We start from the raw sequence: 115,343 nt of genomic DNA, 5'->3' as shown, positions 1-115,343 counted from the left end.
TTTCGCCGGTGGAGCAGGAGTGGCTGTTCCGGGCCGATGATCCTTTTTCTTTCCTGCAGGTCTGGACTCTCAAGGAAGCCTGGCTGAAAGCCACAGGGCGGGGCATTGCCGGCAACCTGCAAACCCTGGAAGTACGCAAGAACTTCGAACTCTACGGCGACCAGCCTGATGGCCTCTGGCAGGCCAGCTGTTTCTATGCCGAAGGCTTTGTGATTACTCTGGTGCACCAGGCGTCCACCGATGGCAACCGCACGCTGTGGTCGGACATCACCCTGCTGGAGCCGCCGGCGGACGACTTTGCACTGACCCCGGCGCGGCCAACAGACACCAGTTGGGAACCCCTGTTCCAACGCATAATCCGCGCCAGGCGCTGACCCGGAGGCCCAATGAGCACAACCCGCGAACGCTGTCCCTGGTGCGGAACCGACCCGCTCTATGTGCACTACCACGACACCGTCTGGGGTCGCCCGGAATATGATGACCAGGCGCTGTTCGAAAAGCTGTGCCTGGACGGCCAACAGGCCGGCCTGAGCTGGATCACCATTCTGCGCAAGCAGGAAAGCTACCGCGCCGCCTTCGCCGGCTTTGATCCGGAACAGATCGTGCGCTTCACCGAGCGGGACCAGGCCCGGCTGCTGGAGAACCCCGGTATTATCCGCAACCGCCTGAAAGTGCAGTCCATTATCCGCAATGCCCGCAGCTATCTGGCGCTGAAGGAGCAAGGCATCGGCTTTGCCGATTTTCTCTGGCAGTTCGTGGAGCACCAACCCCGGCAAAACCACTGGCAAACCATCGAACAGGTACCGGCCACCACCGCAGAATCCGAGGCCATGTCCCGGGCCCTGAAAAAAGCCGGTTTCAACTTTGTCGGCCCAACCATCGTGTACGCCTTTATGCAGGCTACCGGTATGGTGAACGATCACCTGGTCACCTGCCCGGCCCATCGGGAATGTCTCGAACTGGCCCGATGATCCCGACGGGCATGGCAAGCGTAAATCTCCCTGTATCGCAATTCAGGGAGCTATACCGTGCGAATAATTCTCAATGAACTGAAACCGAGGCAGCGGTCGTGATCGCCGTTGCCCGCCTTGCCATTCTGGTCGGCATTGCCGGCCTGGTTCCGTTTATCGCAGGGGTTGTCGGCCTGTTTGCCCTGCCCGCCAACAGTGTCGCTATTCTCGGTTGGTTCTATCTTTACAGCGCCGGGATACTTGCCTTTATGGGAGGCATTTACTGGACCATGGCGTTGCAGCTGGAGAACCGCTCCTACCCGCAATCGCCACTTGTAACCATGTTGTTAAGCCAGGTCTTCTTTGTGGGCGCGGGGCTGGGACTGTTGTTGCACACACCCCAGAAAATCCTGCTCTACACCGTGGCCTTCGCCTTACTGTATTTGGTGGATGCGCGCTGGATGCGCCAGTACTGGCCGGCCTGGTACCTGAAATTGCGACTGCTGCTGACGGTGGTGGTATTGCTCTGCCAACTGACGGTCGGCGCCTGGTTCTGGCTGTTGCACGGCGGCTGAAGGGAAAGAAAACGGGGGAAGGAAAGGTGATCGGCAACGCCCGGCCATAATAACTCGCCAGAGGCGAGACGGCCGACCGGGCGCCCGATCAGGAGGCAAGACGTCCTCCATCACCCGCAAGCGAAGCGACCGGTTCCGCTTGCGGGCAATTCTTCAGGCGGTGGTTGCCGCCACGATAGCGTATTCGTGGTTGTGGGGCTCGATGAGCGCCCCGTGCAGGGCCACAATCGCCTCGTTGTAATGGTCTTCGTCAATCACGAACTGGATATCCACCTGGCGCATGCACTGGTGAATGGCCAGCACGCTGATTTCCTTGTCTGCCAGCGCCTTCACAGAGCGGGCCAGGATGCCGGGCACCTTCATGTCGCTGCCACAGGCTGACACCAGGGCCACCTTGCGGGTGCTGACTTCGGCATTCGGAAACTCTTCTTCCAGCGCCTTGACCACTCGCTTCACATGCTTGAGCGTGGTGCCCACATAGTGAGTGATGGTGTTGGCGTTGGTGTCCTTCGACATGAAGCGCACCTTGAAGCGGGTCAGCACGTCCAGGATCTTGCGATCCGAGCCGGGCTCGCCCTGCATGTCCTGGTCGAACACTTCGATGGCAAACACACCCTTGGCGCCGGCAATGATTTCCACCTGCGGTTTCTCGCTGATGTAATCACCGGTAATCAGGGTGCCGGTATGCTCCGGCTCGAAGGTGTTCATCACCCGCAGCGGAATCTCGTTCTGGCGCAGGCCCTTACCGGCCCGGGGGTGGATGGCTTCCATACCCAGGTTGGCCAGCTGGTCCGCCACGTCGTAGTTGGTACGACCCAGGGGAACTACCTTGTCTTCACCCACCACTTTCGGGTCGGCGGAGCTCAGGTGATATTCCTTGTGGATGATGGCTTCGCGGGCGTTGGTCATCACAGCCACCCGGCTGAACGTCATCTCGCTGTAGCCACGATCGAAGGTGCGCATCAGACCTTCCTTGCACTGGGCGTAGCCGGTCACAATCGGCAGCTCGCGGCTCAGGTCGATGCTGTCGAACGCCTGCTTCAGCTTTTCATCCAGCGGCAGCAGCTCGGCATCGCGCCAGCCGGTCAGGTCGACAAAGCGGGCATTAATGCCCTCCTGCTGCAGCTTCAGGGTGGTGTTGAACGCACTGTGCGCTTCGCCGATACCCGCCAGCATTTCCCGGACAGTCAGCAGGTGCTCTTCAAGCTGGAACTGGCCGTAGGAACACAGGCGCTGCAGGTCGATCAGGCAGCCGCGAACACCTTCAATACGGTCAGTGATGAACTGGTCGGCCTGCTGCTTGAGCATCGGGTCTCTGAACAGCTCGCCGTTGATGTCGGTCAGCAACTGGATCAGCTTGGTGAGGTCGTCACCCCAGGCCCAGTCCGATTCGGCATCGGCAAACAGGGCGTAAACGCCCGGCTCGCCGGTTTTCTTGTGTTCCAGCAGTTCGTTGGTTACGCCGCCATAGGCTGAAACCACGAAAATCCGCTGGTAGAGGTCGCTCTTCTTGCGCTTGCCAATAATGATATTGTCGCGCACGGCCTCGTAATTACTCATTGATGTACCGCCAATTTTCTCGACGGTGTGCTGTGCCGTAGTCATATCCTTGCCTTCGTAATCTGCGTTTTGGAAAGGTGGGGGAAACGGGCGTCTTACGACGCCTCGTTCACACCTTCCTGCATGATCTCGTCAACAGACTCGGCCAGCAGTTTCGCGCCCAGACGCAGGTCATCTTCGCTGGTGGTCAGCGGCATCAGGCACTTGATCACTTCATCGTTCGGGCCACTGGTCTCGATGATCAGGCCCTTCTCGAAGCAGCGCTTGGTGATCGGACCGGTCACGTCTGCATGCTTGGCTTCGATACCACGCATCAGGCCACGGCCTTTCATCGAGAACTCACCCGGGTACTTGTCGCAGATCGCCTGCAGGGCATCGCCCAGCACCTTGGTCTTGGCCTTCACTTCGTTGGCGAAGGCATCGTCTTTCCAGTAGGTTTCTACCGCAGCGCGGGCCGTTACGAACGCCATGTTGTTACCACGGAAAGTACCGTTGTGCTCACCGGATTCCCATACGTCCAGCTCCGGCTTGAACAGCACCAGCGCCATCGGCAGGCCATAGCCACTCAGGGACTTGGATACCGTCACGATGTCCGGCTTGATGCCAGCGAATTCAAAGCTGAAGAACTCGCCGGTCCGGCCGTTACCCGCCTGGATGTCATCCACAATCAGCAGGATGTCGTGCTTCTTGCACAGCTCGGACAAGCCTTTCAGCCATTCAGCGCGGGCCGCATTCAGACCGCCTTCACCCTGAACGGCCTCAACGATAGCCGCCGCCGGCTTTTCAACACCGGAGGAGCTGTCAGACAGCACCTTGTCCATGATGTCCAGGGTGTCTACGTCTTCACCCAGGTAGCCGTCGTAGAACATGAAGTCCACGTGGCCCAGGGGCACGCCTACACCACCACGGTGATGTTCGTTACCAGTGGCGGCAACGGCACCGGCCGTTACGCCGTGGAAACCGTTAGTGAAAGAAATGATGTTGGTACGGCCTTTCACCTTCCGGGCCAGCTTCATGGCCGCTTCCACACAGTTGGTACCGGTGGGGCCGGTGAACTGCATCTTGTAGTTCAGGCCACGGGGATCAAGGATGTACTTCTTGTACGATTCCATGAAGTCGTGCTTGGCGGTGGTGAACAGGTCCAGGCCCTGGCTCACACCGTCTGCCTCGATGTACTCGAGCAGTGCTTTCTTCAGGACATCGTTGTTGTGGCCGTAGTTCAGGGAACCGGCACCGGCCAGGAAGTCCAGGTACTGTTTGCCGTCTTCGGTGTACAGGTGCGCGTTCTTGGCACGGTTGAAAATCACCGGAAAGGCACGGGAATAAACACGAACTTCGGATTCAGTAGACTTAAAAATTTCCATTGTCTTGCCTCTTAGCATGTCAGGTTCGAGGTAAATGCGCGGTGGCCTGCTGGTAAAACGTGTCGGTCGCAACAGTCCCGCCGTGCGTTGATGTCAGCCATCTGGCAGGCCCACCTCGGGTGGCCTGCCGGCTGTTCAGATTCGCAGTCAGCGATTCACATGTTGTGAATCAGGGCTCTCAGACAGGCTTCGTGAAAGGCCCGATGCGCAGCAGGAACTCAGAATCGTGCTTGCCGCCAAAGTGGGTCTCTTTCTCGAAGTGCTCGTGATAGGTGAGCTCGGCTCCCAGATCACGGGCAAATGAGCGGAACAGCGCCCAGGAAGCCTCGTTGTCTTCGGTAATCGTGGTTTCCAGGTGCGTGACGTTCTTGCACGCGTCCCGACCTACGATTTCCTTAAGCATCCGCTTGGCGAGGCCCTGGCCACGACCTTTTTCGTGTACCGCCACCTGCCAGACAAACACGGTCTCGGGCTGTTGGGGAGGGATGTATCCGGAGATAAAGCCGACCAGATCGCCGTCCTTCTCCGCCGCCACGCCGGTCTCGGCAAAGTGGCTGCACTGCAACAGGTTGCAGTAAATCGAGTTGGGGTCCAGCGGCGGACATTCCGCAACCAGCTGGTGGAGCCTGAAGCCATCATCCTTGGTAGGTTTGCGCAAGGTGATGGCGGTGGTATTCGATCCTTCTGATGTCATAACGTGATCAATTCGCTTCGAAAGTTAGGGCTGAATTATATAGACCACAAAATATATTTCAAGTCGGCCCTCTCTGGCTACCGCCCTCCCTGGCGCTGCAAGGTACCAATAGCCTCTTGAAAAACTCTTTTAACTTAATGTTTTTTATAATTTACTTTGACAGCTTACCGTAAAACCCCGAGTGACCGGTCACCCAAAGCTAAAGCGCCGAAACCAAATTATTTAGGCCTCCAAACATCAGCCCCATCAACCGGCAATGCGATTAACCTGTTCGATGAACGACGGCGTCAGCACGTCCACCACCGGGCGATCCCCTTCCGGGCCCGCCACCGCCGGCGCATCCCGCTCGGTCATGACAATCACCGGCTGACCAGACCACTGCAGCAACTGCAGTTCGCCATCGGTTGTTTCCACCAGGGCCGAGCAGTGCTCAACCCAGTCACCATCATTGCAGTATAGGCCGTCCTCGCCACGCAAGAAGCCGGCAGAGTGAATGTGGCCGCAAATAAAACCATCGAAATCGCCCTTCTCCGCGGCTGTCAGCGCTGCCAGTTCAAACCGGCGAATAAAGGTTCTGGCCTTACCTATGCGACTTTTGATCCAGGCCGCCAGCGACCAGTAGGGTTTGCCCTGCAACCGACGCAGGGCATTGAACCAGCGGTTCAACCGCAGCAGCAGGCCATGGGCATGGTCACCCACCAGCAACATCAGGGGGCTGCAGCGCACTACCTGGTCAAACTGGTCACCGTGGCATACCAGGAAACGCCGCCCATCCGCGGTGGTATGCACGGCCTTGTAGAGAAGCTCCACACCGGAGAGGGTCTGGCCACAGAAGCGGCGGAAGAATTCATCGTGGTTACCGGGCACATAGACAACGCGGGTGCCGGTGGCGGCCAGCTCCAACAGTTTGTGAACAACCTGCCGATGGCTTTCCGGAAAGTGGGCCCGGCGCTGCATGGCAATCAGGTCGACGATGTCGCCTACCAGGTACAGGGTGTCGCACCGGATGGTATTGAGGAAATCCAGCAGTTGCCCGGCCTGGCAATCCGCTGTGCCAAGATGGACATCCGAGATGAAGACGCTGCGATAATTGCCCATGGTGCCTCCTGCATTGTCACGCCAGCCGTCAGAGTGCAGGAAAAACTCTGACAAGGCCGGGTGACACGCAGGTGACAACCACGAGACAGTTAGATGAAGGCCGGCGCGGAGCTGCTGAAGCCCCGCACCGTCAGAACCCGCTCAGCGCAGATCCGGATTGAGGGTGTAGGTACCGGTTACCCGGGCACTGGCCAGCACATGCCCGGCCATGGCCTGGCGCACGTCGTTGCCGTCAAATTCGCCATCCAGGCCCAGCGTTTCCACATCCAGCGCATGCACTTCGTAGTGGTAATGGTGGATGATCTCATCGTTCCAGGGCGGGCAGGGGCCGTCGTAACCGGCGTAGGTGCCGGCCATGTCCGGATTGCCGGCCAGGAACTGGGTGTAGTTATTCACACCGCGCACCCCGATCGGTCCGGGGCCATGTTCCTTGCCCTTGGGACTGACGCCGTCGCTGTCCTCACCTTCCGGGATACGACCAACGCTGGCCGGAATGTCCACCAGCAGCCAGTGGAAGAAGTCTACCCGGGGCAGGTCGGCCGCTACGGTCTTGCCTTCCTGGTTCACATCGTCGGCCACGCTGGGCACATCCGGGTCAAACATCACTACCACAAAGCTTTTGGTGCCCTCCGGCGCGCCTTCCCACACCAGTTCCGGGTTCCGGTTGGGGCCAAAACTCATGTGGTCCTGTTCACTGAACACACCAAACGCGAACTTTTCGGGAATCGGCTGGCCGTCCGCAATGCCTTTGACTTCCAGTTTCACAGTGGTTCTCCTGTTAGCAGGGTTATGGTCCAAGCCTCTGTGGGCGTTTACCCTAAAGTGCCGCATGGCATCGGATTAATCAATCGCGACCAGGCCCAACGAGGCAGCAAAAAGCCACTTTCGTTGAATTGTCATGCCGGAACTACGACGTTAGTATTAGCCGCCTCCAGTCAGGGACTGGACAAAGTCAGTGAGGACAGCCAAGCGTTTTTCGCCGAAAGAGCGCTTGGCTCTCTTCACTTCAAGGCGATCGTTATGGAAAACCTGCACCACATCGTAGTTGTCGGCGGTGGCGCCGGCGGCCTGGAACTGGTCACCCGGCTGGGCAACAAACTGGGCAAGAAACACAAAGCCCGCATTTCCCTGGTCGATGCCGGCCTGACCCACGTCTGGAAACCCCTGCTGCACGAGGTCGCGTCCGGTTCCCTCGACGCCAGCGCCAACGAAATCAACTACCGCGCCCACGCCCGCAAGCACCATTACGAATTCCAGCTTGGCCGGATGAGCGGGCTCGACCGCTCAGCCAAGGAAATCGTCATTGCGGCCTTCCACGATGACGAAGGCAATGAAGTGGTGCCGGAACGCCGCATCCCGTACGACACCCTGGTGATTGCGGTAGGCAGCACCGCGAACGATTTCGGCACTCCGGGTGCCCAGGAGCACTGCCTGTTCCTGGACAGCCTGCGCCAAGCACGGCGCTTCCATAACCTGATGCTCAATGCCTTCCTGCGCAAGAATCATGAAGCCTTGCAGGGCAAGCCCCACAGCCTGAACATCAGCATCATCGGGGCCGGCGCCACGGGTGTGGAACTGGCTGCGGAGCTGCGGCTGGCATCGAGGGAACTACCGGTATACGGCATGAACCACCTGAAGTCATCAGACGTTTCCATCAGTGTGATCGAAGCGGCTGACCGCATTCTGCCGGCACTGCCTGGCCGGCTGTCTGCCGCCGCAACCCGGGAACTGCAGCGCCAGAAAGTGCAGGTATTGACCGGCCAGCCGGTCAGCGAAGTACGGGAGAACAGCCTGGTGATGAAAGACGGCACTGAACTGCCGTCCGAGATGACCATCTGGGCCGCCGGTATCAAGGCTCCGGGTTTTCTGGCCGACCTGGACGGGCTGGAGGCCAACCGCGGCAACCAGCTGATGGTAGAACAGACCCTGAAAACCACCCGGGACGACCACATCTTCGCCTTCGGTGATTGCGCAGCCTGCCCGCAACCGGATTCTGACCGACCGGTGCCTCCACGGGCCCAGGCCGCCCACCAGCAGGCAGATACCCTGTTCGAAACCCTGTGTAACCGGCTTGAAGGCAAGGAAGCGGTACCCTTTGTCTATAACGACCACGGCTCACTGATCAACTTCAGCAAATACACCACCGTTGGCAACCTGATGGGCAACCTGTCTGGCCGCAGCATGTACATTGAAGGCAAGGTGGCCAGGCTGTTTTACGTGTCCCTGTACCGGATGCACCAGGTCGCGCTGCACGGGTTTGTGCGTACGGGCATTATCTGGCTCATGGACAAGATCAGCCGGGCCATGCACCCGCGCCTGAAGCTGCACTGAGGGGAAATTGCCGTACTGGAGCGGGCGATGGGAATCGAGCCCACGTCACCAGGTTGGGAACCTGAAGCTCTACCATTGAGCTACGCCCGCCGGCATAATGTCTGTTCAAGCAATATAAGCCCGCAGCTATGGCCGGGCAAGCCCCTTTAGTTGGAGTCTGATGGATCCCACCTTCACCCTGATCGGCGCCCTGATGCTGGTTTTCAGCATCGTGCTCAGCCCCCTTTCCAGCCGCGTTGGCATGCCTGTGCTGCTGGTCTTTCTGGTGGTGGGCATGCTGATGGGCGAGGACGGGCCCGGGGGTATCGAGTTCGATAATGTCGAACTCGCCTTCCTGATCGCCAACCTGGCCCTGGGTGTCATCCTGCTGGACGGCGGTATGCGCACCCGGGTGGACACCTTCCGGGTTGGCCTGAAACCCGCCATGATGCTGGCCACCGTGGGTGTCGCCCTGACGGCGGGCGGAGCGGCAATCGTTGCCTGGTGGGTGTTTGACCTGCACTGGCTGATCGCCTTGCTGATCGGTGCCATTATCTCCTCCACCGATGCCGCTGCGGTTTTCTCCCTGCTTCAGGGCCGGGGACTGCACCTTAACGAACGGGTCAGCGCCACCCTGGAAATCGAATCGGGCAGCAACGACCCGATGGCTATTTTCCTGACCCTGATGCTGGTTACCCTGATCAGCCAGCACCAGGACGGTGCCTTTGCCTCCGGCCTGCTGATGCTGGTCCAGCAATTCGGTATCGGAGCGCCGGCGGGCATTCTGGGCGGCTTTGCCATCGTCGCCCTGACCAACCGGATGCGCCTGACGCCCGCTCTTTACCCCCTGTTAGTGGCCGCAGCCGGCATCGCCGTGTTTTCTGCCACCAACGCCATTGGCGGTAGCGGTTTTCTCGCCATATATCTGAGTGGCGTGGTGATCGGTAATCGCCACGTGCGAATGATGCCCATGATCCTGCAGGTACACGATGGCCTGGCCTGGCTGGCCCAGCTGTGTCTGTTCCTGATGCTGGGGCTGCTGGTGAACCCGTCTGACCTGGTACCCCTGGCTGGGGGCGGCCTGATTCTGGCCTTTACACTGATCTTCGTGATTCGCCCGCTGACGGTTCTGCTGACGCTCTGGCCCTTCGGCTTCAACCGCCGGGAACTGGGCTTTATCAGCTGGGTGGGCCTGCGGGGCGCGGTACCAATTGTCCTGGCCCTGTTCCCGATCATCGCCGGTCTGCCGGATGCCCAGCTGGTGTTCCATGCCGCGTTCTTCATCGTGCTTGTGTCGCTTGTGGTACAGGGCACAACCATGGCGCCGCTGGCCCGCAAACTGAAGCTGGAAGTTCCAGCCGGCGAAGACCCTTACCGGCGCCTGCCCCTGGATGCCCCCGCGGCGGGCGACCACGAGCTGATGCTGTTCCCGCTCCGGGGCCAGAACTGGGAATCACCGAAACGGCTCGGGCAGCTGCGGCTTCCGGACAACACCGCCGTTGCCGGGGTCTTCCGGAATCGCCAGTGCCTGCAGCCCACCAAAGACCTGGAAGTCTCGACCGGAGACGTCGTCGCCATGTTCGCCACACCTGCGGTACTTCCGGAACTTGGCAAGGCCCTGAGTGGCCGGCAGGCACCGAAGCACCTGGCCGAGCGTGCCTTCTTCGGTGACTTCGTGCTCAATGGCGACGCCTTGCTGGGGGACGTAGAGCAGGTGTACGGCATCGAATTCGATGAATTTCCACCGGATCTTTCGCTCGCAGAATGCTTTGCCAAGCGCACCAAGGGCCACCCGGTAGTGGGCGACAAGGTCATTCTGGGCCCGGTCACCCTGGTAGCCCGTGCCACCGAGGCAGACCGGGTAACCAAGGTGGGCCTGAAGATGGATACATCACAAAATGACTAAGCAGGCACCCCGGCGCCAAAAAATGTAACAAAACCCCTTATCAATCCGCCTGCCCGCTGTGTTATAAACTGCATGAACAAAGTTTAACCATTGGATATCCATCGCCGGCGCCATGATTTTTCGAGCTTTTCTGATCGTTTTTGTAGCACTCCTTACCCCCTTTGCCGGGGCTACCGAGCTGTTAGCCCGGGCCGACACCCGGATGACTCCGGCTATCCCGGAACCCGGGCTGGCTGACCACTTCGAAATTACCCAGGTGGTAGTGAATAAAGGCGAGCGCCGCCTGCACCTGCTCAGTGGCGATCGCAAGGTGCGCAGTTACCGGATTTCCCTGGGCGACAACCCGGTCGGCCACAAGCTTTATGAAGGCGACTCACGCACTCCGGAAGGCGACTACACCCTTGACTGGCGCAACCCGGAGAGCGATTTCTACAAATCCATCCATATTTCCTATCCGAGCCCGAAAGACCGGGAGCTGGCACAGGCCTGGGGGCTCGACCCGGGTGGCAGCATCATGATTCACGGCCTGCCCAACGATGTCGGCGACATGGCCTTTGCCTATGTGGGGCTGGACTGGACAGAGGGCTGCATTGCCGTGACCAATGAAGAGATGGATGAGATCTGGGCCCTGGTTAACGACGGCACCCCCATCCGGATCATGCCCTGACCCCGGTACGTTCATGACACGCCGATTAAGTTGTTGTCATAAGCTAAGAATTTTTACCTATCCTCAGTTAACATTTTGCTTCATAGTGTTTTACACTGTTTAACGACTCCGGTAGTCACTGCCTATCGGGCATAGCTGACAGGAAGTCGTCTATACTGACTTCTGGATCACAGGAAATAAAACGACCAATAAGGGGATTTACCATGCGTAAACTGACGATCGCTGGGTTTGCACTGGCCACTGCTCTGACTGCAGGTTGTGCCACCACTGACCAGGCTGCTATCGACGAAGCCAATGCAACTGCAAGCTCCGCTGAGCAGACTGCCAACAACGCTCTGAACACTGCTAACAGCGCTGCAAGCGATGCTCGCACTGCTCAGCAGACTGCTGAAGAAGCCCTGGCTGCTGCCCGCGCTGCTCAGAAGTCCGCTGACGAAGCGAACGAGCGCGCCAAGCGTATGCTGGAGCGTGCCAGCCAGAAGTAAGGCTGACGCAAAGCAGAAAAAGGCCGGTTCAACCGGCCTTTTTTGTGGGCGTTTGAAAAGTCAGGGAGTTACTGATCCAGCTTGTCAGGTGCCTTGTTTCCGGACTGATTGTCCAGAAAGTTCTTGATCATATCCATCGGTAGCGGGAACACGATGGTGGACGAGTTGTTATTGCTCATATCCGCCAGCGTTTGCAGGTAGCGCAGCTGCATGGCCCCGGAGTTGGCCGACATCACTTCTGCCGCCTCAACCAGTTTCTTTGAAGCCTGCAATTCACCTTCGGCGTGGATAACCTTGGCCCGCCGCTCCCGCTCAGCCTCGGCCTGCCGGGCGATGGCGCGTATCATCGATTCGTTCAGGTCTACGTGTTTGATTTCCACGTTGGCCACCTTGATACCCCACTCCTCGGTCTGGGCATCGATGATCTCCTGGATATCCGCATTCAGCTTGTCACGCTCTGACAACATCTCGTCCAGGTCGTGTTTACCCAGCACCGAACGCAGGGTGGTCTGGGCCAGCTGGCTGGTCGCAGCGCCATAGTCTTCCACCCGGATAATCGCCTTTTCCGGATCCACTACCCGGAAATACAGCACGGCGTTCACCCGCACGGTCACGTTATCCTTGGAGATCACATCCTGGCTGGGCACATCCAGCGTGATCACCCGCAGGTCTACCCGAACGATCTGCTGGATACCGGGAATCACGATAATCAGGCCCGGCCCTTTCACGCCCTGGAAGCGCCCCAGGAAGAACACCACGCCACGCTCATATTCGGGCAGGATCTTTATCGCTGACCCGAGGATCAGCAACAGCACCACGGTGGGTGCGAGATAGGGAATGAAATCACCCAGATTCATACGGCCTCCTTGTATTGCCTGTGATTGTTCTACCTTGCGTCAGACCCGGGCTCTACCTGCAGGGTCAGCCCGTCGATGCCGGTTACCCTGACTTCCATGCCGTCCGTAATGGCCGAGCCGCTGCGGGCATTCCAGCGCTCACCACTGACCCGGACATGGCCAAGGAACTGGTCATGCTCCGGCTTGAAATCGTCCAGCGCCAGGCCATGTTCATGGACAATCTGCTCGCTGCCGCTGACCGGGTGCCGGCGCCGCAGGCCGATAAAGCGGGTGACTGTCCACAGCATAAAACCACCGGCCACCACCGCTGTTCCGCCAATGGTGGGCAGGGAAATCTGCCGGTGGCTGCCATCCATCAGGATCACCGAACCGGTCACAAAGGCGACAATGCCGCCGATACCCAGTATCCCGAAGCTGGGCACAAAGGCTTCCCCCACAATAAATGCCAACCCCAGCATAATCAGCGCCAGGCCGGCGTAATTCACCGACAGTACCTGGAACGCAAACAGTGCCAGCACCAGGCTGATGGCGCCGATCACGCCCGGCACCACGGCCCCCGGGTTCGCCAGCTCAAAAATAATGCCGTAGAAGCCGATGATCATCAGGAAGTAGGCCACGTTGGGATCGGTGATCACCGACAGCAGGCGGGTGCGCCAGTCCGGCTCGGCCCGAACCAGTTGCAGCCCGGCGGTTTCAAGGGTACGCGGGCCAGAGGCCATCTGCACGGTGCGACCGTCAACGGCGGACAACAGTCCTGCCAGGTCCGGAGCCACCACATCGATCACGTTGAGCTCAAGCGCCTCACTGGACCCCAGGTTTACCGCCTCGCGCACAGCCTCTTCCGCCCAGTCACCGTTGCGGCCGTGGCGTTCGGCCAGGCCACGGATATAGCTGACGGCATCCTCCAGCACCTTGCGTTCCATAGCGGTGTCACCACGGCGTTTTTCCGGTTCAGCGCTGGTGTCTTCGGTTTCGCCGGCGTCTTCAGGTGCGTTGTCTGCAGGGGAAGGAGATTCTGGTTCCGGAGAGCCGGGCAGGCCGCCCATCTGTACCGGCGTGGCAGAGCCCAGGTTGGTGGCCGGGGCCATGGCCGCGATATGACTGCCGTAGAGGATATAGGTACCGGCACTGGCGGCGCGGGCGCCCTGGGGCGAAACGTAGGTGGCAACGGGCACGTCGGAGGCAAGGATGGCCTTGATGATCTCCCGCATGGAGTCCATCAGGCCACCCGGGGTGTCCAGCTCCAGGATGACCAGCCCTGCATTATCCTGCTCGGCCCGGCGAAGACCCCGGGTTACGTAATCCATGGTGGCGGGGCCAATGGCACCTTCTACGGTCAGCACCAGGGCGGTTCCGCGCCGTTCCTGCTGGGCCAGTACCTGCCATGACAGGCTGACCAGTAACAGCAGGGCTCCGGCCAGGAATACTAGCCCCCAGAAGGTTGCCCTCCGGTGGCTGGATCGACTCTGGAATGGCGGTGCGTGCATCATGCCCTCCGGTCGGGATGGTCAGAACATGCGCGCCAGAACGGCCTCCGGCAAGCGCCTGATAATGAAACCCAGCGGTGCCCAGGGCAAGGCCGGCACAAAGTGCTCGGCCTTTCCGGCTTCTATGGCTTTCACCATAGCACGGCACCCGGTCTGTGCATCCACAATAAACGGTGTGTTCTTCACCTTTTCGTTAATCCCGGTGCTAGTGTAGCCCGGGTACAGGGTGAGAAGAGGCCTTGTTCGATCCGCCACGCTATCAGAAGTACAGCGTCTGCCCGGGTTCGGTTTTTTGTTCCCGGGGCGGTTCGGCGCTCTTTTCAGAAGCCATCTGCGTGAGCTTTTCGCCAATCATGGTGGGAATGCCATCGGCCTGGTCTACGGCAATCTCGATAGACTGTCGCCGCACCTGCACGTCCGGATGTTCCTCAACAAAGGTTTCGACTTTCTCGAACACCTGTTGCCAGAGCTTGTCGCGATCCTCGGCGGTGTAATCTTCCCGGGGCCGGTGCACTTCCAGCCAGACCTCGCCACCCGACAGGCCGACCTTCACCGATTCACGGATCACCCGTACCGGAGTGCCTTTCTCCACCTGGTAGACAAAGCGGGAGATATCCTCGTTGTACATGCGAAAGCAGCCATGACTGACCGCCATGCCGACACCGAACTGCTTGTTGGTGCCATGAATCAGGTAGCCTTTCTCGCTCAACAACAGGGCATGGGAACCCAGCGGATTACCCGGGCCCGGGGGAATCATCCTGGGCAGGTAATCGCCGGAGGCTTCGTACTCGGCCCGGATACTGGCCGGCGGATACCAGGCCGGAGACTCCAGCGGCATGGTCACTTCGGCGTTGGTCAGCGGTGAGGGATTTTCCTCGGTACCCACGCCGACCGGATACACCTGCACGCCATCTTCCGTAAAGTAGTAAAGACGGTATTCGGCCAGGTTGATCACGATGCCCTTGCGCGGCACATCCGGCAGCACATACATACGGGGCAGGGTAATCACCGAGCCGTCCCCCGGTAGCCAGGGATCCACGCCGGGATTGGCTTTAACCAGTTCCAGGTAGCCCAGCGCCAGTTCGTTACCAATGCCGGCAAAGGTGTCTTCATAGGCGGTGGTGAATACCTGCAACTCCCCTGCCAGGTCACCGTTCAGGGGAAAGGTTGGCACCCGCGGAGACCGGTCGATTTCTTCCTTTGCATCTTCCTGCTCCCCGGGCCCGGGTTCCGGCGCAGGCTGGGCACTGGCCTGCATGCCAAGGCTGGCAAGCAACAGCACCAGCAGCCACGAGAAACGGTACTTCAACTGCATCATCTTTGTTTCCTGTTCAAAATCCTGCCACACCAGAAGACCGGCGAAGGCGTCAGGAGTTCATCAAGGTTGTCCAAATGGTAACCCCCGCCAGCGCCACAAACAGAATACTGGCGCTGATCCGCGCGGTGGCCAGGGGCAGGCGCTCCATCAGCCAGCGACCTGCCAGAATAACCGGTACATTGGCAATCAGCATACCAACGGTGGTTCCGATAATAACCCAGAATGTCTCGGTATACCTTGCCGCCAGTACCACCGTGGCGATCTGGGTTTTGTCGCCGATTTCGGCCAGGAAGAACATGATGGTGGTGGCCATGAAGGCCCCCATGCCCAGAAACTTCGAGTCGTCGCTGTCGTCTTTATCCGGCACCAGCAACCACAGGGCAATGGCGATAAAGCTCACGGCAAGAATCCAGGGTAGCCAGGCTGCGGGAATCTGTGCCGCCACCCAGGCGCCAATCCACGCGGACAGCGCATGGTTAAGCACCGTAGCAATCAGGATGCCCAGGATGATCGGGGTACGGGTGGCATAGCGGGCAACCAGGAACAGCGACAACAGCTGGGTTTTGTCGCCAATCTCGGCAATGGCTACGGCAAGGGTCGATGCGAGAAAAGCATCCATTCAGAAAGGCCTCCGGTGGGTAAATTTATATGAAAACTCAGCTGCGCATCTTCCAGACCGGGATGGCGGCTACCGCCACGAACACGGCTACCAGCCACCAGGCCGACTGGAACGCGGAAAAGGTAGGAAGCCCACCCTGATGCTCCCCGAACTCGATGGTCAGCGCCACGATGTTAACACCCAACGCGCCGCCCAGTTGCCGGGCAAAGTTGATGGTGCTGGAACCCGCCCCCATCAGCTCCGGCGGCAGGGGATTCATCGCGCCGGTAGACAGCGCCGGCAGCATGAAGCCGATGCCGATCCGGCCCAGAATGGCCCAGAATGCCAGCCAGCCAAAGCCCACCAGGTGCCCGGTTACCGCAAACAGCACCGCCGACAGGGCAAACACTACAATACCAAACAACACCAGGCTGCGGGCACTGCGCCGGTCAGCCAGCCGCCCGGCCAGCGGGAAGGTCATGCCCAGCACGATACCGGCCGGCAACATCAGCAGGCCAGCCTCGGTTGCGGAGAAGCCAAGCGTGGTCTGTACAAACAGCGGAATCAGGTATGTAGAGCCAAACAGCGCCAGGCCCAGTGCCATGGCACCCAGGGTGGCAAACAGGAATACCGGACGGCGCAGCAAGTCCAGTTTTATCAGAGGATAACGGGCCGTGCGGGCACGGAACAGGAATGCCGCCAGCAGGGCAACCGCGACCGCGCCCTGAACCAGCACCCGGACTTCCTGGCCTGTCAGTTCCTGCAGGCGGGTCAGGGTGTCCAGGGTCAGCGCGATCAGGCTGCCCAGCAATGCCAGGCCGAGAAAATCGAAGGGATAATTGGCCGGCCGGGAGCGGGGTAATGGCAGAAAACGCCAGGCCATCCACACCCCCAGCAGGGTCACCGGAGCCGGGGCGTACATCACATAGCGCCAGTTGAACTGGTCCACCAGAAAACCGCCCAGTACCGGGCCCAGGGCCGGTGCCAGGATCACACCCATGCCATAGATACCCATGGCCTGGCCACGCTGTTCAGGCGGAAAAATGCGGAACACCAGGAACATGCCCATTGGCTGCATCAGGCCCGCCATCGCGCCCTGGCCCACCCGCGCGGCGATCAGCTGGCCGGGAGTTTCGGCAAAGCCGCCGATGACTGAAATGACGGTAAACATGGCCATGGCACAGGCCAGGGTGAGCCGCACACCGAACCGGTCCAGCAACCAGGTGGAAGCCAGCATGGTGGTGGTCATGGCGGCGATAAAGCCGGTCGCCAGCCAGTGCACCTGCCCCTGACGGATTCCGAACTCCATCATGATGTCGTGCAGGGCAACGTTGACCACTGTGGCGCTGAGCACCGTGGCCATGGTACCCATCACAACCGTGATGACCGCCAGCCAGCGCCAGCGGTCGCCGTATCGAGCCTTCAGGCCCTCGACCGAATTATCCGCCAAGGGTTACTTCTGCTTTTCAGCGTTTTCCATGATCTTGTGGAACACCTTCAGGGTGCACTCGAGATCCTTGTCGGAAATCCCTTCAAGCATCTCCTCCCGAAGGTCGGAGGCTCTCTGTGTCAGCTCTTCCATAAAGTCCACACCCGCCTTGGTCAGGTGCAGGCGACGGGCCCGGCGGTCGTTCGGGCAAGGGCGGCGCTCAATCAGGTTCTGCTGTTCCAGGCTGTCGAGCAGGCGCACCAGGGTCGGGTTCTCGATGGCCATGAGGCTCGCCAGTTCGCGCTGGGTCAGGCCTTCGCCGCCTTCCTGCAGGTAGAACATGGTGCTCCAGCGGGCCTGGGTAACACCGAGGTCTTTCAGGCGTTCATCAAGCATTTTACGCCAGCGGCGGGTAACCCGGGCAACGGCAAAGGGGAACTGTTCTCTCATGACAATCTACTCCTGAGGCTGATCTGCTCCGGGGCAAACCACGCCCGGGCAAGAACTGACGAAAACTTACTATTGCTGAATATTCACCAATAGTATGCTAATCGTTGATTTAAATACAGATACCGAAGTGAAAATATAATCGGTGATAACCGAAAGTTTCAGCAAGTTGCGTCAGCCAGCCTGGCGCAACTCTTCCTGCATCTCTTCCACTTCCGGAGATTCGTGGAAATCCTCGTTCCGCGGATCCAGCTCGGCCAGTACCGGAGAAGCCTCCGGCATGGCGGGCACAAAGTGCTCCTGATCCTCGACCGGCACATCGTCGGTGTGAGTAATGCGGTAGCTGGTGATTACAGCCAGGACCAGCAGGAAACCGGCATTGCCGTAGAACAGGCCCGACGGCCCCAGCTGGTTGATCAGCTCGGCCATGGCGATGGGCCCGATGACACTGCCAATGCCATAGCTCAGCAGCAGGGTGGCACTGGCGGCCACGATACGGTTGCTGTCCATACGGTCGTTGGCAATAGCCACAGCAATCGGGTACAGGGTGGCAGACAATCCGGTAAACAGCCCCACCAGCAGGGTCAGCAAGGCCAGGTTGCCGGCGCCCAGCACCGCCACACCGCCCGCCGAACTGGCAGCCGCCAGGGCCACCCAGAACATCACGCGACGACGGTCAAAGCGGTCGCACACCCGGCCCAGCGGCCAGGCCAGCAGCATGGCGGCAACAATGGCACTGGCCATAAAGGTGGACGTTTTCGCCACATCCAGCCCCACCAGGGTGGCGTAGACCGGCCCGAGGGCATAGAAGCCACCAATCAGCACCCCGCTGACCAGCGCCCCGGCAACCCCTGAGAAAGATTCCCGGGCCAGCTTGAACACCGACATCCGGGCAGTTTGCTCGATCACCGGGGCTTCCATGCGGGTCAGGGACAGCGGAATCAGGGCCAGGGCCAGTAAAATAGCGGCCAGTGAAAACGGCAGGAAGTTGGCAGGGTCACCCACATTCACGATCAGCTGGCCGCCGGCGGCGGACAGGTAGAACACAATCTGGTACACGGCAAACATGGCGCCGCGATTACTGTTGGTGGCGCGGCTGGAGAACCAGCTTTCGATCACCACCAGAACGCCGGCCACGCTGAAACCGGACAATACCCGCAACACCGCCCAGAACAGGGTGGACACTGCCATCGGATACAACAATGCGGCCACCGCCGCCATCGCCGCAAACACCGCAAACGCACGGATATGGCCCACACGGCCAATAATCTTGTGCACATACAACGTGCCCAGTACAAAGCCGATGGAATAGCACACCAGTACCCAGCCGATCACGTCCGGAGACACCTGCTCGATACTCAGCCGGATACCCAGCAGAGTCATCAGGAAGGCGTTACCGCTGACCAGGAGCACAATGCTCATGATCAAGGCAGACAAAGAAACGACCATTCGGGTCATCGGCAACTCCGGCTGGGAAATCTGGATTGGAATCAATAAAAGATAGCAGCCTTAAAAGTTGCTGCAGACAGGTATTTAACCAGCCACACCAAGCCGGCACCACTAGGCACTTGCCGAAACCGAAGGCGCTGCTGGCGCCCCGTTTGACAATGTTTTACATTAATGGGCCGTAACACACCCCGGTGACGGGAGCGGGTAACATGAATGCCACGCAAATTACTGGATCGTGAGCGCCTGGTTATGAAGAAAACGGACTGGCCCATTCGCTGGGATCTGCTGCTTCGCTATCGACTCATCGAAACCATCGCACTGTGGGAAGGTCGGCTGACCACCAACCACATCTGCCACAGTTTCGGAATCGGCCGGCAGCAGGCTTCCAAAGACATCAATACCTACCTGCGGGAGCTGGCACCGGGCAACCTGGTCTACGACCGGCACCTTAAAGGCTATGTCCCCGCCCGGGATTTCAAACCGGTGGTCACCCATGGCCAGGTCAGCGAATACCATGACCTGCTGGCCCGCCAGCAAAGGCTCGGGGCCACCTTCTCGGAGCTGGATCTGGGCCTGCCCGGCAACACCGTGGTCGTGGAGCCCTGCCGCCACGTTGCGCCGGAAACCATGCGTGCGGTGGTAACCGCAACCCGTTACCGCCGCCAGCTGCGCGCCAGCTATATTTCCCTGAGCCGCCCAGAAGCCGCTGAAAGCCTGCTGGAACCCCATACCCTGGTGTGTACCGGCAATAACTGGCACGTTCGCGCCTGGTGCCATGCCAACCGCGAGTTCCGGGACTTTGCCCTGAGCCGTTTCCAGGGGCACCCGGAAGCCCTGCGCCAGAAAGCCCGGCAAACCGCCGGCCAGGATGACGACTGGCAGCGCATGGTAAGCCTGGAAATTACCCCCGACCAGCGGCTGACCGAAGCCCAGCAGCAGATCATTGCCAATGACTACGGCATGGAACAGGGCAGGCTGCACCTTGAAACCCGCGCCGCCCTGGCACCCTATGTGCTGGCACGCATGGGCATTACGCTGGATAACCTGCACCCGGACCCGCTGGTGCAACAGGTGGAACTGGCCAATCCCGACCAACTCGGCTTTGGCAGCAAACGGGAACGGGCACTCAAAGCGGTTGCCGGTCTCTGCTAGACTGGCCCGGTGACCAAGCCAGAACGAATACCCCTTATCAGCCTGATCCTCGCCGCCCTGCTTCCTGCAGCGGCGGCGGCCTCCTGTGGCGATCCGGCAACCCCCATCCATCGCATCCAGTCTGATGGCACCCGCTCTCCCCTGGCCGGACAAACCGTTACTGTAGAAGGCATAGTTACCCGGGACGCCCGGGAACCCGGAGGCTTCAACGGCTTTTACCTGCAACAGGCCGACCACGAAACCGATAACAACCCCGCCACCTCCGAAGCCCTGTTTATCTACACCCGCAAAAAAACCGGCAAGCCCGGGCAACGGCTGCGGGTGACCGGCACCGTCAAGGAGTTCCACGGGCTGACCGAGCTGGTGGCTGTGCGGAATCTTAAGGTCTGCGGTACCGCGCCACTCCCGGAACCCATTGAGGTCAGACTGCCCTGGCCCGAGGCACCGGAACACCTGGAAAACATGCGCGTGAGGTTCAGCCAGCCCCTGACCATCATCGACCACTACAACCTGGCCCGCTATGGCGAACTCACCCTGGCCAGCTCCGATCAGGTTACGCCCACCGAATACCTGCCCCCGGGCGCCAAAGCCGCTGCCCGAAGCCAACGTAACCAACTCCACCGGGTACTTCTGGACGACGGCAAAAGCCAGCGCCAGCCCAACCCCGTGCCCTGGCTGAACAACCTTGCCGACGATGCACCCCTGCGCGCCGGCGACCGGGTAACCCGGCTTGAAGGCGTTCTGGATTTCCGGTTCAGCCAGTGGCGCCTGCAACCGTCCGTAATGCCCCGGTTCCAGCGCAACAATCCCCGCCCAGACGCACCACCGGCTCCGGCCCGGAACCATGTCCGGGTCATGGCCCTGAACCTGCAGAACTTCTTTAACGGCAATGGCCGGGGCAACGGCTTCCCGACACCCAGAGGTGCCGAATCCCTTCAGCAACTGGAGGTGCAGGCCTCGCGGCTGCGCAGTGCCATCCTGCAGGCCAAGCCGGACATCCTTGCGGTCAGTGAGCTGGAAAACGACGGTTACGGCCCGGACAGCGCTATCACGCAACTGGTAGAGACGCTCGGAGAACCATGGGCATTCATCAGGACCCCGGGGCAGGACGGCTCCGATGCCATTCGTACCGCACTGCTGTACCGCACAGACCGGGTTGTACCGGCCGGTCAGCCGCACCGGCTGCGCTCCGGTACATTCCGGCACCAGGGCCGTCCGCCACTGGCACAGGCGTTTCGCCCCGCAGCCGGCGGTGATGCTTTACAGGTAGTGGTGCCGCACCTGAAATCCAAATCCTGCCGGCAAGCCTCCGGCCAGGAGACCGACCGGCAAGACGGTCAGGGCTGCTACAGCCATCGCCGCAGCGAAGAAGCCGGGGCGCTGATCCGCTGGCTGGATTCCTTGCCCGCTCCCGCCCGATTCGCCGGCACCCTGATTACCGGCGACCTCAACAGCTATGCCATGGAAACACCGGTTCAGAGATTCCGACAGGCCGGATACCATAGCCAGGTACATCGCTTTTACCCCTGCGGGCCGGAGGCTTGCGCCTACCACAGCTATCGTTACCGGGGTGAGAAGGGCTCGCTCGATTACAGCCTGGCCGACAGGCACTTGCAGCCTCGGGTCCGCCACGCGCAAACCTGGAACATCAATGCCGATGAAGCCCGGGCACTTGCCTACAACCAGCGCTCCGCCCTGTCAGGCCCTCAGCCGTGGCGGGCCTCGGACCACAATCCGGTGATCACCGACATCCATCTGGGCAATAACTGACCCGACCGACCGCCAGCACAGGCAACCCGGCAATAGCTCCCCGGCCACAGCCCGTTACACTGGGAGCCGGTTTGTTGTTACGAGGTTGTCCCCATGAGAATTCCTGCCCCCAATCTGTGGCCTGCCGCCCGCACCGGCCAGCGCTGGTTACTGCGCGCCCGCCGCAAGGAGGCCCTGGTCGACGGACACCGGCTGGTGTTTCTGGAGCGGGGCCGGCCGACACCGGGCAAGCCGACCCTGGTGCTGATTCACGGCTTTGCCGCCATGAAAGAAAACTGGGCCCTGTGGATGCAGATGCTACCCGCAGACTGGCACCTGCTGGTGCCGGATGTGCCCGGCCTGGGAGAAAGCCAGTACCGGCCAGACGCCTGCTATCGCTATGAAAGCCAGGCCCGGCGGCTCGGACAATGGCTGTCAGGCTATGCCACCGACAACCTGCACATTGCCGGCAGTTCCATGGGCGGCGCCATTGCCTCGGTGATGGCGCACACGCTCGACCGGCCACCGCGTACCGTCACCCTGCTGAACAGTGCCGGCATACCGGAACAGCCGGACGCCGACCTCAACGCACCGTTCAAAACCGACCGGGATGCCATCCTCATTCCCCGGGACTGGAGCGGGGTCTACCGAATGTTCAACAGCGTCGGCAACGGCAAACCGACCCTGCCGGGCCTGGCCATGACCGGCCTGCTGGGGCCAGACCTGCTGCAGCGCCGGGATTCCCTGCGCCATATTTTCAACGACATGCTGGCAGACCCGCTGGCACCGGCCCGCTATCTGGGAACCGAAACCCCGCCGCTGCAGGTGCAATGGGGCGACAAAGACGTTATCACGCCCACCCGCTGCGTGGACTGGTTCGGAGCCGCCACGCCCCATGCCGAGGTACACGTATTCCGGGGCGTGGGCCACCTGCCCATGCTGGAGAAACCCGGCCGCTCGGCCCGGGTACTGGAAGACTTTATTCGCCGGCACAGTCAGTGACAGGGCCGGCATACAGGCAATTGGCCTCTCCGGCCCGTTGACCCGTCACTGGAGTCATGGGGTCGGGCACGGCAAAAGGCCATAATCTGTGACTGACTCCCTTGCATAACAACAACAGACACTGACGAGGAAACCCATGCGCGCCTCCGTTTCTACTGCACAGGACCTGGGTATGCCGGCCATCTACCTGCATACCCTGGCCGAGCTGCTCCGCACCATTGGCGTCGACGAGCGGGATCTGATCCTCCGGGTCGGCCTGGACCCGGCCCGCCTGAACTCCACCGATCTCCGGGTCAGCCAGGCCCAGGCCAGTGAATTTGTTACCCGGGCGATCATCGAAAGCGGCGAACCTGGCCTGGGCATCATGCTGGCGAGGGAACTCCGGTTGCCCCTGCACGGAGCCCTGGGTACTGCGGTGATGAGCAGCCCTACCCTGGAAGAAGCGCTGGAGCTGATGACCCGTTATCTGACACTGCGGGCACCGCACCTGAAAGTAGAAAAGCACCTGAGTGGCCAGAACGCCCGTTACACCGTGTTCTGTGATGTCGAACTGGGGCCGCTGCAGGGCTTTGTGCTGGATGCTGTGCTGTACGGCTGCGTATCCATGGGAGCCCAACTGACCGGGGCTGCGGTGCCCGGTACCCGGATTCTCCGGCGCGGCCCGGAGCCGAATCACTTCCACCGTTTCCGTCGGGTGGTGGGCGTGCCGGTAGAATATGGCGCCCATGAGGATGCCCTGGTAATTCCCGTCAGCCAGCTGGCACAGCCGGTCCGGTTCAGCAATGAACAGCTGGCAGAGAGCTCGCGGGAACAGTGTGAAGAAGCACTGAAACAACTCACGGAAGACGCCGGCTTTGCCTGCCGGGTGCGCAGGGTGATCGAAACCAGCCATCCGTTCCCGCCGAAACTGGCCCGGGTGGCCAGTACCCTGTTTGTCTCGGAACGGACGCTCAAGCGCCGGCTGCAGGAAGAAGACGCCAGTTTCCAGAACCTGGTCGACCAGGTGCGGCTGGAGCGGGCACAGGACCTGCTCGGCACCACCGGCATGAACCTGAGCCAGATTGCCGATGCCCTGGGCTACGCCGATGCCGCCAACTTTACCCGTGCCTTCAAACGCTGGACCGGCCTGAGCCCGAGCCACTTCCGTGCCCGGGAAACCGGTTTCCGGAAAACCGCCTGAGTCAGTCGATGCCCAGAATCTTGTGCATCTGCAGGGTCAGGCGCCATTGCGGATGGGCCAGGCAGTAATCGGTCGCCTTGCGGGTATTGCTCTGTTTGACCGGATCATTGCCCTGGTCCGGCACCGAGGGCGAAGCCATCGGAGACAAAAAGTAATGCCGGGCCCGGATGCCCAGAAAGCGCTCCGGTGGGGCCAGCGACTGAGGAAAGACCAGCTTCAGTTCATCACACTCGGTAATCACCACCTCGGCGTCCGCCTTGGGGCTCACACACAGCCAGTCGATACCGTCCGGCGCCGGCAGGGTGCCATTGGTTTCCACGCCCACTTCGAAGCCCTCGGCATGGAAGGCTGCAATCAGCGGCTCATCCAGCTGCAACAACGGCTCACCCCCGGTGCACACCACATAGGGTTTGCCAGGCGCGTCCGGCCACAGGCTGCGGATATGGGCCGCCAGCGCCTCGGCGGTTTCAAAGCGGCCGCCGTTCTGGCCACCGGTACCAACAAAGTCGGTATCGCAAAAATTGCACACCGCGGTCGCCCGGTCCTGCTCCCGGCCATTCCACAGATTGCATTTGCTGAACCGGCAGAACACCGCCGCCCGGCCCGCCTGGGCGCCTTCGCCCTGCAAGGTGTAAAAGGCTTCTTTCACCCGGTACATCAGGCATTGTCCTCGTAGGCCAGCGGATCTTCCAGGCCGTGGGCGGCGAACGCTTCCAGCCGCTCGACACAGGAACCGCAACGGCCGCAGGCTTTATCCCGGCCGTTGTAGCAGGTCCAGGTCTGGCTGTAATCCAGGCCAAGCTTCAGGCCTTCAGCCAGGATTTCGCCCTTGTCCATGGCCATGAACGGCGCTTCGATACCCACCGGTTCGTAATTGGCGATGCGGCATACCGCGTCCATCTTCTCCACAAATTCCGGACGGCAGTCGGGATAGATGGCGTGATCGCCGCCGTGGGCGCCATACCAGACAGCCCCCGCGCCCACGGTTACCGCGTAGCCGGTGGCCAGGGACAGCAGAATCATGTTGCGGTTGGGCACCACAGTGGACTTCATGGAGTCTTCTTCATAGTGACCTTCCGGCACCTCGGCGTCCGAAGTCAGGGAAGAACCGGCCATCACCTCGCTCATGGCGCGGATATCAATCACCTTGTGGGGAATACCCTCGGCCTGGCACACGGCGCGCGCCGCCTCCAGCTCCCGTACATGGCGCTGGCCGTAATTGAACGACAGCGCATGGACCTTCAGGCCCCGGGAACGGGCCAGGTGGAGCAGGGTAAACGAGTCCATGCCTCCGGAATAAATAACGACAACAGTGTCAGTCATGGGATTCTCACCACAATAGCAGGGGGTGTGTCACGGGGTGTTCAAAGCTGAGCGGTATTGTAACAGCGCAAACACCGGTTGGGTTCGCGTCAACGCAGGATCGGCGGTAAACTCGGGAGAAAATGACAATGAACCAGAACCGACACCTGATGCAACCGGATTCCAGCCCAGCGTTTATCGACTTCGAGGCCTCCAGCCTTGACCTGATCGCCAGTTACCCGATCGAGGTTGGCCTGTGCCTGCCTGACGGCGCCCTGCACAGCTGGCTGATCCGCCCCAACAGGCAATGGCAGGACTGGTCCGACAGTGCCGAGGCCATTCACGGTATCTCCCGCAGCCGGCTGGAGCAGGAAGGCCGGCCGGTAGCCGAGGTTGTCGAACAGCTGAACGGGTTGCTGTCAGGGCAGGTGTTCTGTGATGCCTGGACCTTCGACAGCTTCTGGCTGCATCGCCTGTACCGGGCCGCCGGGGAAACACCGGCCTTCCAGCTGGAGTCTATCTCCATGCTGCTCGACCAGACCCAGGTCCGGCACTGGTCCGGCGCGCGCCAGCAGGTGATTGCCGAACTGGGCCTGCCGGTTCACCGGGCCGCCAACGACGCCCTGATCCTGCACCACACCTGGCAAAAACTTACTTCCCGGGGCGAAGCCTCAGTGCAATAACTTCCAGGCCATCCCGGGCTGTATGCAGGGTCCAGTAAGTGGCCAGGGCCATCAGGCTGGCGCCCACAACGGTGAAGCTCAGGTTGTCTCCCACAGACTGCCCCTGGGCGATCACCAGGTAAACGGCAACGGCGGCGAGCAGTGCGATTTCAACGATAAAATCAGAACGGAACTTGTTGCGGGCGGGGGCAGGGTCTTCGGGCATTTTCTTCGGTTTCAACCTCTGTATTCGGTTTAGGTGTACCACTTGATTGGTGTGCAAATTATCGCCAATCCGGCCGGAATTGGCTGTAGGGACTAGTGGCTACGAAGTTTCCGAAGGCGAAAAAAAACGCAGCCCATGGGGGCTGCGTAGAAAGGAGAGATCCATCCGATACCTGATACGGAGGCATCGAGGATTGCACAACGTAAAAACACGTGACGGAACAAATTATGGCCCCGAGAGCCCACGGCGTCTGTACGGGTTTGCCGAATGGCGGAGGCTATTGCAAACCGGCCAATTGCCGATACACTGATACCGAACCGAAATCACAGAGCCGATAGGTCCAGAATGATTACCAAGTACACCGTTATTACCACCGCCGGTTGCCAAGCAGGGCAATCCGTGCGCGCCATGGTGAAAGACATCTAACGGCTTTCGGTCAGTCCCGGGAGCCATTGCAGCGACCGGGGCAGCTTCTCTGCCAGACCCCGGTTGCCTCAGGCCCCGGGGTTTTCTGTTTTTGCAGCCGCAAAACGACAAGGAGAAGATCATGAGAAGACATCCGACTACACGGGCAGCCAACCAGCCAATGACCAACCGGCAGGCACCGATCAAACGTCCGGAAAAGCTGCCGCTGCTGGATGCGATTTGCAAGAAACTGAATCAGCGCGTCAACCTGGATGACGAGCAGCGGGTGCTGGGTCTGTACGAGCGTGGCTGGATTTTCAAGGGCGTGCTGAGCAACCTGGACGGCGCCGAGGCCCGCTATGTGCGTGCACTGGCCACCCGTTACAACTCCTGGATTGCCCGCCAGGTGGCCTGAGCCAACGCAGGCTGGACCGGTCAGTGGTGCCGGTTCAGCCCCTGCATCTGCGCCATGTCGCCACCGTGGACCATGGCGTAGTTACTCACCACATCGTGAATTTTTTCCTGGGAATAGGGCTTGACCACGTAGCCGTTGGCGCCGGCACTGATTGCCCGCTGGATACTCTCAATCGAATCATCCGCCGTTACCAGCACGATGTGCTGCTCCTTGCGAACCTCCTTGAAGCGGGTCATCAACTCGTGGCCGTTGCCGTCCGGCAGCCCCAGGTCCAGCAGAATGATCTGGTATTCACTGGCGTCGAACGCTGCCCTGGCCGAAGCCGCATCACTGCATTCCGTCACCAGCGTTGCGCCCGCCTTGTACAGCAGCTGTACCAGCCGCTCGCGCATGACCGGCTCGTCTTCAACCACCAGTACTCTCAGATCCGTCATCCATTCTCTCCTGTTGTGTCCCGTTACTCAGAATGAGTCATTGCCGGTTTTGCGCGGCAGCTCCAGCGGTGCCGGGCCCGGCCGGCCCTGTTCCCGCTCGCCGGCTGGCCGGCTGTCGGCACCCTCGCCGGCTCCGGCCCCTTCCCGCACCAGTATATTGCTGATGCTGACCGCCGTTGTGTACAACGAAATGGCCACAATCAGCAGCACCGGCTGCACAAAGGCCACAAACCCCGGGACTTCGGTATTGCCCACGATACTCAACATCAGAATGATGGACGGCCCCAGCACCACAAACAAGGTCAGGGCAATGAAAAAGACAATGCGCTCCTTGTACCGGCCCAGATCGCGGTTGGTCACCAGCCCCAGCACAAACTTGCCGATGGCCAGGCCTGCCATGATGGTCGCGGCAATGCTCAGGTCCGCCCGCATCAGGGTTTCATAGACATTGCCATTCCACAGCCGCTGCATGGCAATGACAAGAAACGGAAACAGCACAAACAGCACGTCTGCGTAGGTGCCGTACATCATGCTCAGTGAATTGTGTTCCTGGGGGCGATTCTGGTCACTCATGGGTCTGTTCCTGTCGGGTACCGGTGGTTGAAACCAGTGCCTTCAGAGCCTGGTCAATCATATGGTTCAGTTGTTCCAGCCGTTGTGCGATTTCCGGCCAGTCGTATTCACTCTGTCGCAGGCACTGCTCCAGCCTGCCCGCCTGTTCCGTCATCATCGGGTAGCCCATGGCACCGGCCGTACCCTTGATCTGGTGGCTCTCGGTGCGCAGCACGTCAACATTCCGGTCACCCAGGGCCAGCTTCATACGGCGCTGGCGCTCCGCAAGGCCTGACAGGAAGCGGGAAACAAGGTGCGCCAGGTCATCATCAAGGCCTGAGCTGTCCACGGTCTGCGCTCCCAGATAGCGATCCAGCAGGGCCTGCAGGTGGCTCTGGTCGATGGGCTTGTTGAGCACGCCATCACAGCCGGCTGCCAGCAGGGCTTCGTTCTCGGCCTGGTCACCTGCGGTGAAGGCTATCAGGGGCCGGCGGAATCCGGCCTGGCGAAGCAGGCGGGTAGCTTCCACGCCGTCCATTCCCGGCATGTGGCGATCCATCAACACCAGGTGCACGGTATCCGACAGTGCGCGGCGCACGGCTTCATCCCCCGAGGCCACCAGAACCGGGTCCAGGCCCAGGCGCCGGAGCATGCGCTCCACCAGCCGGCGGTTGTCCTCGTTGTCTTCGGCCACCAGAACCCGGCCGGAATAGCTCCTGTCCGTAGCAGTAACCGGCTCCGGGCAGTGGGTCAGGTAGCGGGCCAGCATCTCGTAGAACCGCTGCTTGTCGATCGGCTTGGCCAGGTGCTCGTTACAGCCGGCCATCCGATATTCCGCAATATCCTCGGCCATAACATTAGCCGTAAGGGCAATAATGGGCGTATTGATACCTGCTTCACGAATCGCCTGGGTGGCATCCCGGCCGTTCATGACCGGCATTTGGATATCCATCAGGATCAGGTCGAAGTCTTCGCGCCTTACCCGTTCCAGGGCTTCGGCACCGTTAGCCACATGCACCAGCTCGGCGCCGGTACGGGCCACCAGCAGGGATACCAGCCGCCGGTTCACTTCGTTGTCTTCGGCACACAGGATCCGGCCCGACAACCTCGGTGCCAGCACCATGGCAATGGCCCGTCGGCGCTGGCTGAATTCCGAGGCATCCCGCAGGAAGTGCACCTGCTGCAGGCTGCCGGTGCTGATGGAAACCTCGAATTCGCTGCCCTCGCCGTAGGTACTGGTTACCCGGATATCCCCTCCCAGCAGCTCCGCCAGCCGGCGGGAAATACTCAGCCCCAGCCCGGTGCCACCATACTGGCGGGAAATAGCCGTGCTGCCCTGGGCGAACGGATCAAACAACCGCTCCAGCTGCTCCGGCTTCATGCCAATACCGGTATCGACCACCCGGGCAATCAGGGTTTCGGCCTCGCGATCACAGCGGATGACCAGGGAGATCGAGCCGCTTTCCGTGAATTTCAGCGCATTTGCACACAGATTGATGATGATTTGCCGGTATCGGGTGGGGTCCGTGCAGATCTGCTCTGGCAGCGGATACTCGCAGACAATGCGAAAATCCAGGCCTTTCTCCCGGGCCCGCGGCTCGAAGAACGCGCGGACTTCATCCAGCAACTCCGGCAGGTTCACCGGCACCACATCCACGTCCAGCTTGTTGGCGTCGATCTTGGAGTGGTCCAGGATATCGTTCACCAGCTCCAGCAGGTGCCGGCCACTGCGTACCACGGTTTCAGCGCTGCTGCGCTTTTCCCGGTCGTCCAGGTCCGGGTCCAGCAGGGTTTCGCCGTAACCGATGATCGCCGCCAGCGGCGTCCGGATTTCATGGCTCATGTTGGCCAGGAACTGGCTCTTGGCCTTGGCGGAGTTGCGGGCCAGCTCTTTCTCCAGCCGTTCCTGTTCCCGTTCACGTTCGATCTGCTGGCGCTGGTGGCTTTCGGTGGCATCGATGCAGGTGCCTTCCAGGTGCACCGGCATGCCCTCGGCATCGTAGGCGGTGTGCAAGGAGATGGTCGCCCAGCGCTCCTCGCCCTCACGGGTAAAATACCGGGCTTCGATGCCTTTAACCGTGCCCCGTGCTTCCAGCTGCTCCACCACCAGCCGCCGCAGGCGCTCATCGGCTATGCAGGTTTCCAGCACGTCCGGATTTTCATCCAGCAGTTCACGGCTGCTGTTGTAACCCAGAAGCTCTGCCATGGCCGGGTTGGCGGTCACAAATTTCCGCTCCGGTGACATCTGGAACACGCCTTCGATGGCGTTGTTGAACAGCGACTGGTAACGCCCCAGGTTGGCCAGGGCCCGGCGGTTCCAGGCCATGGCTTCACCCTGCACCTGCTTGATGCGGTCGGCCAGAGCAAAGGAGAACAGGATGATCTGGGCAGTCAGCCCGAACTGCGGGGCGTAGGTGGTAAAGGTATTCAGCGGCAGGTAGCCCATCACCGTCAGGGCATAGATACCAAAGCCGATCAGCGCCATGGTCCAGGCGTAGAAATAGGCCCGGGCGGCCGGGTTGTAGTAACGCCAGGACAGGTAACTGACCACAATCAGGATGATACTGAGCAGGATCGAATCCAGCACGATCCATTCCATCGCCACCGAATAGGGCATGAAGATGGACAGGCCAAAGGTGAGCACCACCGAATACAGGCACAGCCGCAGCACCTGGTCCAGGTCTGGCGAGCGCTCACGGGTTTCCAGCAGGGAGCGGGCCATCAGCAGGCCAAAGAACCAGGTCAGGATGATCTGGTAGTGCAGGTAATCCTTGTTCAGCAAGGCCGGCCGTTCATCCAGCAGCTGAACGCCGTGGACCTGCTCGGTAGAAATAAACACCGCCGCACCCACCAGGTAGAGCACATAGTAGATGTTGCTGCGTTCGCGCACCGACACCGCCACAAACAGGTTGTAGGCCAGGATCGCCAGGATGGCACCCAGCAGCACCCCGCGCACCGCTTCATCGATGGAAACTTTCTCGATATATTCGTTCGGGTGCCAGAGGGTGATGGGCAGGCGGAAGGTGTTGGTATTGGTGATGCGCAGGAACACCCGCGTGCGGCTGTCAGGAGGCAGCTTCAGCCGGAAAGTGGGGTTGGGCACGGCCAGGTCGCGGTCTTCCCAGTTGTCCTGGTAGCCCGCCTGGCGCTGGTCTACCAGCATGCCATCCCGCTCAAGAAACAACTCGACGCTGTCCACCAGCGGTAGCGCCAGCTCCAGTATCCAGTCGGTCTCGCCCTGCAGGGCATGGGTACTCAGGTCAAAGCGGGTCCAGTAGGCAGATTCGGTGTAGCCGAAGTTGAGCACGCCGGATTCATGCTGGGTGAAGGCTTCGGCCTCAAGATATCTGAGCTGATCAATCGACAGGCTCTGGTCCGGATCTTCCAGGTACCGCAAGCATCCGCCCAGGTCACGGATGGCACCGGTGTTCCGGTCAAGCCGGACTTCGCCACTGCGGCAGGCATCCTGGGCCATGGCCGGGGCCGGCAGAATCAGGGCTGCCAGTACAAGAAACAGGACCAGCACCGGAATCCCGGCCTGGGCGAACCGTTGCTGCAAAATGTGATCTCCGCGCGGGTAGCTGCGTGCTTTATCGTTTATTGTCAGCACAGCTCACTTTAGCCGTTCACAACGAATTTCGCACCCCGGGGCCTTCTGAAATGAGACATTCCTGCCTTTTTGTTGCCATATCACTGGCGTTGCTGACCCTGAGTGGGTGCCGTGTGGAGAGCGGTGGGGATTCCACTTCTACGCTCAATCCCGCCACAAATGTAGATCTTCGGTTTTCCACGTTCACCCTGCTCGAACAAACCGATACCGTCCTTTTTGCCGATCTGATCCAGGCTGTAGAACCAGATCCCAACACCCAAAGCACTTTTGATGCAGCGGCGGTAGCAGACAGCATCAGGAATCAGATCGCTTTGTTTGCTGGCCTTACTTACTCCGATGAGCAGCCACCACAAATTGAATCCGCAAGGAATCCTTTAGACATCATAAGGCGTGTCATCGGTGAAAATGCCGTCGAAAACTTTAACGAAGGCCGACAATACATTGTACGAAGGATCAAACAAGGTGAGGCCGGTGAATACAGCAACAGAACAAACCAGGTTCAGATCCGTTTTATCGATGAGTCCGCCCTTAAAGACGGCCAGCCCGAGAACGACTATAACTGGCAGTACCCAATCGTAAAGTGGGTGTATACACCAGAATCTTCCAATCTAGTAACCCGCGTGCTCACATGGGCGTCGTCCGGCTCTTTCCCGCCCGGCTCAACGCGACCCAGTGCCACACTTGCCACCCAATTCCTGCCCGAAGCATTTTCCAGCTCAGGCTATAACGATGGTGCCAGAGTCATTACCGAAGGTAGTGTCGTCATTGAGAATGAGCGGGAAATGGCATTTGCGCGGAGTTATTCCGGTTCGAATACCGACAGCCTGATCATTGATGGAACTGCAATCGGTACCTCAGAAAACACTGAGGGCGGCCCGGAATTCACATTTGCGGGACAGATCGTAGATTGCGTAAAGATTGAGATGGACTACGAGTTGCCAAAAGTCCGTGTTTACACCTCAATAGACCAAACCCCGAGCACAGATGCCTACTGCTCGGAAAAAACCGAACCAGAGTACGAATATGCAACGAAGGAGTCTGGCCTGAGACCCTGAGGGCTACAAATCCCAGTTCTGCAAAAACCCCTTCTTGCGGCTGATCATGCGCTCATAGGTAGAAATCATCAGGGCAGCGTGGGGGGCCTTGGTCATGCGCAGGGTTTCGATACGGCGTTCAAGCCGCTCTACTTCGTTGCACAGCTGTTGCTGGACCTGGGAGCGCATGCTCTCGTGATAGTCCAGTTGCACACGGCGGGGTTCGAGCGGGGATAGCCTTGATTTTGGCATAGGGGTCTCATCCATTGAGTCTTTGGTAACTTCCACATCCTGAAAGTCTTGCGTGAAAAAGTGTGCCGGACTGTCCGACAAAGTTCAATTAAAATGAACAAGCTTTCACTTTTTTTAACACTCCGTTAACCCCGGTGCCCCGGCTCATGCTGCCACCAGCCTGCGGCGATGCTCCGGTAATAACGGAAACTGCTTGCACACAGTATAGACAAACTTCCCCAGCGCGGGTAAATGATGGCCGACTATCGGAAAGCCGGTATTGAGCAGGCTGACCGAAATATCCCGGGCCGGGTCCGCCCAGCAGAACTTGTTGATCAAGCCCACGTGGCCAAAGGCATAGCGGCTTTGCGGCCCCCAGAGCCCCACCGGATTGCCGCCCAGCATCATGCCGGCACTGAAGCGCATGGGCAACATCATGGTACGGTCCACCTGGAGGGATCCGAACTGCTGGATCGCACGCCGGATGGTGAGTTCGCTGCAGATCCGCTGGCCATTCCAGGTGCCGCCATTCAGCATCATCTGAAAGAACCGGCTCATCTCCTCAGCGGTGCCACACAGGTTACCGGCGGGAATCACCGCTTCCTGGAAACGGGGATCATTGGTCACTCGCTCAACGGTACCGATGTCGCCGCCCAGCGCCCGGTTAACAATCCAGGACACCGGAAACCTCGGGGTAGGCCCGGTGGCGTAGTTACTGGCCAGGTCCGGAAGGTGTTCCGCACCAATACCGTAGGTGAACCACTTCATGCCCATGGGCCCACGCAGGTACTTGTCCAGGTAGGCATCGATGCTGTCGCCGGTCACCTTCTCCAGCACCCGCTGCAACACAAAGCCGCCGGTGATGGCGTGGTAAGCCACCTTGGCGCCGTCTACTTCCACCGGCCGGGCGTTACACAGCAATCGCCAGATTTCGTCTTTATCCCACAACACATCAATGGGAGTTTCCCGGGGAATGGCCGGAATGCCGCCCCGGTGGGACAGGATCTGGTGCACGGTTATGGTGCGCTTACCACTGCTGGCAAATTCCGGGCAGTAGTAGGACACCGGGTCCATCAGGTTCACCAGCCCCTGCTCGGCCAGCATATGCATCAGCAAGGCAGTCACTGCCTTGGAGGCAGAGAAAAAGCAGATGGGGGTTTCGGTAGTCATCGGCACCCGGGGCACCGAGCGGGGATCGTGGGGCCCGTTACCCCGGCTATGACCGATGGCGCGATGCAACACCTGTTCACCCCGATAACGCAAAGACAGCTGGATACCGGGATGAACCCCGGTCCGGTACAGGGCTTCCACGCTGCGCCACACGGCTTCCGGAACCTCGGGGGCCAGGTCGACCCGTTCCGGGTGCTCCGAGGCAGTGTCCCGGAAGGTGACCGAGTGCAGGTCCCGGGGAATGGCGCTGAGGTTCAGGGCGCGGCGAGCCAGTGAATGCATATTGTTGCCTTTGTTTTATATCTGAATGGTTTCACTATAGATCAAAGCACATCATCCGGCAGCAACCGGGGTGCAGTTACCGGCGCCCCGTGGTTTAATTCCGGCAAACCGTGATTGCAACAGGAGTCTGCATGACCCCCGGAATTCTCGCCGCCCAACGCGCCAAGGTGGCTTTTACCGTGCATGAGTACGAGCATGACCCGGCCGCCGAAAGCTACGGCAACGAGGCCGTGGAAAAAACCGGCGCCAATCCGGACCAGGTGTTCAAAACCCTGGTTGTCTCGCTGGATGGCAAAGACCTCGCCGTCGCCGTGGTGCCGGTATCCGCCATGCTCAGCCTGAAGCTGATTGCCCGGGCCGCCGGGGCCAAGAAGGCCGCCATGGCCGACAAACAGCTGGTGCAGCGCACTACCGGCTATGTTCTGGGTGGCGTCAGCCCGCTGGGGCAGAAGAAGCGCCTGAAGACGTTTATCGACGACTCGGCCCGCAACTTCGCAACCCTGTTTGTCAGCGCCGGAAAACGGGGACTGGAGATCGAGCTGGCTCCGGAAGACCTGTCCAGGCTCACCGGGGCCACCTTCGCGCCCCTGCAACAGGACTGATCCGGTGAATCACGCCAACGACCTTATCCTGATTGGCGCCACCCTGTTATTGGCCCTGGCGGCCCATGCGGTCGGCCAGAAAGTACATGTGCCCCGGGTCACCCTGTTGCTGTTGCTGGGCGCCCTGGCAGGGCCGGACCTTCTGGACCTGCTGCCGGCCGATGCCAGCCAGAGCTTTCACCTGATTACCCAGCTGACCCTGGCTATGGTGGGCTTTCTGCTGGGCGAGCGGATGTCTGCAAAGGACCTCAAGCAGGGCAAGGAGGCTCTGATTGTCAGCCTGGTGGTCACCTTTGTGACCGCTGCAGCCGTTACCTTCGCTACCTGGTGGGCCACCGGCAACCTGGCGGCAGCGCTTTTGCTGGGCGGCATTTCCACCGCCACGGCGCCGGCCGCCACGCTGGATGTACTGCGGGAATCCGGCGCCAACGGCCCGCTGACCCGGCTGGTGTTCCAGGTGGTGGCCATCGACGACGCCTGGGGCGCCATCCTGTTCAGTATCCTGCTGGTCAGCGCCGGACTGCTGATTGGCAACGGCGATACCCATGGCCCTACGGCCATGTTGCACGGGGTGATGGAGGTCGGAGGCTCGGTACTGCTGGGTATTGTGCTGGGCCTGCCCATGGCGTGGCTGACCGGCCGGCTGCGGCCCGGTGAGCCCATGCTGCTGGAATCCGCCGGCTTTGTGTTTGTAGCCGCGGGGCTGGCCGGCTGGCTCGGCTTGTCTTACCTGCTCACCTGCATGACCCTGGGCGTGGTCGTGGCCAACCTCGCCCGGCACCACGTGCGGCCATTCCGTTCAATCGACGGTATTTCCGAACCCTTCCTGGCACTGTTCTTCTTTATGGCGGGCTACCAGCTGGACTGGCTGGCACTGCCAACACTGGGCGCACTGGGAGTGGCCTACGTGCTGGCCCGGGTGGCAGGGCGCTTTGCCGGTGGCTATCTGGGCAGCGTGCTGGCCGGCTCGGCGCCCGATACCCGTAGCCGCATCGGGGCCTGCCTGATGCCCCAGGCAGGCGTAGCCCTGGGCCTGGCGCTGGTAGCCACCGAACGGCTACCGGAACTGGGTTACATCCTGCCACTGGTCATCGGCGCGACGGTGGTATTCGAGATCATTGGCCCGCCACTGACGCTGATCCAGCTGCGCAAGGCGGGTGAGACCGGCAAGGGCTACCAGGAAGACCCTGATGAGGACGACTAGACAACAAAAAAACCGGAGAGCCAATGGCTGTCCGGTTTTTTTGATCAGGGCCGGGAAACATCCCGGCCTGACACTGAGCCTCAGCTCACAGATGCCTGGGCGTCGACCAGGATCTTGGTCAGCGTTGCGCTGGGCTGCATAACGGCAGACACTTTCTCCGCCGGCGCGTGGTAGTAACCACCGATATCCGCCGGATTGCCCTGTACCACCGTCATTTCTTCCAGGATCTTGTCCTTGTTCTCTTCCAGCTGTGCTGACAGCTTGGCAAAGAACTCTTTCAGTTCCTTGTCCTCATCCTGCTTGGACAGCTCTTCCGCCCAGTAACGGGCCAGGTGGAAGTGGGAACCCCGGTTGTCCAGCTCGCCGGTCACACGGGACGGAGACTGGTTGTTCTCCAGCAGCTTTTCGGTAGCCTTGTCCAGGGTCTGGCCCAGCAGGCGGGCGCGCTGGTTGTTCTGCTTCTCGCCCAGCTCGTCCAGGGACACTGCGGTGGCCAGGAATTCACCCAGGGAATCCCAACGCAGGTGGTTTTCCTGGATCAGCTGCTGTACGTGCTTGGGTGCGGAACCGCCAGCACCGGTCTCGTACAGACCACCGCCGTTCAGCAGCGGCACGATGGACAGCATCTTGGCGCTGGTGCCCAGCTCCAGGATCGGGAACAGGTCGGTCAGGTAGTCACGCAGCACGTTGCCGGTTACGGAAATGGTATCCAGGCCACGGATCAGGCGCTCCATGGTCCAGCGGATAGCACGAACCGGAGACATGATGTGGATTTCCAGGCCTTCGGTGTCCAGCTCGGCCAGGTACTTCTCGACCTTCTTGATCAGCTGGGCATCGTGGGCACGCTCGTCGTCCAGCCAGAATACCGCCGGCATACCGCTGGAACGTGAACGGTTGACCGCCAGCTTGACCCAGTCGCGGATCGGCAGGTCCTTGGTCTGGCAAGCGCGCCAGATATCGCCTTGCTCAACGTTGTGCTCAGTCAGCACAGTGCCGTCTTCAGCGACAACGCGAACGATACCGTCTTCCTTGATTTCGAAGGTCTTGTCATGGGAGCCGTACTCTTCCGCCTTCTGGGCCATCAGGCCGACGTTCGGCACAGTACCCATGGTGGTGGGATCGAACGCGCCGTGGGTCTTACAGAAGTTGATCACTTCCTGGTAGATGGTGGCGTAGGTGGACTCAGGCATAACCGCCTTGGTGTCCTTCAGCTTGCCATCACGGGCCCACATCTTGCCGGAGTTACGGATCATTGCCGGCATGGAGGCGTCTACGATCACGTCGCTCGGTACGTGCAGGTTGGTGATACCTTTAACGGAATCGACCATGGCGATTTCCGGACGGTGCTCGTAGCAGGCGTGCAGGGCTTCCTGGATTTCTTCCTGCTTGGATTCCGGCAGTTGCTTGATCTTCTCAACCACGGAAGACAGGCCGTTGTTCGGGTTTACGCCGATTTCATTGAACAGGTCGCCGTACTTGTCGAACAGCTCCTTGAAGAACACCTTCACCGCGTGACCGAACACGATCGGGTGAGAGATTTTCATCATGGTGGCTTTCACGTGCAGGGAGAACATCACACCGGTCTTTTCGCAGTCTTCGATGGCGCCTTCGAAAAACTTCACCAGTTCCTTCTTGCTCATGAACATGCCGTCGAGCACTTCGCCTTCCAGCAGCGGCAGGTCGGATTTCAGAACGGTTTGCTCACCCTTCTTGTTCTCGAACACGATGCGGGCGTTGGTGGCCTTGTCCAGGGTTACTGACTGCTCGCTGGAGTAGAAGTCGCCACCGCGCATGTGCGCCACGTGGGTACGGGAAGCCGGGCTCCACTCACCCATGGTGTGCGGGAACTTGCGGGCAAAGGCTTTTACCGCAGCCGGTGCACGGCGGTCGGAGTTACCTTCACGCAGGACCGGGTTAACGGCGCTGCCCAGCACTTTGGAGTAACGTGCGTGGATTTCTTTCTCTTCGTCGGTTTCCGGGTTTTCTTTGTACTCGGGAACCTTGTAGCCCTGCTCGTTCAGCTCTTTGATGGCAGCACGCAGCTGGGGAATGGACGCAGAGATGTTCGGCAGCTTGATGATGTTGGCGTCCGGATCCTTGGTGTACTCACCCAATTCAGCCAGGGCATCCGGCACCCGCTGACCTTCCTCGAGGTAGTCCGGGAAGCCTGCCAGAATACGCGCCGCGAGAGAGATGTCGCTGGTTTCGAAGTCGATACCAGCCGGCTTGGCGAAGGTTTCCAGGATGGGAAGCAGTGACCGGGTCGCGAGGGCGGGTGCCTCGTCGGTCAACGTGTAGACAATCTTGGATTTGGAGTTGCTCATTTTCGTCCTCAGGCTATGGGGTGGGTTCAGGACGGTCATGGCGCATTCGGGCGTCTTGTGAACGTCCGGTTTTGCCAGTGACTGATTCGGAACTTTTGATAGACCTACTAAGATAGCATTTTTTGCGGAATTTTGATTACGATCTTAGTATAAGAACGTACGGATAATGCCTGATCTTCGGTTACAGGCTCATGAAATGGCGGGAATTTACGAAACTTTCTAACATTTGTTCGTTTTTCTGGCTTTGGAGTGATCGCGGTGGTTTCCGCAACCCTTTGCTCAGCGATGACGGCCGTCACTTTGTCAACAAAACACCCCTGATCATTCCGGTAACAAGCCGGCTGTAGCCAAACGCTCCCGAATCCGGTCCAGCGCTTCCGGGTTACCCAGGGCATCCCGGTTATCGGCTTTGTTCGAGCCGTTGATCAGTCGGGCGACTGCCAACTCGACCTTCTTGCCGCTGCGGGTGTAGGGGATGTCGGGCACTTCGACGATGTGTTTGGGTACGTGCCTTGGGCTGGCGCCTTCGCGGATTCGGGTTTTCAGGGTTTTGGCCAGGTTGTCGGTGACGGTCTGGCCTTCGGCGGGGACCACGAACAGCACCACTTCCACGTCGCCGTCGATCTGGCGGCCGACCACGAGGCTGTCTTTAACCTCGCTGATGGTTTCCACCTGGCGGTAGATTTCGGCGGTGCCGATTCTGACGCCGCCGGGGTTGAGGGTGGCGTCGGAGCGGCCGTAGATGATGGCGCCGCCGTGTTCGGTGAATTCGATGAAGTCGCCGTGGGCCCAGACGCCGGGGAAGGTGTTGAAGTAGGCGTCTTTATAGCGCTCACCGTCCGGGTCCTGCCAGAAGCTGACGGGCATGGACGGCAGCGGTTGGCGGCAGACGAGTTCGCCGCGGCCTTCGCTGACCGGTTGGCCATCGTCGCCGTAGGCCACAGCATCTACCCCCAGCAAACGGCACTGGATTTCGCCTCTACGTACCGGCAGCAGTGGGGTAGACCCCACAAAGCAGCCGCAGATGTCGGTGCCGCCGGCGATGGAGCCCAGCAACGCATTGGGGGCGCCGCCGGTGTAGATCCAGTCGTAGTCTTCCGGTAACAGCGGCGAGCCGGTGGAGAACACCACGCGCAGGGCACTCTGGTCCAGGGTTTTCGCCGGCTGCAGTTCGGCTTTGCGGCAGCCGGCGATGAAGCGGGCGCTGGTGCCGTAGTGGGTAACCCGTTCTTTGGCCACGGTTTCCCACAGGAAATTGAGGTTCGGGTAACCCGGGGAGCCATCCACGGTGATCACGGCAGCGCCGGTCATCAGGGCAGAGGCCTGCCAGTTCCACATCATCCAGCCGCAGGTGGTGAAGTACAGGAAGCGGTCGTCCGGGCCGATGTCGCCGTGGAGCATGAGTTCCTTGGCGTGATTGATCAGCAAGCCGGCGGTGCCGTGCACGATGCACTTGGGTTTACCGGTGGTGCCGGAGGAATAGAGGATGTACACCGGGTGATCCGGATCGACCGGGGTGAACGACGGCGCCTGGCCTTCGCCGGCCTTCAGGGCGTCGTCCCAGGTGGTGACCAGCTCGCCGGGAATCGGGGCTTCATCCGGCAGCTGGGCAATGCTGACCACCACCTTCAGAGAGGGCAGGCCGGCGATCAGCTCGGAGAAGTCACCTTGGCGCGCGAACACTTTGCCGCCATAGCCGTAGCCGTTGACCACAATCAGGGCTGAGGGCTCGATCTGGCCGAAGCGGTCGTTGATAGCGCCGATGCCGAAGTCCGGGGAGGCGGAGCTCCAGATCGCGCCCAGGCTGGTAGCTGCCAGCATGCCGACCAGGGCTTCGTAGCCGTTGGTGACCACGCCGGCCACTCGGTCACCTTTCTGGATACCTTTGCTGCGCAGGAAGGCTTCGAGGGCGCCGGCGTCGGCTTTCAGTTCAGCGTAGGTCTTGCGCATTACCGGGCGGGTTTCGCAGTAGGCCACCACGGCTTCTTTATGGGCATGGTCGCCATCTGCCAGCCGCAGCAGATTGGCGGCAAAGTTCAGCTTCATGCCCGGGAACCATTCCGCGCCGGGCATCTCGCGATTACCCAACACGCGCTTGGCGGGGGTGTCGCAAACCAGGCCACAGTAATCCCACACCTTCTGCCAGAAAGTATCCAGCTCGGTGATCGACCACTGATGCAGGGCGTGGTAATCGGCAAAGGGGCCAAAGCCCTGTTGCTCGAGCCAGGCCTTGAACTGGCCCATGCGGGAACCGGTGAGGGTGTCCTGGTCCGGGGTCCAGACAACCGGTGATTGTTCTGTGTTGCTCATCCGTCTCTCCAGAAAATTACTGCATATGCCAGCCGTGGCTGACCACAATCGACTGGCCGGTCAGGGCAGCGGACGGGAAGGCGGCCAGATGCACTGCCAGCTCCGATACGTCTTCCAGGGTGGTGAACTTGCCGTCCACGGTGTTCTTGAGCATGACCTTGCTGATCACTTCTTCTTCGGAAATACCCAGCTCTTTGGCCTGCTCCGGTATCTGCTTGTCCACCAGCGGGGTGCGCACAAAGCCGGGGCAGATAATGTTGCTGCGTACCCCGTGCTCGGCACCTTCTTTTGCCACCGCCCGGCACAGGCCGAGCATGCCGTGTTTGGCGGCCACGTAGGGGGCCTTCAAGGGCGACGCTTCCACCGAGTGTACCGAGCCCATATAGAGCATAGTACCCCCACCCTGGGTGTACATCTGCCGCAGTGCGGCCCGGGTCACCAGAAAGGCGCCGTCCAGGTGCACGTTCATCACCTTGCTCCAGTCGGCGTAGGCCAGCTTGTGCACCGGGTCGATGTGCTGGATACCGGCATTGGCCAGGGCGACATCGAGCCTGCCCCAGTGTTCAACGATGGTGGCCACACCCTGGTCAACCGCCTGTTCGTCGGTGACATCCATGGCAAGGGCCAGGGCCGTGCCGCCGGCCTGTTCAATGGCCGCTACGGTGTCGGCGGCGCTTTCGAGGGTCAGGTCCGCCACCGCCACCCGGGCCCCTTCGCGGGCGTAATGTTCAGCAATGGCGCGGCCAATGCCCCGGCCGGCGCCGGTAATCAGGGCAACTTGATTGTGAAGACGCATGGTCACAATCTCCTTTCACGATTGGAATTGTTATTGGAATCCGCAGGGGGGGCTGGTCAGCCCCCTCCATACACCTCGTTAGGCAGCCAGGTGGCCAGCGGCTCGAACCAGAACACCAGGGCCAGCGCCAGCAACTGCAGGGCAATAAACGGCAGCACGCCCAGGTAGATATGCCGTGTAGTGATGCCCGGCGGGCACACGCCCTTGATGTAGAACAACGAGAAGCCCACCGGCGGCGTCAGGAATGAGGTCTGCAGGCAGATGGCGAACATGATCGCGAACCACACCGGCTCCACGCCCATCTTGAACAGCACCGGCGCTACCAGCGGCAGGACGATCAGGGTAATTTCCACCCAGTCCAGGAAGAACCCGAGCAGGAAGGTGATTAACAGCACGGTCAGCAAGACCCCGGTGGTGCCAAAGGGCAGGCCGGTGATCGCGCTTTCAATGACTTCATCGCCGCCCAGCCCCCGCAACACCGACGCGAACACCGTGGCACCGATGAAGATGCCGAAGATAAACGCCGAGGTACGACTGGTCTGATACAGGGATTCTTTCAGGGTGGCCATGTCCAGACGCCTGCTGACAAAGGCCATCAGCAAAGCACCGCCGGCACCCACCGCAGAGGCTTCTGTGGTGGTAGCAATACCAAAAAAGATCGAGCCCAGTACCGCAATGATCAGCACCATGGGCGGCAGAACCGCTTTGAGCACATCCAGCCAGGCCCGGGCGTTGAGGGGCTCCCGATTTGCCGGCGCGGGTGCCAGGTCTTTTTTAATGAACGAGGCAATCAGAATGTACAGAATGTACATCGCGCCCAGCATTACACCGGGGATCAGCGCCCCCATAAACAACTTGCCCACGGATGCGTCGGAAGTGCCCAGCCGGTCCGCCATCAGCACCAGCATAATGCTGGGCGGCACCAGAATACCCAGGGTACCCACGGAACAGGCGGTACCCACGGCCAGGGATTTGTTGTAGTTGGCCTGCATCATCGGCCCGAGGGACAACATGCCCAGCAACACCACCGAGGCACCGACAATACCCGTAGATGCCGCCAGCAACACGCCCACGATCACCACGGTGATGGCATAACCGCCACGCAGCGGGCCCAGCACGCGCACCAGGCTGTGCATCAGTTTCTCGGCAATGCCGGAGCGGTCCAGCATGATGCCCATGAAAATGAACATCGGCAGCGCCACCATCAATTCGTTGGCGACAATGCCGTAGATTCTGGCATCCAGCACCCCCATGGTGCCTTGCCAGGTAAACCAGAGCGGGGAGTCGAAATACTCGACCATCACGTGTCCGACAATGGCGAACACAAGACCAATACCCGCCAGTGACCAGGCTACCGGGAATCCCAGCAGCAGGAGCACCATGAAGCTGGCGAACATGGCGATAACAAGAATCGCTTCTACACCCATGACGTCTGCCTCGTTATTCAGGGATTGGGATGGCCGGTGGACCGGCGATCGTCGTTCGGAGGGGTGACCGCCCTGGGGAAGCCAAACAACAGCGTTGTGCAGCGGGTCGCCCTGGAAAGCAGCGCCAGCATCACGAAGGCCAGGCCAAGCGGCAACATGCTCTTGAAGATAAACCGGTACGGCAGCCCACTGGGCGCCTGGGATCGTTCGTTGTAGGTCCAGGCCGTCCAGGCATAGGGCACCAGGGCATCAATCATCAGGTAGATCACCGGCAACGCCAGTACAACAGTGCCCAGCAGGTCGATCCAGGCCTGCGCCCTGGGCGAAAACTTTTCTTTCAGCACGTCTACCCGGACATGGTCATCCCGGACCACGGCGTAGCCGAGCGTCAGCATGGTGGCGATCCCGAACAGGTGCCACGACAGTTCCTCCAGAGCAATGGAGCCCTGCGACAACGCATACCGCGAAAATACGTTGATGAGCACAACAACGAGCACACCAATCCACAACCAGGAACTCAGGCGACCCACGGCCACCACCAGCATGTCCAGCCGCCAGGACAGCCCGTTGGCAGGCAATTCGATATTACCGGGGGCCGTGGATTGACTGCCCACAGACGTATTGGAATCCGTCACAATAACCTCGATTCATTCGTACGCAGGAGGGAGTTGCAGGCAGCGATCTAGCGCTGCCTGCTGCGATCATCATCCGCTGATCAGTCGTACTGGTAGAAATCCCGGGGCAGGTAGCCCTTGGAGTGCCAGATGGAGTGATGTTCCATGAAGTCTCGCTGGCTGGTCAGAACCCGCTTGAACATCGGGTCTTTGGCTGCGATCTCGTCCAGCACCTCGTTGGTGACCTTCTGCAATTCCCGCAGCACGGGCTCTGGCAGGGTCTGGGCGCTCACACCTTCTTTCTCGTAGTCGCGCAGTGCGGTTGGCTGGGCCCACTCGCTCTGGGCAAAGCCCTTGAGCGTGGCAGACTCGCACCCCATCTCCACCAGTGCGCGGGTTTGGGGTTCCAGCTTTTCCCAGGTGTCCTTGTTCACCAGCAGGTGGGAGGTGGTCAGAGTCTGGTGCCAGCCGGGCATGATGTAGTTCTTGATGATCTGGTCCAGGCCCAGCATCTTGTCGATGGCTGGCTGGGAGAACTCGGTGGCATCAATGGTCTTGCGCTCCAGAGCCTGGTAGATCTCGCCGCCAGGCACCATGGTGACAGAGGCGCCCAGCTTTTCCAGGACCTTGCCGCCAATACCGGCAAAGCGGATCTTCAGGCCGTCAAAGTCGTCCACACCTTCGATGGGCTGGGCAAACCAGCCGGCACCCTCAGGCCCGATGATCGAACAAAGCATCGGGTGAATGTTGCGCTCGGCGTAGATTTCTTCCAGCAGCTCCCGGCCATCGCCCTCGTAGTACCATGCCAGATACGCCGGTGGCTCCATGTTGAAAGGTGCACCGGAGTAGAGCGGCAGGGAAGGAATAGTGCCCTGGTCATAACCCACCCAGGTGTAACCGGCGGGGTACTTGCCGCTGCCCACGGCATCCATGATTTCAAACGGGGGAACCAGTTCGCCGGGCTCATAGTAGCGAAGCTGAATATCTCCGCCGGAAACCGCTTTGAGGTTTTCCGACAGGTGTTTGACCGGTGTGGTCAAACCGATCAGGTGCGAAGGAAAGGCGAGGGGAACCTGCCAACGAACTTTCTCGGCAGCCAGCGCGTCGCTGCTGGCCAGGCTACCGGTGATGACGGCAGCGGCGGTAATGCCATAGGCAAGGCGAGAGACATTGAACTTGATCGACATGAACTGGATCCTTCTTTTTGTTGTCATCGACCTCCCGGCACAGGGCTGGAAGGCGAGTCTGAATAGGATCAGACAACGCAGGAAAACCTGACTGACTCGATTTGGGTCCAACAATGGTGCGTCAGTTTGTTTTCAAGCGTTGTTCTGACGTCCTGCATCCGGATAACTGCACTCGTTGTGCCAAATAACACAACTGCATGATATTAAAGAGATTATGACGTCAAACGGGAATGAAAAAGAAAACAGTTGTCCGAATATCAGGACACTTCTCGCTGTAGGTCGTAGTTATATGTCCTGAATTTCGGACAACTGTCCGGATTTCAGGACATTCTGGCCAGTTTTTCGTACAGCACAGAGCGGGAAATCCCCAGCAACCTGGCCGCCCGCGTCCGGTTGCCACGGCACGCCAGCAGAGCTTCTTCGATGGCATGGGCTTCCGCCTCGGCCATCACCCGGGCCAAAGGCCGAACCCGGCGCAACGACATGCGTGGTTCGGGCCCCGCACTGGCTGCCGGCAACACCTTAAAAATCGATTCAGCATCGAGCAGGCCATCATCCTCACTCATGGTCAGGGCCCGTTCCAACAGGTTACGCAACTCCCGAATATTGCCGGGCCAGTCGTAATGGCCCAACGCGGCAATGCCCTCGTCGGTGATTTCACCGGGCAAGCCCTGGCCGTCGCAGATATCACCCAGCAGCGCTTCACACAGCACCCCCAGGTCCACCAGCCGATCTCGCAAAGGCGGTATCGAAATCTCGAGTACATTGAGCCGGTAATACAGGTCCGACCGGAAGCTGCCGTCAGCGATCATGGCGTCAAGATTGCGACTGGTGGCGGCAATAACCCGCACATCCACCGGGCTGACGGTGTTCGAACCCAGTGGCTCAATCTCCCCCTCCTGCAACGCCCGCAACAGCTTGGCCTGTAACGGCAAAGGCATATCCCCCACCTCGTCCAGAAACAGGGTGCCGCCGTTGGCGAGCTGGAACTTGCCCTCCCGGGTGCGCTTGTCTGCGCCGGTGTAGGCCCCCGGTGCCACACCGAAAAATTCGGCCTCCAACAGGTTTTCAGGCACCGCCGCCACGTTAACGCCGACAAACGGCTTGTGGGCCCTCGCGGATGCCGAGTGAATGGCCTGGGCCAGAACCTCTTTACCGGTGCCGGTTTCGCCCAGCAGCAATACCGGCACGTCACGACCCGATGCCAGCCGGGCCCGGCGCTTCACCTCAAGGGCTTGCGGGCTGGCCCCCACAAAGTCCGTCAGGTTGTAGCGGGTACCCCGGGATTTTTTGGCAAGCGCCTTGCGGGCGGCGGCCAGATCCTGATGCAGCCTGCGGAATTTGGCCACCAGAGGCGTCAGTGGCTGCAAATCGTCGTAGAGCACAAAGGCGATGGCGCCCACGATCTTGCCGTCATCGTCCTGTACCGGTATGCGTGTCACCACCAGCTGCTGGTGATTATGTTCCATGATGTCCAGCAATAGCGGCTTGCCGGAGGCGACCACCTCCGGCATTCGGGTATGGGGAATGATCCGGCGGACATCCTCGCCGATGGCAACCGACGGGGCCGGCAACTGCAGCAAATCGGCATAGCTCTGATTAATCCAGGTGATCCGGTTATCCGCATCAATGGCAATCGCGCCGGCGCTGGCCTGCTCGAACATTGGTGCCAGCGCATCGATCAACTCCCGGGTCAGTCCGGTTTTATGATTATCTGAAAACAGCTGTGTCATAGACGGCGCACCGGTACCAGGCTAGAGACGAATGAAAGGTAGCAGGCTCAACGCCAGAATAGCCGCCACTGCAATCACAGCGGCCACGAAAGTGACCGGCCGTTGGCGGAACTGGAACCAAAGGCCGGTTTCGCCCCGCGCACACCGGGCCTGATATTCCCGACGCCGGGTGGCCAGGCGCTCAGCCTGATAGCCGTCCAGCAGAGCCCGGGCCCGCCGGGCCTCGTCATCATCATGCACCCAGAAACCGCCCATGCTGATGCCCCAGCGGCTGGGTGGCGTTTCGTAATAGCGCACATCGTGCTCGTCAAACAGGGCACGAATGTCCTCGGCTTCGTCATCCGGCACATTGCGCAGGTTCATCAGGTGGTGGGGCATAGGGCTTCCCGGCTGGCTTCATGAGCGTTATTGGCTATATCCTAGCAGGAAAGCAAATCCGACCGAATTCATCAGGACACTGCATGAGCCACAACCCCCTTCGTCTGCTGCTGGATTTTGATGACCGCATCCAGCGGGACAGGGATCAAGCCCCTGCGTTTTTGCATCGCCGGGACCGGCGTTTCGCCCTGGACTGCGAGCAACAGGGCATACAGCCCGATGCCGCACACTGGCTGGCACACATGCAGCGGCTCAGTGGCCCCGGTGGCGTGCGTGCGCAGGGCCGGGCGCTGCAACAGCGCTGGCGCCGTATCAATGGCGGCTTTGCAGCAGCAGGGGCGGTGTTCGGCATAATCACCATGGCCGGCCTGTTGTTCTACGATGGCGGCCAGCGCATCAATGTCACCGTACTGCTGGCGTTTGTTCTGCTGCAATTGCTACTGGCGTTGGCCACCACCGTGCAATCCCTGGCGGGCTGGCAGCCCTGGCGCTGGCTGCAACGGCGACTGCAAAAACAACCGCCCGGCGCCACCCTCGCGCAGCTGCACCCGGTTTTGATGGCCCGGGCTGCCCACACCGGCGGCACCCTGTTTGCCATCACCGGCCTGATAACGCTGCTGGTAATGCTGGTCATTCAGGATCTGGCCTTTGGCTGGAGCACCACACTGGACACCGCCGCTCAGGGGTATCACCGGCTGATCCAAGTGGTTGCCGGACCGTGGAGCTGGCTGTGGCCTGCGGCCGAGCCCTCCCAGGAACTGATCGACGCCACCCGATTCTTCCGCGCCGACCCGGGCAGTGCCGGCACCGCGCCGGCACAATGGGGGCAGTGGTGGCCCTTTGTGGTCATGCTGTGGCTGACCTGGGTGCTAATGCCGCGCCTGCTATTACTTGCCTTCAGTCAGTGGCTGGTCCACCGCAAGGCGTTCAGCCTGCTGCAACGCCACCCGGGCATGCAGGCGCTGCTGTACCGCATGGAAACGCCGACGCTGGACACCGGCAACCAGCACAACGATGCCGACGATCTGCCCGACACCACCACCCGCGCCAAACCCGGCGAACTCCAGGACGCGCAACATCTGGTCTGCTGGGCCGGTGCCGGTGATCCGGAATTGCCGCAGCCACTGCTGGCCAGTAACAGCCAGATTTACAAAGCGGGGGGGCGGTCCTCGCTGGCCCAGGACGACCAGGTGCTGGCAACGCTTACCCAGGCGCTGTCCGGGGAAACCTCACCCGCGGTGGTACTGATCACCCGCAGTTGGGAGCCACCTACCGGTGAACTCCATGACTTTCTCGATCAGGCCCGGGAACAGTGGCCAGCCGGCACCAAAGTCATCCTTCTGCCCCTTGCCGCAGACGCCAACCGAATGCCGCCAGACCACCTGATTCAACCCTGGCTGCGATTTACCGAAAGGCTACCGGCCGGCTTTGCCTCCGTGGCCCTGATGCCTTCGTTACCGGAAAACCCCTATCAAACTGGACATCCACAATCATGAAGCCGTCTCCGGTATTTGCTGTGGTAGGCCATCCCAACAAGGGCAAATCCAGCGTTGTGGCGACCCTCTCCCAGAACGATGCCATCGCTATCGCCCTCGAACCGGGCACCACCCGCGCCCATCAGGCCTACCCATTATCCGTGGATGGTCGCACGCTCTACACCCTGGTGGACACCCCGGGTTTCCAGCGACCACGGCGGGTGCTGCAATGGCTCGAAGCCCACAGTCTATCGGCCTCCGATCATCCGGACACGGTAAGGGCCTTTGTACTCCAGCATCAGGGCGATGACCGCTATATCGACGAGTGTGAATTGCTGGCTCCGATTATCGAGGGTGCCGGCATCATCTACGTGGTGGACGGATCGGTTCCCTACAGTGCCGAGCACGAAGCCGAAATGACCATTCTGCGATGGAGCGGCCGGCCCAGCCTGGCGTTGATCAACAGCATTGGTGCCGACGACTACAGTGACACCTGGCAATCGGCACTCGGTCAGTTCTTCCAGGTTGTGCGCAAGTTCGATGCCGTTCGCGCCCCGTTCGAGCAACATCTCAGCCTGTTACGGGCCTTTGGCCAGCTCGAACCGGACTGGGAACACCCCCTGCAACAGGCCACGCAGCTGCTGTCAGAACAACGCAGCCAGCGCCGGCGCCAGGCTGCCAGCGTGATGGCCCGGGCACTGGAAGACCTGATGAGCTACCAGGAAAAACGCACACTGACGCTCGACCAGGTTGCCGGCACCAGCGATGCCACCCTGGCCGAAACCTTGAGAGACCGCTGGTATAAACGCCAACGACAACGGGAGCAGACCCTGCGCGTGGACATCGAACACCTGTACCAGCATCAACGTATCCGGCGCCAGGAAGCCGAACTGCAATGGGCCAGCCAGCACGACCTGTTTTCCGAAGACACCCGCAAACACTGGGCTGTGAGCAAGCGCTACCTGGCCACTGCCGGTTTCGGTGCCGGAGCCGTTGGTGGTGCGGGGATTGATGCCATGACACTGGGCTCCTCTCTGGGGGCAGGCGCCCTCGTCGGCGGCTTACTGGGCGCTGCCGGCAGCTACTTTTACGGCGACCGGCTGCTGTTGCCGGCGCTCAACATCCGGCCCTTGAAAGACGGACTGAAAGCCGCCACTTTCGGCCCGGTTCAAGACAGTCAGTTCGGCTATGTGGTATTGGGGAGAGCCGTCGATCACTGGTGGCATATCAACCACCGCAACCACGCCGGGCGGGATCTGCTGGAACTGGAACCGGCGGACCATCACTGGCTGGAACGGCTCGACAAAAACGCCCGCCGGGAGATCCAGAAAGCGTTCGACCGATGCCGGAAACAGGGCGCTCTAAGCCCTGCTCAAAAACAGAATTTCGCGCAGGCAATCGAGCAGGCCATGTCGGTATACGACGATTGGCGGTTGAATCGCGACTGACGGGCATGTTTATACTGTATGGCTATTCCATCACCAAATGAGGAATGCGAATGAAAATCGTACGAGTGCAAGACATCATCGGTACCGAGCGCGAAGTCAGCGCCCAGCAATGGACCAGCCGCCGCCTGCTGCTGAAAAAGGACGGTATGGGTTTCTCTTTCCATGAAACCATCATCCCGGCCGGCACCGAGCACACCTTCTGGTACAAGCACCACCTGGAAGCGGTTTACTGCGTAGCCGGTAACGGCCGCATCAAGGACCTTGCCACCGGTGAAGTGCACGAAATTACCGACGGCACCCTGTACGCCCTCGACAAGCACGACCGTCACACCCTGTACGGCGGCACCGAAGACATGCGCCTGATCTGCGCCTTCAACCCGCCGGTTACCGGCCAGGAAGTGCACGACGAAGACGGCGCCTATCTGCCGGACACCAGCGAAGACTGATTCGCACCATCGTGGCAAGCAACTCCGCCGCGACCACACCGCCACCGCCAGCCAGGCTGCTGCCGGTGGCGGTGCTGCTTTGGCTGGCCGGTGTTTACCTCCGGGTACCTATACTGGTCGCCCCACCGCTGGCACCGTTTATTGCTGACGAGCTGGCCCTGAGCCAGGCCCTCACCGGTGCCCTGACCACCCTACCCATCCTGATGCTCGCCATCGGCGCCATGCCCGGCTCCCTGGCCATCTCCCGCATCGGCCCCCGAAACACCCTGGCCACGGCCATGGTTATTATGGTGATCGGTTCCGCCGGCCGGGGCCTGGTGCCCGACACCTTCACCCTGATGCTCGCCAGCGCCGTGATGGGGCTGGGCGTTGCCATGATGCAACCGGCACTGCCGGCACTGTTACCGCGCTGGCTCGAACCCCACCACATTGCCATGGGCTCTGCCATCTACATGAACGGCATGCTGATGGGTGAATTCATCGGCGCCGGCATCACCCTGCCGGTACTCATGCCGCTATTGGACAACAGCTGGCGTGCCACCCTGCTGGTATGGTCGCTACCGGCACTGCTGGTAGCCGCCACCCTGTTCCTGCCCAAACGGGACATGGCCCGCCCGATACGCCGCGCCGCCTGGCTGCCAGACTGGAAAAACCCGCTTACCCTGCGCATTGGCCTGCTACTGGGCCTGTCCGGCTCCATGTTCTTCGGCCTCAATGCCTACATGGGCAATCTGCTGGAGCAGCAGGGCAAAATCAGCATGCTCTCCGAAGCCCTGTTCTGGTACAACATTGCCCAGGTATTCGCCTCCCTGGTCGTGCTCAAAATGGCCCGCCGCTGGGTAGGCAGCCGCACCACCATCGTCATAACCGCGGCCCTCAGCATCCTCGGCACCACCGGCACCGTGTTCCTGGAAGGCTGGTGGTTCATCGCCAGTGCCACCGTCATGAGCTTCGTCGCCGGCATCCTCCTGATCCTGCTCGTCGCCCTGCCACCGCTCCTGGTCAGCTCCGCCGAAACCGGCCGCCTCTCCGCAGGCACCTTCCTGGTGGGCTACACCATGGGCTTCTGCGTGCCCATGCTCGGCGGCCTCATCGCCGACACCACCGGCGACCCCAGACACGCCATCATTACCATGATCGCCTACAGCGTGCTGGTCCTGCCCCTGGCCTTCACCCTGGACCTGGAACGAAAAAAGGACCAGCCCGAAAGCTGATCCTTTTCATGGTGCCCCTGCAATGATGGCATGAGCTAATCAGACTCCCCCGAACACGGCCGCAGGCCGTGGGGTGGGGAGGTGTTTTCCGCCGGAAAAAAGATGTCTGAGCGCAGCGAGTTGTTTTTTCCAGAGGAAAACACCTCCCCGCCCCGCGGCCAGACTCCAATTGGCAGAAACTCCAAACCTAGATGTAGTAGTCCTTCAACGGAGGAAACCCGTTAAACTCGATGGCACTGTAAGTGGTGGTATAAGCCCCGGTCGACAGCCAGTACATCCGGTCCCCAATCGCCAGGTTCAAAGGCAACGGATACTTATGGTGCTCGTACATAATGTCGGCACTGTCACACGTCGGCCCGGCAATCACACAGTCTTCACCCTCACCGGTCTTCTCGGTCCAGATCGGAAACTTGATCGACTCATCCAGCGTCTCGATCAGCCCGGAAAACTTGCCCACATCAGTGAACACCCATCGGTGCAACGCCGTGCGGGACTTGCGCGAAATCAGAACCACCTCACTCACCAACACCCCGGCATTGGAAATCAGCGACCGCCCCGGCTCGATAATGATCTCAGGCAGATCGTCGCCAAAATCCTCTTTCAGGAAACGCAGGATCTCCCGGGCATACACACTCAACTCGTTGGTGCGAGTCAGGTAATTGGCCGGAAAACCGCCGCCCATGTTGATCATCTTCAACTCGATGCCGTCTTCTTCCTTCAGGCGCTCGAAGATTACCTTCACCTTGCTGAGCGCCGCATCCCAGGCGCCGATTTCCCGCTGCTGGGAACCGACATGGAACGACACGCCGTAAGGCACCAGGCCCAGATCCCGGGCCAGGATCAGCAGGTCCATGGCCATATCGGTCTGGCAGCCGAACTTGCGGGACAGCGGCCAGTCGGCGGTCAGGGTACCTTCTGTCAGAATACGCACATACACCTTGGAACCGGGTGCCGCCTTGGCAATGTTGCGCAGGTCTGCCTCGGAGTCGGTGGCATACAGACGCACACCCTTCTCGTAGAAGGTGCGAATGTCCTTCGCCTTCTTGATGGTGTTGCCATAGCTGATGCGGTCGCCGGTAACACCCAGACCCATGACCTTGTCCAGCTCATATACCGACGCGATATCGAAATTGGCACCCTTGTCCCGCAGCATGGTCAGAATCTGCGGAGCCGGGTTGGCCTTCACCGCATAGTAGACGCTTGCGTAGGGGAAACCGTCGATCAGCTCATCGTACTGGCGTTCGATGGTCTGGGTGTCGATCACCACAAACGGGGTTTCCTTGCCATCGGCAAAGTCCTTGATCCGCTTGAACGTCTCGGCGCTGTAGTAATCGGCGATATCGGCGTTGGGGGTCTGGTTCATGGGTGGTGTGTCCCTCCACAGGGTAAACGGGCATAAAAAAAGGGTAGCACAGACTCGCCGTGCTACCCGTGAATGTCGCGATCATCAGGCTTTTTTCTGATCACCACAAATGCGCATATGTACCCATAAATCCGGCATTTCAGGCCGTGCACCAGGGCACTGAGCTGCCAGTATTCGGGGAACAACACCCAGTCTGCTTCCTGCAGCAAAGGCTTGTGGCGCAAAAAATGTTCAGGTTTGAGGACTGTGATGTCCGGAAAGCCGAGAGTACGGAACACGTTGAAGGATACAAGGTGCATGGTTATCGCCGCACAGGGTGGAGAGTGGCGGCATTTTATACAGCTTCCGGCCACTGGCAAGCGGTATTTTTCCGTTTGTACGCGAATTCCTGTTGCACGCCCAGATATTATTGGTAATAATTCGCATTAACGTTTAACAGTGAAGAGGATGCTCCATGAAAACCACCCTGCAAATTGCCGCAGCCGCTGCGGCCCTGCTGTTCGCCGCCCTCGCATTCGCCGATGACGACTACGAGCATTACAAGGGCGAACCTTCAAAAACCCTCGAACAGGCGGTTGCCAACCTATCCGAGTACAACAACCGGCTGGAAAAAGTACTTGCCGGCGAGCTGACCCCGGAAGCCATGAACGAAGTACACCAGCTCACCTACACCCTGGAAAATGCCCTGGGCAAGATGGATGACGAGCTGGAAGACATTGCCGAGCGTCTGGAGCTGGTTCACAAGGCTTCCGAGCGCGCCGACCCGGATACCGTGAAGCAGGAAGGCGCGGTGTACCTGGAAAAGAGCCGCACCATCGTGAAATAACCGTTACGGCCAGGCTCATCTGGCCGGGCGCTTTTTCGTGCCCTGCTGGGCCTGGGCGGTAAGCGGGTCTTCCGGCCAGGGATGTTTGGAGTAGCGGCCCCGCAGTTCCTTGCGTACTTCCGGGTAGGCGTTCTGCCAGAAACTGGCCAGGTCCGCCGTTACCGCCAGCGGCCGCTGAGCCGGTGACAGCAGGTGAATCACCACCGGCACCCGGCTGCGGGCCACTTTCGGGGTTTCCGTCCAGCCAAACAAAGCCTGAAGCTTGGCCGCCAGCACCGGGCCGTTGTCGGCACTGTAATCCAGGGTCACGTTCTGGCCGGTGGGAATGGTCAGGGATCGGGGCGCCAGCTCTTCCAGTTGCTGTTGTTGCGGATAATCCAGCAGAGAATTCAGGGCCTGGACGAGGTTGATACTGGCCAGGTCTGACCAGCGCTTCATGCCCGCCATAAAAGGCGCCAGCCAGGTCTCCAGAGTGTCCAGCAAAGCCTGGTCGCTGACCTCCGGCCAGTCGCCGGGAAACTGAGCCGCCAGCAATCGCACCCGGGCAACCCACTGGCGGGCGCCCGGATTCCAGGGCAGGCTGTCCAGCCCCTTGCGGCGCACCGCATCCAGCAAACCCTGCTGGATCAGTTCCGGGGCTACCTGTTGCAGGGGCTTTTCCGCCAAGATCAGGGCACCGAGTTTGCGAACCTTCCGGGCCACCACGGTGCCGCGTTTGTCGTCCCAGAGCGCTTCTTCCCGTTGCTCAATGTGCGCAGCCAGATCCTGCTCCAGGTCCACCAGGTCTAACGGCGCCGCCAGGTACATTGTCGCTTCCCGGGCCTTGCCATCCAGGTCTGCCGCCACCAGCCACTCCTGCCGGGCCAGAGGGTCTTCCTCCCGCAATACTGCGCCCTTACCGTTGCTGAGCTGGTAACGGGGTGTTGTGCCCGGTCGGCGGCGGGCAATACGGTCCGGATAAGCCTGGGCCAGCACCCGGCCGACTTCAGTTTCTGCCGGTAGCTCCTGCACAAACTGGCCCCGACACAGCCGCTTCGCCGCCTGCTGAACCGCTTTCAACCGAGCCGGATCCAGCCCCCGGTGACCACGCTCGCCCCGCAGCACCCGAATCCGCTCATGCAGATCGGCCCCCGAGCCCGGCCCCAGCAAATCCCGCTCTTCCAGCAACGCCGCCAGCTCTGCCGCCAGCTGCTCCAGCCCCAGCGCACGGCCCTTGATCACCATATGGGCCAGCCGCGGATGCAGGCCCAGCTCCCGGGCAGCCTTGCCATGGTCAGTAATGGCTCCCTCGGCATCCAGCAAATCCAGCCATTGCAATAACTCTACCGCCTGCTGCCAGTGCGCCTTCGGCGGCGCATCAATCCAGGCCACCTGCTCCGGCGACCGGGCACCCCACTGGGCCAGCTCCAGCACCAGAGGTGCCAGGTCCGCCTGCTGAATCTCCGGCGGCGTGTAATCTGCCAGCCCGAACTGCTCCGATTCACTCCACAACCGGTAACACACCCCCGGCTCAACCCGCCCGGCCCGGCCCTTACGCTGCTCGGCAGAAGCCTTCGACACCCGGCCGGTGACCAGCCGCGTCATCCCGCTGTTAGGATCAAACACCGCCCGGCGCTGCTGGCCGGCATCAATCACCACCCGCACGCCCTCAATGGTCAGACTGGTCTCGGCAATGGCCGTGGCCAGCACAATCTTGCGGGTTCCCTCTGGCGCCGGAGAAATCGCCCGATCCTGTTCCTCAGATTTCAAATTGCCATACAGCGGCGCCAGCACCACGTGGTCCGGCAACTGCCCCGCCAACTGCTGCGCCACCCGCCGGATCTCGCCAGCACCGGGCAGGAACACCAGCAGGGAACCGATCTGATCCCGAAGCGCCTCCTGAACCACCGCCACCACCTGGTCCACAACCCGGCCATTGCGGGGCAAGGGCCGATACGCCACCTCCACCGGAAACGCCCGCCCCTCCGAAGTAATCACCGGTACATCCCCCAGCACCCGGGCAATGGGCGCGGTGTCCAGCGTGGCCGACATCACCAGCAACCGAAGATCCTCCCGCAACGCCTGCTGGCTCTCCCGCACCAGAGCCAGGCCCAGATCAGCCTGTAACGACCGCTCATGAAACTCATCAAACAACACCGCCGCATAGTCTTCCAGCATCGGGTCGTTCTGAATCAGGCGGGTGAGAATACCCTCGGTAACCACCTCTACCTGCGTGGCCCCGGATACCCTGGTATCCAGCCGGGTCCGATACCCCACCGTCTGCCCCGGCGCTTCCCCCAGTTGCTTCGCCATATAGCGCGCCGCCGACCGGGCCGCCAGCCGCCTCGGCTCCAACATCAGGATCTTCCGGTTCTCCCTCCAGGGGGCATCCAACAAAGCCAGCGGCACCCTCGTCGTTTTACCGGCGCCCGGTGGGGCCTGCAGCAGGGCTGTGGTGGCCTCGTTCAGGGTTTGTTTTAGCTCTGGGAGTATGTGTTCTATCGGGGGCATGTTTTGGGTTGGGTTTAGCCTGGTTGTTTCGGGGGGTGGCGCGGGGGGTGTTTTAATTTTTTGGCCGAAAAAGAACTCGCTGCGCTCAGACACCTTTATTCGGTCAAAAAATTAAAACACCCCCCACACCCTGCCTAACTTTTAGGGTATCTCAATAGCTTACTAGGGTCTGTCTTGGGTTAATCCGTTTTGCCTTTTGCGTGAGCACTGATTCTTTCAACCAAAAAGTCTTTTAACCCAGCGGAACCGCCGTGGTCAGCTAGAGCGGGGTGGTGGGGTATTTTTTTCCGCCGGAAATGAATGTCTGAGCGCAGCGAGTTTCATTTCCAAGGCAAAAAACACCCCACCACCCCGATCAATCCCCCACAACCAACAGTCTGGGGCCACATCAAGACCGCGAATGCCATACCTCAGGCCGGGGCACAAAGAACGCGAACACGAGGCCAAACACCAGGGCCGCGACACCGATACCAAAAGCAGACACCAGGGTACCGCCGGAGTCGAGCCACTGCTTGGTGAGCCACGGCCCCACCATCTGGGTGAAGCCGTAGAGGGCCACCATGGCTGCGGACAAACGCGGGCCCTGGTGGGGATGGAGAGCGCGGCCGATGCGTTGGGTGAGGAGAACAGTGCCCAGGAAGGTGCCTCCGACCAGGACCGCGCACAGCACCAAACCGATGGCCCCGGGCCAGAGCACGGCAGCCAGGACACCGGCCAACTGTATGATGAAATTCAATCGCAGCGCTGGCAGGTCGCCCATGATGGCGCCGAGTTTGTTCCAGAGCCAGGGCGCGGGGATGGTGAACAGAGCCACCAGCATCCAGGTGCCATCCTGCAGGAAGTGGCCATCCGACAATTCGATTTTTGCCAGCAGCGGCAGGAAGGTCATGGGCAGGATGTAGCCCAGGCCGGCACCGGCGTATGAGAGAAACAGCGGGATGCTGGCGCGGTCGATCAGGGGGGTGTTGGTGATGGCCTGGCCGGAATCATCGTGTTCCCGCACCGGCACATCCAGCTTGCGCAGCTGCATGACACCCCACCAGGCCAGCGGGATGGACACCAGTGCCGCCGGCCACCATCGCTGGGCACCTTCGAGGAAATCCGCCGTGCCGGATACCAGGCCGCTGGATACCAACAGGCCGGCACCCACGCCAATGTACACGAGGCCACTCATGGTGGCGCGGTTGCGCAGGACCAGCCATTCCAGGATCAGCGCCGGAGCCTGTACAAACACCACGCCGTTAGCCACGCCATTGAGCCAGCGGGTGGTGGAGATGACCGTGAGGTTGTCGGTCTGGGTCATGATCAGGGTGGTGAGTACATGCACGGCCAGGAACAGGGGCAGCATGAAACGAATCTGGTCGATGCGATGCCAGCGGATGGCCAGCATGGCGCCCATCAGGTAGCCAAGGTAGTTCCAGGTGGCTACCGCGGCGCCGTCCGGGGCGCTGAACTGGTTGTCGGCCACCAGGTAGGGCAGCAGCGGCGTGTAGATAAACCGGCCAAGGGTGTGCACCACCAGCAGCACCAGGCTGCCGGCCAGCAGTACCGTGAACAGCTGTTTCGGGGTGGCAGTTGGAGAAGACGTCATGAGCACGGCCCGGGTTCTGGTGGCTGGATATCAGAGCCGGGCAGTGTAAGGGAGGCGCCGGGTTTTGTCAGTGGGACCTTGGCCCAAGCCCCTCAGGCTCCCGAAGCCCGGGGGTCGTTTGCCTTCGCCCACTGGTAGATCCGCTCGTAGGCCTGTACCAGTTCTTCCGGCTTGTGGGGAGGCTGGATCAGCGCCTGCAGTTTTCCCTCCGGGTTCAGCAGGGCGAAGTGGCCGCTGTGGTCCACCAGCAGCTGACCATCAACCTCCCGGTGCACAAACACGGCGCTGACGCTTTTCGCCACTTCCCGAAGGATGTCCAGGTCGCCGGTCAGGCCATGGAAGTTTTCACCGAAGAAGCCGGTATAGGCTTTGAGCTTTTCCGGGGTGTCGTGTTCCGGGTCGGCCGTCACCAGCAGGTAATCCGGCCGGGGCAGTTCCGCCGGCAGCAGGCTGTTGGTTCGGCGCAGGTTTGCCATGGCGGCGGGGCAGATGTCCGGGCAGTTGGTGTAGCCCACAAACACAAAGGTCCAGCGGCCTTTCAGGCTGTCCCGGGTCACGGTTTCACCCTGCTCATTGGTGAGGGTGAACTCGGCAAGTTCACGGGGCTGGTCGTACACGTAGGTGTTGTACTGGCTCAGATCCGGTGCCGGCGCGGGTTCGCTGCTGCTGAGGAACACCTGCCGGCCGACGGTCAGTCCAAAGATCAGCATAACAAGTAGTAACAGTACAAACAGCGTAATGCGTAACGACCGCCCCATGGGGCCTCCAACTCAGGTTAGTGCAACCGCCTCTGTTCAGAAAAAGGCGAAGTGATCCACCAGTAACACCACGAACAGCGCCATCAGGTAGGTGATGGAGTATTTGAAGGTGTTCAGGGCTACCCGGCGATCATCCCCTTTCAGCAGGCGGATGGCATATTGCAGGAACCTCAAGCCTAGCGCCAGGGCACCGATCAGGTAAATACCACCAGACATCCCTGTGACAAAAGGTAGCAGGCTCACCGCCAGCAGCATCAGGGTGTACAGCAGGATGTGCAGCTCGGTGTACTTGTTGCCGTGGGTAACCGGCAGCATGGGAATACCGGCCTTGGCGTATTCTTCCTTGCGGTGGATGGCCAGGGCCCAGAAGTGGGGCGGGGTCCAGGCAAAGATGATCAGCACCAGCAGCAGCGCATGGCCTTCCACCTGCCCGGTGACCGCGGTCCAGCCCAACAGCGGTGGCATGGCACCGGCCAGGCCGCCAATGGTGATGTTCTGGGGCGTGGCCCGTTTCAGGAACAGGGTGTATACGCCGGCATAGCCCACCAGCGAGGCCAGGGTCAGCCAGGCGGTCAGTTCGTTCACCTGCCAGATCAAGACAATCATGCCGGCGGCCGCCAGCATCACCGCAAACAGGATGGCATCGAAGGGTGCTATCCGCCCGGTGGCTACAGGACGCTTGCGGGTGCGGGCCATGACGGTGTCGATCTTCTGGTCCACCACGTGGTTCACCACGGCCGCCGCCCCTGCCAGCAAGGCAATGCCCAGGTTACCGAACAGCAAGATGTCCCAGCCCGGCACCCCCGGCGCCGCCAGCAACATACCGATCACCGAGGTCAGGATCATCAGGGCCACCACCCGGGGCTTGGTCAGCTCCAGGTAGTCGCGCCAGGAAATCCGGCCCGATACTGACTTTGCACTGTGCTGGGCCGGCAGCGCCTTTGCTTGCTCGCTCATGCCGTAACCTCCCGGTTTATGGTTGTTGTGTGGGATTCTGTTGACGCAGCCCTGGATGTTTGCGGCTGCGGAAGCTGGTGATGCCGCCAGATCAGGTGGATAACGGACAACAGCAGGCCCGCCCCCATGGCGTTGTGGGCGACCGCAATGGCCAGTGGTATGTGCAGCCAGACGTTGGCCAGGCCAAGGCTGATCTGTAACACCAGTGCCCCGGCCACCAGCAAGACGCTGTTTTCCAGCCGGCTTTCACCCCGCTGCTGCCATAGCCTGAGCAGCAGGAGACCCAGATACACCAGCACTATCAGCGCACCTAACCGGTGAGTGACATGAATGGCCACCCGGCCATCGGCCGTCAGCTGGCCGCCCAGATAATTCGGGCCTACATGCTGGGCAATGTCGAAGCCATGTCGGAAATCCATCCCTTCCGGCCACCACTGGCCCTGACAGGTGGGCAGGTCGGTGCAGGCGACAGCGGCGTAGTTGGCCGCCGTCCAGGCTCCCAGGGCAATCTGCAACACCACCAGTAGCAGGCCGCCATAGAGCCACGGACGAAGCCGGGCAAGGGGCAATGAAGCAGTAGCAACTGCCGGCAGCTCACCCCGGGCCCGTTTGCGCAGGCGCAGGGTCAGTAACAACAGCATGCTGAGGGTCGTGAAGCCTCCGAGCAGGTGCAGGGCCACCACCTGCGGCCAGAGCTTCAGGGTGACCGTCCACATACCAAAAGCGCCCTGCAGCACGATAAAACCGGCAATAAACAGGGGCAGCCGCAACGGCAACTGCGCCCTCCGGTGCCGGATGGCGGCAATTGCCAGCCCAAACACCACCAGCCCCAGGGTACCGGCGGCATAGCGATGGATCATCTCCGGCCAGCCCTTGGACACATCCACCGGAGTTTCCGGGAAGCGGGCATTGGCAATGGCAATGCTGGTTTCACTCTGGGGTACGGTCAGAAAGCCATAGCAGCCAGGCCAGTCCGGGCAACCAAGCCCGGCGTCCACCAGCCGGGTCCAGGCGCCCAGCATGATTACCACCACCGCCAGGCCGCAGGCAAAAGCGGACCAGCGGGCCATGGGCTTGGCAACGGATGGCTTTTTCGCCTCAGGCAAAGACAGCTCGGGATTCAATTCCGGTTTCACGGCCCTGACCTCCCGATCAGCCAATCTGGGACAGCTTCAGCAGGTGTTTAAGGTCTTTGAGCATCTGTTTGCCGGTGTGCTCGGTTCCGTAATGCATCATCACATTACCAAACGGATCGACCAGCAGAATCCGGGGCTCGTTGGCCGGGTTCACGCCTGCAGGCCAGGCCGGTGTTGCTCCGGGAGCCACCCGAAGCCGCTCCATCAGGCTGTATTCCTCGCTCCAGCGGGCTTCCAGTGCGGCCGGGGTGCTAGCAAGGTACGCCGCACGGCCAACCCTCGGGGCATTCTTGCCCAGGGCAATGTTCACCTGCCGGGCCAGGTACAGTAACTGTTCGCAATCCTTCTGGCAGCTGCCGGCGGTAACCAGCATCAGCCACTTGGCCTCCGGCTGGTCTACCCCAAACCGGTCGGCCAGGGGTACGCCACTTCCGGTTTCCAGGTTCAGTGCCTGTACCGGCGCCACGGGCTGCAGCAACTGGCCCTGATTAGAATGGCCGGCGGGGTTCAGCCAGCCGGTATAAAACATGATAGTGGCCAGCACCATGGGGCCAAAGCCCACTGCAAACAGCAACAGTGCGGTACGCCGGCCACGGCGGGTCTGTTCGGGGGTGGGCTCAACACCGGGAGTCACGTTATCAGCCGTTGTCGTTGTCATTATCGGCTCCTGTCTTTCGATTCTTTCGAGGTCTGGCTGTTCTTTTTATAACTCGCCACTTTTTAACTCGCTACTTTATAACTCGCTACTACAGTCAATATAGTCAGCGCTGCGGCAAGCGCAAACCACTGGGCCGCATATCCGTAGTGGGTCTGCGGGCCCATCACATCCGGCACCCGGTCGGCCCGGTAGGCGCCGGGTTGCTGGCTGTCGGCCAGGGCAACAATCATGGCTGCCGGATCAACGCCCTCCCCGGCCACCAGCTCTGCCGGCAATGCCTGAACCCTTCTTGGCCAGGAACCGGATTCCGGCTCCGTAGCTGCCAGCACGGGTGGCTCCGGGTAATCCGTCAGCCGGCCATTCAGGGTGTACAGATCCTCCGGCGTGGTTACCAGCGGTAACTGCTCCCGCGTGCGCGGCGCCTGTATCCAGCCCCGGTTCACCACCACCGGCGGGCCTTCAAGGGGGTGGAACAGCGTCAACACTTCGTAGCCGGGCATGCCGTCCCGGGTACGGTTATCCAGCAGCCAGGTCTGTTCACCATAAAAACCGGTGAGCGACACCGGTTGCCCTGGTTTCAGCGCACCGGCGGACTGTTCTGCCCAGGTCTGGCTGGCCGACTCTGCCTGCCAGGTTTCCAGCAGCGCGGTTTTCTCCGCGGCGCGATTCAGTTGCCACACGCCAAGACTGATCAGCAGGGGCAGAAACAACCCGGAAAACACCAGTAATCGCCAGTCAAACTGCCAGTGGCGAGCCATCAAACAGGTCTACCCATGCTCTGCTATAGTGAGTGAAAGCTAAAAATAACGGGAATTCCCATGCTCAAGATTGCCATCGTTATGTTGCTCGTTGCGGTTATGGCCAGCCTGTTCAGCGGTCTGTTTTTCCTGATCCATGACGGCGGCAAAACCCGGCGCGTGGTGAATTCCCTCGCAGTCCGGGTTGCCCTGAGTGTGCTCTTGCTGGCACTGATCCTGGTCGCTCTCTGGTCCGGGAACATGACCCTGAACCCCACGCCGTAACCGCTCCGTCAGATTACATACACAAAGACAAACAGCCCCAGCCACACCACATCCACAAAGTGCCAGTACCAGGCGGCCGCCTCGAACCCGAAGTGGTTGTCTTCCGTAAAGTGCCCCTTGATGATCCGCACCAGCATGATGAACAGCATCAGGGTACCCAGCATTACGTGGGCGCCGTGGAAACCGGTGAGCATAAAGAAGGTGCTGCCATAGATACCGGATTGCAGGGTCAGGTCCAGGTCGCCATAGGCGTGGGCGTATTCATAGCCCTGCACAAACATGAACACCACCGCCAGGGCAATGGTGGCGGCCAGCCACAGCTTTACCTTGGCCCGGTTACCGGCTTTCAGGGCGTGGTGGGCGATGGTGACGGTGAACGATGAGGTCACCAGCAAAATGGTGTTGATCAGCGGCAGGCCCCAGGGCCCGATCACTTCTTTCGGGCCCTGATAAACCTGGGGGTCCGGGTTGTTGATCAGCGGCCAGCTGGCCTGAAACCCTTCCCAGAGCATGTTGGTGCTGCCCTTATCGCCTTCACCGCCAATCCAAGGCACCACAAACACCCTTACGTAGAACAGCGCCCCGAAGAAGGCGGCAAAGAACATGACTTCCGAGAAAATGAACCAGCTCATGCCCCAGCGGAACGAGCGGTCCATCTGGTCGCTGTACAGGCCGGCCCGGCTTTCGCGGATCACGCTGCCAAACCAGCCAAACAGCATGTAGGCCATGATCAGCGCGCCAATCCAGAACATGAACCAGGAACCGCCGGTGCTCTCGCCCTGATTGCCATTCACCATGATTGACGCTGCGCCATACAGGGTTACGCCCAGGCCCACGGTGGCAACGATGGGCCATTTGCTCTGTTCGGGAACGTAGTAGGTCTGGTGATCCGCCATAGCTGTCTCCGATGGCTTAGCCGTTATTGTTGGTTGTTGTTGCGCCTGCCCTGGCCGAACCGGACACCCTTGCCTGTGGGTCCTGGTCGTAGAGGGTGTAAGACAGGGTCAGCTTGGTAATGTGCTCCGGCAGCTCCGGGTCGACAATGAACACCAGGGGCATTTCCACGCTTTCCCCGGCGTCCAGGGGCTGCTGATTGAAGCAGAAACACTCGGTCTTGTGAAAATACAGGGTGCCTTCGGAGGGCGACAGGCTGGGTACCGCCTGCCCCACCATGGCATGGTCGGTGGGGTTGGCGGCGTAGAAGTTCACCGTAACCGCCTCACCCGGGTGCACCTTCACACTCCGCTGTACCGGCCGGAACTCCCAGCTCATGCCCGGGCCGTTGCTGGCCAGGAACTGCACGGTGACCGTGCGGTTCTCGTCCACCTGGTTCGACACCCCGGTTTCATAGCGCCCGCCGGTCTTGCCGTTAATGCCGGTGATTTCACAGAACACGTCGTACAAAGGCACCAGGGCAAAGCCAAAGGCAAACATGCCCACCACGCCGGCCATGCACCAGGCGATCACCCGGCTGTTACTGCGCTTGCCTTGTTGTGGTTGCTGTTCGGCCATGGTGACCTCCCGGTTATTTCACTTCCGGCGGTGTAGAGAAAGTGTGATAGGGCGCCGGCGACGGCACCGTCCATTCCAGCCCTTCAGCTCCATCCCACGGCTTGGCCGCGGCCTTTTCGCCACCGCGCACGCACTTGACGACAATGAACAGGAACAGCAGCTGGGTAACACCGAACATGAAGGCCCCGATACTGGACACCATGTTGAAGTCCGAGAACTGCAGGGCGTAGTCCGGAATCCGCCGGGGCATGCCCGCCAGCCCCAGGAAGTGCATAGGGAAGAAAGCCAGGTTCATGCCGATAAACGACAGCCAGAAGTGGGTCTTGGCCAGGGTTTCGTCGTACATGTGGCCAGTCCACTTGGGCAACCAGAAGTAAGCCGAGGCGAAGATACCGAAGATGGCACCGGGTACCAGTACATAGTGGAAGTGGGCCACCACAAAGTAGGTGTCGTGGTACTGGAAGTCCGCCGGGGCAATGGCCAGCATCAGCCCGGAGAAGCCACCGATGGTAAAGAGGATGATAAAGGCCACGGCAAACAGCATGGGTGCTTCAAAGCTCAGGGAACCCCGGAACATGGTGGTTACCCAGTTGAACACCTTCACCCCGGTGGGCACGGCAATCAGCAGGGTGGCATACATAAAGAACAGCTGCCCCGCCAGCGGGATGCCCACGGTAAACATGTGGTGCGCCCATACCAGGAAGGAGAGCAGGGCAATGGCGCCCACGGCATACACCATGGAGGCATAGCCGAACAGCGGCTTGCGGGAGAAGGCCGGTACGATATGGGAAATAGCCCCGAACGCCGGCAGGATCATGATGTACACCTCCGGGTGCCCGAAGAACCAGAACACATGCTGGAACAGCACCGGGTCACCACCGCCGGAAGCATCGAAGAAACTGGTGCCGAAGTTGATGTCCATCAGCATCATGGTGACCGCACCGGCCAGCACCGGCATGACGGCAATCAGCAGGAAGGCGGTGATCAGCCAGGTCCAGACAAACAGGGGCATTTTCATCATCTTCATGCCCGGTGCCCGCATGTTCAGGATAGTGGCAATCACGTTGATGGCACCCATGATGGAAGACACACCCATAATGTGGATGGCAAAGATGAAGAAGGTGGTACTCGGGGGCCCGTAAGTGGTGGATAGCGGAGCGTAGAAGGTCCAGCCAAAGTTGGGCGCGCCGCCCTCCATAAACAGGGTCGACACCAGGATCAGGAAGGCACAGGGCAGCAGCCAGAAACTCCAGTTATTCATCCGTGGCAGTGCCATATCCGGCGCGCCGATCATCAGCGGCAGCATCCAGTTGGCCAGCCCCACAAAGGCCGGCATCACCGCCCCGAACACCATGATCAGGCCATGCATGGTGGTCATCTGGTTGAAGAACTCCGGCTGCACAATCTGCAGGCCGGGCTGGAACAGTTCGGCCCGGATCACCATCGCCATACTGCCGCCCAGCAGGAACATGGCGAAGCTGAAGATCAGGTACATAGACCCGATGTCTTTATGGTTGGTGGTCAGCAGCCAGCGGCTGATGCCTTTGGCCGGGCCGTGGTGATGTTCCTGGCTGTGGGTATCTGCAACCGCACTCATGAAAACCCCCGTTACCGCCGTTTTTTATGGCTGGTGATTGTTGTTATCTGGCGTCGATTACTCTTGGTTCTTGTAATCAAAAATCTCTTTCGGCGTGACCATCTCGCCGGTGTTGTTACCCCAGGCATTGCGCTCGTAGGTAATCACCGCGGCCAGGTCCACCTCACTCAGCTGACCACCGAAGGCCTGCATCGCTGTGCCGGACTTACCATTCACGACGATATCGATATGCGCGGCCATGTCCTCTGTTGCGATCTGGCTGCCCTTCAGTGCCGGGAAGGCCGGCGGCATGCCAGTACCATCCGGCTGGTGACAGGAAGCACAGGCACTGGCGTAGGCCTTCTCGCCCCGCTCCATCAGCTCTTCCAGGGTCCAGTCTTTCTCGGTCAGCTGGCGCTCGGCTTCTGCGGCGGCCCGCTGTTCGGCTACCCAGGCGTTGTATTCCTCTTCCGGCACCGCCTCCACCACTACCGGCATAAAGCCGTGGTCCTTGCCGCACAGCTCGGTGCACTGGCCGCGATAGATGCCCGGCTCGTCCACGCGGGTCCAGGTTTCGTTGATAAAGCCGGGGATGGCGTCTTTCTTCACACCGAATTCCGGCACCCACCAGGAGTGAATCACATCATTGGCGGTCAGCAGGAAGCGCACTTTCTTGCCCACCGGAATCACCAGCGGGTTGTCCACTTCCAGCAGGTAGTTCTCACCCTTGGCCTGGCGGTTCTCGATCTGCTCCCTCGGGGTGGACAGGCTGGAGAAATAACCGAAATCGTCGTTGATGTACTCATAGCGCCAGCGCCACTGGTAACCGGTAACCTTGATGTCCACCTCGGACTCGCTGGTGTCGTACATCTCCACCAGGGTTGCCGTGGCAGGCACGGCCATGGCCACCAGAATGGCCAGGGGAATAATGGTCCAGAGGATTTCCACCACGGTGTTTTCGTGGAAATTGGCGGGCTTGGCACCCTGGGATTTGCGATGGGCAAAGATCGACCAGAACATGACCCCGAACACCACCACACCGATGGCCACGCAGATCCAGAGAATGGTCATGTGAAGGCTGAAAATCTGGTTGCTGGTACCGGTTACCCCCGGAGCCATATTCATGGTCCAGTCCGCCATGACTACAGCCGGTGACAACAGACCAGCGGCTAGGGCAACTGCCCGCTTGGCATGCACGCGCATACTGTGTCTCCACAGAGTGTTATTCTTGTCGGATTTTGCGTCATCCCTCTGCGGTCTGTTCCGAAGCTCGCAACAGCGGAACCACCGAGAGTGAAAGCCTGCTTACGGATACATCAAATGTCAGTGTAGACACAGATCAAAAAAAGACTAAAAAATCATTAAACCTAAAATGGATAAGCAACCCGTTTTGATAAGCAGAATTTATAAGGCCGTTGTTCGCCCTACCGATCGCCGCCTGTGGACACTGGCCTGGCCGCTGATGCTGACCAACCTCACCGTGCCCCTGCTGGGGCTGGTGGATACGGCCGTGCTTGGCCACCTGGACAGCCCGGAATACCTGGGCGCGGTTGCGGTGGGCGCCAATCTGTTCACCATCCTGTACTGGACCTTCGGCTTCATGCGCATGGGCACCACCGGCCTGGCCGCCCAGGCCTGGGGCCAGCGGGATGCCTTTGCCCAGGTGGCGCTGTTGCTGCGTTCGCTGTTGCTGGCCGTAGGCATTGGCCTGTTACTGATCCTGTTTCATCAACCGCTGATTGCGTTGGGCCTGAAGCTGATGAACCCCAGCCCGGATGTTGCGGCACTGGCTGCGGAATACGCTGCCATCAGAATCTGGAGTGCGCCGGCGGTGCTGTGCCAGTACACCCTGGTGGGCTGGTTGATTGGTACCCAGTTCCCCCGGGGGCCCATGGTGATGCTGATCATCGCCAACGGCATCAACATCGTGCTGGACGTGTTCTTCGTGACCGTTCTGGGCTGGAACAGCCGGGGCGTGGCCATGGCCACCGTAATGGCCGAATACGGGGCCACCGCCATCGGTGTAATGATCGTGCTCAAACGCATGCCGGAGGGCCAGCAGCTGACCCGGGAGCTGTTCGGTAAGGTGTCGGATTACCTGCGCATCCTGCAGGTGAACCGCTACATCATGGTGCGTACCATCGCCCTGCTGCTGTGCCTGGCCTTCTTCACCGCCCAGGGCGCCCGGCAAGGGGATATCATCCTGGCCGCCAATGCCGTGCTGATCACCTTCCTGCTGGTGATTTCCAATGCCCTGGACGGCTTTGCCAACGCCGCCGAAGCACTGATCGGTGAAGCCATTGGCAAGGGCAGCAAACGGCAGTTCAGGGTGGTATTCAACAGCGCCCTGCGGTGGTCGCTCTGGGGCGCATTGCTGCTGACCATCGGCTTTGTACTCGGGGGCCGCTGGCTGATCAGCCTGTTGACCGGCATTGAAGACGTACAAACCACCGCCTGGCAATACCTGCCCTGGCTCTGGATGTTACCGTTCGCAGCAGTGTGGAGTTACCTGCTGGATGGCGTATTTATCGGGGCTACCCGCACCCGGGAAATGCAGGACACCATGCTGTTCTCAGCGCTTGGTGTGTTTTTGCCGGTGTGGTGGCTGACGACCGGCTGGGGCAACCATGGCCTGTGGCTGGCACTGATCAGCCTGATGCTGGCCCGTGCCGGCAGTATGGGTTGGTTGTGCTGGCGCTACACCCGCCAGGATGTGTGGTTTCAGCCACGCTAGGCAGCCGGGATTTCGGTTTTCCGCAGGGGATTTTGCCGCCTGCCGGCAGCGCCATAAAAAATATTGGCTACACTGTTTTTAAACGGCAGGCAGTTCAGCTGGCCATGCCACTTGGTTGCTCCTGGAGAAGGGGAGGCGCCTTGCGACCTCATTTTGTACCTACATCGGCATCTCCTGACATGACACCACAGGCAGTCCTCGAGATTATTGACCAGGCACGTCGCCAGGAAGCCCGCTCGGGGAGCTTTCTCCGGCAGCTGAAAGACAAGGCGACCAGGCTGCCGCCATCGATCGTAATCGACGGCCAGCCTGCCACCTGCCTGTTCCAGTTTGCAGTGGAATACATTGAAATGGCGCCACGGCTGATCGAGTGCGTAGACACCTGCGCCATCGACGCCGGCACCAAGCCCCTGTTCCAGCCATTTATTGATGCCGCTATCCGCTATTTCACCCAGCCCTCGGTGCTGCTGGTCCGCTACGACGGCCTCGACGGCCTGCTGATCCGGGCTTACCTGTGCCACCGGCTGATGGAAGAAATGCACGACAACAACCGCTCGATCCGGGCCGGCGAGCTGATAGACCTGGAAGCCACCCGGGCCAACCTGCTGGCCCACGAACTGATCGGCGAACCGTTCGCCAACGAGCTGGACGATGCCATCACCGTGACCGTGTTGCAGATTGCCGGCACCCCGGATTACTACGACCTGGACCTTGACCCCTTCGTGGAGCAGTTCAACAACCGGGCTTGGGACTGGATGCGCAATTACTGGGAAAACCTGCTGGAGCGGAACCACATCCGGTTTTCCCTGGGCCCGGCCCTGTAAAACAACATCCTGACCAACAAGTCACTGAATTTCTGTGCAATAACCCTGTATCCTTCGGCCATCCATTCACTGTTCCGGAGGCTTGCCCTGTGCTTGAGAATACCGACCTTGGAAAACTGATTGTCCGGCTCACCCTCGGTGGCCTGCTGCTGTTCCACGGCATCGCCAAACTGCTTAACGGTATCGGTTTTATCGAGGCCCAGCTGGCCAGCCATAACCTGCCGGCTGTGCTGGCGTACGGTGTGTATATCGGGGAAGTGGTGGCACCACTGATGGTGATTCTGGGGTATCAGACCCGTATTGGCGCACTGATCATTGTCTTCAACATGCTGGTCGCCATTGTGCTGGTGCACAGCCACCAGCTGCTGTCGCTGGCCGGTAACGGCGGCTGGGCACTGGAACTGCAGGGATTTTTCCTGTTTACCGCGCTGGCCGTGGTGTTTATGGGGCCGGGCAAGTACAAGCTGAAAAACTGAGCCTCAGCCCCGGTCTGCCGGGGCAACAGCCTCATCACGCCACACCTCGACCCGGTTGCGGCCGTTGGTCTTGGCGGCATACAGGGCTTCGTCGGCACGGCGCACCAGCTCCTGGCTACCCGCGCCGATGGCCGGGCGCATGGTGGCCACACCCACGCTGATGGTCAGCTCCACCGGTGTACCACCCTGCCCGGAAGGGACGGGTTTGCCCGCCACGGCCTGGCGCATGCGCTCAGCCACCTGGCGGGCACCTTCGCCGTCTGTCGCCGGTAACAACACCGCAAACTCTTCCCCGCCATAGCGGGCTACCAGGTCGCTGGCGCGCAGAATCTCGCCCTGCAGGGTTGCTGCCAGCGAGACCAGGCAATCATCACCCACCAGGTGGCCAAAGCTGTCATTCACCTTTTTGAAGTGGTCGATATCCAGCATCAGCAGGCTCAGCTCCTGGTCGTGGCGCATGGCCCGGTTCCACTCGATGTCCAGCTTGTCGTCAAAGCGCCGCCGGTTGGCGACCCGGGTCAGGCCATCGGTCAGGCTCATGGAGCGTAGCTGGTCGTTTGCCTGCTCCAGCTCCTCGGTGCGCTCCCGAACCCGGGTTTCGAGCATCAGGTTGGCTTCCCGCTGGATCTCCAGGGCATGCTCCTGGGCTTCCTGCCGGCGCCGGCGCTCCAGGTTGATGCGATAGGCCAGCGCCAGTGACAACACCACCACCTCGATAGCCACACCCACCTGGGGTGCTACCTCCATGGCCCGGTTGCTGGGAATCAACCCAAGCTTGGCCAACGCCAGTAACAGGTGGGCAATCAGCAGCGGTGTCCAGGCCACCACATAGAAACCGGCCAATACCTGCCCGCGCCGCCACACCAGCACACCCACCGCCCACGCCGCTGCCGTCACGAAGGCCGCCAGGGTGCTGATCAGGGCAATGGCGTACTGATAGGAACCCAGCAATCCGTAACCGATGGCGAACAGGCAGGCCATCAGCAATACCTGGAGTAACCGGTCAGCGCCCCGGCTGTATTGCCGCACCGACAGGAATTTCATGGTGAACACCAGGGCCAGCGACAGCCCCAGGGGAACCATAACAGCGGTCAGATACTGGTTGACCACCGGCAGGTCCGGCCAGAACCACTGGAACAGCAAGCCGTTGAAATTCAGCTGAACCAGGCCGGCACTCAGCACCGTGAGGACGTACCACAGATAAGTCGGGTAGCGAACAATGGCGAACAGAAACAGGTTGTACAGGGCCAGCGCCACCACAACACCAACGAACATGGCTTGCCAGCCATAGGCAATCTGCTCGTAGGCGAGGAATTCGGCCGACGGTGTGACTTTCACCGGTATCTGGATGGAACCCTGGGTTTTCACCCGCACCCAGGCGGTCACCGGTTCGGTATTGGAAGGCACCAGGAACACGAAGGTACGATGCTCTATCGGGCGGGAACGGAACGGCAGGGTATCGCCGGTATGCCAGGTTTCAACGATATTCCCGGCCTGCTCCCAATAAACAGATACTTCATCAAGCAGGGGATAGCCTACCTGCAGCAGCCGGTTACGGGGCTCGGGCGGAACCTCGACACGCAACCAGAAGGTACCGTCACTGAACCCGAGGTTCAGTACCGTATCGGCCTCGTGGGCCTGCCAGCGCTCCTTTGGCAGGCTGCGCACTCCGTCGATACCCAGTGAACCATCCGGCACCTCCAGCCATTGGAATCCCACTGGATCTGCCTGCGCTCCACCAGCACCCAGTGCCAGGAAAAGGCACAAAATGATTTGCAGAACAGCAGCGGAAAAGCCTTTCATTCAGGTTCGGAGTCCCGGTTGGTACGGTCAGGTATACTCTTCAGTCTAACTCGAAACCGGCACCGGATCCCTTATCATTAGGGGATAGATCAGCACTACCACCCGCGAGGACAGCATGTCAGAACGAAAACGCCCTATAGAACCGGGCCGCTACCGGCATTACAAAGGCCAGGATTACGAAGTGATCGGCGTCGCCCGGCACAGCGAAACCGAGGAACCCCTGGTGGTGTACCGCTGCCTGTACGGCGACTACAGCCTGTGGGTAAGGCCCCTGGCCATGTTCCGTGAAACCGTGGAAGTGGCCGGCGAACAGGTACCGCGCTTTGCCCGGGTGGATGCTGACTGACCGTTACACAACCACTTTGACTGATGCGGTCATTTCCTGCACATTAGCGCACTTTTCGTGCCGCCGGTGCCCAAAAAGTGCCGGTAAACCCAATATTCCTACCCGGAGTCTGCCATGAATGCCGTTGTTGCCGCGGTACTGATCATGCTCGTACTGAGCCTGTGCCGCATCCACGTTGTCGTTGCCCTGATCATCGGTGCCATTTCCGGTGGCCTGGTGGCCGGAATGTCCCTTGAAGACACCATCAATGCCTTCAACTCCGGCCTCGGTGGCGGCGCAACCGTGGCGTTGTCCTACGCCACCCTGGGCGCCTTCGCGGTCGCCATCGGCAAATCCGGCCTGGCCCACGCCCTGGCCGACAAAGCCCTGGCCATGGTAGGCCGCCAGGATGAAGGCGGCGCGGCCACCGGCATCCGCTTCATGATCATCGGCCTGCTGCTGGCCGTCGCCATTTCGTCCCAGAACATCCTGCCCATCCACATCGCCTTTATTCCCCTGGTGGTGCCACCGTTGCTGTTTGTCATGGCCAAGCTGCACATGGACCGCCGGCTGGTGGCCTGTGTACTCACCTTCGGCCTGATTACCCCGTACATGTTCCTGCCGGTAGGCTTCGGTGGTATCTACCTGAATGAAATCCTGCTCGCCAACGTGGCCGACAACGGCGTAGACGCCAGCGAACTGAACGTCATGTCCGCCATGGCCCTGCCAGCCCTGGGTATGTTCATCGGCCTGCTGATCGCGGTGTTCTTCAGCTACCGGGGTGGCCGTGGCTATGACATGAAGCTCATCGAACGCACCGAGCGGGTGGATGTGAAATACAGCCCGAAAACCCTGATCATGGCGCTGGTGGCCATTGTGGTGGCGTTTGTGGTTCAGCTCTGGCTGGGCTCCATGATCCTGGGTGCGCTGGCCGGCTTTGTGCTGTTCAACATTTCCGGTGTGGTGAAGTGGAAAGAAGCCGATGACCTGTTCACCGAGGGCATGAAGATGCTGGCGATGATCGGCTTCATCATGATCGCCGCCAACGGCTTTGCCGAAGTGATGCGGGAAACCGGCGAAATCAAGAGCCTGGTAGAGGGCTCGGTTGCCGCCATCGGCGAGAACAAGGCCCTGGCCGCACTGCTGATGCTGGTGGTGGGCTTGCTGATTACCATGGGTATCGGTTCGTCGTTCTCCACCATTCCCATCATCGCCGCCCTGTACGTGCCGCTGGCCCTGCAACTGGGCTTCAGCCCCCTGGCCATCGTTGCCCTGGTCGGCACCGCCGGTGCCCTGGGTGATGCGGGTTCACCCGCCTCTGATTCGACCCTTGGGCCCACTGCCGGCCTGAATGTGGACGGCCAGCACAACCACATCTGGGATACTGTGGTGCCTACGTTCCTGCACTACAACCTGCCGTTGCTCGCCTTCGGGTGGTTGGCCGCGATGGTGCTCTGACGCCGTTTTTGGAGCTTGCCGTCCTGATCGTAGCCTGCCTGTTTGGGGGGCATATTCTTGATCGTAGCCTGCTGGTTTTGGGGGCTGCGATGGGGTGGGTCAGGTTTTTTCCCTTGGAAATGCAACTCGCTGCGCTCAGACATCCATTTCCGGCGGAAAAAAACCTGACCCACCCCCTCACGTCGTACCAATGAGGGGTACGGAAGGAAAAGAAGAAAAAAGAGAAAAAGAGAAAGGAAATGTTGAAGAAGCTGGGGAGCTAGAAGGTCTGAGAAAGAGAGACCAAGATTAGCGACTCACTGAAAAAGTAACAACCCCGCCAGATTTCTCCTGAAAAACCAGAACACTTGAAAAAGCCAAACCCTAAACAAACGATTTCCGTGCAGTTTGGCTTAGAGGGTACGGGGGTGCTTTTCTGCAGGGAAAAAGATGTCTGAGCGAAGCGAGTTGTTTTTCCCGGAAGAAAAGCACCCCCGTGGCCTCTAACCCCCCAAAACCGGCAGGCTAGGGCCAGGGCCAGACCTACTCACCAGAGCCAGAGTCGGAATCGGAGCCAGATTTAAAGAACACCACCTGTTTGACGGTATGGTCATCGGTGTTGCCCTTTTTGTTTACCCGCGTTTCGATTTCCGGGGCCTCGGGCTGGGGCTGGTCGGACAACGCATCGGTGTAGCCGCAAGCCACGCATTCGCGAACCTGGTCGCCGGCGTCGGTGGTGAACATGGTAATTTTGTCCATCTCGGCGCAGCGGGGGCACACGGCGCCGGCGATGAAGCGTTTCGGACTTGCCATAATGTTACTCCAGAAGAACACCCGGTTGCCGAATACGACAACCGAGGTGGATTGTATCAGGCAGCTTCGTCCGTGATGCCGGTTTGTTTCAGCAGGGCATCCACCTGCGGTTCGCGGCCCCGGAAGGCTTTGAACAGTTCCATGGGCTCCTGCGAGCCGCCTTTTTCCAGGATGTTGTGCAGGAAGGCCTGGCCAGTTTCCGGGTCGAAGATGCCTTTCTCTTCGAACAGGGAGAACGCATCCGCCGCCAGCACTTCCGCCCACTTGTAGCTGTAGTAGCCCGCGGCGTAACCGCCGGCGAAGATGTGGGAGAAGCCGTTGGGGAAGCGGTTAAATTCCGGCGACTGCACCACTGCGATGTCTTCGCGCACCTTGCGGTGCATGTCCAGCGGGTTGGTGGGGGCTTCGTCGGTGAATTCCGCATGCAGGCGGAAGTCGAACAGCGAGAATTCGAGCTGGCGCACCATGCCCATGCCGGACTGGAAGTTCTTGGCCGCCAGCAATTTCTGCAGCAGGTCTTCCGGCAGCAGTTCGCCGGTTTCGTGGTGGCTGGCGATCAGGGCCAGGGATTCCGGGTTCCAGCACCAGTTTTCCAGGAACTGGCTGGGCAATTCCACCGCATCCCAGGCCACGCCGTTGATGCCGGATACATCCATCACCTCCACCTGCGTGAGCATGTGGTGCAGGCCGTGGCCGAATTCGTGGAACAGGGTGGTGACTTCGTCGTGGGTCAGCAGCGACGGCTTGCCATCCACCGGCGGGGTGAAGTTACAGGTCAGGAACGCCACCGGCAGCTGCAGCTTGCCGCGCATATCGCGCCAGCGCACCCGGCAGTCGGCCATCCAGGCTCCGCCACGCTTGCCCTGACGGGCGAACAGGTCCAGGTAGAACCAGGCGATGGGCTGGCCGTTGCGGCTGATGCAGTAGGCCTTGGCGTCTTCATGCCAGGTTTCGACGTCTGCGTGCTCTTCAATCTGCACATCAAACAACTTCTCCGCCACCCGGAACAGGCCCGGCACCACCTTATCCACCGGGAACCAGGGCCGCAGGGTTTCCGGGGAGATGTCGTACTGCTTCTGGCGCAGCTTCTCGCTGTAATAGCCGATGTCCCAGGCCTGCAAGTCGTCCACGCCGTACTCGTCTTTCACAAACGCCTTCAGCTCGGCAATTTCCTTCTCCGCCTGCGGCTTGGACTTGGCCGCCAGCTGATTCAGGAACTCCAGAACCTCGTCGGTAGTCCGGGCCATCTTGGTGGCCAGGGAACGCTCCGCATAGTTATCAAAACCCAGCAGTTGGGCCAGGGCATGACGACGCTTGAGGATCTCCGCCATCACCGGCGTGTTGTCCCACGTGGCCGCATCCGGGCCCTGATCGGAGGCGCGGGTGACAAAGGCCTCGTACACCTCCCGGCGCAGTTCCCGGTTATTGCAGTAAGTCATCACCGGGTAGAAGCTCGGGAAATCCAGGGTAATCACATAACCATCCAGCTCCTTCTGCCGGGCGGCCTGCTTCGCGCCTTCAATAGCCGTCTCCGGCAGGCCGGATAACTGGTCTACATCGGTAATATGCTTGAACCAGTGCTGGGTAGCATCCAGCACGTTGTCGCTGAACTTGTTAGACAACTCCGCCAGCTCCCGGGACAGATCCGCATAACGCTTCTTCTTGTCCTCCGGAAGATCCACACCACCCAGACGGAAATCCCGCAGGATATTTTCAATGGACTTGCGCTGGGGCTCACTCAGTTCCTTGAAATCGTCCCGTGCAGCCAGCTTCTTGTAGGCCTCGCACAGGGCATCATTCTGGCTCACTTCCGTGCTGTACTCAGTCAGCTTCTCCAGGCAGTTCTTGTACACCTTGCGCAGGTCGTCGTTGTTCATCACACCATTAAGATGGGAAATCACCGACCAGGCGCTACTGAGCTTGTTCTCCAGCGCCTGCATGGGCTGGGCGAGGGTGTCCCAGGTGAGATCATCCTGCTGCGCCAGCTCCTGAATTTTCACGCGGTTTTCGCTGAGAATCTGGTCAATCGCCGTTTCCATGTGCTCGGTGCGGATGTGACCAAATTTCGGTAACAAATCATCTGTCAAAAGCGGGTTATTCATAGGTCCCCTTCTCAGCTGTCCGGGTTTAGGTTACTTTCAGGCAACTCCAATGCTTGGGGGAGTCTTTGGGAGGAGGGCTTTCCAAAAATTTGCGGAGCCATGGATGGCGGAGCAGAAACGCCACATGGGCTCAGCCGAGCGCTGATGAAGCGAAGCTTCATGCGACAGCTGAGCGACCGCAATCTGTGATTGCGGGCCGGACCCCGAAGGGGTGCCGCAGGAGCGGTTTTTGGAAAGCCCTCCTCCCAAAGACTCCTTCCCCTCAATTCGAGGCCAGTCAAAAGGTATATGTAATGGCAAATGTACGAACTCACAAGGGTACCACACCACAATTTGGCGAGCGGACCTGGGTAGACGAGAGTGCAGTAGTGATCGGAGACGTACAAATGGGCGAAGACTGCTCCGTCTGGCCCATGACCGTCATCCGCGGCGACATGCACAAAATCCGCATCGGCGACCGCTGCAGCATCCAGGACGGCTCCGTACTGCACATCACCCACGCCAGCGACTTCAACCCCGGCGGTTGGTCGCTGATCCTCGGTGACGACGTCACCGTCGGCCACAAAGCCCTGCTGCACGGCTGCACCATCGGCAGCCGCGTACTCGTCGGCATGGGCTGCACCGTCATGGATGGTGCCGTAGTAGAAGACGAAGTCATCATCGGAGCCGGCACCCTGGTACCGCCGGGCAAACGACTGGAATCCGGTTACCTGTACGTGGGCTCGCCGTGCAAGCAGGCCCGGGCGCTGAGCGAGAAGGAAAAAACGTTCTTCAAATACACTGCAGCTAACTATGTGAAACTGAAAGACGAATACCTGAACGCCTCCGAATAACGCCTCATCAGTCGTTACGCAGCTCGTCGATCACGGGGGCGGTCTCCGGCCGCACCCCACGCCATACATAAAACGATTCTGCTGCCTGCTCCACCAGCATGCCCAGCCCGTCATACACCCGGGTAGCACCGTTGTCCTGTGCCCACTGGTTGAAGGTGGTGGTCTGCAGGGAATACATCATGTCATACACCACCGTGTTGCCCCCCAGAATCGACGCCGGCACCGGCGGCAGGTCACCCTGAAGGCTGGCGCTGGTGCCGTTGATCACCAGGTCAAACGCTCCGGTTGCCTGTTCAAAGCCGCAGGCAAAGAGTTCGGTATCACCGGCTTCAGCGGCAAACAGCCGTACCAGCGCCTCGGCCTTGGCCACGGTGCGATTAGCGATGGTCAGGCTGGCGGGCGCTTCCGCCAGAACCGGCCCAAGCACGCCCCGCACGGCACCGCCGGCACCCAATACCAGGATTCGCAGGCCTTTGAGGGCCACGCCGTGGTTGCGGGTGAGGTCCCGCACCAGGCCAACACCGTCGGTGTTGTCAGCCACCAGGGCATCGTCGGCATCCAGGTACAGGGTGTTGGCGGCGCCGGCTTTTTCCGCCCGTGGTGTGCGGTGTTCTGCCTGGGTCCAGGCCTGTTCCTTGAACGGTACGGTTACGTTCAGGCCTCTGCCGCCACGCTCGAAAAAGTGCCGTACCGTACCGGAAAAGTCCTCCAGCGGTGCCTGTATCGCGGTGTACTCCACCGGCTCGCCGGTCTGGCTGGCAAACAGGCTGTGAATACGGGGGGATTTACTGTGGCTGATGGGGTTGCCCACCACCGCATAGAGTTCATTCGTCATCGCTTTGCTCCAGCCAGTTCCGTCCGGTCAGGAAATAATCCGTCAAACGCGCCTCTTCGCTGCCCGGCTCCGGCTTCCGGTCGTAGTCCCAACGCACCAGCGGCGGCAGTGACATCAGGATAGACTCGGTGCGCCCGCCGGACTGCAACCCGAACAGGGTGCCCCGGTCGTACACCAGGTTGAACTCCACATAGCGACCACGGCGGTAAAGCTGGAATTCCCGCTCCCGCTCGCCCCAGGGGGTGTCCATCCGGCGCCTGACAATCGGCTCGTAAGCCTCTATGTAACTGTCGCCCACCGCCTGCATAAAGGCAAAGTCCTGCTCGAAGTTTCCGGTGTTGTAGTCATCGAAGAACAGGCCGCCCACGCCCCGGGGCTCCTGGCGGTGCTTCAGGTAGAAATAGTCGTCGCACCACTGCCTGAACTTCGGGTACACCTCGTCGCCGAACGGCTGGCAGGCGTTACGGGCCGTCTGGTGCCAGTGCACGCAATCGTCATCAAAACCGTAGTAGGGGGTCAGGTCGTAGCCGCCGCCAAACCAGTACACCGGCTCGCCGTCTTTCGGGGTGGCAATGAAAAAGCGCACGTTAGCGTGGGAGGTCGGCACATAGGGGTTCTCCGGGTGTATCACCAGTGATACACCCATGGCCTGCCAGGGAGCACCGGCCAGGTGCGGGCGATGCGCCGTGGCAGAAGCCGGCATGGTATCGCCCATCACATGGGAAAAGTTCACCCCGCCTTTTTCGATCACACCGCCATCGGCCATCACCCGGCTGATACCACCGCCACCCTCCGGCCGGTCCCAGCTGTCACGAATGAAGGAAGCGCGGCCATCCACCGCCTCCAGCCGCTGGCAGATGCGATCCTGAAGGCTCAGAAGGTATTCTTTTACGGCCCGGGTATCCGGCTGCTGTGACATGCTTGCTCCTAACGAAACTGTTTTCCGGTAACGATATCAATAATCCGGCTGGGTTTGCGGTTGCCGCCCAGGGCGCCGGGCACGATGCGGTCGAGCTGATTGCCGAAATAGCGGCGCACCTGCCAGATGTTGCGGGCCGGCTGGCGGCCAGCCGGGTTGCAGGAAGTCGACACCAGCGGCATGCCGGTGGCCTCGCACAGGTCGCGAACCACCGGGTGGTCACTCACGCGCACGGCAATGGTGCTGTGCCGGCCGCGAACCCAGTCCGGGATCTGTTCCAGCACATCCGGCACCAGGCAGGTGATCGGCCCGGGCCAGTGTTGCTCGGCTTCCCATTGCAACACCCGGGGCAGGGGATCCAGCAGGAAGCGTACCTGCTCCACCGAGGCGGCCACCAGGATCATGCCCTTTTCCATGGGCCGCTGCTTGAGCTCCAGGATCCGCTCAACCGCGTCCTGGTTCCAGGGATCGCAGCCCAGGCCCCAGACTGCTTCGGTAGGGTAGGCAATCACGCCGCCGGCCAGCACGGTGCGCCGGGCACAGTGTAATTGCCAGGGGTTCAGGGAAGACTTCGCCGCCATAGTGAAACCGGTCAATCCACACAGATTATGGGTGATGATGCACCGGTCAGCCGGCCCTCAGGTAGCCTCCCGGAGCCGAATGGGCCAGCCCTTCCAGTTCCAGTAACAACAGGGACTGCATCAGCTGGTCCGCTGGCAGGCCGGTGAGCTGGCCCAGTGCATCGGTAGATTGCGGATCATACCCCAAAGCCTCGAACACCGCGATTTCCCGGCTATCCAAACCGGCCAGCACCGGCCCTTTATCCACAGCCTCCCCAGCCTCCGGTTGCGCCTGCATGGACCACCAGGTGCCCAGCTCCTCCAGGATGTCATCAGCGGTTTCCACCAGCCGGGCCCCCTGTTTGATCAACTGGTGGCAGCCCCGGGCTACCGGGCTGTGCACCGAACCGGGAATGGCGAACACTTCCCGGCCCTGTTCCAGCGCGGTACGGGCCGTAATCAGCGAACCGCTCTTCAGGCTGGCCTCCACCACCAGCACACCCCGGCTAAGGCCACTGATAATCCGGTTACGCTGGGGGAAGTAAGCGGCCCGGGCCTGGGTGCCGGGCGGGTATTCCGAGGCAATCAGGCCGTTTTCGGTAATCCGGTGTGCCAGCTGCCGGTGCTGGGCGGGATACAGCCGGTCGAGCCCGCAACCCACCACGGCCACGGTCGGGTGGCCGGCATCCAGGGCACCCGCGTGGGCAGCACCATCAATCCCCAAGGCCAGGCCGCTGGTCACCAGCAAACCCCGCCGGCCCAGCTCGGCAGCGAACTTCCGGGCATGGTCCAGGCCCGTACGGGTGGCATTTCGACTGCCCACCACGCCGATCTGGTCCTGCAGCAACAAGCCGGTATCGCCCAGTGCGTATAGCAGCATGGGCGCATCGTGTATCTGGCGCAGGGCTTCCGGGAAGTGGTCATGGTGCTGGCCGATCAGCCGGATACCGTGCTGCCGGCATTGCGACCGGATTTTCATCAGTTCCGCCAGCACCGGGTGGGACAGGTCTTCGGCTTGCCAGCCATGGATCGCCGACATGGTTTCAGCCGACAGCCCCAGCGCTTTCAGGGTGGCCGGGTTCATCGACAAGACATCGGTCAGGCAGTCGGCATTGGCCAGTACCCGCTCGCGGGCGCGGGTGGCAAAGCGGGGTAACAGGGAAAGCAGCAGCCACTGGTTGTCCAGAGACCGGTCAAGATTCGATACAGACATTTTTTCATCCTTGAAAACAACAATGGCCGGACACTCCGGTCCGGCCATTTTACCTCAGCACACAGGCCTGATCAGGCCCGGGCTCAGGGGTTAACTACCTTGTCGCCCACCGCCAGCGGGCGGGTCGCCTTGAGAATCAGGCCGTAGCTCATCTTCTCGTAGGTCTGGAACACCATCAGCAGGCCAGCACGCTCGGACGGAAGCTCGATGGTTTCATTAGTAACCGGGTCACGCACCAGGTTGCCACTCTTGAGAATGGCCATCACGTTGCCAGGCTTCAGGCCTTCACGCTCACCACGGTTGATCGCTACCACGTTGTACTGGCCAATCTGGTTTACACCACCGTCTACCGAGATCATCACGCCTTCGATGTCCTGATCCGGAGAACTGGGCACAAAGTTGGTGGTCAGGCGACGGTCTTCGCTCACCAGCAGGCGGTCGCCAATGCGCACTTCCTCGCTGGACTTGTTCAGGTTAACCGTCAGGACGTCACCGTCCTCAGCCGCAACGGTACCACGGGCAATGCTGCGGGCTTCCAGGCCCAGGAATTCGCCGGTTTCCGGGTCACGGAACTCCTTGCTGCGGCGGAACACACCCACGCGGTCTGCGGGCTTCTCGCCACGGGCGTAGATCTTGTCGCCGGCACCGGTAATGATGCGGCTGTCTTCACCTTCCAGCACGTAGGGCGCGCTGTTGAGTTCTTCCGGCGACACAATGCGGGTATCGGTCAGGAAGCTGGCAATGGCGTCCAGCGGGATGGCAGGAATGGGAGTATCGATGGCTTCAGAGCGCACCTGGGGCGACAGCTTCACCACATCGCTGGTGGCTACCTTGGTGATGCGTGGCTTGCCGTCGATATACACCAGTGCCAGGCGATCGCCCGGGTAGATCAGATGAGGGTTGGCAACCTGCGGGTTCACATGCCAGATTTCCGGCCAGTACCAGGGGTTATTCAGAAATCGCCCTGAAATGTCCCAAAGGGTATCCCCTTTAACGACAGTGTAACGCTCAGGATGATCAGCCCTGAACTCGGGTTCTGCATGGGCCCAGGAGGTAAACAGCAGCGCCGTGGCTGCCAGAGCGTACAACAGTTTCCTCATTGTCTGTATCCTTGATCGCGTGCCTAGAATCTATACGTTAGGTAATGCCGCTGCGGTAGGCCGGCAGCTTATTACGTTGTTATTCCCGTTACTATAGAAGAAGTCTGGCGATTTGTGATGTTATCTTTTGTTCTTCCAGTGAATTCTTTGGTTTCCCTGAAAGATTTTAGCTATCGACTGATCAGTTTGTACTCAATCGGTAATTTATCGGATAATACAGGCCAAGACGTTACTTCATGATAGGTTCATGAAGAAATTTTGCGCAGACCGCTGTCGCATTTCAGAGAAGCCAAGGCACTATGATTCTAGAAATTCTTGAGTATCCGGATCCCCGTCTTCGCACCATCGCCAAGCCGGTGAATGAGGTGACCGACGAAATCCGCACCCTGATCGACGATATGTTCGAGACCATGTACGATGCCCGCGGCATCGGCCTGGCGGCTACCCAGGTAGACGTACACAAGCAGATCATCGTGATGGACCTGTCCGAAGACAAGAGCGAGCCCCGGGTATTCATCAACCCGAAGGTGGAAGTGCTGGACGGAGACCTGGAAGCCATGCAGGAAGGCTGCCTGTCGGTACCAGGCTTCTACGAAGACGTGAAGCGTATCGAACACTGCCGGATTACCGCCAAAGACCGTAACGGCGAAGAGTTCGTCCTTGAAGCCGAAGGCCTGCTGGCCGTGTGTATCCAGCATGAAATGGACCACCTGAACGGCAAACTGTTTGTGGATTACCTCAGCTCGCTCAAGCGCAACCGCATTCGCAAGAAGCTGGAAAAGCTGCACAAGCAGAGCGCCTGAGACAATGGCTGAAGCATCGCCAGCGCAGAACTGAATTCAGACCGGGTTACGACCCGGTTTTTTCGTATCAACGACACAGAGAAGCAACCACCGTGCGCATTGTTTTTGCCGGAACACCGGATTTTGCCGCCATAGCCCTGAAGGCCCTGCTGGAAGCCGGCCATAATGTGGTGGGCGTATACAGCCAGCCCGACCGCCCTGCTGGCCGTGGCCGCAAACTCATGCCCAGCCCGGTCAAACAGGTGGCGCTGGATGCCGGCATTCCCGTGTTCCAGCCGGTCAGCCTGAAGCCCGAAGAGGCCCAACAGGAGCTGGCGGCACTGCAACCGGATGTGATGATCGTCGCCGCCTATGGCCTGATCCTGCCCAAAGCCGTGCTGGAGATCCCGACCCACGGTTGCCTGAACATCCACGCCTCCCTGTTGCCGCGCTGGCGCGGTGCCGCTCCGATCCAGCGGGCCATTGCCGCCGGCGATGCCGAAACCGGTATTACCATCATGCAGATGGATGAAGGCCTGGACACCGGTGCCATGCTGCTGAAAGTGAGCACTCCGATAAACGCCGACGACACCGGCGGCAGCCTGCACGACCGACTTGCCGGCATGGGCGGCGAAGCCATCGTGGACGCACTGGCCCGGCTGGCACAAGGGGAGCTGACCGGTGAGCCCCAGAACGATGCCGACGCCAACTACGCCCACAAGCTGTCCAAGGAAGAAGGCCACATCGACTGGAGCCGCAGCGCCACCGACATCGAACGACTGATCCGCGCCTTCAACCCCTGGCCCGGCACCTTTACCGACCTGGGCGAACAACGCATCCGCATTCACCGGGCATCTGCGCTGGAGCAGGGCAGCGGCAAAGCCCCCGGCACGGTACTGAGCCGGGAGCGGGATAGCGTTGAGGTGGCCTGCGGCACCGGCAGCCTGAAAATCACCTCGGTCCAGATGCCGGGCAGCAAGGCCCAGAGCATCAACGACCTGATCAACGGCGGCAAGCAAGTACTGTTGCCCGGCCAGGAGCTGAACTGACCATGGCCTACCAGCCCCTGCCGTTTCGTGCCGTCGCCGCCAACGTGTTGCTGGCGGTAGAAAACGGCCAGTCATTAACCCAATGCCTGCCGCCGGCCCTGAACCAGTTGCCGCCGGAACAACGGCCCCAGCTGCAAGCCATCTGCTATGGCACCTGCCGCTGGTTTCACCGGCTTGACGGCGAGCTGAACCAGCGCCTGAAAAAGCCCCTGCGCAAACCGGACCGGGTGATTCACCACCTGATGCTGGTGGCCCTGTTCCAGCTGAGATTCAGCGAACAAGCCACCTACGCGGTGTTGAACGAAACCGTGGAAGCCTGCCGGGCGCTGGACAAGCCGCACCTGACCGGACTGGTCAACGGCGTACTGCGGGCGGCCGAAAGGGAAGGGGCGCCGGAGCCGAACGACGACAGCAGCCGCTACAGCCACCCGGTGTGGATGGTGGAAAAGCTGCGCCACAACTGGCCGGAAGACTGGCAGGCCATTCTGGACGCCAACAACACCCAGGCCCCCATGACCCTGCGGGTCAATGCCCTGCGTTTCCGCCGTGAGGAATACCTGGATTTGCTGGCCGAGGCCGGTATCGAGGCCAAGCCAACCCGTTTTGCGCCCCACGGCATTCAGCTGGAACGCCCGGTACCGGTCGAGCGCCTGCCCTGGTTCGAAGATGGTGGTGCCAGCGTTCAGGACGAAGCCGCCCAGCTGTGCACCACCATGCTGGACCTGCAACCCGGCCAGCGGGTACTGGATGCCTGCGCCGCTCCCGGCGGCAAGACCTGCGCCATCCTGGAAGCCTGTGGCGAACTGGATGAAGTGGTCGCCATCGACGAATCCGCCGAGCGCCTGCCCCGGGTCCAGGAAAACCTCGACCGGCTCGACCTGCACGCTACCCTGACCCAGGCCGATGCCGCCGATATCGACAGCTGGTGGGACGGCACCCCGTTCGACCGCATCCTGCTGGACGTACCCTGCAGCGCCACCGGCGTGATCCGCCGGCACCCGGACATCAAACTGCTGCGCCGGGAGTCCGACATTGTGCCCCTGGCCAGCATCCAGCTTGGCCTGCTCGACGCCATGTGGTCTATCCTGAAACCGGGTGGTCGGCTGGTGTATGCCACCTGCTCGGTGTTTCCCCAGGAGAACCACCGTATAATCCAGCGATTCCTCAAGCAGCGGGAACAGGCAACGCTGGTTCAGATCAATGCCGACTGGGGCCGCGACATGGACACCGGGCGCCAGCTGCTACCAGACCCGGACAGCCACGACGGCTTTTTCTATGCCGTGCTGGAGAAACCTGACGCATGAAAATCCTGATTCTCGGCGCCGGCCAGGTGGGCGGCACCCTCGCTGAAAACCTGGCCAACGAAGCCAACGACATCACCGTGGTGGACAACGACAGCGTGCGCCTGCGGGAACTGCAGGACCGGCTGGATATCCGCACCATGCACGGCCGGGCCTCGTACCCCACCATCCTGAAAGATGCCGGCGCCGAAGACGCCGACATGGTGATTGCGGTGACCAACAGCGATGAAACCAACATGGTGGCCTGCCAGGTCACCAAGCTGCTGTACAAAACCCCCACCACCATCTGCCGCGTGCGCGCCGGGGCGTATCTGGGCAAGCAGGAACTGTTCTATAACAAGGACACGGAGAAAGAGCTGGACCGTTTGCGGGGCTTCCCGATTGATGTACTGATCAGCCCGGAACACCTGGTGACCCAGCACATTACCCGGCTGATCGAATATCCCGGCACCCTGCAGGTACTGGAATTCTCAAAGGGCCAGGCAAGGCTGGTAGCCATTCGGGCGACCCAGGGTGGCCCGCTGGTCGGGCGGGAGCTGTCTTACCTGCGCACCCACATGCCCAAGATCGACACCCGGGTAGCGGCCATCTTCCGCAAAGACCGCGCCATCATGCCCCAGGGCGACACGGTGATCGAAGACGGCGACGAGGTGTTCTTCATTGCCGCCGCCGACCACATCCGCTCGGTGATGAGCGAACTGCAGCCGCTGTCCAAACCCTACAAGCGCATCTTTATCTGTGGTGGCGGCAACATCGGCTACCGCCTGGCCAACACCCTGGAAAGCCGCTACCAGGTCAAGATCCTGGAGCGGGACCACGAGCGCTGTGTGATGCTGTCCGAGCGCCTGCAGAAAACCGTGGTGCTGGAAGGCAATGCCGCCAACAAGGACATCCTGCTGGAGGAAAACATCGAAAGCACCGATGTATTCTGTGCCGTTACCAACGACGACGAAGCCAACATCATGGCGTCGTTGCTGGCCAAGCGCTTGGGTGCCCGCAAGGTACTGACCCTGATCAACAACCCGGACTACGTAGACCTGATCCAGGGCGGCGACATCGACGTGGCGATTTCTCCCCAGCAGACCACCATCGGCAGCCTGCTCACCCACGTGCGCCGTGGCGACGTAGTAAATGTTCACTCACTGCGCCGGGGCGCGGCCGAGGCCATCGAAGCGATTGCCCATGGCGATCACCGGTCCTCCAAGGTGGTGGGCAAGCGGCTGGATGAAATCCACCTGCCGCCGGGCACCACCATCGGGGCCATCGTGCGCCATAACGAAGTGCTGATCGCCCACGACCACCTGCGGGTGCAGCCGGACGACCACGTGATCCTGTTCCTGGTGGACAAATCCCGCATCCGGGATGTCGAAAAACTGTTCCAGGTGGGCCTCACCTTCTTCTGATTGACCCCAGACAAAACAACACCCTGGCTGGCACTTAGAAATGCAGCGCCAGCCAGCGTATAATGCGCGTTTTCATTTTTCGGAGTGCTCCGCAAAGCGGGGCGCCACACACAGACTGACCAGCAGGCAAACGTCGTGACAGACAAGGCAACCAACAACTCCGCGCCGGATATCAAGACCTTCCAGGGTCTGATCCTGGCATTGCAGAATTTCTGGGCGCAGCACGGCTGCGTGGTTCTCCAGCCCCTCGACATGGAAGTGGGCGCCGGTACTTTCCACCCGGCCACTTTCCTGCGCTCCATCGGCCCGGAAACCTGGAACTCCGCCTACGTTCAGCCCAGCCGCCGCCCGACCGACGGCCGCTACGGCGAAAACCCGAACCGCCTGCAGCATTACTACCAGTTCCAGGTAGTGCTTAAGCCGTCACCGGACAACATCCAGGAGCTGTACCTGGACTCCCTGCGTGCCCTGGGCCTGGACCCGCTGGTGCACGACATCCGCTTTGTCGAAGACAACTGGGAATCCCCGACCCTGGGCGCCTGGGGCCTGGGCTGGGAAATCTGGCTGAACGGCATGGAAGTCACCCAGTTCACCTACTTCCAGCAGGTGGGCGGTCTGGAATGCTATCCGGTCACCGGCGAGCTGACCTACGGCCTTGAGCGCATCGCCATGTACATCCAGGGCGTGGACAGCGTGTACGACCTGGTCTGGACCAACGGCCCGGATGGCGTGGTCACCTACGGCGACGTGTTCCACCAGCAAGAGGTGGAGATGTCCACCTACAACTTCGAACACGCCGACACCGAGTTCCTGTTCCACAGCTTCGATGTGTACGAGCGGGAAAGCGCCCGCCTGATCGAAGCCGGCCTGCCGCTGCCCGCCTACGAGCAGGTACTCAAGGCCTCCCACACTTTCAACCTGCTGGATGCCCGCCACGCCATTTCCGTGACCGAGCGCCAGCGTTTCATCCTGCGTGTACGCACCCTGGCACGTTCAGTCGCCCAGGCCTACTTCGAAAGCCGCCGCAAGCTGGGCTTCCCGCTGGCTCCAGAGCATCTCCGCAAGGAAGTACTGGCTGCCGCTGAAGCCGCCGACGCCAAGGCCAGCAAGAAGGGCAAGAAAGCCAACAAGGCACCGCAGGAACAGGGGAACGCATAATCATGGCAACACAGGATTTTCTGGTCGAACTGGGTACCGAGGAACTGCCTCCGAAAGCCCTCAAGCCACTGTCTGACGCCTTCACCCAGGGCATTGTCAAAGGCCTGGAAGAAGCCGGCGTAGAATTCGGTGCCGTGGAAAGCTTCGCGGCCCCCCGCCGCCTGGCCGTGCGCATCCGTAACCTGGCCGATGCCCAGCCCGACAAGGCGGTCGAAAAGCGCGGCCCGGCCGTAAAAGCCGCCTTCGACGACTCCGGCAACCCCACCCGGGCCCTGACCGGTTTTGCCACCTCCCTGGGCATTACCCCGGACCAGCTCGACACCCTGGAAACCGACAAGGGCGCCTGGCTGGTGTACCGCACCGTCGAAAAGGGCAAGCCCACCGTCGAACTGATGCCCGAGCTGGTGGAGAAATCCCTGGCCGCACTGCCCATTCCCAAGCGCATGCGCTGGGGTGCCGGCAAAACCGAATTCGTACGCCCGGTGCACTGGCTGGTGCAGCTTTACGGCAACACCGTGATTGAAACGCCGGTGATGAACCTGAAGCCCGGCAACAAAACCCGCGGCCACCGGTTCCACTGCCCGAAAGAGCTGATTGTGCCGACCCCAGCCGACTACGAAGTGGTGCTGAAGCAGGAAGGCTACGTACTGGCGGACTTCGCCGAGCGCCGCGAGCAGATCCGTGCCGGTGTCAACGCCCTGGCCGAGAAAGAAGCCAACGGCAAGGCCGTGATCGACGAAGACCTGCTGGACGAGGTTACCGCCCTGAACGAATGGCCGGTGCCGCTGATGGGCCGCTTCGAAGACCGCTTCCTGGAAGTGCCGGCCGAAGCGCTGATCTCTTCCATGAAGGAGCACCAGAAGTACTTCCACGTGGTGGATGCCAGCGACAACATGCTGCCGCTGTTCATCACCGTGGCCAACCTGGAAAGTAAAGATCCTTCACAGGTGATCTCCGGTAACGAGAAAGTGATCCGCCCGCGCCTCTCGGATGCCGCCTTCTTTTACGAGACCGACCGCAAGACCAGGCTGGAAGACCGCATCGAGGCCCTCAAGCCCATCGTGTTCCAGGACAAGCTCGGCAGCATTTACGACAAATCCGTGCGGGTAGCGGCGCTGGCGAAGAAGATCGCCGAGGCCATCAACAGCGACCCGGCCCTGGCCGAACGCGCCGCCATGCTGGCCAAGACCGACCTGGTGACCGAAATGGTGCTGGAGTTCACCGACCTTCAGGGCATCATGGGCCAGTACTACGCTGCCAATGACGGTGAGCACGAAGACGTCGCCAAGGCCCTGAACGAGCAGTACATGCCGCGCTTCGCCGGCGACGACCTGCCCACTACCCTGACCGGTTGTGCGGTGGCCATCGCTGACCGTATCGACTCGCTGGTAGGCCTGTTCGGCATCAACCAGCCGCCGTCCGGCACCCGTGACCCGTTCGCCCTGCGCCGGGCTTCCCTGGGTGTGCTGCGCATCATCATCGAGCGCCAGCTGCCACTGGACCTGCAGACCGTATGCGAGTGGGCCGAGCAGAACTTCACCGTGCTGACCGAGAACAACACCGCCAGCACCGTAGTGGACTACATGCTTGACCGCTTCCGCGCCCATTACGACGAGCAGGGCATTGGCGCTGAAGTGTACCTGGCCGTACATGCCCGCCGCCCGACCCGCCCGCTGGACTTCGACCGCCGGGTAAAAGCGGTGGAAGCCTTCCGCCAGCTGCCGGAGGCCCAGGCCCTGGCCGGTGCCAACAAGCGGGTGTCCAACATCCTCACCAAGCAGGGTGGCGACAGCATCGGCGAGGCTGTGGATAACTCACTGCTGCAGGATGCAGCCGAGAAGACCCTGGCCGCCAGGGTAGAAGAGCAGGCGCAGAAAGTATTGCCGCTGTTCGAGCAGGGCGACTACGCCAGCGCGCTGACCTCCCTGGCCAGCCTGCGCGAGCCGGTAGACACCTTCTTTGACGAAGTCATGGTGATGGCAGACGACGAGGCCGTGCGCAACAACCGCCTGGCCCTGCTTAACCGCCTGCGCAACCTGTTCCTGCGGGTAGCCGACATCTCCCTGCTGCCAACCGCAGGCTGAAGGGCGGCTCCGCAGTTGTACGGATAATTTTCCCCAAGGATGGGGGTAGTAAAACGGCCGGCAATCCGTATAATACCGGCCGTTGATCGGCGTGTAGCGCAGCTTGGTAGCGCACTTCGTTCGGGACGAAGGGGTCGGAGGTTCGAATCCTCTCACGCCGACCATTTTCCCTCCTTTTTGTATTTCCAAAGATTGATTCCTTACGGGCTCCACCGCCCGAAGCTCCTGAATTTCTGTATCCTTGATAAGTCTGCTAATGTTCTGCCGTAAGACTGTCGCGGAGGGATACATTGAACAAGGCAACGGAATTCAAGTCCGGCAACTTTTCGTTTTTGTCAGAACACGATGCCTTATTCGTGGAACTGGCCGAATCCGCCGAGCGTGCCTTCGCCAGTGACCCGAACACCACCCTGATCAAACTCCGCCAGCTGGGTGAAGCCCTGGCCCAACACCTGGCCGCGCAGTCCGGTATCGAGTTCGACGAACAAACCAGCCAGTCCGAACTGCTGTACCGCCTGAACCGGGAATTGCGACTAGAACCGCAGATCAAAGAACTGTTTCATATCCTGCGGATTGAAGGCAACAAAGCCACTCACCAGTTCCGCACCCAGCACAAAGAAGCCATGGATGGGCTGAAAGTGGCGCGGGCCCTGGCCATCTGGTTTCACCGCTCCTTTGGCAAAGCCGGTGCCAGCTTCAAGTCCGGCCCCTTTGTACCGCCCGCCGACCCCAGCGCCCAGTTACGCCAGCTTCAGAGCGACATCGAAAAGCTCCGCCACGATCTGCAACACGCCAACATGGCGCTGGACAGCAGCCAGCAGCTCAGCCAGCTGATTGAGAAAGAAAAAGCCGAATACGAAGCCCTGGCGCTCGCCATGGATGAAGAATCCCGCGCTTTGGCGGAACAGGCCCGCCAGCACGAACAAGCCCTGAGCCAACAACAACAAGCCTACGAGCAAAAGATCAAAGCGCTGCAACAACAGCTCACGGAGCAGGGCGAACAAACCGTTAATCAGCAGCGCCAGCAGGTAGCCAAACAGACCAAAGCCGCTACCGACACCCTGGTACTGAACGAAGAACTCACCCGCATCCTCATCGACCAACAACTGCAGGACGCGGGCTGGGAAGCCGACAGCCAGGACATCACCTTCCAGAAAGGCGCCCGCCCGGAGAAAGGCACCTATCGCGCGATTGCCGAATGGCCCACCAATCACAATGGCGAGAAGGGCCGGGCCGATTACGTGCTATTTGCAGGCCTTACGCCCATCGCAGTGGTAGAGGCCAAGAAAGAGAACACCAACGTCGCCGGCAAAATCCGCCAGGCCGAACGTTACAGCAAAGGCTTCAAGGTAGACGCACCCTTAGTCGGCGCCTGGGAATTGATGGGCCGCACCATCGCCTGGCCCGCCGATGAAAGCGGCCATTACCACGTACCCTTCGTGTATTCCTGCAACGGTCGACCCTATATTCCGCAACTGGCGGAACAGTCCGGCACCTGGTTCCGGGATGTGCGCGAGCCCAGCAACCTGCGCCGGGCACTGCCGCTGTTCCACACCCCCGGCGGCCTGCTGGATTTGCTGGAAAGGGACAAGGAAAACGCCGAGAAGTTGTTAAAAGACGAACCCTTCGGCTACCTGAAACTGCGGGATTACCAGCAGAACGCCATTGTCGCCACCGAACACGCCCTGGCCCGTGGCGTTCGCACCGCGCTGCTGGCCATGGCCACCGGCACCGGTAAAACCCGCACCATCATCGGGCTGATGTACCGTTTCCTGAAAGCCGAACGCTTCCACCGCATCCTGTTCCTGGTGGACCGCACCGCACTGGGCCAGCAGGCCATCGACGCCTTCAACGAAGCACCACTGGAGCAGAACCACACCCTCAGCAAGATCTACAACGTGGCCGAGCTGGGCGACATGGCCGCCGAAGCGGAAACCCGCATCCAGGTGGCCACCGTGCAGGCCATGGTCAAACGCATCTTCATGAGCGACAACCCGCCGCCCATCGACCAGTTCGACTGCATCATCATCGACGAAGCCCACCGGGGTTACACCCTGGACCAGGAAATGACCGAAGGCGAACTGGCCCTGCGGGACACCAGCCAGTACCTGTCCAGCTACCGCCGGGTACTGGATTACTTCGATGCGGTGAAAATCGGCCTGACCGCCACCCCGGCCAAGCACACCAGCGAAATCTTCGGCAAACCCGTGTACACATACTCCTACCGGGAAGCCGTGGCGGACGACTGGCTGATCGACCACGAACCACCCATCCGCTACGAAACCCTGCTCAGCCAGAACGGCATTACCTTCGAGAAGGGCAAGCCGGTGGAAGTCATCAACACCCTGACCGGTGAAGTGGACACCACCGAACTGGAAGACGAACTCACCTTCGAGGTGGACACCTTCAACCGCCGGGTGATCAACGAGAACTTCAACCGGGTGATCTGCGAACAGTTGGTGCAGGAACTGGACCCGTTCGGCGACGAGAAAACCATGATTTTCTGCGCCACCGACCTGCATGCGGATATGGTGAAACGCCTGCTGGACGATGCCTTCAAGGATCTCTACAACGGCCGCTACAACGAAGCCGCCGTGGCCAAGATCACCGGCCAGAGCGACAAGGTGGACCAGCTCATCCGCCGCTACAAAAACGAGCGTTATCCCAACATCGCCATCACCGTGGACCTGCTCACCACCGGCATCGACGTACCGCGTATCTGCAACCTGGTATTCATGCGCCGGATACGTTCACGCATCCTGTACGAACAGATGATCGGCCGCGCCACCCGCCGCTGCGACGAGATCGGCAAGACCGTGTTCCGCATCTACGACCCGGTGGACATCTACGCCGCCCTGCAGGATGTGAACACCATGAAGCCCCTGGTTAAAGACCCCAACATCACCCTGGAGCAACTGGTGGGCGAGCTTGCCGACGACGAGCACCTGGAAAAAGCCCTGAACAGCCCCGGTGAACAAGCCGGTGAAAGCCACGCCGATGTGGTGCTCAGCCAGCTCAGCCAGAAACTCATGCGGGTGCTGCGCAAGGCCGACAACAAAGCTGAAAACCGCCCGGCACTGAAACGGAAACTGGACGAACTGCACCAGAGCTGGGGCGTGGAACCCAAATCCCTGCACCAGCACCTGCATAAACTCGGCCCACGGCAGGCCTCGGAATTCATCAAACAACACAGCGGCCTGCTGAACCAGCTTGCCGAGGTGAAGTCCCTGGTGGGCAGCGAATACATGCCGCTGATCTCCGATCACGACGACGAAATCCGAGAACGTATCCAGACCTACGGCGAACACGACAAGCCGGAAGACTACCTGGACAGCTTCAACGAGTTCATCAAACAACAACTCAACCAGTCCGCCGCGCTGGCCGTGGTGGTCAACAAACCCCGGAACCTCACCCGCGAACAGCTACGGGAAGTAAAACTGCTGCTGGACAACCACGGCTACTCCGAAGCCCGCCTGCAAAGCGCCGTGCGCAACCAGACCAACAAAGACATCGCCGCCAGCATCATCGGCTACATCCGCCGCGCCGCCCTGGGCGAGCCGCTGATTCCGTTCGAACAGCGGGTAGCGGAAGCCATGGACCGAATCTACACCCAGCACAGCTGGACCCCAAACCAGCGCAAATGGCTGGAACGCCTGGCCAAGCAACTAGTGCACGAAGTCATCATCGACCGGGAGTTTGTGAACCATCGCTTTGCCGATGACGGCGGAGCCAGGCAGATGGACAAGGTGCTGGGGCAACAGCTGGATACCGTGCTGGAGGAATTGAATGAGGCGATGTGGCCGGAGCGCGCCTGATTCAACCATGTTTACCTGATCGACATAGATCCAATCTTTGTCGATTTTTTCGCCTTTTTTCGACATAGCCCGAATGACATGCATAGAAAACCGGCTTTTCTTAACATGTCGCCCGTAACGTGCAAAGATTTCCGCATTTTTTATACATGAGGCGCTGACCAAGACGGCGCGCCCGGCAAAGGATCACCCATGACCAACAACGACATCGTCCAGAAACTCTGGAACCTCTGCGACGTTCTGCGGGACGACGGCATCAACTACTCGGACTACGTCACCGAACTGGTGCTGCTGCTGTTTATCAAAATGGTGCACGAGAACACCGAAGCCGGCACCCTGAAAAAACACCCGCTGCCGGAAGGCTGCCGCTGGACCGATCTTAACGGCAAATCCGGCATCAACCTGCTGAACGACTACAAGCGCATCCTGCTCAGTCTGTCCACCGGCAAGGATGGCGACGGCACGCTGGTACACGACGACCCGCTGATCAGCGCCATCTACGCCGATGCCCAGACCCGCCTGCGGGAGCCGCGCCATCTGGAACAGATGATCAAAACCCTGGATCAGATCGACTGGTTCAGCGCCCAGAAAGACGGCCTGGGCGACCTGTACGAAGGCCTTCTGGAAAAGAACGCCAACGAAACCAAATCCGGTGCCGGCCAGTACTTCACGCCCCGCGCCCTGATCAACACCATGGTGCGCTGCCTGAAACCGCAACCGGGCGAACGCATCCAGGACCCGGCCGCGGGCACGGCAGGGTTTCTGATTGCCGCCCACGAATACATCAAAGGCCAGACCGACGACCTGTACGACCTGACCACCGAACAGAAAGCCTTTCAGACCACCAAGGCCTACGTGGGCATCGAACTGGTGCCCGGCACCCGCCGCCTGGCCCTGATGAACTGCCTGCTGCACGGCATGGAAGGGGATGCCGAAGGCGTGGTGCACCTGGGCAACGCCCTGGGCCAGACCGGTGCCGGGCTGGAAAAGGCCGATGTGATCCTCGCCAACCCGCCCTTCGGCACCAGCAAAGGCGGCGACGCCAGCATCACCCGGGACGACCTCACCTACAAAACCAGCAACAAACAGCTGGCCTTTTTGCAGCACATCTACCGCAACCTCAAACCCGGTGGCCGCGCCGCCGTGGTGCTGCCGGACAACGTGCTGTTCGAAGCCGGCGTCGGCACCGACGTGCGCCGGGACCTGATGAACAAGTGCAACCTGCACACCATCCTGCGCCTGCCCACCGGCATCTTCTACGCCCAGGGCGTGAAAACCAACGTGCTGTTCTTCACCAAAGGCAGCGCGGTGGACAAGTACCAGGAAGAAAACTGCACCGAGAACGCCTGGGTCTACGACCTGCGCACCAACATGCCCAGCTTCGGCAAACGCACGCCCTTTGGTGACCAGCACCTGAAGCCGTTTGAAGCTGTTTATGGCGATAGCCCCAACGGCGACAGCGAGCGCAAGGAGGGCGAATACAGCTTCCATTCCGAAGACATCGAACTGCCGGAACACAGCGACGAAAACGAAGGCATCGCCCCCCGCCTGGCCCACAGCCGCTGGCGCAGCTTCAGCCGCCAGTGGATTGCCGAACACAAAGGTGACTCGCTGGACATTTCCTGGCTGAAAGATAGTGACAGTGTGGATGCCGCCAATCTGCCAGAGCCGAGTGTGTTGGCGGGTGAGGCGATGGGGGAGCTGGTGCAGGCGCTGGGCGAGTTGGATGCATTGATGCGGGAATTGGGGGCTGAGGAGGAGGCTGATGGGGCTGGGGTTTTGCTAAAAGAAGTACTAGGTGAGGTGGGCTCATGAAAGAACCAGAATCTTCCTCGAGCTCTTGGGTCACCGTTACGCTGGGTGACCTGAGTGAAGTGAAAAGTGGAGTAGGCTTTCCCAAAAAATACCAGGGCCAAAGCTCCGGTGATTATCCTGTTTACAAAGTGGGGGATGTCTCTCGAGCCGTAACCCTAAGCCAAGGACTACTCAACTCAGCCAACCACTATGTGACGACGGAAGAGGCAGGGGCACTGAAGGGGGTAATTTTTCGCACCGGGTCAACTCTGTTCGCAAAGATTGGGGAAGCGGTTAAGTTAAATCGTCGAGCCTTCGTCATGCGTCCTGGCCTCGCAGATAACAATGTCATGGCCGTTGTTCCGCATTTAAACGAATCGGATAGATATCTGTACTATTTTCTCCGCACGGTTGATCTCTCTGATGTCTCACGATCGACAACCGTGCCATCAGTAAGGAAAGGCGACATAGAGGACTTAGAAATCCCACTCCCCCCCCTCGCCGAACAAAAAGTCATCGCCGACAAACTCGACACCCTGCTGGCCCAGGTGGAAAACACCAAAGTCCGCCTCGAACGCATTCCGCAAATCCTCAAACGCTTCCGCCAGTCCGTGCTGGCTGCGGCGGTGAGTGGGCGGTTGACGGAGGAGTGGCGGGAGCACAACAGCTCCCAGTTCCCATACGAAAACCGCAAACTTTCAGAAATCATTCACGAGATGCGCAACGGGCTGTCTCCAAAACCAAATGAAGACGGGCGGGGCCATCCTATTCTGCGAATCAGCTCTGTCAGGCCATTTTCACTGGATCAAATTGATATCCGGCACTTGGAGGTGTCGGAAAAAGATAAGGAACGTTATTCGCTCCAACCTGATGATTTACTGTTCACTCGGTATAACGGCAGTATCGAGTTTGTCGGCGTCTGCGCACGAGTATCGCAACTCAACCACGACACTCTTCTCTATCCAGACAAGCTGATTCGTGTACGGGTGGACAAAGCGCAAGTAATCCCAGAATTTCTCGAAATATTTGCCGCAAGCTTGGAGGCTCGCGAGTATATTTACTCTCTCGTGAAATCAACGTCCGGACAAAAGGGAATCTCTGGCAAAGATTTGAAATTAATGAAGGTGGCGCTTCCAACAGTTTCCGAACAAACCGAAATCGTCCACCAAGTAGACCAACTCTTCGCCCACGCCGACCGCATCGAACAACAGGTCAACAATGCCTTGGCCCGCGTCAACAACCTCACCCAGTCCATCCTGGCCAAGGCGTTCCGGGGCGAACTCACCGAGCAATGGCGCAAGGACAACCCGGAACTGATCAGCGGGGAGAACCGTGCGGCGGCGTTGCTGGAGAGGATCAAGGCGGAGCGGGCGGCTGTGGCAAAACCCAAGCGCCGTAAAGCAAACGCATAAATTACATAGTCACCTACAAGGAACGTAAGTAATGGACAAGCAATTGCAGCAACTACACCAGAGCCTGAATCAACGGCTGCAACGCCCGGACGAGCAATCGGACATCGAATTCTGGTTTGCCCGGGACCTTCAGCAGCCCCTCGGATACGCCCGTTGGGAGAACTTCCTTACCGTCATCAACAAGGCCATGGCGGCCTGCGAAGGCACCGGAATAACTGTCGACGATCATTTTCGTGGCGTCACGAAAATGATCAGCCTCGGCAAAGGTGCAGAGCGCGAAGTCGAAGATTTCATGCTCACCCGCTATGCCTGCTACCTGATTGCCCAGAATGGTGACCCGCGTAAACCGGAAATCGCCTTTGCCCAAAGCTACTTCGCAGTTCAAACCCGCAAGCAGGAAATCATTGAAGACCGGATGAAACTCCAGGCCCGCCTGGAAGCCAGGGATCGCCTGCGAGAATCAGAGAAAGCGCTGTCACAAAGTATCTATGAGCGTGGAGTTGATGACGCAGGTTTTGGCCGCATTCGGTCCAAAGGCGATCAGGCATTGTTCGGCGGTCGCACAACCCAGGCCATGAAAGAGCGCTATGGAATCGTAAAGAGCAGGCCGCTGGCAGATTTCCTGCCCACTCTGACCATCGCTGCAAAAAATCTGGCCACGGAGATGACCAATCATAACGTCCATCAGGAAGACTTGAAGGGCGAGCAGGCAATTACTCGCGAGCACGTTCAAAACAATAGAAGTGTCCGAGGTATGCTCGACCAGCGTGGTATCCAACCAGAACATTTGCCGGCGGAGGAAGACCTCAAGAAGCTCGAGCGAAGGGTCAAATCCGAAGAGAAGAAGCTCAGTAAGCAAACGCCGGGGCTACCCAAGGATGAGCGGGATTCCTGACGCAGATTAAATGAGCAAGAACAGGCAGGTAACACCGGCGCTTTCAGCCGTCTTCATCCGGTGGAAACATCTGGCTCTGAACTGCTGGCGGCTCAATATCCGCCAGCGATCTGACCGTTAAGCCTCTTGAGCTCGCAATCTTGCGAAGTGAATCATCGTGCGACCAGACTTCATCCGCCATCACAGCGAGGGCAATGCCGACAATCTGGCGGTCGTATTTAAGCTTGCTGGCAACCTGCCCGGGTGAGATCTGGGCCAACTCATTCCGGTTTGGAAGCTGCGCGCATTCGATCGCCGCGGCGGTATCGAAATCCACAACTTCAAAGCAGGCACTGCCGTTGAGAACATCCAGATACTCCTGATATTTAGATTCTTCCACGCCAATCAGGAACTCTGACAATACCGGGGATGGTATGAGAATCAGGGCGTTCCTTCTCTCGGCATCAACGACGAACGCCTGCGCGCGTTCATCAACGCGCTCCAGCGCAGCCTTCGTTTCTGGGTGCGTCAGGCCCGTTTTATTCGGAGCAAGAATCTGGATCAGGATGTTGTTGTCGACTAATAATCTCAAATCAGCCTCTCAGGTCCCTGGCTACTCCATGCGGATCTTCCATTTCCGCCCATTTCAAACCACCAATCGACTGAAGCCTGGAAACCACATCACTTACCTTGGCGGTATCCAGCTCCTGAAATGATTCAACTTTGAGCTTCTTGAGCTTCCACGTTCCTTCAGGAGTACGCTCCCAGATACCGGGACCGCTCACTCTCACTTGCTTGAACAACAGAGCTGAGAGCTGCTGAGCCATCTCAGTAGTGGCTTCACAATAAAGCGTTTCACCACTAGCTCCCTCAAGTCGAACCGGGACCGTTTCGTCTTTACCACCAACCAGATACAGGCGGCCCTGGACGGAGCCAGACTTGTTAACCACTAGCGGCTTTTCATCATCGGGCCGCTTTCGGAACGACAATACCTGCGCTTCCGTGTTGTCCAAAATCGCACCCCCTGTGCCATCTTCATCCATGAGTTGTTGAAGTGCTCGGTAGGCAGATAGGTGCTTTTTCGCACCCATGCCATTTGGCACTTCCCGCACGTGGGTGAGAACCTTTGGATAGTGGAGGTCCTCAATATTCACGTTCAGCATGGCGCTGCCTTTACTAACCGCAGAAAAATGCACATGCTCTACCTCCCCAAGCATGTCAGAGAGATGGGCCAGATACTGCCCCAACCGCTTCATAGGAAGCGTCTCCGGGCTGCAGTCATTTAACTTCAGGGTTAGCTTTTTCATAATGGTGATTATAGAAGGCTGGCAGTCCACTTGCTACCGAACGTAATATGGAACGAGTAAGTCGGTATTCGCTGACTTGACGGACAGCTGCCGCTCTGCCAAAAGCCTATGCACAGGGGCTGGAAATGACTAGATTTGCTTGTAACTACGCCATTGTGCGATTCATGCCATACGTCGAAACCGGCGAGTTCGCCAATGTCGGCGTTTTGCTGTGGATACCCAAGCAGAAAACCTTGTTGTTCCAACTTCTACGCAGCAATTACCGGCGAATCACCCAATTCTTCAAAGAACTGGATAAACAGGTCTACCTGAAGGCCATGGCTGATCTGGATACTGAGCTTCATCGAGTCCAGGCGCTGCTTCAGGAAGATGCTGTGGTCACGGCTAATTCAAACCTCCAGTACGGCTTCCACAAAAGCATCTTTGAGGAAGTTATCCGTCCCCGAGAAACCATCGTTCGCTTTAGCGAACAAAGGGCCATTCTAAGCGAAAACCCGGAAGCAACCGTTGCTGCATTGTTTAACTACTATGTTGATCACCTCACTGCTCCACCAAAATCAACTCCCCAAGCTCAAACCCCTCCGCCTCAGCCCGCTTCCTGAACGCCTCCAACACCTCATCGCTCACCTCCGGCGTACGAGACATCAGCCACAGGTAATCCCGGTCATACCCGGTGATATACGCGGTGGTGTATTGGTCGTCCAGCTCGAACACCACATAGGACGCATAGAAAGGTCCAAAGAACGATACTTTCAGGTGGCCCACATCGGGGGCGTCCACAAACACCGCACGGCCTTCGGCTTCTTTCCACTCACCGGCTTCAGCGTTGTAGCCCCGGTTGACCACTTTGATACTGCCGTCATTGTTAAGGCTGTATTCGGCGGTCACCTGGCTCAGGCCCTCTTCGAACGAGTGATCTAACCGGGCGATCTCGTACCAGGTGCCCAGGTAGCGCTGCTGGTCAAAACCGGTCACTGGTTCAATACCCTTGGGCACACCGGTGCAGCCCGTCATCAGAAACAGTAACGCGATTACTGCCAATCCAGTCTTCATGACACACTCCCAAAGAACAGTCGTGAACCAACCATAGCAAAGCCACAGGCAAAGATCGTCGAACAGGTGTTAAGCTCCAAAACACCCTGGCGCTCGTATACCCAGCGCTAACCAACCAAGGAGTCGAATATGATCGGATACGTAACCATCGGTGTCAGCGATATGAACCGGGCCAAGCAGTTCTACAGCGACCTGCTGGGCGAGCTCGGCGGCAAGGTACTGCTGGACATGGAACGCATTGCGTTTATTGGCGAAAGCATGGCCAAGCCTATGCTGGCAGTCTGCACCCCGTTCAACGGCGAGCCCAACCATCCGGGCAACGGCAACATGCTGGCCATTCAGCCGGGTTCCAAGGAAGCTGTGGATAAGTTCTACAAGAAGGCCATCGACCTCGGCGCTACCTGCGACGGTGAGCCGGGCCAGCGTATTCCGAACCAGTTCTACGGCGCTTACGTGCGCGATCCGGACGGCAACAAGCTGGCGTTCTATCACTTCGGCTGATCAGCCGCCGGCAACGGGGCCAGGCACATGCTGTCGGCCCCATTGCCTACCTCATTCCCTACGTTTTTATAGCCTCACACCGACAGATGGCGCCGGAACAGCGCCAGTGCGCTTGAGAAAAACACTCCGCCAATGGCCACCAGCGCCAGCATTTGCGGCCACACTACCTCCAGCCCGGCACCCCGGTACAGAATGGCCTGGGCCATGCTCACGAAGTGGGTAGTGGGGGCGGCCAGCATGATGTTCTGCACCAGGTCCGGCATGCTTTCCCTTGGGGTGATGCCGCCAGACAGCAGCTGCAAAGGCAGGATGGTGAGGATCAGCAGCAGGCCGAACTGGGGCATGGTGCGGGCCACGGTGCCGATCAGGATGCCGATGGCGGTGGTGGAGAACAGGTGAATGAGCGCCCCCAGCAGGAACAGCCACACAGAGCCGGCAATGGGTACGTTCAGCCAGCCCTGAATCACCAGGGTGATCGACACAGACGCCGCCAGCAACACTACCAGGCCGTTGGCCCACACCTTGGACGCCATAATCTCGAACGGCCGCAGCGGCATCACCATCAGGTGCTCCACGGTGCCGTGTTCGCGCTCGCGAATCAGCGCTGCGCCGGTCAGGATGATGCTGATCAGGGTCACCTGGGTGATCAGCTCCATCACACCACCAAACCAGGTGCCATCCAGGTTGGGGTTGAAACTGGCGCGGGTCACCAACGTCACCGGCAGGCCGTCGGTGGAACTGCCCGGCTGCAGGAACTCCGCCACTTCGGTCATGGCGAAGCGTTCTATGTAGCTGGTGCCGATAAAAGCCTGGCTCATGCGGGTGGCGTCTATGTTCAGCTGCAGGCTTACCGGCTGGCCCTGGCGCACCTTGCGCTCGAAGCCTTCCGGGATTACCAGGGCGAAGGTGTGGCTGCCCTTGTCCAGCAAGTCGTCTATCTGGTCATAGCGCACCATGTCTGGCGGCAGAAACCAGGGCTGCTGCAGGGCATTGATGACCCGGCCGGAGAGCACGGTCTGGTCTTCATCCACCACCGCCACCGGGGCGTTGTGCAGCTCCATGGAACCGGCAGAACCTGCGGTGTAGATCATCAGGGTGAAGGCCACCAGCACGAACACCATCAACACCTTGTCCTGCCAAAGGCTGCGCAGTTCCTTGATGCCCAGATGCCAGATGTTACCGAGAGATTCCATCATCAGCGCCCCTGTTTCCGCAGCAGTACCATGGCCAGGCCGGTCAGCACCGGAATAAACGCCGCCAGCGCCAGAAACGCGCCCTGCATGTCGGCCAGGGTCAAACCCTTGGTGAACACGCCCCGGCTGATCTGCAAAAACCAGGTGGCCGGCCAGAAGGGGCCGATCCAGGCGCCAGCACCGCTCAGGGACGATACCGGCTCGGTCAGGCCGGAAAACTGCACGGTGGGCAGAATACTGAGTATGGCGGTGGCCGCCAGGGCGGCAATCTGTGTGGAGGCAAAGGTGGACATCACCTGGCCCAGGGCGGTGGTGGCGGTAACAAACAGCAAGGCGCCAAGCGTGAGGGTGAGCAGGCCGCCCTTGAGGGGCACATCAAACACATAGACTGCCAGCAACACCAGGCTGGCGTAGCTCACCATGCTGAAGGCAATGTAGGGCAGCTGCTTGCCCAGCAGAAATTCCAGCCGGGTGACCGGGGTGACGTACAGGTTGGTGATGGAGCCCAGTTCTTTCTCCCGGACAATGCCCAAGGCCATCAGTATGGCCGGGATGAAGATGAGCAGGATCGGAATCACCGCCGGCACCATGGCATCCAGGCTGCGGAAATCCTGGTTGTAGCGGTAGCGGTCTTCCAGGCTGACCAGGCTCAACGTGGGTACTTCGCCCCACGCCTGCCGGGCCTGTTCGCTCAGGTAGCTGATGTGCATGCCCTGTACGTAGCCGAGGATGGTTTCGCCCCGGAACGGCATGGCGCCATCCACCCACACCGCCAGCTCGGTGTCCCGGCCCCGTTTCATATCCCGGCCAAAGCCGGAAGGAATCTCGATAGCCAGGCTCAGCTCCCCGGAGCGCATGCGCCGCTCCAGCTCCTCCGCCGTCGACAGCGCCGGTTGCTCGACAAAATAGCGGGAGCCGGAGATCGCCGCGATGTAATCCCGGCTCTGGGGCGTCTGGTCCCGGTCCAGCACCGCAAAGGGCAGGTCTTCTACATCCATGGTGATGCCGTAGCCCAGAATCAGCATCAGCAGGGCCGAGCCGATTAAGGCAAAGGCCATGCGGATCGGGTCCCGCAGCAGTTCCCGGGCTTCGCGCCGGCCGTAGGCCAGCAGCCGTTGCGGGCTGAAGGCCCTGGGGCGTTCCGGCTGGCCGCCCTCTTTATTCAGCAGTTTGCCGCTGGTCTGGCTTTCCGGTTCCTTGTCCACCGCTTCCAGGGTGGTCATGAAGGCGCCTTCCAGGCTGTCGCTGCCGGTTTGTTCGATCAGTGCTTGGGGCGTGTCACAGGCCAGTACTTCACCGGCGTGCATCAACGAAATGCGGTCGCAGCGCTCGCCTTCGTTCATGAAGTGGGTGGAGATAAAGATGGTCACCCCGTCTTCCCGGGACAGCCGCATCAGCAGCTGCCAGAACCGGTTACGGGCGCCGGGGTCTACACCGGAGGTGGGTTCATCCAGAATCAGCAGTTCCGGCTCGTGCACCACCGCCACCGCTAAAGACAAACGCTGGCGCACCCCCAGCGGCAGTGCGCCGGCCTGGTGGTCCAGCACCTCTTCCAGGCCGAATTCCCCGGCCAGGCTGCTGATGCGCCCGGCAATTTTTGCCTCCGGCAGGTGGAACAGCCGGGCGTGCAGGTCCAGGTTCTGGCGCACGGTCAGCTCGCCGTACAGGGAGAACGACTGGGACATATAACCCACCTTACGGCGGGTGGCCAGGTCTTTGGCATCCAGCGGCTCGCCGAATAACGCCACATTGCCCTCCGTAGGCGTCAGCAGGCCGGTGAGCATTTTCATGGTGGTGGTTTTGCCGCAGCCGTTGGAGCCCAGAAAACCGAAGATCTCGCCTTTCGGGATGGTAAAGCTGACGTCTTTGACCGCGGTAAAGCTGCCGAATTTCAGGGTCAGGTTCTCCGCCACGATGGCCGGAGTGCTGTTTTCGGGAGTGGGCGAAGCTGCCGCTTGTGCCGATACCGGCACGCCCAGCTCCTGCTCCCGGCGGCTGTCCGGCAGCAGGGCGATAAAGGCATCGTCCAGGTTATCGGTGCCGGTTTGCTGGCGCAGCTCGGCGGGGGAGCCGGTGGCCAGCACCTTGCCGGCGTCCATGGCCACCAGCCAGTCGTAGCGTTCGGCTTCTTCCATGTAGGCGGTGGCGACCAGCACACTCATGCCACTACTTTGCCCACGGATGGTGTCGATCAGGTCCCAGAAGCGTTTGCGGGAAAGCGGGTCTACGCCGGTGGTGGGCTCGTCCAGAACCAGCAGGTCCGGGTTGTGGATAAGTGCGCAGCACAGGCCCAGTTTCTGCTTCATGCCGCCAGAGAGCTTGCCCGCGGGGCGGTCCCGGAAGGCCAGCAGGCCGGTGGCATCCAGCAGGCGGTCGATCTGCAGCCGGCGCGAGGCGCCAGTGAGGCCGAACAGATCGGCAAAGAAGGCAATGTTCTCGTCCACCGTCAGGGTGTGGTACAGGTTGCCACCCAGGCCCTGGGGCATATAGGCAATGCGCGGGGCCGCCTGGTTGCGAAACCGGTGGCTGGCCATGTCGCCGCCCAGCACCTGCAGGCGACCCTGCTGTAATTCACGAGCCCCGGCAATCAGCCCCAGCAGGGTGGATTTACCCACCCCGTCCGGGCCGATCAGGCCAACCATGCAGCCAGCGGGGAAATCCAGCGTAATGTCGCACAGCGCAGCGGTTTCCCCGTAGCGGTGGCTGATTCCTTCCAGCCGGGCTACGGTGTCAGTCATTGGGCAGGCTCGCCTTCAGGCTATCGGGCCAGGGCAGGCTTTCATCCAGCCGCACATAGGCTTCGCCCGGCACACCGGTTTTTACCCGGTCCCGGTAAGCTTTGAGCAGGTCCGGATTGATGCGGATGCGTACCCGGAACATCAGCTTCTCCCGCTCGCTGCGGGTTTCCACCGATTTGGGGGTGAACTGGGCTTCTGCCGCCACAAAGCTGACCTCCGCCGGCACCACGTAATCCGGCAGGGCATCCAGGATGATGCGTGCTTCCGAGCCTACCCGCACTTTGCCGGCCTGGGCCGTGGGCAGGAAGATGGTCATGTAGACGTCGGTCACATCCAGCACTGTGGCCACCTTGCCGCCGCCAGCCAGTACCTCACCGGGTTCCGCCAGCCGGTATAGCACACGGCCACCCACCGGAGTGGAAAGCTGGCTGTCGTCGATGTTGGTCTGGATTTGCCGGATGGCAGCCCGGGCCGATTCAATGCCGGCATCGGCCGAAGCCACCTGTACCCGGGCCGCCTGCAGGGCAGCCCCGGCGGTTTCTGCCGCCGTGCGGGTGCGGTCCAGCTGCTCCCGGGAGGCATGGCCCCGGTCGACCAGGGTTTCAATACGGGCGAGTTCGGCACGGGCATAGCGCTGCTCGCTTTCCCGCTGCACGACGACGGCTTCAGCCAGCAGCCGGGCCTGTTCGGCCTGGTGCAGGTTGGCTTCGGCAGCCGCCGCACGGGCCTTGAGCTCGTCGGTGTCCATCACCGCCAGCAGCTGGCCGGCTTCTACCATATCACCTTCACGCACCTCGAAGGATTCAAGGCGCCCGGGTATGCGGGTGGCGATATCCACTTCGGTGGCTTCAATACGGCCGTTGCCGGAAGCAATGTGCTCGGGGAGTTCGTCGCCGTTCGGCATCAGGTACCAGACAGCAGCCGCTATCACAGCCACAATCAGCAGTGCCAGCAGGAGTTTGGAGGCAGTTTTGGCACTTTTACCGGCCATATGTCGTCCTTGATCAGATGAGTAATACGGAAGGGAAGTATAGAGAAAAAGTGTGACGATAAGGCTGACAGGAGTCAAGATAGCTTCCAATCTATCTGGACTGTCAGCCTTACAGTAAATCAGTAAGCGCCGCGAATCAGCTCGATACCCGGCTTCAGTACTTCACGCCAGGCTTGCTGTAACTCGGGGATCCACTCCGGGTCGTGGGCCCGCACGGTTTTCAGCAGGGATTGCTCCCACAGGTCGTACCATTCCGGTTTGATGTTGTAGTTGCTGCGGTTATGGCTTTCGCCCAGGTCCCGCAGCTTGCGATCGGACATACCCCGGGCAACCAGGATAATCTGCATTACGCCGTTGCGGAGCAGGTGGCGCTGGGAGGCCATGTCGGTGTCGACAAAGCGGTTGCGAATGGCGTCAGAACTGGACATGAAGAAGTCGTAGAAATCCACGAAGAATTCATCTTTGCGGCAACATCGGCCATAACTCTGAAAAACCAGGTCCGTATTGTTCATTTGCAATGGGTGTCCTTGAAACAGGCGGAATGATGTGATGATGGCGCGCATTCTAAGCTTGCGACCGAAAATAGCCATAGCGGCATCCCGCTACCACCCATGGCTGCGACAAAATGCCGCCACATCAGAGGGCCCAGGGCAGGCAATCAGTGGCTGTCGGAAAACCACCAGCGGGGCAGCAAACGATTAACGCCGGGTTGCAGGAAACGGTCGTCAATCAACCAGATCACGCCCCGGTCGTCCGGGGTGCGGATCACCCGGCCGGCGGCCTGGGCCACCTTCTGCAGACCAGGGATCAGGTAGGTGTAGTTGTAGCCTTCGCCAAAGCGCTGTTGCAGGCGGTCTTTAAGGATTTCGTGCCAGGCATCGAAGGGCGGCAGGCCCAGGGTAGCCACGAAGGCGCCGATCAACTGGTCGCCGGGCAGGTCGATGCCTTCACTGAACACGCCGCCGAGTACCGCGAAGGCAACTGAGCCTTCAGGTTTCTGGAATTCTGCCAGGAACTGCCGGCGCTGCTCCGGGCTCATGCCCGGTTGCTGGGCGCGTTGGGGAATATCCGGTGCGTGTTGCGCCAGGGTGTCACTCACTTCCTTCGCATATTTAAAGCTGCTGAAAAACGCCAGGTAATGGCCCGGCCGTTCCCGGTATTGCCGGGCGATCAGTTCGGCGATGGGTTGCAGCGAACTCTCACGGTGCACCTGCCGGGTGCTGATGCCGGGGGTGAACTGCACCTGCAATTGTTCGGCGCTGAACGGGCTGGGCAGGGAGGTGAAGCGGGCGTCTTCAGGCAGGCCCAGCAGGTCCCGGTAATAGACGCCGGGGCTGAGGGTGGCGGAGAACAGCAGTACCGAGTGGGCAGCCTTGAAGCGCTCCGTGAGGAAATCCGCCGGGACCAGGTTCTGGATGGTCAGGCTGGCGCGGCCCCGGCCGGTGCGCTGGAACTCACACAGGGAGTGGTCACCGAAGCTGTCCGCCAGCTTCATAAAGGCCACGCTTTCGAACATCACTTCCTGCAGGGCCAGGTCCGGCGGGTTGTCGGCCAGGTAATCGGTGATCACAGAAACCATGGCCTGCAACGCGCCCAGTAATTGCGGTGGCAGAGTCGCCAGGAACACCGGCTGGGGCTGTTCGCCGTGATCCCGGATCAGCGCTTGCCAGGCCCGGGCGGTTCGGTCGAGCGCCGCTTTTACCGGTTTGGGGGCAATCTTCTTCAGCTTTAACAGCCGCTGCTGCTCCAGCTGCACCGAATACATGCCCCGGGCACGGTCCACCAGGTTGTGGGCTTCGTCCACCAGCACGCTGGCCTGCCAGTTGTTCTGGCGGATCAGGCCGTGCAGCAGGGCGGACTGGTCGAACATTCGATTCACATCACCGATCACCAGGTCGCTCCAGCGGGCCATTTCCTGGGCGAGAAAATACGGACAAATGTCATGCCCTGCGGCGATTTTCGCCAAATTCTGCTGATTTAACGGCTCTTTGCTCTGCACCGCCTCGGCCCGGGCATCGGGCAGGCGGTCGAAGAAGCCTTTTGCCAAGGGGCAGGACTCGCCGTGGCAGGCTTTGTCCGGGTGTTCACAGGCGTCGTCTTTCGAAACCAGTTCCAGGGTACGCAGTGGCCAGGGCTGCAGTTCATCCTGCGCGTGCCGCAGCTTATCCACAGCATCCAACGCCAACTGCCGGGCGGTGTTGCGGCAGGTGAGGTAGAACAGCCGGTCCTGCTTTGCGGCAGGCATGGCCATCAGGGCCGGGAACAGGGTACCCAGGGTTTTACCCAGGCCAGTGGGGGCTTCCAGCAGCAGGGTGCCGGCTTTGACGGAGTTCTTGTACACCGTTTCCGCCAGTTGCCGCTGCCGGGGGCGAAAGTCCGGGAACGGAAAGGTCAGGGCGGCCAGCAGGGCGTCGCGCTGCTCTCGATGGTGTTCTTCCTGCTCGGCCCAGGCTTGGTAGCGGCCACACAGAGTTTCGAGTTCCTGCCAGAGCTCGTCGGCTTTGGCGGTTTCGGTAAGTACCGTTTCCTTGTCCCGGCCGGTGTCGTAATACACCAGGGCCAGCTCCACATTTTTGCGGTTTTCCTGCCGGCACAGGAGGGCACCATAGGCCCGCAACTGGGCCCGGTGGAGGGCACGCTGGTGGAGGCGAATACGGGACACATCGCCCCGGTGGGTTTTGATTTCTTCCAGCCGGTTCTTGTGCGGGTTATAGCCGTCAGCCCGGCCGGAAAGCTCCAGCTTCATGCAGTTTCCGGTAAGTGAATACTCGCTTTTATAGCCGTAGCCCCGCTTGGCCTGTATGGCCTGATGGCCGGCAATGCCCTCTTCGCTGGTGGGCGCCGGGGTATAACGGAAGTCCAGATCGCCGTGGCGGGCAGCGAATTCACAGAGGGTACGGACGGCGACTTTCACTCGCTCGCCTCATCGTCCTGCCAGCGCACATAGCAAACGCTGGCCGGGATGCCTTGCCGGGCGAAGAACTGCAGCCAGCGAATCTGATGGTCCTGCAACCGGTCGCCGGGGCCTTTTACTTCGATCATTTCATAACGCTGTTCAGGTTGCTCGGCATCCGGCACCAGCCGGATCAGGTCCGGGAAGCCGCTGCGATGTTCCTTGATGTTGTGAAGCAGCCGGCGGAACAGGGCATCCAGGTGGTGGGCGGGAATGCAGTGCAGCGCCAGTTCCAGCAGGGCTTCATCCAGTACCGGCCAGAATACGAAGGGATTGGCGATGCCCTGTTTGGCCTGAAAGGTGTCGCGAATGTGCTGTTTATAGGCATGGGTTTTCAGCAGGCCAAAGCGCTCCTCAAAGGCCTGCGCGCGTCGGGCGACAAAGTCTTCCCGGGTCAGGTCCGCCGGGCCGATATGGAACGGATGGAAGAAGGCGCCGGGGATGGGTTTGAAGATCACCCCCCAGCACAGCAGGCCGAACAGGGCATTGATCAGGGTGTTTTCCACATAGAACACCGGGGCTTGCTCGGTGCTCAGGTGCCGCAACGCCGCCAGTTCCACGGTGCCGGTATCCGGTTTGGGCAATAGGAGGGTGAATTCCCGCAGGGGAGGGTTATCCACAGGCTCGGGTTTGTCGGCCCCCACCTTGGGCGCCAGCCGTTTCAGCAGGCGACCCAGGCCCTGGGCTTCGGCGTCGCTCAGGTCACTGGTTCGCCACTGACAGGCAATGCCCCAGGCCTCCTGAAAACGCTTCATCCGTTCCAGTAAGCGAAGCTGTTTCAGCCGCGCTTCCCGGTGTCCGCTGTTTTCCCAGACCTCAAGCGCCAGTTCCCGTTCGCCCTGTCGCTCCGCCTGCCGGCCCAGTTCCAGCAACAGCCGGTCCCGGCGGCTGGTGAGCCAGGGGTTATCCACAGGCCCCGGAACATCGGGCCAGACGTCCACCGCCGGTTCGCCGTTGTCGAGCCGTTCCCGGCACTGGTGCATCTGCAGGTAACAATCCACTTCTGCCCGGCGCTGAAAGGCGCAGGATTCCGGGGTGAAGGGCACCGGCTCGAACTGCTGCACGCCCAGTTCCACCAGCACGAAATCGGTCCAGCTCTGGCGCAGGTTGCCGAAGAACATCAGGCGGATGCGGTCGAACAGGGCCATGTCCTGGAGCTGGACGACTTGCGCAGCTTCACCGTCATCAGGCAGCCAATCCCGCAAGGGCCGGGGTTCGCTGAACGGTTCCGCCAGCAGCTCGCGCATCTGCGCCTTGCCCAGGGTTTTCGGGTAGCCTTGCTGTTGCAGCCAACCGCCAAATATCGGCTTTAATTCCGCCAGGGTAAACAACCGGAACAGGTCATCCAGGCTCAGCTCCGGAGCGCTATTCAACCAGCCCTTCTGCACCAATAACTTGAGAGCTTCGGCCTCCGGCACCGGCAGTTCCGGGTAGCGCAGCTTGTCGGCCCGGAACAGCTCACCGGTGCGCATCACCATGCGCGTAAGCAAGGCCCGGGGCCCGATTTCCAGGCCGGTAAAGGCCGCCAGCCGGATTCGCTCTGCTTCTGTTAACAGGTCACCGTGGTGGTCTGCCACCCAGGCCACCAGCATGTCCATGTTTTCCAGATAATAGAGCGGATTTTCAAGATCAGCCGTCGCCAGGTACGACCGGGTTTGTCGCATGAATTCGGTACTCTCGCTCACCAATCATTCCCGGGTTTGCGGTAACCTGTACCGCATCCATCATCGAACCAAGATAACACCGGTATGCCTGAGACCAACAGTATCGAACCCGGCTTTCACGCCATCCACGCCAACCACCTGGAAGACCTGCGCCGTGCCGTGGTCTATATCTGCCGGCAGAACCCCATGCCGCCGCTGCAGAGCGAGACCTTTCTGGTGCAGAGTAACGGCATTGCCCAGTGGCTGAAGCTGGCGCTGGCGGAGAAGCGTACCGAGGATGGCGTGGAAGGCGGCCTGGGCATTGCCGCGGGCATGGATTTCCTGTTTCCCGCGCGCTTTATCTGGCAGGCCTACCGGGCGGTGTTGCCGGACGGCGAAGTGCCGGAGCAGTCTCCCTTCGACAAGCGCCGGCTGGTGTGGCGGCTGTACCGGTTGTTGCCGGAGCTGGTGGGGCAGGATGAAGCGTTCACGCCATTGGCACGGTTTCTGGACGGCAGCGATACCGACCTGCGCAACTTCCAGCTGGCCGAAAAAGTAGCCGACCTGTTCGACCAGTACCAGGTGTTCCGCGCCGACTGGCTGGCGGCCTGGGAGCAGGGCAAGGACGTGGTGATCACCGCCCGGGGTGAGGAAAAGGCCCTGGATGCGGAAACCCTCTGGCAGCCGTTACTCTGGCGCAAGCTGGTAGAAGACGTGGGCAGCGAGGCCCACACCAGCCGCTCGCAAATTCACACCCGCTTTATGGAGCAGGGCCAGCGCATCAGCGAGCCGGCCAATCCGGGGCGCCTGCCCAAACGCATTGTGGTGTTCGGGGTGTCGTCATTGCCCCGGCAGGCGCTGGAAGCTTTATACGTATTGAGCCGCTTTAGCCAGGTGGTGCTGTGCGTGCACAACCCCTGCCAGTTTTACTGGGCCGACATCATCAGCGACCGGGAGCTGCTGAAAGCCGAACGCAAGCGGGGCGCCGCACACCCGGTGTTGTCACAGATTGATGACCCGGACCAGCTGCACCAGCACGCCAACCCGCTGCTGGCGGCCTGGGGCAAACAGGGCCGGGACTACATCCGCCTGCTGGATGAGTTCGACAACCCGGACGACTACCGCGCCAGTTTTCAGACCCCAGGGCAGAAGATCGACATCTTCACCGACCATGGCGATGTGGATAACCCCTGCCTGCTGCACCAGTTGCAGAACGATATCCACAACCTGACCCCATTGCAGGAAATCCGCCAGCAGCAGCGCACGGTGGATCTGGCCCGGGACCATTCCGTGGTATTCCACGACGCCCACGGCCCCCAGCGGGAAGTGGAAATCCTGCACGACCAGCTGCTGGCCGCGTTCAATGCCGACCCCACGCTCCGGCCCCGGGATGTGATCGTGATGGTGCCGGACATCAACGTGTACGCGCCCCACATCCAGGCGGTGTTCGGCCGCTATTCGCCGGGCCGCAAACGCCACATTCCGTTCACCATTTCCGACCAGGGCCAGCGCCACCACGAACCGGTGCTGATTGCCCTGGAAACCCTGATGTCGCTGCCCCGCAGCCGCTTTGGCGTGAGCGAAATTATCAGCCTGCTGGAAGTGCCCGGCATTCGCGACCGCTTTGATATCAGTGAAGATGAGATTCCCCTGGCCCGGCGCTGGGTGGAAGGCGCCAACATCCGCTGGGGCCTGCACGGCAAGCACCGGGAAAGCCTGGACCTGCCGGCGGAGCTGGATCGCAACACCTGGCAGTCCGGCCTTCGTTCCATGCTGCTTGGCTACGGCATGGGCGATGACGAACCCTGGGGCGGGGTAGAGCCCTATGGTGAAATCGGCGGCCTGCAAGCCAGCCTGGCCGGTCGCCTGGGCGAGTTCGTGCACCAGCTGGAAACCCTGTGGCAGGCACTGCAGGCCACCCGCACGCCCGGCGAATGGGAAGCCCTGTTCTCCGAAATGCTCGAGCAGTTTTTCCACAAGGTGGAAGGCCAGGACCTGCTGTTGCTGAACCGCTTCCGCCGCCAGCTCGAGCAATGGCTGGAAGATGCCCTTGCCGCCGGCCTTGATCACCGCCCGCTGCCCCTGAACATCGTCAAAGATGTGCTGCTGCAGGGCCTGGACGAAGGCGGCCTGAACCAGCGATTCCTCGCCGGCAAGGTGAACTTCGCCACCCTGATGCCGATGCGCGCCATTCCATTCCGCAAGGTGTGCCTGCTGGGCATGAACGACGGCGACTACCCCCGCTCCCGGCCACCGGTGGATTTCGACCTGATGGCCCAGGACTACCGCCCCGGGGACCGCTCCCGCCGTGAAGACGACCGCTATTTGTTCCTGGAAGCCCTGCTGTCGGCCCGGGAACAGCTGTACATAAGCTGGGTGGGCCGCAGCATCAAAGACGACTCCGAGCGGCCACCCTCGGTGCTTATCGGCCAGCTGCAGGACCACCTGGACAGCCTGTGGACCGTGGCCGGGCAACCGGAACTGGCGGTTACCCGGGCCCTGACCACCCGGCACCCGCTGCAACCGTTCAGCCGGGATTACTTCCCGAAAACCAACGGCGTGGGCGCAGGCGAAGAGGCCCAACCCAAACCGCTGGCCGAGGTGCTGCAGGCCCGGAGCCTGTTTACCTATGAACGGGAATGGCGCAGCGCCCATGCTGTGGATAACCCGGAGCGGAGCCGGGAAGCGCTGCCGTACCAAGCACCGGAAGAACCCATCAGCCTGAGCGAGCTGGCGAACTTCCTGAAAAAGCCCATCGACACCTTTTACCAGCGCCGGCTACAGGTGCGCTTTGAGGACGTGGAAGACGACGACACCGACAACGAAAACTTCGACCTGAATGGCCTGGACCGCTGGCGCCTGGATAACGAGCTGATTCAGCAGGGTGTCGTCAAAGCCGCCAGCGAAGAAGAATTGCACGAACGGCTGGAAACCACCCTGGACCGCATGGCCCGGCGGGGCGACCTGGGAATGGGGGTAACCGAACATCGGCTGCGCACGGAGCTGGCCGGCCGGCTGCCAGACCTGTTCGAGCGCTATCGCAGCACCCTGGCCGAGTGGCCGGAAGCGGTGGCCGAACCCTTGCCGTTCGAGTTTCGGTATTCGGATAGCACCGGCGCGGTTGAGGTAGTGGATTTAATCGACAACCTGCGTTGCAACCCCGCAGGGCAACTGTGCCGGCTGGTGATCGCCAGCTCCGGCCTGCTCACCGGCTCCGGTTACTCAAAGAAAGTGCGCTACGCCAACCTGCTGCGGGACTGGCTGATCCACCTGGCCGGGCAACTCAGCGGCCAGCCCTTTGAAACGCTGATTCTGGCTAAAGAGGAAGGCCGCAAGTTCCACTTCCCGATGCTGGCGCCCGAGCAGGCACGGCAATACTTTGAGGCCATTCTGAGCCGCTGGATGGACGCCACCACCCGGGCCCTGCCCATTCACTGCGAAGCCGGCTTTGCCTGGATCACCAGTTTCTATGGCGGCAAGAAATACGTGGGCGACCACGAACGGGCCATCAGTGAGGCAGAACAGGCCTACACCACCGCCCTGGACAGGCACACCGGCTACCTGCGCGGGGCCTTTGAAAGCGCCGAAGCATTGATGGCCAGCGGCGAGTTTGAAGCCCTGCTGCACCAGCTCTACGTGCCCCTGTGGGAAGCGGAGCAGGGCAAATCCGCGGCGGAGCAGATCGGGAGCATGGAATGACTGACCAAATGACCAACCGAAACCCGAACCTGGACCCACTGGCCCTGCCTCTGAACGGCAGCGCCCTGATCGAAGCCAGCGCCGGCACCGGCAAAACCTTCACCATCGCCATCCTGTATGTGCGCCTGGTGCTGGGCCATGGCCAGAACGAAGACAGCCCGCTGCAGAACCTGCTGCCACCAAACCTGCTGGTGGTGACCTTTACCGACGCCGCCACCAAGGAGCTGCGGGATCGCATCCGTACCCGGCTGACCCAAGCTGCCGAGGTGTTTTCCGAGGCCGCCGACAGCCTGGAATCCACCCCGGAAACCGCACTTATCCACAAGCTGCGGGATGACAGCTATCCGGACCCGGCCAGCTGGCCCGACTGCCGCAAGAAACTGTTACTGGCCGCCGAGTGGATGGACGAAGCCGCGGTGTCCACCATCCACGGCTGGTGTAACCGCATGCTCAGCGAACACGCCTTCGACAGCGGCAGCCTGTTCAAACTCACCCTGGCCACCGACCAGAGCGAACTGCTGGAAGACGTGGCCCGGGATTACTGGCGTACCTTTGTTTACCCGCTGCCGCCGGCCCTGATGGACGAAGCCCTCAGCCACTGGAAAACCCCCACCGACCTGCGCAAGGCGGTGCGCAACCTGATCGACGATCCGGACGCCCTGGGCACACCGCCAGAGAACGTGCACCAGGCCATCAACCAGGTGGTCAGCGAACGGCAGGCACGGGCCAATGAACTGAAAGCCCACCCCTGGGCCCAGTGGCAGCAGGAAGTCACCGACCTGTTGAACCACCTGCACAAAGCCAAGCGCCTGCACGGCGGCAGCAAGAACGCCATGATCAAGGTCTGGGACAACCTGCTGGCCTGGGCCGAATCCGACGAACTGCTGCCGGAGAAACTGGACAGCGCCGCCGGTTACAAGAACCAGACCCCCGAAGGCCTGGATAACATCCTGAAAGGGGAGGAGCCCGGCCCCCATCACCCGGCCTTCGACGCCATCGAAGCCTTGATGGAGTTCGGCCAGAACCAGCCCAGTGCCAAGTCTGACATCCTGCGCCACGCCAGCCACTGGATTGCCAGCCGGCTGGAAGCGGAGAAACAGCAACGGTCGGAAATGGGCTTTGATGACCTGCTCACCCGCCTGGACGACGCCCTCCACGGCCCCCGGGGCGACCAGCTGGCGGCCACCATCCGCCGGCAGTTCCCGGTGGCGCTGATTGACGAATTCCAGGACACCGACCCGGTGCAGTACCGCATTTTCAACCGGGTGTATAACGTAGAAGCCAACAGCCCGGACACCTGCCTGCTGATGATCGGTGACCCGAAACAGGCCATTTACGGCTTCCGGGGCGCGGACATCTACACCTACCTGCAGGCACGGCAGGGAGTGCAGGCCCGCACCTACACCCTGGGCAAGAACTTCCGCTCCGCCGAATCCATGGTAAGCGCCGTCAACCGGGTGTTTGAATACAGCGACCAGCACAGCACCAAAGGCGCCTTCCTGTTCGGTAAAGGCGACAGCACTCCGATGCCGTTCCAGGGCGTGGATGCCAACGGCACCAAACGCCAGTGGGCCGTGAACGGAGAAATCCAGCCCAGCCTGGTGTTCTGGACCCACGAATCCGGTAAAACCGACAATCAAGGCAACCCGAAGGGGCTCGCCAAGGGCACCGCTACTACCGAGGTGGCCGAAACCTGCGCCAGTGAAATTGCCCGATTGCTGACTATGGGCCAGGCGGGGCAGGCAGGCTTCGCCCTGCCGGATAACCCGGCGGACCTGGAGCCGGTGGCCCCCAAAGACATCGCCGTGCTGGTGAACAACCGAAACGAGGCGGCCGCGGTGCGGGATGCCCTAGGGCGCCGGCGCATCAAGAGCGTGTACCTGTCGGACCGGGATTCGGTACTGACCTCCCAGGAAGCCAAGGAAGTGTTGTGCTGGCTGCGCGCCTTCGCCGAGCCCCGGCAACTGGCGTTTAT

At 60.6% G+C, this 115,343-nt stretch carries 100 protein-coding genes, 2 tRNA genes and 1 pseudogene (2 of these 103 cut by a window edge); 43 read left to right on the top strand and 60 right to left on the bottom strand.

The features are described 5' to 3' along the window. The 3 genes from H3Z84_RS13045 to H3Z84_RS13035 all read left to right on the top strand — a co-directional run. Positions 1-374 carry the final stretch of a 4'-phosphopantetheinyl transferase family protein gene (locus tag H3Z84_RS13045; RefSeq protein ID WP_199457740.1) on the top strand. The gene continues 388 nt to the left of window position 1, outside the view, so the window shows 374 of its 762 coding nt (coding positions 389-762); its start codon lies off the left edge, out of view; the stop codon is at positions 372-374. Positions 375-386: 12 nt separating this feature from the next. After that, a complete protein-coding gene (locus tag H3Z84_RS13040) occupies positions 387-971 on the top strand; it encodes a DNA-3-methyladenine glycosylase I (RefSeq protein ID WP_199457739.1) in 585 nt (194 codons plus the stop codon). Positions 972-1,069: 98 nt separating this feature from the next. Beyond that, a complete protein-coding gene (locus tag H3Z84_RS13035) occupies positions 1,070-1,525 on the top strand; it encodes a DUF3429 domain-containing protein (RefSeq protein WP_199457738.1) in 456 nt (151 codons plus the stop codon). A 153-nt stretch (positions 1,526-1,678) separates the two neighbouring features. Here H3Z84_RS13035 and H3Z84_RS13030 read toward each other — a convergent pair whose 3' ends face one another. The 5 genes from H3Z84_RS13030 to H3Z84_RS13010 all read right to left on the bottom strand — a co-directional run bounded on the left by H3Z84_RS13030 (position 1,679) and on the right by H3Z84_RS13010 (position 7,006). Then, positions 1,679-3,130, bottom strand: a complete 1,452-nt coding sequence (locus H3Z84_RS13030; protein ID WP_199457737.1) for an aspartate kinase — start codon at positions 3,128-3,130, stop codon at positions 1,679-1,681. Positions 3,131-3,180: 50 nt separating this feature from the next. Further along, the gene (gene ectB / locus H3Z84_RS13025) at positions 3,181-4,449 is read right to left on the bottom strand and encodes a diaminobutyrate--2-oxoglutarate transaminase (protein ID WP_023011981.1); all 1,269 of its coding nucleotides are present in this window, start codon (positions 4,447-4,449) and stop codon (positions 3,181-3,183) included. A gap of 178 nt (positions 4,450-4,627) precedes the next feature. Further along, entirely contained in the window at positions 4,628-5,143 is a 516-nt protein-coding gene (ectA, locus tag H3Z84_RS13020) for a diaminobutyrate acetyltransferase (protein WP_022990503.1), read from the bottom strand. Positions 5,144-5,389: 246 nt separating this feature from the next. Beyond that, a complete protein-coding gene (locus H3Z84_RS13015; protein WP_199457736.1) occupies positions 5,390-6,241 on the bottom strand; it encodes a UDP-2,3-diacylglucosamine diphosphatase in 852 nt (283 codons plus the stop codon). A gap of 141 nt (positions 6,242-6,382) precedes the next feature. Further along, a complete protein-coding gene (locus tag H3Z84_RS13010) occupies positions 6,383-7,006 on the bottom strand; it encodes a YbhB/YbcL family Raf kinase inhibitor-like protein (protein WP_058342257.1) in 624 nt (207 codons plus the stop codon). A 255-nt stretch (positions 7,007-7,261) separates the two neighbouring features. Between H3Z84_RS13010 and H3Z84_RS13005 the strand changes: the two genes are divergently transcribed. Continuing rightward, on the top strand, positions 7,262-8,572 hold the full coding sequence (locus tag H3Z84_RS13005) for an NAD(P)/FAD-dependent oxidoreductase (RefSeq protein WP_094624375.1): 1,311 nt from the start codon (positions 7,262-7,264) through the stop codon (positions 8,570-8,572). A 16-nt stretch (positions 8,573-8,588) separates the two neighbouring features. Here H3Z84_RS13005 and H3Z84_RS13000 read toward each other — a convergent pair. Then, positions 8,589-8,662, bottom strand: a tRNA-Gly gene (locus H3Z84_RS13000). Between the two features lie 70 nt (positions 8,663-8,732). Between H3Z84_RS13000 and H3Z84_RS12995 the strand changes: the two genes are divergently transcribed. From H3Z84_RS12995 to H3Z84_RS12985, 3 genes are all read left to right on the top strand, one after another. Continuing rightward, positions 8,733-10,457, top strand: a complete 1,725-nt coding sequence (locus H3Z84_RS12995; protein ID WP_094624374.1) for a potassium/proton antiporter — start codon at positions 8,733-8,735, stop codon at positions 10,455-10,457. Between the two features lie 112 nt (positions 10,458-10,569). Beyond that, positions 10,570-11,124: a L,D-transpeptidase family protein gene (locus H3Z84_RS12990; RefSeq protein WP_094624550.1), complete on the top strand. Its 555-nt coding sequence runs from the start codon at positions 10,570-10,572 to the stop codon at positions 11,122-11,124. A gap of 203 nt (positions 11,125-11,327) precedes the next feature. Further along, entirely contained in the window at positions 11,328-11,609 is a 282-nt protein-coding gene (locus H3Z84_RS12985) for an Lpp/OprI family alanine-zipper lipoprotein (RefSeq protein WP_058342253.1), read from the top strand. A gap of 68 nt (positions 11,610-11,677) precedes the next feature. Here the strand turns inward: H3Z84_RS12985 and H3Z84_RS12980 are convergent, their stop codons facing one another. The 8 genes from H3Z84_RS12980 to H3Z84_RS12945 form a co-directional block, all read right to left on the bottom strand. Continuing rightward, complete coding sequence (locus H3Z84_RS12980) at positions 11,678-12,466, bottom strand: slipin family protein (protein ID WP_058342252.1); 789 nt, start codon at positions 12,464-12,466, stop codon at positions 11,678-11,680. A 29-nt stretch (positions 12,467-12,495) separates the two neighbouring features. Further along, complete coding sequence (locus H3Z84_RS12975) at positions 12,496-13,953, bottom strand: NfeD family protein (protein WP_199457735.1); 1,458 nt, start codon at positions 13,951-13,953, stop codon at positions 12,496-12,498. A gap of 21 nt (positions 13,954-13,974) precedes the next feature. Next, the gene (locus H3Z84_RS12970) at positions 13,975-14,139 is read right to left on the bottom strand and encodes a hypothetical protein (protein WP_228285848.1); all 165 of its coding nucleotides are present in this window, start codon (positions 14,137-14,139) and stop codon (positions 13,975-13,977) included. Between the two features lie 73 nt (positions 14,140-14,212). Further along, positions 14,213-15,268, bottom strand: coding sequence for a L,D-transpeptidase family protein (locus tag H3Z84_RS12965; RefSeq protein WP_199457907.1), 1,056 nt, complete (start codon positions 15,266-15,268; stop codon positions 14,213-14,215). 52 nt (positions 15,269-15,320) lie between these two features. Next, positions 15,321-15,890, bottom strand: coding sequence for a TMEM165/GDT1 family protein (locus H3Z84_RS12960; protein ID WP_199457734.1), 570 nt, complete (start codon positions 15,888-15,890; stop codon positions 15,321-15,323). 37 nt (positions 15,891-15,927) lie between these two features. After that, entirely contained in the window at positions 15,928-17,319 is a 1,392-nt protein-coding gene (locus tag H3Z84_RS12955; RefSeq protein ID WP_199457733.1) for a DHA2 family efflux MFS transporter permease subunit, read from the bottom strand. A gap of 3 nt (positions 17,320-17,322) precedes the next feature. Continuing rightward, a complete protein-coding gene (locus H3Z84_RS12950) occupies positions 17,323-17,748 on the bottom strand; it encodes a MarR family transcriptional regulator (RefSeq protein ID WP_022990491.1) in 426 nt (141 codons plus the stop codon). Between the two features lie 171 nt (positions 17,749-17,919). Then, entirely contained in the window at positions 17,920-19,203 is a 1,284-nt protein-coding gene (locus H3Z84_RS12945) for an MFS transporter (protein ID WP_036220224.1), read from the bottom strand. A gap of 240 nt (positions 19,204-19,443) precedes the next feature. Here H3Z84_RS12945 and H3Z84_RS12940 point away from each other — a divergent pair, with 240 nt between their 5' ends. The 4 genes from H3Z84_RS12940 to H3Z84_RS12925 all read left to right on the top strand — a co-directional run bounded on the left by H3Z84_RS12940 (position 19,444) and on the right by H3Z84_RS12925 (position 24,277). Then, positions 19,444-20,346 carry a helix-turn-helix transcriptional regulator gene (locus H3Z84_RS12940; RefSeq protein WP_094624548.1) on the top strand — a complete coding sequence of 301 codons (903 nt, stop codon included), beginning with the start codon at positions 19,444-19,446 and terminating at the stop codon, positions 20,344-20,346. A gap of 9 nt (positions 20,347-20,355) precedes the next feature. Further along, complete coding sequence (locus H3Z84_RS12935; protein ID WP_199457732.1) at positions 20,356-22,116, top strand: ExeM/NucH family extracellular endonuclease; 1,761 nt, start codon at positions 20,356-20,358, stop codon at positions 22,114-22,116. Between the two features lie 93 nt (positions 22,117-22,209). Continuing rightward, positions 22,210-23,097, top strand: coding sequence for an alpha/beta fold hydrolase (locus H3Z84_RS12930; protein WP_199457731.1), 888 nt, complete (start codon positions 22,210-22,212; stop codon positions 23,095-23,097). A 136-nt stretch (positions 23,098-23,233) separates the two neighbouring features. After that, entirely contained in the window at positions 23,234-24,277 is a 1,044-nt protein-coding gene (locus tag H3Z84_RS12925) for an AraC family transcriptional regulator (protein ID WP_199457730.1), read from the top strand. Position 24,278: 1 nt separating this feature from the next. Here H3Z84_RS12925 and queE read toward each other — a convergent pair whose 3' ends face one another. After that, positions 24,279-24,935 (bottom strand): 7-carboxy-7-deazaguanine synthase, encoded by a 657-nt coding sequence (gene queE, locus H3Z84_RS12920; protein WP_199457729.1) that lies wholly within the window; start codon positions 24,933-24,935, stop codon positions 24,279-24,281. Next, positions 24,935-25,600 carry a 7-cyano-7-deazaguanine synthase QueC gene (gene queC / locus H3Z84_RS12915; RefSeq protein ID WP_036220221.1) on the bottom strand — a complete coding sequence of 222 codons (666 nt, stop codon included), beginning with the start codon at positions 25,598-25,600 and terminating at the stop codon, positions 24,935-24,937. Before queC ends, queE begins: the two co-directional genes overlap by 1 nt. A gap of 149 nt (positions 25,601-25,749) precedes the next feature. On the opposite strand from queC, the gene H3Z84_RS12910 reads away from it, so the two are divergent. Next, positions 25,750-26,262, top strand: a complete 513-nt coding sequence (locus H3Z84_RS12910; protein WP_199457906.1) for a hypothetical protein — start codon at positions 25,750-25,752, stop codon at positions 26,260-26,262. Here the strand turns inward: H3Z84_RS12910 and H3Z84_RS12905 are convergent. After that, entirely contained in the window at positions 26,231-26,467 is a 237-nt protein-coding gene (locus tag H3Z84_RS12905; protein WP_036220219.1) for a hypothetical protein, read from the bottom strand. The two genes, H3Z84_RS12910 and H3Z84_RS12905, sit on opposite strands and share 32 nt — an antisense overlap. Before the next feature lie 547 nt (positions 26,468-27,014). Here H3Z84_RS12905 and H3Z84_RS12900 point away from each other — a divergent pair. After that, complete coding sequence (locus H3Z84_RS12900; RefSeq protein WP_036220218.1) at positions 27,015-27,287, top strand: hypothetical protein; 273 nt, start codon at positions 27,015-27,017, stop codon at positions 27,285-27,287. Positions 27,288-27,307: 20 nt separating this feature from the next. On the opposite strand, the gene H3Z84_RS12895 is transcribed toward H3Z84_RS12900, so the two are convergent. Genes H3Z84_RS12895 through H3Z84_RS12885 form a run of 3 tightly spaced genes read right to left on the bottom strand, consistent with a single transcriptional unit; the run spans position 27,308 to position 31,832 of the window. Then, positions 27,308-27,721: a response regulator gene (locus tag H3Z84_RS12895; RefSeq protein WP_022990481.1), complete on the bottom strand. Its 414-nt coding sequence runs from the start codon at positions 27,719-27,721 to the stop codon at positions 27,308-27,310. Between the two features lie 27 nt (positions 27,722-27,748). After that, complete coding sequence (locus tag H3Z84_RS12890) at positions 27,749-28,294, bottom strand: hypothetical protein (RefSeq protein ID WP_022990480.1); 546 nt, start codon at positions 28,292-28,294, stop codon at positions 27,749-27,751. Next, a complete protein-coding gene (locus tag H3Z84_RS12885) occupies positions 28,287-31,832 on the bottom strand; it encodes a response regulator (RefSeq protein WP_228285847.1) in 3,546 nt (1,181 codons plus the stop codon). Before H3Z84_RS12885 ends, H3Z84_RS12890 begins: the two co-directional genes overlap by 8 nt. Positions 31,833-31,858: 26 nt before the next feature. Between H3Z84_RS12885 and H3Z84_RS12880 the strand changes: the two genes are divergently transcribed. Then, a complete protein-coding gene (locus H3Z84_RS12880; RefSeq protein ID WP_152521799.1) occupies positions 31,859-32,938 on the top strand; it encodes a hypothetical protein in 1,080 nt (359 codons plus the stop codon). A gap of 3 nt (positions 32,939-32,941) precedes the next feature. Here the strand turns inward: H3Z84_RS12880 and H3Z84_RS12875 are convergent, their stop codons facing one another. Both H3Z84_RS12875 and H3Z84_RS12870 read right to left on the bottom strand, forming a co-directional pair. Further along, positions 32,942-33,169: a hypothetical protein gene (locus tag H3Z84_RS12875; protein WP_094624546.1), complete on the bottom strand. Its 228-nt coding sequence runs from the start codon at positions 33,167-33,169 to the stop codon at positions 32,942-32,944. Between the two features lie 144 nt (positions 33,170-33,313). Further along, the gene (locus tag H3Z84_RS12870) at positions 33,314-34,600 is read right to left on the bottom strand and encodes an EstA family serine hydrolase (protein ID WP_022990476.1); all 1,287 of its coding nucleotides are present in this window, start codon (positions 34,598-34,600) and stop codon (positions 33,314-33,316) included. A 131-nt stretch (positions 34,601-34,731) separates the two neighbouring features. On the opposite strand from H3Z84_RS12870, the gene ybaK reads away from it, so the two are divergent. Both ybaK and H3Z84_RS12860 read left to right on the top strand, forming a co-directional pair. Beyond that, complete coding sequence (gene ybaK / locus H3Z84_RS12865; RefSeq protein WP_022990475.1) at positions 34,732-35,202, top strand: Cys-tRNA(Pro) deacylase; 471 nt, start codon at positions 34,732-34,734, stop codon at positions 35,200-35,202. Positions 35,203-35,206: 4 nt separating this feature from the next. After that, positions 35,207-36,406, top strand: coding sequence for a cation:proton antiporter (locus H3Z84_RS12860; RefSeq protein WP_022990474.1), 1,200 nt, complete (start codon positions 35,207-35,209; stop codon positions 36,404-36,406). Positions 36,407-36,486: 80 nt separating this feature from the next. Here the strand turns inward: H3Z84_RS12860 and H3Z84_RS12855 are convergent, their stop codons facing one another. The 8 genes from H3Z84_RS12855 to H3Z84_RS12820 all read right to left on the bottom strand — a co-directional run bounded on the left by H3Z84_RS12855 (position 36,487) and on the right by H3Z84_RS12820 (position 47,175). After that, the gene (locus tag H3Z84_RS12855; protein ID WP_199457728.1) at positions 36,487-38,730 is read right to left on the bottom strand and encodes an NADP-dependent isocitrate dehydrogenase; all 2,244 of its coding nucleotides are present in this window, start codon (positions 38,728-38,730) and stop codon (positions 36,487-36,489) included. Between the two features lie 321 nt (positions 38,731-39,051). Beyond that, positions 39,052-41,040, bottom strand: coding sequence for an acetoacetate--CoA ligase (locus H3Z84_RS12850; RefSeq protein WP_199457727.1), 1,989 nt, complete (start codon positions 41,038-41,040; stop codon positions 39,052-39,054). Between the two features lie 16 nt (positions 41,041-41,056). Further along, on the bottom strand, positions 41,057-41,836 hold the full coding sequence (locus H3Z84_RS12845; RefSeq protein ID WP_199457726.1) for a 3-hydroxybutyrate dehydrogenase: 780 nt from the start codon (positions 41,834-41,836) through the stop codon (positions 41,057-41,059). A gap of 56 nt (positions 41,837-41,892) precedes the next feature. Then, positions 41,893-43,263 (bottom strand): TRAP transporter large permease, encoded by a 1,371-nt coding sequence (locus H3Z84_RS12840; RefSeq protein ID WP_199457725.1) that lies wholly within the window; start codon positions 43,261-43,263, stop codon positions 41,893-41,895. Positions 43,264-43,280: 17 nt separating this feature from the next. Further along, positions 43,281-43,808, bottom strand: coding sequence for a TRAP transporter small permease subunit (locus H3Z84_RS12835; RefSeq protein ID WP_228285865.1), 528 nt, complete (start codon positions 43,806-43,808; stop codon positions 43,281-43,283). A 170-nt stretch (positions 43,809-43,978) separates the two neighbouring features. Continuing rightward, the gene (locus tag H3Z84_RS12830; RefSeq protein WP_199457723.1) at positions 43,979-45,064 is read right to left on the bottom strand and encodes a TRAP transporter substrate-binding protein; all 1,086 of its coding nucleotides are present in this window, start codon (positions 45,062-45,064) and stop codon (positions 43,979-43,981) included. A 320-nt stretch (positions 45,065-45,384) separates the two neighbouring features. Then, entirely contained in the window at positions 45,385-46,797 is a 1,413-nt protein-coding gene (locus H3Z84_RS12825) for a sigma-54 interaction domain-containing protein (protein ID WP_199457722.1), read from the bottom strand. A 21-nt stretch (positions 46,798-46,818) separates the two neighbouring features. Continuing rightward, positions 46,819-47,175, bottom strand: coding sequence for a DUF6164 family protein (locus H3Z84_RS12820; protein WP_199457721.1), 357 nt, complete (start codon positions 47,173-47,175; stop codon positions 46,819-46,821). An 83-nt stretch (positions 47,176-47,258) separates the two neighbouring features. Between H3Z84_RS12820 and H3Z84_RS12815 the strand changes: the two genes are divergently transcribed. The 4 genes from H3Z84_RS12815 to H3Z84_RS12800 are packed head-to-tail and all read left to right on the top strand — an operon-like array spanning position 47,259 to position 51,758. Beyond that, entirely contained in the window at positions 47,259-48,671 is a 1,413-nt protein-coding gene (locus H3Z84_RS12815) for a DUF2868 domain-containing protein (RefSeq protein WP_199457720.1), read from the top strand. Further along, positions 48,668-50,098 (top strand): GTPase/DUF3482 domain-containing protein, encoded by a 1,431-nt coding sequence (locus tag H3Z84_RS12810; protein WP_199457719.1) that lies wholly within the window; start codon positions 48,668-48,670, stop codon positions 50,096-50,098. Before H3Z84_RS12815 ends, H3Z84_RS12810 begins: the two co-directional genes overlap by 4 nt. A gap of 50 nt (positions 50,099-50,148) precedes the next feature. Beyond that, complete coding sequence (locus H3Z84_RS12805; RefSeq protein WP_022990468.1) at positions 50,149-50,544, top strand: ectoine synthase; 396 nt, start codon at positions 50,149-50,151, stop codon at positions 50,542-50,544. 11 nt (positions 50,545-50,555) lie between these two features. Further along, the gene (locus H3Z84_RS12800; protein ID WP_199457718.1) at positions 50,556-51,758 is read left to right on the top strand and encodes a CynX/NimT family MFS transporter; all 1,203 of its coding nucleotides are present in this window, start codon (positions 50,556-50,558) and stop codon (positions 51,756-51,758) included. A 187-nt stretch (positions 51,759-51,945) separates the two neighbouring features. Here H3Z84_RS12800 and H3Z84_RS12795 read toward each other — a convergent pair whose 3' ends face one another. Together H3Z84_RS12795 and H3Z84_RS12790 are read right to left on the bottom strand one after the other, a co-directional pair. Next, positions 51,946-53,121 carry a type III PLP-dependent enzyme gene (locus H3Z84_RS12795; RefSeq protein WP_199457717.1) on the bottom strand — a complete coding sequence of 392 codons (1,176 nt, stop codon included), beginning with the start codon at positions 53,119-53,121 and terminating at the stop codon, positions 51,946-51,948. 107 nt (positions 53,122-53,228) lie between these two features. Then, positions 53,229-53,420, bottom strand: a pseudogene (locus tag H3Z84_RS12790) (hypothetical protein); the annotation flags it as partial. A gap of 155 nt (positions 53,421-53,575) precedes the next feature. Here H3Z84_RS12790 and H3Z84_RS12785 point away from each other — a divergent pair. Further along, on the top strand, positions 53,576-53,947 hold the full coding sequence (locus H3Z84_RS12785; protein WP_022990464.1) for a DUF6746 family protein: 372 nt from the start codon (positions 53,576-53,578) through the stop codon (positions 53,945-53,947). A gap of 15 nt (positions 53,948-53,962) precedes the next feature. On the opposite strand, the gene hrpB is transcribed toward H3Z84_RS12785, so the two are convergent. The 7 genes from hrpB to H3Z84_RS12750 form a co-directional block, all read right to left on the bottom strand. Continuing rightward, positions 53,963-56,437, bottom strand: a complete 2,475-nt coding sequence (hrpB, locus tag H3Z84_RS12780; RefSeq protein WP_199457716.1) for an ATP-dependent helicase HrpB — start codon at positions 56,435-56,437, stop codon at positions 53,963-53,965. Between the two features lie 388 nt (positions 56,438-56,825). Beyond that, a complete protein-coding gene (locus H3Z84_RS12775) occupies positions 56,826-58,028 on the bottom strand; it encodes a YbfB/YjiJ family MFS transporter (protein WP_199457715.1) in 1,203 nt (400 codons plus the stop codon). Between the two features lie 92 nt (positions 58,029-58,120). Continuing rightward, positions 58,121-58,786, bottom strand: coding sequence for an SCO family protein (locus H3Z84_RS12770; protein WP_199457714.1), 666 nt, complete (start codon positions 58,784-58,786; stop codon positions 58,121-58,123). A gap of 36 nt (positions 58,787-58,822) precedes the next feature. Then, a complete protein-coding gene (gene cyoE, locus H3Z84_RS12765; protein ID WP_022990460.1) occupies positions 58,823-59,743 on the bottom strand; it encodes a heme o synthase in 921 nt (306 codons plus the stop codon). Continuing rightward, entirely contained in the window at positions 59,740-60,813 is a 1,074-nt protein-coding gene (locus H3Z84_RS12760) for a COX15/CtaA family protein (RefSeq protein WP_199457904.1), read from the bottom strand. The genes cyoE and H3Z84_RS12760 overlap by 4 nt, the downstream gene beginning before the upstream one ends. A gap of 82 nt (positions 60,814-60,895) precedes the next feature. After that, entirely contained in the window at positions 60,896-61,537 is a 642-nt protein-coding gene (locus tag H3Z84_RS12755) for a hypothetical protein (RefSeq protein WP_199457713.1), read from the bottom strand. A gap of 62 nt (positions 61,538-61,599) precedes the next feature. Further along, entirely contained in the window at positions 61,600-62,295 is a 696-nt protein-coding gene (locus H3Z84_RS12750) for an SURF1 family protein (protein WP_199457712.1), read from the bottom strand. 60 nt (positions 62,296-62,355) lie between these two features. On the opposite strand from H3Z84_RS12750, the gene H3Z84_RS12745 reads away from it, so the two are divergent. Beyond that, positions 62,356-62,559: a twin transmembrane helix small protein gene (locus H3Z84_RS12745; RefSeq protein ID WP_199457711.1), complete on the top strand. Its 204-nt coding sequence runs from the start codon at positions 62,356-62,358 to the stop codon at positions 62,557-62,559. Positions 62,560-62,567: 8 nt separating this feature from the next. Here the strand turns inward: H3Z84_RS12745 and H3Z84_RS12740 are convergent, their stop codons facing one another. From H3Z84_RS12740 to coxB, 4 genes are read right to left on the bottom strand one after another with little or no spacing between them, the layout of a single operon-like run. Then, entirely contained in the window at positions 62,568-63,455 is an 888-nt protein-coding gene (locus H3Z84_RS12740) for a cytochrome c oxidase subunit 3 (RefSeq protein WP_022990455.1), read from the bottom strand. Between the two features lie 16 nt (positions 63,456-63,471). Further along, on the bottom strand, positions 63,472-64,071 hold the full coding sequence (locus H3Z84_RS12735; RefSeq protein ID WP_199457710.1) for a cytochrome c oxidase assembly protein: 600 nt from the start codon (positions 64,069-64,071) through the stop codon (positions 63,472-63,474). A 13-nt stretch (positions 64,072-64,084) separates the two neighbouring features. Beyond that, positions 64,085-65,668, bottom strand: coding sequence for a cytochrome c oxidase subunit I (gene ctaD, locus H3Z84_RS12730; protein WP_022990453.1), 1,584 nt, complete (start codon positions 65,666-65,668; stop codon positions 64,085-64,087). A 57-nt stretch (positions 65,669-65,725) separates the two neighbouring features. Then, entirely contained in the window at positions 65,726-66,850 is a 1,125-nt protein-coding gene (gene coxB, locus H3Z84_RS12725; protein ID WP_036220212.1) for a cytochrome c oxidase subunit II, read from the bottom strand. A 259-nt stretch (positions 66,851-67,109) separates the two neighbouring features. Between coxB and H3Z84_RS12720 the strand changes: the two genes are divergently transcribed. From H3Z84_RS12720 to H3Z84_RS12710, 3 genes are all read left to right on the top strand, one after another. Further along, positions 67,110-68,381: an MATE family efflux transporter gene (locus H3Z84_RS12720; RefSeq protein ID WP_228285863.1), complete on the top strand. Its 1,272-nt coding sequence runs from the start codon at positions 67,110-67,112 to the stop codon at positions 68,379-68,381. A gap of 179 nt (positions 68,382-68,560) precedes the next feature. Then, complete coding sequence (locus tag H3Z84_RS12715; protein ID WP_199457708.1) at positions 68,561-69,205, top strand: hypothetical protein; 645 nt, start codon at positions 68,561-68,563, stop codon at positions 69,203-69,205. 89 nt (positions 69,206-69,294) lie between these two features. After that, positions 69,295-69,681 (top strand): DoxX family protein, encoded by a 387-nt coding sequence (locus H3Z84_RS12710; RefSeq protein ID WP_199457707.1) that lies wholly within the window; start codon positions 69,295-69,297, stop codon positions 69,679-69,681. 3 nt (positions 69,682-69,684) lie between these two features. Here H3Z84_RS12710 and H3Z84_RS12705 read toward each other — a convergent pair whose 3' ends face one another. After that, complete coding sequence (locus tag H3Z84_RS12705; protein ID WP_323126999.1) at positions 69,685-71,400, bottom strand: diguanylate cyclase; 1,716 nt, start codon at positions 71,398-71,400, stop codon at positions 69,685-69,687. 199 nt (positions 71,401-71,599) lie between these two features. Here H3Z84_RS12705 and H3Z84_RS12700 point away from each other — a divergent pair, with 199 nt between their 5' ends. Next, positions 71,600-71,830, top strand: coding sequence for a DUF1653 domain-containing protein (locus H3Z84_RS12700; protein ID WP_058342215.1), 231 nt, complete (start codon positions 71,600-71,602; stop codon positions 71,828-71,830). Positions 71,831-71,944: 114 nt separating this feature from the next. Beyond that, positions 71,945-73,267 (top strand): Na+/H+ antiporter family protein, encoded by a 1,323-nt coding sequence (locus H3Z84_RS12695; protein ID WP_199457706.1) that lies wholly within the window; start codon positions 71,945-71,947, stop codon positions 73,265-73,267. 522 nt (positions 73,268-73,789) lie between these two features. On the opposite strand, the gene H3Z84_RS12690 is transcribed toward H3Z84_RS12695, so the two are convergent. Continuing rightward, a complete protein-coding gene (locus H3Z84_RS12690; protein WP_022990444.1) occupies positions 73,790-74,059 on the bottom strand; it encodes a YheV family putative zinc ribbon protein in 270 nt (89 codons plus the stop codon). Positions 74,060-74,115: 56 nt separating this feature from the next. Then, positions 74,116-76,161: an oligopeptidase A gene (gene prlC / locus H3Z84_RS12685; protein WP_199457705.1), complete on the bottom strand. Its 2,046-nt coding sequence runs from the start codon at positions 76,159-76,161 to the stop codon at positions 74,116-74,118. Between the two features lie 293 nt (positions 76,162-76,454). Here prlC and H3Z84_RS12680 point away from each other — a divergent pair, with 293 nt between their 5' ends. Further along, positions 76,455-76,994, top strand: a complete 540-nt coding sequence (locus H3Z84_RS12680; protein WP_199457704.1) for a gamma carbonic anhydrase family protein — start codon at positions 76,455-76,457, stop codon at positions 76,992-76,994. A 7-nt stretch (positions 76,995-77,001) separates the two neighbouring features. On the opposite strand, the gene aroE is transcribed toward H3Z84_RS12680, so the two are convergent. From aroE to H3Z84_RS12655, 5 genes are all read right to left on the bottom strand, one after another. Continuing rightward, on the bottom strand, positions 77,002-77,829 hold the full coding sequence (gene aroE / locus H3Z84_RS12675; protein ID WP_199457703.1) for a shikimate dehydrogenase: 828 nt from the start codon (positions 77,827-77,829) through the stop codon (positions 77,002-77,004). Beyond that, positions 77,819-78,748, bottom strand: a complete 930-nt coding sequence (gene hemF, locus H3Z84_RS12670; protein ID WP_199457702.1) for an oxygen-dependent coproporphyrinogen oxidase — start codon at positions 78,746-78,748, stop codon at positions 77,819-77,821. Before hemF ends, aroE begins: the two co-directional genes overlap by 11 nt. A gap of 8 nt (positions 78,749-78,756) precedes the next feature. Beyond that, a complete protein-coding gene (locus tag H3Z84_RS12665; protein WP_022990437.1) occupies positions 78,757-79,329 on the bottom strand; it encodes an L-threonylcarbamoyladenylate synthase in 573 nt (190 codons plus the stop codon). A 46-nt stretch (positions 79,330-79,375) separates the two neighbouring features. Beyond that, positions 79,376-80,521 (bottom strand): DNA-processing protein DprA, encoded by a 1,146-nt coding sequence (gene dprA / locus H3Z84_RS12660; protein WP_228285845.1) that lies wholly within the window; start codon positions 80,519-80,521, stop codon positions 79,376-79,378. 83 nt (positions 80,522-80,604) lie between these two features. Next, positions 80,605-81,621: a LysM peptidoglycan-binding domain-containing protein gene (locus H3Z84_RS12655; protein ID WP_199457700.1), complete on the bottom strand. Its 1,017-nt coding sequence runs from the start codon at positions 81,619-81,621 to the stop codon at positions 80,605-80,607. A gap of 299 nt (positions 81,622-81,920) precedes the next feature. Between H3Z84_RS12655 and def the strand changes: the two genes are divergently transcribed. The 11 genes from def (at position 81,921) to dinD (ending at position 97,311) form a co-directional block, all read left to right on the top strand. Continuing rightward, positions 81,921-82,424: a peptide deformylase gene (gene def / locus H3Z84_RS12650; protein WP_058342206.1), complete on the top strand. Its 504-nt coding sequence runs from the start codon at positions 81,921-81,923 to the stop codon at positions 82,422-82,424. Positions 82,425-82,516: 92 nt separating this feature from the next. Beyond that, positions 82,517-83,452, top strand: a complete 936-nt coding sequence (gene fmt, locus H3Z84_RS12645; protein WP_199457699.1) for a methionyl-tRNA formyltransferase — start codon at positions 82,517-82,519, stop codon at positions 83,450-83,452. 2 nt (positions 83,453-83,454) lie between these two features. Further along, positions 83,455-84,756, top strand: coding sequence for a 16S rRNA (cytosine(967)-C(5))-methyltransferase RsmB (rsmB, locus tag H3Z84_RS12640; protein WP_199457698.1), 1,302 nt, complete (start codon positions 83,455-83,457; stop codon positions 84,754-84,756). Continuing rightward, the gene (gene trkA, locus H3Z84_RS12635) at positions 84,753-86,156 is read left to right on the top strand and encodes a Trk system potassium transporter TrkA (RefSeq protein WP_199457697.1); all 1,404 of its coding nucleotides are present in this window, start codon (positions 84,753-84,755) and stop codon (positions 86,154-86,156) included. The genes rsmB and trkA overlap by 4 nt, the downstream gene beginning before the upstream one ends. A 135-nt stretch (positions 86,157-86,291) precedes the next feature. After that, positions 86,292-87,314, top strand: coding sequence for a glycine--tRNA ligase subunit alpha (gene glyQ, locus H3Z84_RS12630; RefSeq protein ID WP_022990430.1), 1,023 nt, complete (start codon positions 86,292-86,294; stop codon positions 87,312-87,314). A gap of 2 nt (positions 87,315-87,316) precedes the next feature. Then, on the top strand, positions 87,317-89,398 hold the full coding sequence (gene glyS / locus H3Z84_RS12625) for a glycine--tRNA ligase subunit beta (protein WP_199457696.1): 2,082 nt from the start codon (positions 87,317-87,319) through the stop codon (positions 89,396-89,398). A gap of 87 nt (positions 89,399-89,485) precedes the next feature. Then, positions 89,486-89,562: transfer RNA gene (locus H3Z84_RS12620), tRNA-Pro, on the top strand. Positions 89,563-89,688: 126 nt separating this feature from the next. Then, positions 89,689-93,213 (top strand): type I restriction-modification system endonuclease, encoded by a 3,525-nt coding sequence (gene hsdR, locus H3Z84_RS12615; protein ID WP_199457695.1) that lies wholly within the window; start codon positions 89,689-89,691, stop codon positions 93,211-93,213. 189 nt (positions 93,214-93,402) lie between these two features. Then, positions 93,403-95,025 carry an N-6 DNA methylase gene (locus H3Z84_RS12610; protein WP_199457694.1) on the top strand — a complete coding sequence of 541 codons (1,623 nt, stop codon included), beginning with the start codon at positions 93,403-93,405 and terminating at the stop codon, positions 95,023-95,025. Then, positions 95,022-96,416: a restriction endonuclease subunit S gene (locus tag H3Z84_RS12605; protein WP_199457693.1), complete on the top strand. Its 1,395-nt coding sequence runs from the start codon at positions 95,022-95,024 to the stop codon at positions 96,414-96,416. Before H3Z84_RS12610 ends, H3Z84_RS12605 begins: the two co-directional genes overlap by 4 nt. A 31-nt stretch (positions 96,417-96,447) precedes the next feature. After that, positions 96,448-97,311, top strand: coding sequence for a DNA damage-inducible protein D (dinD, locus tag H3Z84_RS12600; RefSeq protein ID WP_199457692.1), 864 nt, complete (start codon positions 96,448-96,450; stop codon positions 97,309-97,311). A gap of 43 nt (positions 97,312-97,354) precedes the next feature. Here the strand turns inward: dinD and H3Z84_RS12595 are convergent, their stop codons facing one another. Then, positions 97,355-97,882, bottom strand: coding sequence for a type II toxin-antitoxin system VapC family toxin (locus tag H3Z84_RS12595; RefSeq protein WP_199457691.1), 528 nt, complete (start codon positions 97,880-97,882; stop codon positions 97,355-97,357). A gap of 1 nt (position 97,883) precedes the next feature. Beyond that, positions 97,884-98,546: a hypothetical protein gene (locus H3Z84_RS12590; protein ID WP_228285844.1), complete on the bottom strand. Its 663-nt coding sequence runs from the start codon at positions 98,544-98,546 to the stop codon at positions 97,884-97,886. A gap of 176 nt (positions 98,547-98,722) precedes the next feature. On the opposite strand from H3Z84_RS12590, the gene H3Z84_RS12585 reads away from it, so the two are divergent. Further along, the gene (locus H3Z84_RS12585; protein WP_206768984.1) at positions 98,723-99,199 is read left to right on the top strand and encodes a DUF3037 domain-containing protein; all 477 of its coding nucleotides are present in this window, start codon (positions 98,723-98,725) and stop codon (positions 99,197-99,199) included. Here the strand turns inward: H3Z84_RS12585 and H3Z84_RS12580 are convergent. Then, positions 99,138-99,650, bottom strand: a complete 513-nt coding sequence (locus tag H3Z84_RS12580) for a lipocalin family protein (RefSeq protein ID WP_199457689.1) — start codon at positions 99,648-99,650, stop codon at positions 99,138-99,140. The genes H3Z84_RS12585 and H3Z84_RS12580 overlap by 62 nt on opposite strands. Positions 99,651-99,779: 129 nt before the next feature. Here H3Z84_RS12580 and H3Z84_RS12575 point away from each other — a divergent pair, with 129 nt between their 5' ends. Continuing rightward, entirely contained in the window at positions 99,780-100,151 is a 372-nt protein-coding gene (locus H3Z84_RS12575) for a VOC family protein (RefSeq protein ID WP_199457688.1), read from the top strand. Positions 100,152-100,225: 74 nt separating this feature from the next. On the opposite strand, the gene H3Z84_RS12570 is transcribed toward H3Z84_RS12575, so the two are convergent. The 6 genes from H3Z84_RS12570 to H3Z84_RS12545 form a co-directional block, all read right to left on the bottom strand. Then, positions 100,226-101,344 carry an ABC transporter permease gene (locus tag H3Z84_RS12570; protein ID WP_199457901.1) on the bottom strand — a complete coding sequence of 373 codons (1,119 nt, stop codon included), beginning with the start codon at positions 101,342-101,344 and terminating at the stop codon, positions 100,226-100,228. A 2-nt stretch (positions 101,345-101,346) separates the two neighbouring features. Next, entirely contained in the window at positions 101,347-104,082 is a 2,736-nt protein-coding gene (rbbA, locus tag H3Z84_RS12565; RefSeq protein WP_199457687.1) for a ribosome-associated ATPase/putative transporter RbbA, read from the bottom strand. Next, positions 104,075-105,073, bottom strand: coding sequence for an HlyD family secretion protein (locus H3Z84_RS12560; protein ID WP_199457686.1), 999 nt, complete (start codon positions 105,071-105,073; stop codon positions 104,075-104,077). The genes rbbA and H3Z84_RS12560 overlap by 8 nt, the downstream gene beginning before the upstream one ends. A 119-nt stretch (positions 105,074-105,192) precedes the next feature. Beyond that, positions 105,193-105,585: a globin domain-containing protein gene (locus H3Z84_RS12555; RefSeq protein ID WP_199457685.1), complete on the bottom strand. Its 393-nt coding sequence runs from the start codon at positions 105,583-105,585 to the stop codon at positions 105,193-105,195. Between the two features lie 146 nt (positions 105,586-105,731). Beyond that, positions 105,732-107,987 (bottom strand): helicase C-terminal domain-containing protein, encoded by a 2,256-nt coding sequence (locus H3Z84_RS12550; RefSeq protein WP_199457684.1) that lies wholly within the window; start codon positions 107,985-107,987, stop codon positions 105,732-105,734. Beyond that, entirely contained in the window at positions 107,984-109,690 is a 1,707-nt protein-coding gene (locus H3Z84_RS12545) for a VRR-NUC domain-containing protein (protein WP_199457900.1), read from the bottom strand. Before H3Z84_RS12545 ends, H3Z84_RS12550 begins: the two co-directional genes overlap by 4 nt. Positions 109,691-109,774: 84 nt before the next feature. Between H3Z84_RS12545 and recC the strand changes: the two genes are divergently transcribed. Next, the gene (gene recC / locus H3Z84_RS12540; protein ID WP_199457683.1) at positions 109,775-113,368 is read left to right on the top strand and encodes an exodeoxyribonuclease V subunit gamma; all 3,594 of its coding nucleotides are present in this window, start codon (positions 109,775-109,777) and stop codon (positions 113,366-113,368) included. Further along, positions 113,365-115,343 carry the 5' portion of an exodeoxyribonuclease V subunit beta gene (gene recB, locus H3Z84_RS12535; protein ID WP_199457682.1) on the top strand. Its footprint extends 1,747 nt past the window's final position, so only the first 1,979 of its 3,726 coding nucleotides appear in the window; the start codon lies at positions 113,365-113,367; its stop codon lies beyond the right edge, outside the window. The genes recC and recB overlap by 4 nt, the downstream gene beginning before the upstream one ends.

Origin of the sequence: Marinobacter sp. bablab_jr003, from assembly GCF_016464245.1 — a bacterium.
GTDB lineage: Bacteria > Pseudomonadota > Gammaproteobacteria > Pseudomonadales > Oleiphilaceae > Marinobacter > Marinobacter vinifirmus.
Note: the sequence above shows the minus strand (reverse complement) of the source record. Positions and strands in the feature narration are given on the sequence as shown.

What these genes read in the sequence shown, in the direction of transcription:
- H3Z84_RS13040 (WP_199457739.1), top strand. Translation starts at nt 387, where the DNA reads ATGAGCACAACCCGCGAACGCTGTCCCTGGTGCGGAACCGACCCGCTC.
- H3Z84_RS13030 (WP_199457737.1), bottom strand. Translation starts at nt 3,130, where the DNA reads ATGACTACGGCACAGCACACCGTCGAGAAAATTGGCGGTACATCAATG.
- ectB (WP_023011981.1), bottom strand. Translation starts at nt 4,449, where the DNA reads ATGGAAATTTTTAAGTCTACTGAATCCGAAGTTCGTGTTTATTCCCGT.
- ectA (WP_022990503.1), bottom strand. Translation starts at nt 5,143, where the DNA reads ATGACATCAGAAGGATCGAATACCACCGCCATCACCTTGCGCAAACCT.
- H3Z84_RS13015 (WP_199457736.1), bottom strand. Translation starts at nt 6,241, where the DNA reads ATGGGCAATTATCGCAGCGTCTTCATCTCGGATGTCCATCTTGGCACA.
- H3Z84_RS13005 (WP_094624375.1), top strand. Translation starts at nt 7,262, where the DNA reads ATGGAAAACCTGCACCACATCGTAGTTGTCGGCGGTGGCGCCGGCGGC.
- H3Z84_RS12995 (WP_094624374.1), top strand. Translation starts at nt 8,733, where the DNA reads ATGGATCCCACCTTCACCCTGATCGGCGCCCTGATGCTGGTTTTCAGC.
- H3Z84_RS12990 (WP_094624550.1), top strand. Translation starts at nt 10,570, where the DNA reads ATGATTTTTCGAGCTTTTCTGATCGTTTTTGTAGCACTCCTTACCCCC.
- H3Z84_RS12985 (WP_058342253.1), top strand. Translation starts at nt 11,328, where the DNA reads ATGCGTAAACTGACGATCGCTGGGTTTGCACTGGCCACTGCTCTGACT.
- H3Z84_RS12980 (WP_058342252.1), bottom strand. Translation starts at nt 12,466, where the DNA reads ATGAATCTGGGTGATTTCATTCCCTATCTCGCACCCACCGTGGTGCTG.
- H3Z84_RS12975 (WP_199457735.1), bottom strand. Translation starts at nt 13,953, where the DNA reads ATGCACGCACCGCCATTCCAGAGTCGATCCAGCCACCGGAGGGCAACC.
- H3Z84_RS12965 (WP_199457907.1), bottom strand. Translation starts at nt 15,268, where the DNA reads ATGCAGTTGAAGTACCGTTTCTCGTGGCTGCTGGTGCTGTTGCTTGCC.
- H3Z84_RS12960 (WP_199457734.1), bottom strand. Translation starts at nt 15,890, where the DNA reads ATGGATGCTTTTCTCGCATCGACCCTTGCCGTAGCCATTGCCGAGATT.
- H3Z84_RS12950 (WP_022990491.1), bottom strand. Translation starts at nt 17,748, where the DNA reads ATGAGAGAACAGTTCCCCTTTGCCGTTGCCCGGGTTACCCGCCGCTGG.
- H3Z84_RS12945 (WP_036220224.1), bottom strand. Translation starts at nt 19,203, where the DNA reads ATGACCCGAATGGTCGTTTCTTTGTCTGCCTTGATCATGAGCATTGTG.
- H3Z84_RS12940 (WP_094624548.1), top strand. Translation starts at nt 19,444, where the DNA reads ATGAAGAAAACGGACTGGCCCATTCGCTGGGATCTGCTGCTTCGCTAT.
- H3Z84_RS12930 (WP_199457731.1), top strand. Translation starts at nt 22,210, where the DNA reads ATGAGAATTCCTGCCCCCAATCTGTGGCCTGCCGCCCGCACCGGCCAG.
- H3Z84_RS12925 (WP_199457730.1), top strand. Translation starts at nt 23,234, where the DNA reads ATGCGCGCCTCCGTTTCTACTGCACAGGACCTGGGTATGCCGGCCATC.
- queE (WP_199457729.1), bottom strand. Translation starts at nt 24,935, where the DNA reads ATGTACCGGGTGAAAGAAGCCTTTTACACCTTGCAGGGCGAAGGCGCC.
- queC (WP_036220221.1), bottom strand. Translation starts at nt 25,600, where the DNA reads ATGACTGACACTGTTGTCGTTATTTATTCCGGAGGCATGGACTCGTTT.
- H3Z84_RS12910 (WP_199457906.1), top strand. Translation starts at nt 25,750, where the DNA reads ATGCAACCGGATTCCAGCCCAGCGTTTATCGACTTCGAGGCCTCCAGC.
- H3Z84_RS12905 (WP_036220219.1), bottom strand. Translation starts at nt 26,467, where the DNA reads ATGCCCGAAGACCCTGCCCCCGCCCGCAACAAGTTCCGTTCTGATTTT.
- H3Z84_RS12900 (WP_036220218.1), top strand. Translation starts at nt 27,015, where the DNA reads ATGAGAAGACATCCGACTACACGGGCAGCCAACCAGCCAATGACCAAC.
- H3Z84_RS12895 (WP_022990481.1), bottom strand. Translation starts at nt 27,721, where the DNA reads ATGACGGATCTGAGAGTACTGGTGGTTGAAGACGAGCCGGTCATGCGC.
- H3Z84_RS12890 (WP_022990480.1), bottom strand. Translation starts at nt 28,294, where the DNA reads ATGAGTGACCAGAATCGCCCCCAGGAACACAATTCACTGAGCATGATG.
- H3Z84_RS12875 (WP_094624546.1), bottom strand. Translation starts at nt 33,169, where the DNA reads ATGCCAAAATCAAGGCTATCCCCGCTCGAACCCCGCCGTGTGCAACTG.
- H3Z84_RS12870 (WP_022990476.1), bottom strand. Translation starts at nt 34,600, where the DNA reads ATGCATTCACTGGCTCGCCGCGCCCTGAACCTCAGCGCCATTCCCCGG.
- ybaK (WP_022990475.1), top strand. Translation starts at nt 34,732, where the DNA reads ATGACCCCCGGAATTCTCGCCGCCCAACGCGCCAAGGTGGCTTTTACC.
- H3Z84_RS12855 (WP_199457728.1), bottom strand. Translation starts at nt 38,730, where the DNA reads ATGAGCAACTCCAAATCCAAGATTGTCTACACGTTGACCGACGAGGCA.
- H3Z84_RS12850 (WP_199457727.1), bottom strand. Translation starts at nt 41,040, where the DNA reads ATGAGCAACACAGAACAATCACCGGTTGTCTGGACCCCGGACCAGGAC.
- H3Z84_RS12845 (WP_199457726.1), bottom strand. Translation starts at nt 41,836, where the DNA reads ATGCGTCTTCACAATCAAGTTGCCCTGATTACCGGCGCCGGCCGGGGC.
- H3Z84_RS12840 (WP_199457725.1), bottom strand. Translation starts at nt 43,263, where the DNA reads ATGGGTGTAGAAGCGATTCTTGTTATCGCCATGTTCGCCAGCTTCATG.
- H3Z84_RS12835 (WP_228285865.1), bottom strand. Translation starts at nt 43,808, where the DNA reads ATGCTGGTGGTGGCCGTGGGTCGCCTGAGTTCCTGGTTGTGGATTGGT.
- H3Z84_RS12830 (WP_199457723.1), bottom strand. Translation starts at nt 45,064, where the DNA reads ATGTCGATCAAGTTCAATGTCTCTCGCCTTGCCTATGGCATTACCGCC.
- H3Z84_RS12825 (WP_199457722.1), bottom strand. Translation starts at nt 46,797, where the DNA reads ATGACACAGCTGTTTTCAGATAATCATAAAACCGGACTGACCCGGGAG.
- H3Z84_RS12820 (WP_199457721.1), bottom strand. Translation starts at nt 47,175, where the DNA reads ATGCCCCACCACCTGATGAACCTGCGCAATGTGCCGGATGACGAAGCC.
- H3Z84_RS12815 (WP_199457720.1), top strand. Translation starts at nt 47,259, where the DNA reads ATGAGCCACAACCCCCTTCGTCTGCTGCTGGATTTTGATGACCGCATC.
- H3Z84_RS12810 (WP_199457719.1), top strand. Translation starts at nt 48,668, where the DNA reads ATGAAGCCGTCTCCGGTATTTGCTGTGGTAGGCCATCCCAACAAGGGC.
- H3Z84_RS12805 (WP_022990468.1), top strand. Translation starts at nt 50,149, where the DNA reads ATGAAAATCGTACGAGTGCAAGACATCATCGGTACCGAGCGCGAAGTC.
- H3Z84_RS12795 (WP_199457717.1), bottom strand. Translation starts at nt 53,121, where the DNA reads ATGAACCAGACCCCCAACGCCGATATCGCCGATTACTACAGCGCCGAG.
- H3Z84_RS12785 (WP_022990464.1), top strand. Translation starts at nt 53,576, where the DNA reads ATGAAAACCACCCTGCAAATTGCCGCAGCCGCTGCGGCCCTGCTGTTC.
- hrpB (WP_199457716.1), bottom strand. Translation starts at nt 56,437, where the DNA reads ATGCCCCCGATAGAACACATACTCCCAGAGCTAAAACAAACCCTGAAC.
- H3Z84_RS12775 (WP_199457715.1), bottom strand. Translation starts at nt 58,028, where the DNA reads ATGACGTCTTCTCCAACTGCCACCCCGAAACAGCTGTTCACGGTACTG.
- H3Z84_RS12770 (WP_199457714.1), bottom strand. Translation starts at nt 58,786, where the DNA reads ATGGGGCGGTCGTTACGCATTACGCTGTTTGTACTGTTACTACTTGTT.
- cyoE (WP_022990460.1), bottom strand. Translation starts at nt 59,743, where the DNA reads ATGAGCGAGCAAGCAAAGGCGCTGCCGGCCCAGCACAGTGCAAAGTCA.
- H3Z84_RS12760 (WP_199457904.1), bottom strand. Translation starts at nt 60,813, where the DNA reads ATGGCCCGCTGGTCCGCTTTTGCCTGCGGCCTGGCGGTGGTGGTAATC.
- H3Z84_RS12755 (WP_199457713.1), bottom strand. Translation starts at nt 61,537, where the DNA reads ATGACAACGACAACGGCTGATAACGTGACTCCCGGTGTTGAGCCCACC.
- H3Z84_RS12750 (WP_199457712.1), bottom strand. Translation starts at nt 62,295, where the DNA reads ATGGCTCGCCACTGGCAGTTTGACTGGCGATTACTGGTGTTTTCCGGG.
- H3Z84_RS12745 (WP_199457711.1), top strand. Translation starts at nt 62,356, where the DNA reads ATGCTCAAGATTGCCATCGTTATGTTGCTCGTTGCGGTTATGGCCAGC.
- H3Z84_RS12740 (WP_022990455.1), bottom strand. Translation starts at nt 63,455, where the DNA reads ATGGCGGATCACCAGACCTACTACGTTCCCGAACAGAGCAAATGGCCC.
- H3Z84_RS12735 (WP_199457710.1), bottom strand. Translation starts at nt 64,071, where the DNA reads ATGGCCGAACAGCAACCACAACAAGGCAAGCGCAGTAACAGCCGGGTG.
- ctaD (WP_022990453.1), bottom strand. Translation starts at nt 65,668, where the DNA reads ATGAGTGCGGTTGCAGATACCCACAGCCAGGAACATCACCACGGCCCG.
- coxB (WP_036220212.1), bottom strand. Translation starts at nt 66,850, where the DNA reads ATGCGCGTGCATGCCAAGCGGGCAGTTGCCCTAGCCGCTGGTCTGTTG.
- H3Z84_RS12720 (WP_228285863.1), top strand. Translation starts at nt 67,110, where the DNA reads ATGCTGACCAACCTCACCGTGCCCCTGCTGGGGCTGGTGGATACGGCC.
- H3Z84_RS12715 (WP_199457708.1), top strand. Translation starts at nt 68,561, where the DNA reads ATGACACCACAGGCAGTCCTCGAGATTATTGACCAGGCACGTCGCCAG.
- H3Z84_RS12700 (WP_058342215.1), top strand. Translation starts at nt 71,600, where the DNA reads ATGTCAGAACGAAAACGCCCTATAGAACCGGGCCGCTACCGGCATTAC.
- H3Z84_RS12695 (WP_199457706.1), top strand. Translation starts at nt 71,945, where the DNA reads ATGAATGCCGTTGTTGCCGCGGTACTGATCATGCTCGTACTGAGCCTG.
- H3Z84_RS12690 (WP_022990444.1), bottom strand. Translation starts at nt 74,059, where the DNA reads ATGGCAAGTCCGAAACGCTTCATCGCCGGCGCCGTGTGCCCCCGCTGC.
- prlC (WP_199457705.1), bottom strand. Translation starts at nt 76,161, where the DNA reads ATGAATAACCCGCTTTTGACAGATGATTTGTTACCGAAATTTGGTCAC.
- H3Z84_RS12680 (WP_199457704.1), top strand. Translation starts at nt 76,455, where the DNA reads ATGGCAAATGTACGAACTCACAAGGGTACCACACCACAATTTGGCGAG.
- aroE (WP_199457703.1), bottom strand. Translation starts at nt 77,829, where the DNA reads ATGACGAATGAACTCTATGCGGTGGTGGGCAACCCCATCAGCCACAGT.
- hemF (WP_199457702.1), bottom strand. Translation starts at nt 78,748, where the DNA reads ATGTCACAGCAGCCGGATACCCGGGCCGTAAAAGAATACCTTCTGAGC.
- H3Z84_RS12665 (WP_022990437.1), bottom strand. Translation starts at nt 79,329, where the DNA reads ATGGCGGCGAAGTCTTCCCTGAACCCCTGGCAATTACACTGTGCCCGG.
- dprA (WP_228285845.1), bottom strand. Translation starts at nt 80,521, where the DNA reads ATGTCTGTATCGAATCTTGACCGGTCTCTGGACAACCAGTGGCTGCTG.
- H3Z84_RS12655 (WP_199457700.1), bottom strand. Translation starts at nt 81,621, where the DNA reads ATGAGGAAACTGTTGTACGCTCTGGCAGCCACGGCGCTGCTGTTTACC.
- def (WP_058342206.1), top strand. Translation starts at nt 81,921, where the DNA reads ATGATTCTAGAAATTCTTGAGTATCCGGATCCCCGTCTTCGCACCATC.
- rsmB (WP_199457698.1), top strand. Translation starts at nt 83,455, where the DNA reads ATGGCCTACCAGCCCCTGCCGTTTCGTGCCGTCGCCGCCAACGTGTTG.
- trkA (WP_199457697.1), top strand. Translation starts at nt 84,753, where the DNA reads ATGAAAATCCTGATTCTCGGCGCCGGCCAGGTGGGCGGCACCCTCGCT.
- glyS (WP_199457696.1), top strand. Translation starts at nt 87,317, where the DNA reads ATGGCAACACAGGATTTTCTGGTCGAACTGGGTACCGAGGAACTGCCT.
- H3Z84_RS12610 (WP_199457694.1), top strand. Translation starts at nt 93,403, where the DNA reads ATGACCAACAACGACATCGTCCAGAAACTCTGGAACCTCTGCGACGTT.
- H3Z84_RS12605 (WP_199457693.1), top strand. Translation starts at nt 95,022, where the DNA reads ATGAAAGAACCAGAATCTTCCTCGAGCTCTTGGGTCACCGTTACGCTG.
- dinD (WP_199457692.1), top strand. Translation starts at nt 96,448, where the DNA reads ATGGACAAGCAATTGCAGCAACTACACCAGAGCCTGAATCAACGGCTG.
- H3Z84_RS12590 (WP_228285844.1), bottom strand. Translation starts at nt 98,546, where the DNA reads ATGAAGCGGTTGGGGCAGTATCTGGCCCATCTCTCTGACATGCTTGGG.
- H3Z84_RS12585 (WP_206768984.1), top strand. Translation starts at nt 98,723, where the DNA reads ATGACTAGATTTGCTTGTAACTACGCCATTGTGCGATTCATGCCATAC.
- H3Z84_RS12580 (WP_199457689.1), bottom strand. Translation starts at nt 99,650, where the DNA reads ATGAAGACTGGATTGGCAGTAATCGCGTTACTGTTTCTGATGACGGGC.
- H3Z84_RS12575 (WP_199457688.1), top strand. Translation starts at nt 99,780, where the DNA reads ATGATCGGATACGTAACCATCGGTGTCAGCGATATGAACCGGGCCAAG.
- H3Z84_RS12570 (WP_199457901.1), bottom strand. Translation starts at nt 101,344, where the DNA reads ATGGAATCTCTCGGTAACATCTGGCATCTGGGCATCAAGGAACTGCGC.
- rbbA (WP_199457687.1), bottom strand. Translation starts at nt 104,082, where the DNA reads ATGACTGACACCGTAGCCCGGCTGGAAGGAATCAGCCACCGCTACGGG.
- H3Z84_RS12560 (WP_199457686.1), bottom strand. Translation starts at nt 105,073, where the DNA reads ATGGCCGGTAAAAGTGCCAAAACTGCCTCCAAACTCCTGCTGGCACTG.
- H3Z84_RS12555 (WP_199457685.1), bottom strand. Translation starts at nt 105,585, where the DNA reads ATGAACAATACGGACCTGGTTTTTCAGAGTTATGGCCGATGTTGCCGC.
- H3Z84_RS12545 (WP_199457900.1), bottom strand. Translation starts at nt 109,690, where the DNA reads ATGCGACAAACCCGGTCGTACCTGGCGACGGCTGATCTTGAAAATCCG.
- recC (WP_199457683.1), top strand. Translation starts at nt 109,775, where the DNA reads ATGCCTGAGACCAACAGTATCGAACCCGGCTTTCACGCCATCCACGCC.